Source organism: Alkanindiges illinoisensis DSM 15370 (genome assembly GCF_000619845.1).
Lineage (GTDB): Bacteria > Pseudomonadota > Gammaproteobacteria > Pseudomonadales > Moraxellaceae > Alkanindiges > Alkanindiges illinoisensis.
In genome coordinates this window covers 57,672-173,014 of the sequence record NZ_JHUX01000007.1, presented here as the reverse complement: position 1 = coordinate 173,014, position 115,343 = coordinate 57,672, and the positions used below count along the sequence as shown (strand labels likewise).

The window sequence follows — 115,343 nt, the reverse complement described above, 5'->3', positions numbered from 1 at the left end:
TGATATTGGCCCGGGTGCTGGCGTACATGGCGGCGAAATTATCGCCGAAGGTACGTTTCAGGAAATTGAAGCGCATAGCGATTCCCTTACTGGGCAGTATCTGTCGGGTCGGTTGAAAATTGAAGTGCCGAAGCAGCGCAATGCGCCACAGCCGGACAAGATGCTGCATCTTAATGGTGCCTGTGGTCATAACCTGAAAAAGGTGAATTTAAGTATTCCGCTGGGCCTGTTTACCTGTATTACTGGTGTGTCCGGTTCAGGTAAATCCACGCTGATTAACCGCACTTTGTTGCCACTGGCAGCTACACAATTGAATGGTGCCAGTACGCTCACGCCGGAAAAATTTGACACTATTGATGGCTTACAACATCTGGACAAGGTGGTCGATATTGACCAAAGCCCGATTGGCCGTACCCCACGTTCTAACCCGGCTACTTATACCGGATTGTTTACCCCGATTCGCGAACTGTTTGCGCAAACGGTGGAAGCCAAGGCTCGCGGTTATGCGGCTGGACGCTTTAGCTTTAACGTGAAAGGCGGACGTTGTGAAGCCTGCGAAGGCGACGGTATGATCAAGGTGGCCATGCATTTCTTGCCGGATATGTATGTGCCGTGTGATGCCTGTCATGGCAAGCGTTACAACCGTGAAACGCTGGAAGTGAACTACAAGGGCAAGAATATTTCCGATGTGCTGCAAATGACGGTGGAAGATGCTGCCGAGTTTTTCTCTGCCATTCCGGCCATTCATCGCAAGCTGGAAACCCTGATTCATGTGGGGTTGGGATATATTCGCTTGGGTCAGGCAGCTACGACGCTATCCGGTGGTGAGGCGCAACGGGTGAAACTGGCGCGTGAACTGGCCAAACGGGATACTGGCAAGACGCTGTATATTCTGGATGAGCCGACCACTGGTCTGCACTTCCATGATATTGCCAAGCTGCTGGAAATCCTGCATCACCTGCGCGACAAGGGCAATAGTATTGTGGTGATTGAGCACAATCTGGATGTGGTGAAAACCGCAGACTGGATTGTGGACTTGGGCCCGGAAGGTGGTTCTGGCGGTGGCTTGATTATTGCCGAAGGGACACCGGAAGAAGTAGTGAAGGTGAAAAAATCATTTACAGGGCAGTTTTTGAAGCCTTTATTGAAATAAGCTGAGTTGTGCATGTAGAACCACTGGCGCCGATTTAGAATCTCTGATGATTTTAACTTTGCGCCAGCTTTCTAATTTATCTGTGACAAGTACACTTTCAATGCCATCAAACAAAGAGGGTTGTGTTTTCAAAAATTTATCAGCCCGATTTAAGCATTTACGCAGCCATGAATAAGACATTTTCAGCTCTGCCGCAATATTCAAATAAGTATGTTTGTCTGTTTTAGATTTAAGCCTTTCAAACAATTCAATATATGCCAATACCATTGAAAAGCTATTTTCTGCAATCTGCCTGATTTGTATTTTCTCTGTGATCAGATTGTCCTCAGCATCAAGCAATTGCTGCAATGGTTCATGTGCATCCGAAGCTTTTGCTTGCAGCAAGATAGGGTGTGTTGTTGCATCTGGGTTGTTACGCAATGGTTGATCTATCCTTGCTGCGTACTTAATATTTTTCTCAGAATATTCAACAAACTTTTTATGCATTGCACCGTACAAATATTTCCGGTGTTCTGCATTATTAATATCGAATGAACCAAGTACTGCTACTTTCCATTCTGTAATAACAAAAATCAAAGCTTCATTTTCAATATCTTCTTTTTGATGTTCCCCCGAATCTTTAGCAATACACTGCCATAATGTTCCATATTGCTGTAGCTCAGCATAAATTTTTAGCTGTTCAGTTTTGTCCATATCAATGTTCTAGAAAAGAAAAAAGCAAGTTAATGCTTTTAAATTTAAAACTAATGACTTCATTAATGCGGTGCCGAGTGCTGATATTAACCCGTACAATTCAAAACAAAAGATTACCCTAAGGTTTTGACAATGTTAGCCTCGTTCCTTATTACTTGATGCTTCCTTTTTCCAATAAGATGTACTCAGCCATGAACTTTAATGAGCTACCGTTTCAACATGCCATTGAATTTAAACAAGGCAATGGTTCACGACAACTTGCCGTGTTTAGTGACCCTGAATGCCCTTATTGCCAACGGCTGGAACTTGAACTGGCCAAACTGGACGATGTCACTATCCATGTTTTTCCGTTTCCCCTGACGCAATTGCATCCAAAAGCAGAACAAATTACCCGTAAAATATGGTGTTCGCCGGATCGGACCAGCGCCTGGCGTGATTATCTGACCCAGCAGCTTAAGCCAGACAATGCCGGAAACTGTGATACTCCAGTTGAAGCCAATCTGCAACTTGGTCAAGCGCTGGGTGTCAATGGCACACCCACCCTGATACTGTCCAGCGGCAAATTAATAACAGGCGCTGCTTCTGCTGAGGATATTGATCCTTTACTGGATTAGATAGACTAAAAAGTGCGGCTAGCAGCTGTTACAACACTATTGATTAAACGTCGCAGTCTGCTCACCTACCAACAAATTTTTGCCAGTCGTTTCTGGTTCAAGGCATTTTGCTTAACGGCTCAAGCTTAAATTTGAGTCGTTTTTTATGAATATCTAAAAAGACTTTTTGTTGTTTCATGCATCAATTCTGTAAGTTTTTAACTTAGCTCAGGTTTTTCACTTATATTGCAACAATAAATGCCCCTGTAAAGACATTAATCAGGGCAGCTGAACACAGCAATATGGAGAAGAAAAATGCTTACACGCAGGGAAGTCCGATTTTACTCAGCGTTTATATTATCCTTACCGTTTTGTAGCCTGATGGCCAGTAGCCTAAGCTATGCTGCTATAGAAGCAGAAAACAAACTGGAAACTGGGGCAAGCCAAGCAATAACGCCCACATCACCCTTGCCCTATCCGGTTGCCGACGCGCAACTGGGTGAAATGCTTTATCCGCATGAAGCCGATTATGCCCAGCAAATTGGCATGGAGCTTGAAAAGCTGATCCGTAAACGCGATAGCCAGGGACAGGCGCATCGTGATGTGCACCCCAAAGCCCATGGCTGCGTTAAGGCACAATTTCAGGTGCTAGATCAATTGCCTGTGTCGTTAAGTCAGGGCATGTTTAAACCGGGGCACAGCTATCCAGCATGGATCCGGTTTTCCAATGGCTCGCCAAAACCGGATCGTGCCGACATCAAGCGCGATGCACGCGGCATGGCCATTAAGGTGATGAATGTTCCGGGGCAAAAACTACTGGAAGATGAAGCACAGGCCAGCACGCAGGATTTTATTTTAATTAACCATCCGGTGTTTTTTGCCAATGAACCCGAGCGCTATCTGGCGTTGATGAAAGATATTAATGGCGGTTTTTTAAAAAAGCTCCAGATTCCTTTTTCACTGGGCTTTAAAGGCAGCAAGATTGCCTTTCAAACCACCCGTTCCAGAATTGCCAATCCGCTGCAAGCCCGTTACTGGTCAATGGTGCCTTATCAATTGGGTACAGGTGCAAACCGAAATGCCGTGAAGTATTCAGTACGGCCCTGTATTGCCAAGCAGGACGCCATTCCTGCACAGCCAGACCACAACTATTTGCGCGGTGCCTTAAAGCAAAGCCTGAATAATGCTGATGTGTGCATGGAGTTTCTGGTGCAGCCGCGCACGTCTACTGCGCTGTCCGTGGAAGACTCGATGACCGAATGGAAAGAAAGTGATGCGCCATTTTATAAGGTGGCAACCCTGACCATTCCACAGCAAACATTTGACACACCAGCGCAAAACCAGTTTTGTGAAAACCTGTCATTCTCACCCTGGCATGCGCTACCTGAGCATCGGCCTTTAGGCGCAACCAACCGGATGCGTAAGGTGATTTATGACCATATCAGCCGGGTCAGACATCAGGCTAATTCTGTAGTTCGTCAGGAACCTGAATAATGACAGTAATTTTACTTGACCTAAGGAAAGACCAGTCAGGTCAGTAAACCTAAACAGGTAGAAAATATCTTTTGGCGGGCCTTATACAAAAGCAGATACCTCGCTCAATACCATTGCCTTAGTAAACAGTTTATCGCGTGTTACGTATTTATTTGCTACCATTCGCCGCCTAACTTCTGCTCGACATCTTGGCCTTATGACCTCGCCATACCAACTGCAACTTCAAGAAAAAATTGACCGCATCAGCGCGCAATTTGCTGATTATAACCCGCCTGCCCTGCAAGTGTTTGAATCCCCAGAACAACACTATCGCATGCGCGCGGAGTTTCGCATCTGGCATATTGAAGATGACCTGTTCTATGCCATGTTTGAACGCAGTGCAGATGGCAAGCAGAAGAAAGTCATTCGTATAGATGAATTTCCCATTGCAGACCAAGGCATCAACAGCTTAATGCCAAAACTACTGGCAGCCATTAAAGCTGTGCCTGTGTTAGCAGAACGCCTGTTTGAAGTGGGCTTTTTGGCAACCTTAAGTGGCGAAATGCTGGTCAGTTTTATCTACCACCGCAAGCTGGACGCAGACTGGGAACAAGCCGCCAAAGCATTGGGCGAGCAGTTGAATATCAGCATTATCGGGCGCAGTCGCGGTCAAAAACTGGTGGTTGGCAATGACTTTGTGGTGGAAAAGCTCAAGGTTCAAGGCCGGGAATTTATCTACAAACAAGTGGAAGGCAGCTTTACCCAGCCTAACGCGCAAGTGTGCCAGCACATGCTGGACTGGGCTTGCAGCGTGGCAGGACATTCAGATAAAGATTTACTGGAACTGTATTGCGGCAACGGTAACTTTACCCTGCCTTTATCGTTGAGATTTAGAAAAGTATTGGCAACCGAATTGGCAAAATCATCGGTACATGCGGCTGAATGGAATATTGCGCAAAACCAGATTGATAATATTCAGGTTGCACGTTTATCCGCAGAAGAGTTTACCCAGGCCTATCACGGTGAGCGTGAATTCAGACGTTTGCAGGAAGCCAAGATCGACCTCAAAACTTATGATTTCGATACGGTCTTTGTTGATCCGCCACGCGCAGGGATTGATGACGCCACCTTAAAACTGCTGCAAGGGTTTGAGCGCATCATCTATATTTCCTGTAACCCGGACACCCTGCACGACAACTTAAAGACATTAAGCCAAACGCACCGTATTAGCCAGTTTGCCTTGTTTGACCAGTTTCCTTATACCCATCACGTAGAATCCGGGGTATTACTGGAAAAGCTTTAAAAGGTGATAGTAAGTTAATGGCAGACATTTTTATTGCAGGACAAGGCCTGGTACACGCTACGGCAACGGTAGATTATCCGCGCCCGGAGCGTCTTGTTGCAGGTAATCCAAAACGGCTGACTACTAGCCTGTATGAACATCCCAACATGAGCTGTGGCATTTGGCAGTGTGAAGTGGGTGCGTGGCGCATTGTATTTGCCAGCAACAAACAAGAGTTTTTTCAGCTGATCAAAGGGACAGTTCGCCTGCACGACGCGCAAGGTCAGTTTGTGGAAATTCATGCAGGTCAGGCTGGCATTATTCCACCCGGTTTTATCGGTATGTTTGAAGTGCTGGAACCGGTAGAAAAATATTATGTAATCGTAGAAACCACCGCCTAACGACTGGGCATTATCACGATTAATCGCGTTTGGGTGCATGCTTAATATATTGCAGTGTTACCACTCGCGATACCACCAGCGTTAGATACATCACCCCCACAAACATCTGCAATGAAACCAGCACCCGTGCTGCAGACGAAACAGGAATAATATCGCTTAACCCTGTGCCAGACTGCACACTAAAACTTAAAAATAATAATTCCAGCCAAGTTCTTGAGGCCTGACCATGAAAAGCAACAAAGCTGGCTGGAAATAGAGTCTGGCAGGCACTGTACAAGAAAGCAAAAGCCCAGGCAAAGAGGGTAAAAACAGTTGCTGCGGCAAAAAGCTCATCGCGGGTAACGTATTTATCAGCAAACATATACATCAGCAAACCTGACGCACCATAGATATAAGCTGCTGCTTCAATGACATTGGCAGCGACCTGAATATGCGGTGTTCCACCACCAAATAAAATAATGCCGGACAGGATTAAGGCAGCTATTACCAAAATCAGGCCTACGACGGTATAAATGGGACTGCGCCGGATAATTGCAGCAATGAGCAACAAAGCCAGTGCACTCAAGCACCACGACAGCGCGTTACTGTTCATTGTTTTGGTGGTCAATGGCGATAAAATGAAAATAAATAACTGCAAAAACAGCAACCATGCTGAAGGCAACAGTTTTAGACCTTTCCAGTGGATTAACAGGCTATGCATTATGTGATAGCTATTGTGATTAACTTATTGAAAAGTATGTCATGTTTGTCTGTTAAAACATTTGAGCCTTATGATGTTTATGGTAACGGCAAGTGAGATAAAAAAATTTGGCATAACAGCCCTATCCTGAAAATTACTCTGGACAGGGCTTAGCCATAAGCTATCTTCAATATCAAGCCTGATCAGGTCATTTTTAAAATGGGCTTGACCACCTTGCCGCTAAAACTGTCACGAATGGCATCATTGATCTTTTTAAACGGATAAAACTTGACCAGTTTTTCCAGCGGGAACTTGCCTTGCTCATGCAGTTGCATGATGTGCTGATGCGCATTTGGCGTTTTGCCACCGCCGCCTACAATGCCAATTAATCGCTTGCCATTTAAAGTATCGGCATGATTCAGCTTAAAGGTATGCACGGGCGAGCCGCCACCCACCATGCCACAGACGCCTAGAATTCCCAGAGATTCCATGGCAGCAGGCACCATCTTACCGCCCAGCGTACAATCCAGACTGTAATCCAGCCGGTTTTTGGTCAACAACCGGATCTTGGCCGCAATGGCTTCTTTTTCCGATTTAAACACATGGGTAGCACCCAGTTTTTTGGCCAGCTTCAAGCGGTTGCTGTTGGGATCAACCACAATAATGGTTTCACATTCGCGCACCACCGCTGCCATCACTGCCGCCAGTCCGGTAGAGCCTCCACCAAAAATAGCAATGCTGCTGCCCGCTTGTGGCTGCAATTCATTGAGTACCGCGCCTGCACCAGTGGTAATACTGCACCCCAGTGGCCCCATCAAATCCAGATCAATGCTATCAGGCACTTTAATCAGGTTGCGCTCCAGAGTAATGGCATGGGTTGACCAGCTGGATTGCTGGAAAAAATTGCCATACAGCTTGTCGCCATTGGCTTTTCTAATGGCATGTGAGCCATCCAGCCGCTGAAAACCAAACGATAGCGGGCCTGCCAGCTCACAATAGCGTGGCTGGTCGCGCAGGCAATTGCGGCATTTGCCACAGGAGGGAAAACTAATGATGACACGATCACCGACTTTAAACTGGCTCACCTTGCTGCCTATGGCTTCAATGATGCCTGCGCCTTCATGCCCCAATACGCAGGGTTTGCCTGTGGGCAAGTCACCATTGAGGACTTCATGGTCAGTGCCACAAATTCCGCAACTACTGATTTTGACCAGTACTTCATACTCTTGTGGTTCATCCAGCTCAATTTTGGCCAGCTTGACTTTGGGATAGCGCGACAGGGAAACAAGTGAACGCTCAAACAGGGCTGCTGTTGCACGCATGATCATTATCCAATGTGTTCGTTGCATGCCAGTGTTCCATCAAGCCTGCATTAGATAAGTAGATTTTCTGTACAGTTGCTGTGCATAAACTTTTAAACATTTTCATTTGATAATTTATTTAATTTAACCCGGGTAATATTGATTATTTATTTTTATCCGGGTAAATTAAGCAAGCTTCCTCAAAAATTAATGAGAACAACATGAATACCTTAACCCATTGGACTGCTTTCCAAGATCACCAGCAATTTGCCAGTGGTGATCCCTGGGATGTGGCTGTAGTAGTGAGTCGTGCCCTGCAACAGCAGCCGGGTCAGAATATTTATATTTTTGATGATCAGACGGGTCGCATGGTCGATATTGACTTAACCATTAGCCCTGCTGCACTCATGGCTCAATTGCAAACCCAGTATGCGGTTAATGAAACAGCAGTACCCGAAGCATTGCGTGGCGCAGGCAGGCCAAAGCTGGGCGTGGTAGCACGCGAAGTGACCCTGTTACCCCGGCACTGGGAATGGCTGGCAACCCAGCCCAGTGGTGCATCAGCGACCTTGCGTAAACTGGTGGAGCAGGCCCGCAAACAGGATCAGGCAACTGTTGCAGTAAGACAGGCACAGGAAGCCACTGACCGCTTTATGAATGCCATGCTTGGCAATGCACCCGGATACGAAGCAGCAGCACGGGCATTATATACCGGTCAGAAAGAAGATTTCCTGCGCTATATCGAGCCATGGCCAACCGACCTGCGTAACTATGTACAACGGCTGGCTGAACCTGCATTTGGGACAATTAAGGCTGAATCTGAACAATAAACTTTATGAATTCAATCTTCTGAATAATGTCCGTAATCTGCTGACTGTCCGGTCAATGTCAGTTTTTGCCACTGGGTTTAACGTGGCCTTGGCTTAGGCTTGACCGATATTTAATGACAGAAAATCAGTAACCAGCAATCAGGAGGCCCGTGATGAATCCACCAAACCCGACTTTAAACACTCCGGCATCCGGATCAGACCAAACGGTTGCTTACCCCTATGTGAGTGTTCAATCCCCAGCACAGGCTGAAACCCATCCGGTGTTTAATGTATCGTCTGAGCTGGGTGACATCAACCTGTTTGACAGTGATCTGGCCCTGCAGGAAGCCGTACAACGTGAAGGTGCAGACTGGGCCATTGATGATTTAAAACAGTTTGGCGCACTCACGGGCTCGCGTGATTATTTGTACTTAGGTTATCTGGCCAATAAATACAAGCCGGAACTGGATACCCATGACCGCTTTGGTCATCGTGTGGATGTAGTGCATTATCATCCGGCTTATCATGAACTGATGCGTTCAGCCTTTGCCAACCAGTTGCATTCGCTGCCGTGGGTTAATCCGGTAGCGGGTGCGCATGTGGCACGGGCTGCCAAATTTTTAATGCAGGCTCAGGTGGAAGCGGGACACATTTGCCCCACCACCATGACTTTCGCCTGTATTCCCAGCATTCGCTCCACACCGAAACTGGCCGCGCTGTGGGAAGAAAAAATCCTGAGTCCGGTGTATGACCCACGGAATTTGCCAGCTTGCCAGAAAAACGGCCTGACCGTTGGCATGGGCATGACCGAAAAACAGGGCGGTTCCGATGTGCGCGCCAATACTACCGTTGCTGTTCCAATTCATCAGCGTGGGCCGGGCGAAGATTATGAAATTACCGGACACAAATGGTTTTTGTCCGCGCCCATGTGTGACCTGTTTCTGGTGCTGGCCAAAACCGATGCTGGTGTTTCCTGCTTTTTGGTGCCGCGCTGGCGACCAGATGGCAGCAAAAATAGCCTGCAGGTGATCCGCCTCAAAAATAAAATGGGCAATGTGTCCAATGCCTCCAGTGAAGTGGAGTTTCGCGGTGCCTTTGGCTGGCTGGTGGGAGAGGAAGGCCGTGGTGTTGCTACCATTATTGAAATGGTGAGTTTAACCCGCTTTGATTGCATGACTGGCTCAACCGCCATTATGCGCATGGGGCTGATTCAGGCGATTCATCATTGCCGGCAACGGGCAGCCTTTGGCAAAACACTGATTGACCAGCCACTGATGCAAAATCTGCTGGCCGACCTGACGCTGGAATATGAAGGGGCATTGGCACTCACCATGCGTATGGCACGTGCGCTGGATCAAAAAGAACAGGACAGTTCAGGGAATTCGCATGAAAGCCTGCTGGCCCGGCTTGCCACTGCCATTGGCAAATACTGGATTTGCAAGCGGACACCGAATCATAGCTATGAAGCGATGGAAGTGATTGGCGGCAGTGGCGTGATGGAAGACAGCCCCATGCCACGCCTGTACCGTGAAGCTGTTATTAATACCATCTGGGAAGGTTCAGGCAATGTGCAATGTCTGGATGTGCTACGCGCCATGACCAAAACCCCGGCCACCGTGGAGGCTTATTTTAAAGAAGTCAGTTTAGCGCTAGGCAAACATGCGCTGTTTGACCAGGCAGTAAGCCGCTTGCAGGCAGAATTTCAAAATAGGGAAAATCTGGAATTTCGTGCCCGCAATGTGGTCGACCAGCTGGCAGTAGTATTACAGGCAGCTTTACTGCTCCAGCATGCTCCGGATTATGTGGCTACTGCATTTTGTCTGTCGCGTCTGGGCCAGCAAGGCATGCATAATTATGGCAGCCTCCCTGTAGAAGTGGATGCCAAAGCCATTATTCAGCGCACTTATCATGTTTAAATTCAACAGCCAGTTTTAACTTCAATAAAATGCTGAAAAACAAAAGCCCGAATCAATCGGGCTTTTTGCTATAGGTCACCTGATCGGTCAGGCTGACTTGGGGCAATTGGCAATCAGTTGCTCAGGCTGAGAAAACACCTGACTGCGATGATAACCATCCACATAATGCTCAAGCTGGGTCAGGATTTCATCCAGTCCATGCAGGTCACGGGCATTATTAGTAATCAGCTGCAACAGGGTTTCAACTTCTTCAAGGCTATACTGTTTTTCAATGGCCCGCACAATCAGGCTGTGCTCAGTCCGCTCACCATTGGCATCATCAAGCAGCAGCTCTTCATACAGTTTTTCACCATTGCGCAGGCCGGAAAATACAATATCAATGTCGCCATGCTCGGTTCCCGGTTCGCGTGGCGTCAGACCGCTTAAAAAAATCATGCGCTTGGCCAGATCAACAATTTTAACCGGCTCACCCATATCCAGCAAAAATACATCGCCACCCTTACCCATGGCACCCGCCTGAATGACCAGCTGGGCGGCCTCGGGAATGGTCATGAAATAACGGGTCACTTCCGGATGGGTTACAGTAATGGGCAGGCCTTCGGCAATTTGCTTGCGGAACAGTGGCACCACAGACCCGGATGAGCCCAGTACATTACCAAAGCGCACCAGACTAAACTGGGTTTTACAATCCGGCTGGGCAGCCAGTGCCTGACAGGCCAGCTCGGCAATCCGCTTGGAGGCGCCCATCACATTGGTGGGACGTACTGCCTTATCCGTTGAAATCAGAACAAACGTATCCACCCCGGAATTCTGGGCAGCCTTGGCACAGCGATAGGTGCCCACACTGTTATTCATCAGGCCTACAAAGGGATTGACCTCAACCAGCGGCACATGCTTGTAAGCCGCTGCATGATAAACAGTATCAACCTGATAATTGCGCATCAGCTGTTCCAGCTTGGCCTGGTGCAGCACGCTGCCCAGCGATGGAATAATGCATAAATCCGGTGCGGCGGCTTTTAACTCCTGCTCAATGGCATACAGCGCATATTCCGACAGTTCCAGCAGAATCAATAGCTTCGGGTTAAGCTTGATAATCTGACGGCACAATTCACTGCCAATCGATCCGCCAGCACCCGTCACCATTACCACTTTTTGCTCAATATTGGCCTTAAGAAAATGGGGAATGGGCGGCACCGGGTCACGACCCAGCAAATCCATGATATCCACTTCCTGTATATCAGAAATTTTCAGGCGACCATTCACCAGCTCTTCAATTGGCGGTACTGACTGGACTTTCACCATCAAAGGTTCCAGTTTTTCAATAATCTGGCGGCGTTTACTACGGGTAATGGATGGCAAGGCCAACAGTACCTTTTGTACCTGACGTTTGGGAATTACGCGAGCCAGTTCCTGACTACTGTAAACCTTAACCCCAGCAATACGTCCGCCAACCAGCAGCGGGTCATCTTCCACAAAACCGACCACTCGCTTGTAGGCATGATTTCTCAGGGAATTAAATAAGGCAATGCCGGCTGACCCTGCCCCATAGATCAGAATATTCTTGGTGGGCGTTAAAATAATTTGCCGGTGACGCAGCACAAAACGCGCCATAATCCGGCTCGTCCAGAGCCAGATAAACAGCAAAAACACATAAGGTAACGGTACTGAGCGCGGAATATGCAGCAGCATGGAATTAATGCTGAAGATCACCAGACTGAGTAAAAATAGGCCCAGCAGCACTGATTTAAACAAATTCTCATTAAAGGAACGTAGAATTTCCTGGTACAGGCCACTGAGCCCCAGAAACACAAAAGACAGCATATAAATAATTACCTGACTTTGCAGCGGCAGGTAATAGTCCAGCGACAATAAGCGCGCGGCCATCAGGAAATGCAGGATAAAGACCATGATGACCAGATCACTGGACATGATAATCAGCTGCTTTTGCCAGCGTGGCAAACTTGACAGGCTTTTTAGCGTTCCACGTATCAGTTTGTTGGCAGGCATGAAATCATTCACTCGCGCTAATAACACCTGAGGGTTTACGCGCCTGCTCAGCCACAGTTGCAATGGCTTGCAGGGTTTTTGCAATATCTTCCGTACTTAAGCTCGGGTGTACCAGAAACATCACACTGGTTTCACCCAGTTGCCTGGCCACAGGCAAACGTTCTGCTGGTCGCCACGGCGTGTGATCAAATGCTTTTTCCAGATAGACCTCAGAACATGAGCCACTAAAACACGGCACGCCCAGTGCATTGATTGCCTCAATCACCCGATCACGCGTCCAGCCTGTAGCCAGTTGTTCAGGCTTGATAAAGGCATAGGCTTTATAATAGGCATGCTGAAAATCACTGGATGGCAGGGGTACCTCAAAAATACCTGCCTGCTGGCAAGCCCCTAAAATAGCCTGGGCGTGGGCAGTTCGCTTTTGATGCCACTCAGGCATATAGGTCAGCTGGATGCGACCAATCACGCCCTGCAGCTCGGTCATGCGCCAATTGGTGCCAAAGGACTCATGCACCCAGCGAAAACCCGGTGCATGCTGACGCTGATAGACTGCTTCATAGCTTTTGCCATGGTCCTTGTAAGACCACATTTTTTGCCAAAGCTGCTCATCATGGGTGGTGACCATGCCACCTTCGCCACCCGTGGTCATGATTTTATCCTGACAAAATGACCATGCGCCAACATGCCCAATTGAACCGGCAGCACGACCTTTATAATATGCCCCATGCGCCTGTGCGCAATCCTCAATCACATAAATGCCACGCGCATTGGCAAACTGCATGATCGGGTCCATGTCACACATCCAGCCTGCCAGATGCACACAAATAATGGCGCGGGTATTCGGCGTGATGACTGCCTGAATGGTACGCAAGCTGATGTTCTGTGAATCAGCTTCTATATCGGCAAATACCGGATTAGCACCAGCTGTGACAATTGAACTTGCCGAGGCCAGAAAAGTGCGTGACGTGACAATGACATCATCACCCGGGCCAATACCCAGCGCCTTTAGGGCCAGATCCAGCGCTACCGTACCATTGGTAAGGGCAATGGCATGTGGCACGCCCACCCAGTCAGCAAATTCTTTCTCAAACTCGCGGCATTCCTGCCCTGTCCAGTAATTCACCTTATTAGACAGCAATACATTGGCAACGGCATCCGCTTCTTGCTGGGTAAAACAGGGCCATGGTTGAAAAGCAGTATTGAGCATGATATTTATCTTAATGAAAAAAACTGGATTACTGGCAAACTCTGATGGATTAAAACTGCATCACAGCTTCTTATATCCCTTTTAAAATTCAGGACAGTCATCTGATGTCTGTCAATACAACGAAACAGTACTGGTGTAATAGCCCTTAATGCACTAATTGATGATGAGTCAGCCTGAGATTATTTACGGGTGTAGCGGCTTCTTGCATAGAAAAACCAATATAACAGTTGATAGGCTAATGCATAAATAACAAACAGCCCAATCGCACCCTGAAGCAACCCTACCAACACCTTGGCTAAAAACAGGTAGGTATTATGAAACATCAGACTATGCCATTTTAGCATGGCCTGCACTGCACAAAACAGCGAACCCGCGCACACAATAGAGATAATTAATAAACTAACCCACGATTTTAGTACAATAATCGGTATATTGGCGAATGCTACTTTTTGCCAAGTCACCTGCTTTGCCTTAGTCTTGATAAACCAGCCTAAATAGACCAGTGCCATCGTGGAGCTGGCATATTGCAAAAGTCGAGCCAATGACATATCACCAAGATAATCCAAGCGAATAGAGACTTGTAACCAGAAAATACGCTCGGCAATAAAGCCATCAGGATGGGTAATGCCATCCCAGATTAAGTGTGTGATGGAACCCAGCAATAAGCCTAAAATAATCGTAATACCAGATTTCCCCCATTGCTGAAACTCATGAGGTGACGCTAAGGCGGTAATAGCTAACCACGGCTGCAGTAATGCTATTGCCGCCGGTTTTAATAGCCAGTGCCACAGCATGAATAGGCCCAACCCCCAAGGTAGACAGTAGCTTAGCAACCCAGGCCATGAATGTGATTGCTCAGATACAGCTTGGGAACTATTTAAAAAATATGGCAAATCCGGCAGCATAGTGCCAAGGAGTAATGCCTCAAAATTAATCCATCGTCGATAGCGGTAAAATGGAAGTGCTGCTGCCATATGCGATAATGTAAAAGCCATTTAGTGCCATAGGATGTCAGAACCTGACATTAACCTTCCTTCCGCAAGGGTCGGGCTGGATTTCCCACCACCGTGATACCAGCAGGCACACTTTTGGTGACTACTGCACCCATACCAATAACTGACCCTTGACCAATAATTAATGGCTTATCTGGTGTACCCTGTTTAATGACGGCCCCTGTTCCAATATAAGCATGGTCTTCAATGATGATGTTGCCATTGCACTTTACTCCCGGTGCAAAAGTCACAAAGTCACCAATAATGCAGTCGTGCTCAACATAGCTATACAAATTGGCATGAAAGCATTTGCCAATTTTAATATTGGAGGTCAGGGTGACAAACGGGCTTAGTGCTGCTCCTGCACCAATTTCCACCTGATCCATAATGACTACATTGCTGGCTTTAACCTGCCATAATTGGATGCCATCCTGCTCAAGCTGCTGGGCTAACTTTTGGCGGATATGACTATTGGCAATGGCAATCTGGACAAATTTATTTTGTGCTTCTAAAACTTTAAACGCGGCATAATTTAATGCAGTATGTCCATTAATTTCTTTGGGTTGTTCCAAGCTGTCATCAATAAAATAAATTTCTGCTTTAAGTCCTTCTCGCTGCAATTGCTCGCGTGCCACTGGCATTAAACTGCGGCCACAACCAGATGCCCCATAAATGGCATAAACAGTATTAGTCATTGTCTTGCTCAGGCTTTGAACCGGTAAACTTATTCATGATGGTGTCTTTCTCCTGAGGTAAAAGACGTTGTCTGGCACGTTCTATAGCGAGATGCAGGCGTTGTTGCAATATATCCTTGGATGGCAATACTGTGAGGTATTCCGCCACATGGATATCCGATTGTTCCAAATCCAGCAATTCAATTTGCTCATGCTTTTTAGATGAACACAAGATAATCCCTAGCGGTGGATTCTCATCTTTTTCCTGTTCATATTTGGCAAGCCAGCGCAAATACAGTTCCATTTGACTTTTATGGGAGTGTCGAAATTTTTCTGTTTTTAAGTCAATAGCAATCAGGCGTTTTAATTTGCGGTTATAAAACAACAAGTCAATATAAAAATCATCTTCGTCAATCTGGATACGTTTTTGCCGTGCAATAAATGTAAATCCTGAACCCAACTCTAAAAGAAATTGTTCAATATCCCTTAAAATTGCATCTTCCAGATCCTTTTCAAGATAACGATCATTTAAATCAAGAAAGTCAAGAATGTAGGGATCTTTAAGCAGCAAGTCCGGGTTAACCTGACCGGATTGTCTTAATTGTGCGAGTTCGTGAATAATCGTTTGTTCTGGTTGTTTAGAAATAGCGGTTCGTTCAAATAGCATTGAGCCAATGCGCTCATCCAGAGTCCGGGTTGACCAGCGTTCCTGTATTGCCATCGTTAAATAAAAGTCACGCTTTAGCGGCTCATCAATATATATAAGCGTTTTAAAATGAGTCCAGCTTAACTGCTCACGCACTGCGTGAACAATCTCATTATCCTGATATATTTCTGCAAATCTTACACAATAATTCAGTTGAGCCTTACTCCAGCCCTTACCAAATTGCTCAGTTAAATTTTTGGATAAGTTGCCAATAATCTGTTTGCCATAATCTGCACGGCTACCCTGCAATATTTCCTGTCTGATCCGCTGCCCGACCTGCCAATATAACAGGGTTAGCTCAGCATTAACGGCTATGGCAGCTTGTCGCTTGGCAGCATGAATTAACTCAATTACTTCATGTGTTAACTGTGGCGTTGCTAATGCAGCATGCGTTTTATCAGTCATCATTTATGGTTAGGCAATCAGGCAAATATAAAAAAGTATTAATCATTTTTTTGCTCAGGATTTGAACCCGTGAACTTGCTCATGGTTGCTTCGCCTTCAGCGCTAATATCATCTTTTGACAGCACTTTATGTACGGTTTTAAACATGATCTTAAAATCGAGTAATGTTGACTGATTTTCAACATACCAGCTATCCAGCTTAAATTTTTCATCCCAGCCAATGGCATTGCGGCCATTAACCTGTGCATGGCCAGTCATACCGGGACGCACATTATGGCGTTTGGCCTGCTCAGTATTATAAAGCGGTAAATACTCCATGAGTAGTGGGCGCGGGCCGACCACACTCATATCACCTTTAATGACATTCCACAGTTCTGGCATTTCATCAAGGCTGGTAGAACGCAGCATTTGACCAAATGGCGTTAAACGCTCACTGTCTGGCAAGGGATTGCCCTGTGTATCCACTGCATCACGCATGGTACGAAACTTAATCATTTCAAAGGGCTTACCATCTAGTCCCGGACGAATTTGCCGGAATAAGACTGGTGAACCCAAGTTCTTTTTAACTTTATAAGCTACATAGATGTAGAGAGGTGACAGGATAATCAAAGCGGTTGAGGCAATGATGATGTCCAGTAGTCGCTTAATCATAAAATTCCCATTTCACTTAGCATGGTTTGATTGACTGCATTAACATCAAACTTTTCTTCTGCAAATTTACGTGAAGCGGCACCCATTTTATAAATAAGTTCAGGATTAAGAATAAATTTTTCCATAGCGTTAGCCAGCTCACTGACGGATTTTATAGGAATGAGATAACCATTGTAGCCATCAATCACCGTTTCACGGCAGCCGGGAGCATTCGTAGTAATAATTGGTCTGCCCATGGCCATTGCTTCAAGTACAGTCCGCGGTGTGCCTTCACGATAAGACGGCAAAACATAAATGGAACTAGCAGCAATAGCGGGCTTAACATCACTCAACTTGCCCCAATAGTGAAATAGCCCCTCGCTGATCCAACCGTCAAGCTCATCTTGCCGAATTGCATTAGGGTTATCATCAATCCACCCAACCAAATCAAATTGAATTTGTGGGTGTTTATTTTTAATAATTTTAGCTGCTTGTGCATATTCACGTATGCCTTTATCACCCAATAATCTGGCAATTAATAAAAACTTTGGTGTGGGTAGATTATTATTCGTAGGAAAAGGTTTTACGGCATACTCAAATACATTTACACCAGATCCATTCACGACAAAACTTGAAACTGAATCTTTTAAGATTCCCATTTTTTTAAATAACATCTGATCATCAGGATTTTGAAAAAATACTTTTTTTGTCGAGGATAATGCTGTGGCATATAACTGATGAACCAAGCGTTGCAAATTAGTCTTTTTATAATTTAATTCTTCTGCACCCTGAAAGGCATAGCCTAAACCCGTAATAAGGGCAAACCGGTTGGGGACGCGAGCAAAAGTTGCCGCCAATACGCCATAAATAACCGGTTTAATGGTATAGCCCATCACATAATCCGGCTTAATCTTTTTCATCAAGTGGTATAGAGCAAATAAGGTTTTTGCATCTGCAATGGGATTAGTGCCTGTACGCTGCATGGGAATATCATAGACAGCGTAGCCCAATGCCTTTAAAGCATTAAATTCTTCAGGGAAATGATTAAATTCTGGCGCAGCAATATGAATTTCAAAGCCAGCGTTTTGCAGAGCTTTAATTAAGGCACCGCGAAATTTTAGGATAGAAGCTGGATAGCTGGCGATTAAGAGAAATTTCATTATTTAATAAGTTCCTCAACTTTTTGCCAAAAAGCTTCTACAGAGCGGTTTTGATTAATATATTCTTTATTGTTGAAAGAATTATCTATTGGGTTTTTTAAGTTTGCCCTCAGTGACGTTTCAATAGCTTCAATTGAACAATCCTGTGTAATAGATATATAAGGTATAGAATTAACCCCATCTGTACACGGTGTCGTAATAATTTGCTTTGATCCAGAGGCCATCATCTCAATAAGCACATTCGGGAAACCTTCTATTTCGGATGAAATTATCCCTATATCTGCTTTAGCAAACCACTGAATTGGATTACTAATTTTTCCAGTAAATATTACTCTGTCCGTTAAATCTAGGGTTTCTACAAGTTTAGCCAAACTCTCACGCTCAGGCCCATCACCAATAATAACTAATCCTGTATTAGGAAAATCACTTGCCACATTTGCGAAAGATATTATCAAATGATCAAATTTTTTTAAGGAAATTAAACGGCCACAGCCAACGATTAAGGTGGAAAAAGGCTTTTTTTCAAGCTGGCTACTGGCAAGCTGCTCACTGATATAAGTTAGATTTACGGGATTAGGAAATACCTCAATAACTTTAGCAGGTGCATAACCTAAGTTAGCAATGAGTGAAGTTTCCATTCTTTCGGTCTGGCAAATGATTAAATCTTGCTTACCATACATGAACCTATAAATTAGCTTAAAAATAAAACGCCATAAACCAAAGAAGCGCTCAAAGATAACAGTTGATTCACGGCTAATAAGGTATTTTGTTTTAAAAAGTCCTAGCTTACGCATAAAGCTTAATACACCATTTACATGCGTATGTGATGAAAAAGAAAAGTCATAATTATTTTTATAACTTAGATAAATTAGGCTAAGCAAAAACATAGGTAATGAGGTCTTCTCAGAACCATAGTTTTTAACAATAAAATTTAGATTAGGATGATCTTTTATTTTATCCCAACCTTCTTGTTCACCACGCGACATAACATACATGGTAACATGATGACCTTCTTCTAAAAGCATCATTATTATATTAAACATCACACGCTCTGCCCCTCCTAGAACGGCAGTAGGTGAGGCAAAGAAAAAATTATACTTCATCGCTTTTTAACGCCATAGACAAAGATTTGGATAAATTTCTCATAAGTACAAGATATCGCTAGGATTGACTTTTTTATATATACTTAATTTATTATAGATAATATAGTATAACTGAATAAACAGGATTATGAAAAATCAAAATTCTAGGATTTAAGCTAGGAAATTTAGATGATAAACCTCCTTTAATCTCATCCATTTTATTAATTCCGCAGCCTAGATACCAAGTAAGTTTTTGATATATTATAAAATTTATTAACTTCTTATATAAGAAAAAAAATTTATTATATTTAAAATAATTAATTACCATAAAAAATACTCCTACTTACTTAGCCGTATTCGGCTTGATACAAGTAATACTATATAAACAAATAAATAGATAAAAAATATACTACCAAGATGAGGAAAAAAAGAACCTCTTGCTAATATTACTGAGTTCATCAAGAAATAACATCCGACAGCATACAGAAAGACACTACCTGTACGCTTATAAAATACAAAATCAAAAGCAATGAATAGTCGGCCTATAAAATAGGCTAAAATTAAAGCTCCGATAAATCCTACATTAAGTAGAGCATCACCAACAATGGAGTTTCCTAAACCGTAACTTTCCTGAGTATATGAGGTAATAAGAAAAGAAGCATTTATATCTTGCTTATTTAGCCCGGTGACAAGCATCAAAGTAGAGACACCAAAAGGTATAAACATTAATATACCTGTTAACACTGATATACCATATAAGCTGGTGCCGTTATACCATAAGCTAAATGCAGTTGAATAAGAACGAAAAGAAGCAGATAGTTCAGCTGTGAATGGTATTATTGAAGAGTTCTTATCCGATGTTTGAAATCTACTGAATGCATCCAAAAAGGCATGTAAAAGATCAGTACTTCTAAAATCTACAGCTCCAATTAGTTTTATTATTGATAAAAAATATCCTGCAATAAATAAAAGGATAAAAAAATAAAAAATAGATATACTCTTTCTAGAAATAATAAAAAAACTAAAAACTAAAAGAATTAAAGCTCGAATCGCTGGTCCTCTGTCTCCTGCAAGAAAAGTGCCAACTGAGAACAGAACTAGTATTAATAAAAATAATTTTGGAAAGAGGCTTAAAAATTTCTTAAAACTATATTGTTCACCTTGTATTTTCGCATTATATATTACCACCCCAAAACATATAGGTAGTATCCTTATAAAATAACCTAATATACTTCCTGCTATACCATCTGGATCCTCTTTATGCATACCGAAGTAATAGCTTGGCTCAATAGTTAAAAGGTGTAGTACAAAAAACAAATAAAAAGCTGCAAAAAAAGGTTGCCGCGGCAATAGCTTTCTCTCTAATGTTCCCATTGAGTTTAAACTATAATTTTTAATATTTACTCCCAGCTGATGAACAATACCAAAGATAACAGCACCAAAAAAAACTGTTGCATATAGCACATTTAAATTCAATAAATTATAATCGTAAATCACCCCAAATATATAACTTTCTTCATAAGAACCTAATAAAAAATCAACAGGCAGTTGAAGAAAAACAATAAAATATGAAATTATAAAAAGTAATGTTAAAGAGAAAGGATACTTACTCATTCTACAAATAAATATAGAATAAAAATAAATAACTAAAAAGTAAAAAAAGATGCCTATAGAAAGTAAAGTAAGATTTTTATCTATAGTTTTAGGAACTAGAAAATAGAAAATAGAAAAAAACAGTAAGGGTATAAAAGTAAGTAATTGGATAATAAATAAATTATATCTAATGTTAAACATATCGCAAATATTCCTTTAAATAATATTTTTTCTGTTTATTTTAAGCTTATGTAAAATATCATTTAGCATCCATTCTTGGGGCTCAAACTTACCCTCTTGCCAATTTAATTCGTTATCCCAATAACCCAGACAATTATCATAAAATTTTACTGGAAACCCATAACTTAACTCAACAATATGTGGAATTTCATTTATATAAATGAAATCTATTGTTAAACAGGATGACTGAATCTTTTCATTTAATCGTTGAGCTATTTTTAATATTCTTATATCTATATTTTCAGGATTGAATTCAATAAAATTTCCACTACCTGATGCTCTAAAGTCACCATCACGAACAAATCTTTTTAGTCCAAAAATTCTGCCCCCAATCATTTGAATCCGAATATCCGAGTCTAAATTAGGAGAGAAATCCTGAAAATATACATATCCTTTTTCAGGTGGTTGTTGCTTAGCAAACTTTGTAGTTATAAATAGCCTCATGAATCCTTTCAATAAATCTACAAAATTTGCTTTTCCTTCTTTAAATCTTCGCAGTCTCTCTCTAAATGCGGTTAGTCTATCAAACTGTGAAAATCCTTTTCCAAAGGCTTGCTCAATAAGACTCCTAGCTTCTTGTTTAGTTTTTATCAATTTTACATTAGCAGAGCCAGCACCACCTTTGAGCTTAAATACTTTGGGAAAAGAAGTTTTATTAACCCAATCTATGGCTTCTTGCTTATCGTAAAATACATAGCTTGGTACTAACGGCGCCCCAATAGCCTCAAGAAGATACTTTTGCGCTACCTTATCGTCAAAATGCCAACCTGTATTAAAGTCTGGAAATACCTTTACCCCAGCATGCTCTAGGGCAAATAATATGTGCTTAGCAGTGAGCACATCTTTGAATTGACCATGGTGGTGGTGCCACATAAAGGCATCGCAGTCGCCGACTTGTTGAATTATATTGCTATCAAATGCATTTACTATTTTATAGTTAATGCCCTGCTTTTCACAGTAAGTGATCCAACGATCAGAGAAGCTGCCTTCTCTATGGTGAATGGCTATCTTCATGATGTTTCTACCTAAGCAACTCAACATTGTGTCTGATGACAATTTTCAAAAACCCCACTATATCCAGTGTTTTTAAATCAAGCTTGAGGCGGTTAATTAACATTCTTTTAAAATATGACCTCTCATATCCGCTTTTGTCTCTTAGAGAGATAATCGATAATATGGACTTGTGGTAGTGAGACTTGGTTTTTGTTAGAGATTTACTATCTTCAAGGTTATAAATTGCTGTTACTCGTTGAGATTTAATAATAGCGTAATACTTCGCCAGCCTCGCCCATAAGTCTAAGTCCTCTCCACGATTTAAGTTATTATTGAAATAACCCACTTTGCTAAAGCATTCTCTGGATATAACAGCTATGCTTGTCCATATGAGGCTTTCTTGAATTGCCTCTTTAAAATAATTTTCTATCTTAAATATAGGAGTATTTCGTGGATGCTTAAACGTCTTCCTCTTGTCAGAATATTCAAATGAGGTTACAAATACTTTCTCATCTGGAAACATGCTCATCATCTTACATATTTCTTCAAGATGACCATTTTCCCATAAATCATCACCATCCAAGAACGCTATCCATTCTTGTTTAGCCTCTTTTATTCCTCTATTGCGTGCCGCCGAAACGCCTTGGTTATCTTGGTGAATGATACGAATTCTAGGGTCTTGTATTCTTTCAATCAGCTGAGCACTTTGATCAGTGGAACCATCATCCACTACAATGATTTCAAAGTCTTGGTAAGTTTGCTCCAATACAGAATTTATCGTATTTTCAATACTTAACTCTTTGTTGTATAAAGGTATTACCACTGAGAACATATCAGATACTCACCCCAGCGAAATTAAGCTCAGCTTTTTGGATAGCTTCTACTCTTTTGCCAGGAGAACAATAATCATTTTTAGAGATAATTTCTATAATTTGCTTTGCTTTACTCTTAACACAAAATTCACTGTCAAATAGCCTATAGGTGGGCTGATACTCAACAGTCTCCAAAAAATCTCCACATTTTCTATGGTATTCATTTAGCATGAATGGTATTTCAGCAAAGCAGGCAAAAATAGCAGCGTGCAGCCGTGTACTTATAACAAAATCACAGCTCTGTATAGCTTCCCACATTCGCTGCGTCTTTCTTTGGTATGGAACCACTTCAAAGCTTTTAGGCTGTACTTTACTGATAGTTTCTAGTGTTAGTCTCTCATCACCTATTTGGTCGTTTCCATTAATTATTAGAAATTTGAAATGGATATCCTCTTGAGTATCTAAATGTTTCAAGAGTTCACACATCATTTCATTACGCTTTATTTCATTATTTATATGAGTGGGCGCAACAATGCTCTCATAAGGGCAAACACTTATCCCTATAATTTTTTTATTTTTTTCCTTTTTACTTTCAGGATATATGTTAGGCATTAAAGCTGCCAGATCGAAAGCATTTACAGGCTGATAAGGTAAATCTAGCTGACTTACGATATCAAACGAAGCCTGATCACGTACAGCCAAGAAATCTAGGTAATGTAAATATTCATAAACTGCTCTTTCATCGTCACTAGATTTAAAAGGGCCTATTGAAACGCCTATACCACCAATCTTTATTTTTGAGCCTTGCTTTTTTAACTCTACGGCTTTTTGTTTAATATTTTTAGGATCCATTTTACTATGAATTGTCGATCCTCCTGCCGATATCAAACAGGAAGAATTTCTCAAGAGAAATTCGCCTTGAAGTCTATAAGTTTTAGGCAATGCCACTGGAAAACCGTAAACACTACCTGACTTTGTTTCAGGCAAATTCTCTTTTTTTGCCAAGTACCTAACTCCGTTCGCTCCCCAATAGGTTTTGGCTCCCCATTGGCTCACTTCTATAAAAGCATCATCGCCAGTATTTTTATGGCCGTAAAAGCCCGTGAATAGTATGTCCGACTGGAACATATTAGCTCCTTAAATCCTTAATGATGCCCCTAAGGTCTTTATCTAAGAGCAGTGAGAAACTAATGAACAAAGCAGTATTTAAAGAACCTATCAGGATGATTACCCCTATATCCGATGATATCCAAGTAGCTAAGAAAGCTTTAAAATAGTAGAGGACGGTAAACATTAAACTACCAACAATAAGCATAATAAATATATCCTTTATTTGATTAGCTACTGTATAGGCAAGTAATTTTCCACTGAAATACATATTTATAAAATAGGAAGAATAGGAAAAGGCTACAAGAGAGATAATCAGACCATTGAGGCCAAAACCTAGCCCAACTATTAAGCATAAAATACCAATTATTTTTTTAAGTATCTCCACCCATAAAAATAAATCACTTCGACCTTTTACTTTTAGAATATTCAGATTATAGGCACTAACAGGTCGGACAATTGAAGCCACCGCTAGGACTTGGAAGAAAGGTACGGCGGGCAACCACTTCTCACCAAAAACAAATCTAAAGCCCTCTTCAGCTACTAGAATGAGAGACAACATGATAGGTATTGTTGCGAACATCACCAACTTCATAGATTTGCGGTAGGCTCGTCTCAGTCCTGCATCATTATCGATATTGGCAAAATAAGGATAAGTCACCTTTCCCATCACTATGCTTATTTGCTGTACAGGAAAAAGACGCATGGTTTCCGCCTGATTGAACAAACCTACCTGCGTGGGAGAATAAAACTTACCTATCACAATCCGGTAAGCGTCATTATAAATCGTATCAATGAGACTAGAAATCGTGAGTTTATAACCGAATTTGAAATGATAAATAAATTTTTCTCTGTCAAAGATAAATGACGGACGCCAAGAGATAAGCATCCAGTTTTGAAGGGCAAAAATGATAGCCTGTGTTAAATTCAACCATACCAAGCTCCATACTCCGTAGCCTAAATAAGCCATAGAAACCCCTACAATGCCTGAGAGAAGAACCGACGGTATCTGCAATTTCATTTGCAGTTTAAAATTCATCTCTTTGGTGAGCTTTGTAATGTGGACAGCAACAAATGCTCTAATAACAAAACTCAGGGCTAATAAACGGATAATGTCCGTTAAAATCTCTTGGTTATAGAATCCAGCAATGAGGGGCGCAGTAACGTAGATGATTATGTAAATCATGCAACTCATCAGCAGATTGGTCACAAAAACAGTGGAATAATCTGCCTGATCCGGTTTTTGTGTGCGAATCAGCGAGCTTGTCATTCCACTATCCATTAAAGACTGCCCTATAGATATCAGCACAACAATCATCGCAATGAGGCCAAAGGCTTCAGGGGACAATAAGCGTGCCAATATCACTTGTACGCCAAAATTAATAATTTGGACGCTAAATTGCTGAATGAAGTTCCACTTCACGCCAGAAATTGCTTGTTTTTTAAGGCTCATTTAGCTCTGCTGCTATTTTATTGTGCCAAGTATCTGTACTACTTTAAAAACTGCACATACCAAGGCATTGCTTTCTCAATCCCTTGAATAATATTAAACTGAGGGTCATAATCCAATAGCGTTTGAATCTTAGTGATATCCGCCTGACTATGCCGTACGTCTCCAGCCCTAAAGTCCCGATACACTGGTGCTTTACTATAATTTACGCCATTGTTGCTTAAATTTTCTTTTAACGCTTCAAACAAAGTATTGAGTGTGGTACGCCCACCTACAGCCACGTTATAGACCTGATTCTTTGCTTCTGGATGAGTAACCGTGGCCGCCAGAATATTGGCCTGCACTGCATTTTCAATAAAATTGAAATCACGGCTGGTGTCGCCATCGCCATTAATAAATACTTCTTCATCTTTAATCATGGCAGCCGTCCACTTGGGGATTACCGCAGCATACGCACCATCAGGTGTTTGGCGTTTGCCAAAAATATTAAAGTAGCGTAGCCCAATGGTGCTAAAGTTATAAGTGCGGGCAAATACATCGGCATACAGCTCATTGACGTACTTGGTGACAGCATAAGGCGACAATGGATTGCCAATATTGGCTTCTACTTTGGGCAAAGCCGGATGGTCGCCATAAGTAGAGCTACTGGCTGCATAAGTAAAACTTGCAACCTGTGCATCACGGGCTGCAACCAGCATATTTAAAAAGCCAGTGATATTGGCACTGTTAGTGGTAATGGGATCAGCAATAGAGCGTGGAACAGAGCCTAAGGCTGCTTGATGCAATACATAATCCACGCCAGCGCAGGCTTTATGGCAGTCTTCCAGATTGCGGATATCACCTTCAATAAAACGAAAGTTTTGCCATTGTTCCGCACTGACCAGACTTTGTACTTCATCCAGATTATGCTGAAAACCCGTGGCAAAGTTATCTAACCCCACGACTTTTTGATCAAGCAGCAATAGCGTTTCTAATAAATTGGAACCAATAAAACCAGCCACACCGGTAACTAGCCATGTTTTAGGACTTTGTTGAAGATCAGTACAGACCTGTGTAAAACGGTTAACTTCGTTCATGTACCCCACCTCTTATAAACGCAAGTCAGAAGCGTCTTTATCTAGGACGTATTTTAAATCATACAGGACATGCGCTTCTCTACCCCATGCACGGATTTGCTCAGTGTTTAACGCCTTAAACTGTTCATGCGCGACCGCTAAAATAATCCCATCATACTGTCCGGCTTCTGGTGCGCCAATGGGTTGCAAGCCGTATTCATGTTTTGCCTCGCTTGCATTTACCCAAGGGTCATATACATCTACCTGAATGTTGTAATCTTTGAGTTCTGCCACAATGTCCACAATTTTGGTATTGCGTAAATCCGGGCAGTTTTCTTTAAAAGTTAGTCCCATGACCAAGACTTTTGCACCATCCACAACCATACGTTTTTTGAGCATGGCCTTAACCAACTGGTTAGCCACATACGCGCCCATGTTGTCATTGAGGCGACGGCCTGCCAGAATAATCTCTGGGTGATAGCCAATGGACTGGGCCTTATGGGTTAAATAATAGGGATCAACCCCAATGCAGTGCCCGCCAACCAAACCGGGACGGAACGGTAAAAAATTCCATTTGGTGCCAGCGGCCTTGAGTACTTCTTCGGTATCAATTCCCATCTTGTTAAAGATCAGTGCCAGCTCATTAATTAGCGCAATGTTGACATCACGCTGGGTATTTTCAATCACCTTGGCAGCCTCAGCCACTTTAATGCTGGAAGCCTTATGCGTACCCACTGTAATGATCTGGTTATAGACTGCATCTACCAGATCGGCAATTTCTAGGGTAGAACCAGAAGTGATTTTCTTGATATTAGTCACGCGGTGTTCTTTATCACCAGGATTAATCCGCTCGGGGCTATAACCAGCAAAGAAATCCTGGTTAAATTTTAAACCTGAATTTTTTTCCAGAACAGGAATGCAGTCTTCTTCAGTAGCGCCGGGATACACCGTGGATTCATACACCACGATATCGCCTTTTTTAAGTACCTTGGCAATGGTTTCAGACGCCTTAACCAGCGGTGTTAAATCTGGCTGCTTGTAGTCATCAATCGGGGTAGGTACGGTCACAATATAAAAATTGCAGGTAGCCAATTGGTTTAAATCAAAACTAAACGACAAACGTGGACTGGCCTTTAATTCCTCTGTAGAGACTTCCAGTGTATGATCTATGCCATTTTGCAAATCATTAATGCGGGTTTGATTAATGTCAAAGCCTACTACATCAAATTTTTTGCCAAATTCTACCGCCAATGGCAAACCTACATATCCTAGTCCGATCACCCCAATTTTAATGCTGGACAAGTTGTTCATATTGCTTTCCCCAATACTCTATTCATCAGTAATTTTTAAGATTTCGATCGATACTTATACGTATACGAATACCCTTCACTTTGCAGTGCACCTTGTGGTACATCATTGAGAACCAGACCATGTACATTTTGACCAGAATGCTGCAAGCGTGACATACACAGCTTGATTTCCTTGATTGGCGTTTTGCCATAACGAGCTACCAGCAAATTTAGTCCCGTATATTTGCTGATAATAATACCGTCGGTTACTGCCAATAATGGTGGTGAGTCAATAATAACGTGATCATATTGCTCGGAAATTTCATGAAGGAAACTTTCAAAGGCTGGATTTAACAATAATTCTGACGGATTAGCAGGGGTAGAACCCTTACTGACAAAAGACAGGCCTTTTACAGGTGTATCCTGAATGATATCGCGTGCCGCCAAATCTTTACTGCCACTGAGGTAATCAGCTAATCCATTGCCAGGATCTGCATTAAAGTACTTATGCATGTGACCACGACGCATATCAGCGTCAATCAACAATACAATCTTGCCGGTTTGCGCCAGAATAGTGGCCAGGTTGGCACAAATAAAAGACTTGCCAATTTCTGGCGCTGGACCTGAAATCAACACCACATTATTTTTGGCATTTTTTTGGGCAAAATACAACACTGTGCGCAGGCTACGCAGGCTTTCCAGTGTCAGGTCTTCATGGTCTTCTAGGGCCAGTAACGGTAAGGTTTTACTGCGTACTGAACGAAACTTATCCAGAATAGGGCTATGGGCCAGCGTTGCATATACGGGGAGGCTCGTTTGGGCTTCAATGCTTTCAGCATCCTTAACGCCGCTACTCAGCATATTTCTAAGTAAAGCCAGTAATACCCCGACAAAGCCACCCAGAAAAATTGACAGGATGAGTACCATTAGGGGTTTGGGCTGTACAGGTTTAAGAGGCAAAATCGCCGGATCAACCACGTGGGCATTACCAATCTGGCCAGCCTTAACCACTTTAAGTTGCTGGTAGCTGTTTAGCAGACTGGTATACAGTTCAGTATTGATTTGCACATCACGGTACAGTTGCAGGTACTGACGCTGCACTTCCGGCAAACGGTTTAAGCGCTGGTTTAATTCTTTGCTGCGCTGGGCAATGGCGGCCAGTTGGTCAGTGACTTCCTTCATTAGCGGGAAGTCATTGGTGTATTTGGCACCCAGCTCGGCACGTTTTTGTTCCAGTTCAATCCGTCTGGTTTCCAGCTCTACATTCTGGGTGAGCAGCAATTCAGATTCCTTGGTGACGTCAATGGTGTCATTTTTTTCGCGGAACTGGTTAAAACGGTTTTCAGAAGTTTCAAGCTGTGCCTTAAGCTCTGGCAACTGCTTGTCCAGAAAAGCCAGTGTATTCTGGCTTTCTGCCGATTTACGGGTAATATTTTGTTCCAGATAAACCTTTAAAATTTCATTTAAGGTATTGGTAATTAATACCTTGTCACTACCCGTATAATTCACTGAAATAATGCCGGTTAGCTTGCCTTTTTCAGCAGCGCTAAGCTGGGCATTAATTCGGTCCACCATGGTTTGCAAGGCAATCTGGCTAATGCTGAAATTGCTGCCTGCTACACCTAGGGCTTTATTAATATTCAGTTGCAGCAAGCCACCCGATACCATTTGTGCGACTGGCTGGCCAACCCGCCCTTTAACTATTTCACCAGTGGGCAGCGCAAGCTCATAATTTTCATTATCAATAAAGTGCAGTTGCAGTGGCTGGTTCAGCAAGTAAGCCGGAACCTTAAGCTGCCTAATATGTAAGGCAAGCCCCTGCGAGTTGCTCATAATAACCTGTGAAGGGCTATGGGTGGTCTGATACTGGGTCCGCTTGAACAGGCGATTACTAAAGGTGTTATCCAGACTCTGAATAGAAATATCCAGATTCAGGTTTTCAATGACTTTCGATAACACAAAACGTGACTTGATGAGCTCAACTTCGGTTTGCGCTGGTGATTGCACTTCCATCAGGTTGGCAACATCACCCAGCAACGCAGTGGACATATTTTTGTTATCTTCAACCTGAATCAACCCATTCACGCTATAGGTTGGGCTGGTAATGCGCAGGTAAAGTAATGCCAGAAGCAGCGCCAGCACGACACAGGCAACAATAATTTTCCATTGACGCAGGAGCATAAAAAATAATTGCTTGAGATCAATACTGTCGTCTGTATAAGTGCCTTGGTTTTGCCCGCTCATTATTTAATCCAGATCTTTAATTTATCAATCGCAATAACAGCGCTTGCATCCAACCATTGACCGAACCCACATAAGGGTTTGATCAAACTCCTGTTTATTATTTCGCAAGTTACTGTCATTGTAAGAATGTTATCCCACCAATTTTTCATGCCATGCCTTAATGCCGCTAATAATCATATCCCGGGCATAAATAAAGGCACCTTTAGGCTGCTGATAGGGGTCAGGAATTTCCTGATGCTGCCAGTGCCCTAGCAAAAATGTCTTTCCCCGGGCAAAAGGCCATTGTTTTTCCACCAGCTTTAACTGACCTTTGGTCATCACAAAGATCAGGTCAGCTTGCCTCAGCAGTTCTGTGTTTACCTTTTGCGCGCGATGGGCTGAAATATCAATTTCCATTTCCTGCATCAGGTCAACGGCATGCTCATCCGCTGGATAATCCACCAATCCCTGTAAACCAGCAGACAAAACTTTCTTGTCTGGAAAATACTGTTTCAGCAAGCCTTCCGCCATCGGGCTACGGCAAATATTGCCCGTACACAACACCAAAATGGTTTCAAATTCCACGTTCTGCTACCATTATTAGTTGCCATTGCCAATCAGCTGCCCGGTTCGAATCACATTAGCTGAAGGCAATAACAGATTCAGTACCCGGCTCCAGCGCGCAAGTCCACTGGCATCCACATAAATAATGTCACGTGGCTGTACCGCAAAACGCTGCGCCAGAGCCAGACTGGTAAAAGAGGATAAATCCAGCTGATAAACTGTAGCTAGATTGCCTTGAGCATTGTCACGCAGGACATAAACTTTGGCTGGATTGGCACTTAACGGATTTAGGCCTGCCCCTTCACCAATCACATCAGCCAGACTCATGCCCTGTTCACGCAGGATTAAAGGTGCTGGTCGGCCAGCTTCACCCAAAAAGTAAATTTTGCGGCTTTCGCGCGACAGGATATGAACTTCATCGCCATTCTGGATATAGAGCTGATTAGGAGACAAGCCCTGCTTTTGCAGATCCAGTAAGCCAAACTGGTAATTTATTCCGTTACGGATCAGGCTAATGGCATTCAGGTCACCGGTATTCAACATACCGCCTGCTGCACTTAATGCCCCGTATAAGTTAACGGGTTCATCTGAAATTACGTATTGGCCCGGCAAGCGGACTTCACCGCCTACAAAAAACTTGCGGCCCTTATATTGTAATACTTTAATCTGTGCATCGGGCTGCTTGAGATATCGGCTTAGCCGCTGGTTCAATTCCCGCTGTAAGGCAGTAACTGTTTTACCCTGCGCCCGGATTTGCTTGATTAACGGAAAGGACAGATTGCCTTCCTGATCAATTTTAAAGCCAATTTGCTCAGCATTGGCGGGCGTAATATTGGTTGCTGCTGGGGTAATTTCAGGATAAGCCCATAAATAAATGGACAGCACATCGCCTTTTTGCAATACATAATTGCCCGCAGGCTGCTGTTCAAACAACTGGGTCAATGCCTGATTAAAGCTGGTCTGGGGGATTGACAGCTGATTGGTCAGCTCGGCAGTAACCGGTACCAACTGGACTTGCAGCCCATTGGTTAAGGGCGTTACTTCCTGCGGCATTTCCGGCAGATCATCAGTGCGCATGCCCGGGATCAGGCTGCAACTGCTCATTAGCGTTGCACACACAAGCGGGATCATCCATTGATAAGCTCTGGCAGGACGATTTATGTTGAAAAAATATCGCACTCAAGAGTCCTTTTGACTGAACAGCTGATGACTAAATGACAAGAAGGAAATTCGCTGGGATTGTGGAAGATTCATCGAAAACTTGCAAGCTTCACTTTAACTAATCAATGGCTTTTTTGTTTGTACTAACATTAGGCCAGCTAAAAAATCAGTTCAGTTTGAGTTATAGATTGAGGAAGCGCGAATAAAACACATTTACGGGCAAAAAGCACGCTCAGGTTACAGCTTTCTGGATGAAATGCAAAAACGCCCCGACAAAATCAGGGCGCTATGATGACATCAAGCCAAGAGAGCTGGAGACAACAGGTGTTTTACTCCAGCCAACTGATAAAGGGGCATTGTATGCCCCTTATTCAGCGCTGATTAATAGAGAAAGAAATACCACATTTAATGATCCTGCGCCCCGGAAGCACCTACCCCGGTCATGGAGCGTACAAACTGGGCATCAAAGCGGGCTTTTTCACGCTGAGCACGTGCTGATTTGTCAGTGACTGAAAACAGCCAGCAGGCAGCAAATGACAGCACCATGGAAAATAGCGCTGGATTGCTGTATGGCAGTGGCGCACTGTCACCCAGTTTTAGGGTATCAACCCACACGGCCTTGGTGAAGAAAATCAGTACGACGGCACTAATCAGTCCCAGCCAGCCGCCAATGGTGGCCCCACGTGTTGTTAAACCTTTCCAGAACATGGACAGCACCAGCACCGGGAAATTGGCCGAAGCAGCCACAGCAAAGGCCAGCCCGACCATAAACGCCACATTTTGCTTTTCAAACACAATACCGAGGAACATGGCAAAAATCGCCAGTACCACGGTGGCAATCTTGGACACCCGCAGTTGTGAGGCTTCGGTGGTTTGACCTTTTTTAAACACATTGGCATATAGGTCATGCGATACCGCAGAGGCACCAGACAGGGTTAACCCGGCAACTACAGCCAAGATGGTGGCAAAGGCAACCGCAGAAATAAAGCCTAAAAACCAGTTACCAGCAACTGCATGGGCTAGGTGTACAGCGGCCATGTTTCCACCACCAATCAGTTCCAGCTTGCCGGACATGGCCATTTTGGCGGTATCCAGATAGGCCGGATTTTGCGATACAAATAAAATGGCACCAAAGCCAATAATAAAGGTAAGCAGGTAAAAGTAACCAATAAACCCGGTGGCAACCACCACGGATTTGCGGGCTTCCTTGGCATCCTTAACCGTAAAGAAGCGCATCAGGATATGTGGCAGGCCAGCCGTACCAAACATCAGTGCCAAGCCTAGGGAAATGGCATCAACCGGATTGGAAATCAAACCGCCGGGACCCATGATTTTGGTGGCCTCAGCCGTGGTGATGTCATGTGCAGTACCATAGGCGGCAATAGCCTGATTGAACATATTGCTAAAGCTAAAGCCAACTTCCTTAAGCACCATAAAGGCCATAAAGGTGGCACCACTGAGCAGCATGGCTGCCTTGATGATTTGCACCCAGGTGGTGGCCAGCATGCCACCAAACATCACATAGGCCATCATGAGCAGGCCAACAATCACCACTGCAATGTTGTAGTCAAGGCCAAACAGCAGCTTGATAAGCTGGCCTGCGCCAACCATTTGTGCAATCAAATAAAATGCAACAACCACCAGTGAGTTCACGGCTGCCATTGCCCGCACTGGTTTTTCTTCCAGCCGGAATGACGCCACATCGGAAAAGTTGTATTTGCCCAGGTTACGCAAGCGTTCTGCCACTAAAAACAGGACAATGGGCCAGCCTACCATAAAGCCTAGCGAGTACAGCAGGCCGTCATAGCCTGATGAAAACACCATGGCAGAAATCCCTAAAAAGGAAGCTGCCGACATAAAATCACCTGCAATGGCCAGGCCATTTTGAAAGCCGGTAATGCCACCACCTGCGGTATAAAAGTCCCTGGTGGAGTTGGTTCTTTTTGCAGCCCACTTGGTAATAAACAATGTGGCCGCCACAAAAATCACAAACATGATAATGGCAGTCCAGTTGGTGGCCTGCTTTTCGGCAACCCCCAGATCCGGTGAGGCATAAGCCATACTGGTTATACCACCAGCAATGGCCATTGTGCCCATGCCGGCTATTTTGCGGTTTAAGATGGTGAAAGCCAATCTTTTTGAAACTGACGGTATTGAAGTTGATAGTGCTGAATCCTGCATGTTAGCGCGCTCCCTGCTGGCTGTTATCACGGGTTTCACGGGATTTGATGTCGTTGACCACGTCCTGGGTCAGGCGCTCATGTTCTCCATTGGCAATCACCGAATACACGGCACATAACACAAATGCGGCCACAATTACGCCAATACCCAGCGGAATTCCCCAGGTAATGACACCACTATTAAACGAGCTGTGCAGGAAGTCTGGCGCGTAGGCCACCAATAAAATAAAGCCAATATAAATAATCAGCATCAGGGCTGACAGGCTCCAGCTAAGCGTTCGTTTTTTTTGAACCAGCAGTTTAAACTTTGGATTATTCAGCACCGCCTGAACGTGGCTGTCTTCTGCACTACCCTCTGGTTTATCACCGGGCCTTGCGCTGCTTTCTGTTGCGCTATTTTCCATGTTACACCTCGCTTTTTAACAAACAGCCAACCGTGGCCGCTGGGCGTTTATTCGCCAATTTTATGCATTTGACAGTAGCAACTTGCGCTACACTTGAAACTTAGACTTTGGTCTAGAAGGAATTTTGCTCCTTAAAACAGCGCTATCATGCAAGGATGACGTCGATGGGTACAATCATGAACAGCTGGCTGGTAATGGGTGTTTTGGCCATTTATATTGCCGCATTATTTGCCTGTGCCTTCTTTGGCGAGAAATATGCCAGCCGCCTAAGCCAGCGTGGCCGCATGCTGTTATTTAGCCTGACGCTGGGTGTGTATTGTTCATCCTGGACGTTTTATGGGGCTGTGGGTGAAACCGTTCGCAACGGCATTGGCTTTTTGCCGATCTATCTAGGGCCTTTGCTGTTTTTGTGGTTTGCCTATGATGTCTGGCGCAGGCTGGGCAATATCCGTCAGCGCCAGCCCATTTCATCCATTGCCGATTTTATTGCGGCGCGCTATGGCAAATCCGGTTTTCTGGCTGCACTGGTTACCATTCTGGCGGTGGTTGCGATTTTGCCGTATCTGGCCCTGCAGTTACGGGCGATTGCCTTAAGTACGGTGGTGCTGCTGGATCAGCCTAAAGATGCAGCCATTACCACACATGGCGTGTTACTGCTAACTGCCCTGCTGGCGGGTATTGCCATGCTGTTTGGCACCCGGCAGGCCGCAAGCAATGGCCAGCAGGGTGGCCTGATGGTGGCCGTGGCATTTGAATCGGCAGTTAAGTTGCTGGCACTGATCATTGTGGCGCTATTTGTGGTGCTGTTTAGCCAGCATCCAGTGGATCAGATTGGGCGCGACATTGGGGTGACTTTTCAGCAAATCCAGCGCGAAGGCCTGCCCGATTCCTTCTGGACGCAAACCCTGCTGGCCGGTGCTGCCATTATTTGCCTGCCGCGCCAGTTTCATGTGGCCGTGGTGGAACTCAAAGACAAGCGTCATTTAAATGGCGCACGCTTTTGGTTTTCTGTGTATTTGTTGCTCATGGTTCTGGCGATTATTCCCATTGCCAGTTGGGCCTTGCACATGCCCAGCACCACCCTGCCCATTCCCGATGTAGCCGTGCTAATGCTGCCCGTAATACATGAACAAACCTGGCTGGCCCTGCTGGCCTTTATTGGCGGGTTTTCTGCGGCAACCGGGATGCTGCTGGTGGCCACGCTGGCGCTATCCATCATGCTCAGCAACGACCTGATTTTACCGGCATTATGGCGCTTTAATATACTAAGCAAAAATGACCAGCACCTGTCGTACTGGATTCGAATGATTCGCCGGGTGTGCATTGGCGTGGTGATGCTGCTGGGCTATGTGGTTTATCGCATGCTGTCGGATACCAACCAGCTGTCTGCTTTTGGCCTGCTGGCCTTTAGTGCAGTGATCCAGTTTGCCCCGGCATTAATTGGCGGCCTGTACTGGCGTGGCGGTAGCTGTCATGGCGTGATCATTGGCCTGCTTGCCGGGTTTGCCCTTTGGGGCTATACCCTGTTCTGGCCTGCCATTTTGCGCAATATGCCCAGCTCACATCAGGAATGGGCCTTGTCCCTGCTGTATCAGGGACCGTGGCAGCAGCACTGGCTAAAGCCGGAAAGCCTGCTGGGGTTTTCCTCGCTTGACCCACTCACCCATGGCGTGCTGTGGTCCTTAGGGCTAAACCTGTTATTGTACATTTTAGTGCCCAAATACAAACGCTTAAGTATTGCCGAGCAAATTCAGGCCGAAAGTTTTTTTAAACATGACCTCTATGAAGAAGAACCTTCATCAAGCGCCAGCACCAACAGCACCGCAGGTGCACTGGAACAACTGGAACAGCAAACCCGCCTAAATATTGATGACCTGATTGCCTTGTCCTCGCGCATTAATGGGCCGCAACGTACCGAAGCGGCATTTATGCAGTTTGCGGCAGACAATCATTTGCCTTTTGACAAAAAAATGCTGGCTGACCATCGCTGGTGGCGCTTTACCGAGCAATATCTGGCCAGCGCCGTTGGGGCAGCTTCAGCACGCACGCTGCTGACCACTGTGCTGGTCAACAACGGGCTGGCCGTGGGTCAGGTGGTGAATATTCTGGATCAGGCTTCACAATGGCAACGCTTTAATCAAAGCCTGCTGATGATCATGATGGATTACATGACACAGGCCGTCAGCGTGGTGGATGCCGACATGCGGTTGGTGGCCTGGAACAAACGCTATCTGGAACTGTTTGATTATCCGGTAAATTTTGTCTACGTCGGCTGTCCAGTGGCCAATCTGATCCGCTATAACGCCGAACGTGGCGAGTGCGGGCATGGTGATGTGGAAGACCATATTGCCAGGCGAATCATGTGGATGCGTGCTGGTAACCCGCATGAATTTGAACGGCAGCGCGCGGATGGCCGCATTATTGAAATGCGCGGTCACCCGATTACCGGCGGTGGCTTTGTTACCACCTATGCTGATATTACCGTATACCGTCATACCGAAGCCCTGCTGGAAGCCCGGGTACAGGAACGCACCCAGCAGCTTGAGCGTGCCCTGCGTGAACAGCAGTATGCCCGGCAGCAGGCTGACCTTGCCAACACCTCCAAAACCCGGTTTATTGCCGCTGCCAGCCATGACCTGTTGCAGCCCATGCATGCGGCGCGACTGTTTGCAGCGGCGCTGGAACATGCCAATTTGCCACCTGCCGATCAGGAAACCCTGCAACAACTGGATCGTGCCCTGCATGGTGCCGAAAGTATCATGACGGCCTTGCTGGACATTGCCCGGCTGGATGGCAATGGCATGAAGCCCAACCTCACCGAATTTGCCCTGAATGATTTGCTGCATGACCTACAGGTGCAATTTCAGCCCATTGCCGAACAGCGCGGCCTGCAATTGCGGGTTCATGCCACCCGGTTATGGGTTAAAACCGACCCGCAATGGCTACGCCGCATGTTGCAGAATTTTGTCAGTAATGCGCTACGTTATACTGCGCAAGGTCGAGTGGTGGTCGGGGTGATGGGCAGTGGTAGCCAGCCGGATCATTTACGTGTTGGCGTGTGGGATACCGGCCCCGGCATTGCTGAGGCGCAGCAGGCGCAACTATTTGCCGAGTTCCAGCGTGCCGGACACACTTCACCGTGGGGCGAACAAGGTATTGGTTTGGGTTTGGCGATTGTCGAGCGCATGGCCAAACGGCTGGGACACCAGATTAGTTTTCACTCTAAGGTGGATCATGGCTCGTGTTTTATGCTGGAACTGCCTACCGTACCGCCACGTCAGCAAACAGTAAGCAGCAGTGTCCCGGTTCAAAATACCCTGACTAGCCTGAAAGTACTGTGTTTGGACAACGACGCCACCATTTTGCAGGGCATGCAGCTTTTGCTGGACAAATGGGGCTGTCAGTTGTTTCTGGCACAAACACCGGAACAGGCACGGCAGATCCTGAGTACCGAAACCATTCAGGTGCTTCTGGTGGATCAGCATCTGGATGCAGAAATTGAAGGGCTTGAATTTTTGCTTAAATACAACACCAACAAAATTCCTGCCGCTCTGATTACTGCAGACAGCAACCCTGACCTACCGCAGATTGTGAAAGAGCACAGTATTGTCCTGCTTAAAAAACCACTCAAGCCCGCTGCCTTGCGTGCCTTTCTGGCTGGCATTCGCGCTTAAGCAAACGGATACAATTTCACAACAGTGTTAAAAAAGCGACAGCCTGCCAATTGAATGTTTTTTAAACAGTTAATGTATGGTTGAGCTGGCGCTAGACTTAAGTCCACTACAGAACAACTGTGCACTCAAATATAAGATCAACAGCATTCACGCATTATTTTAGTGTGGCAATAGTTTATACAGCGGCTTTATGCCCAGTAGGAACAGTGTCCAGTTATAGCGCAGCAATTTATAACGCGACCATGCAGCCATGCCACAGCTCATGTAATGCCTGTGTTTGTGTGAACTTCCACGCCTCTGATCTAAGCATACTGTTTTAACCATGGATGATTTTGTCATGACTACTGTGAATTCCAGCAATACCAATTCTACCCAACAGTTTTATCAGCAATACAGTGCCAATCACTTTTTGCCCAGTATCAACTGGCAGTACCTGTTTAGCCAGAACCAGCTTTTACCGACGCAAGCATTGGCCTTGCAAACCATCTATCAGGTCACGGTGCCTTTGGCACTCACCACCTTAAAACGCCTGAATATTGATATTTTCGCCGAACATGAAAAAAAACCACAGGGTCTGGGCCTGTTTGACAAATTGCGGGCACTGGAACCCAAGCTGATCGAACATTTGGTAGAAGCTTCCAGGCGCATGGATGAAAAAGTACGCCACCTGATCTGGAGCATGATGCTGCGTGGTGGTGCAGTTTTGGCATTTAAGGCCTGGCTGGGTAAAGTGAAAACCAGCGAAGAAAGCATTGATATGGGTTATTTTAACGAACTGGCTGACCTGCTCTGGCTAAAAACCGACCCTTATACCCTGGCAGAACAGTTTGCGGTTGACCCGTATGCCGAGCATGAGCACCTGTTCCTGTTTTATGAAGATCATGTATTGCTGGATCGCTTCAGCAATCTGGCTACGGCTGAGCTGTTTGTGAAACTGGGACTCTATGACCCGGCATTTTTGTGCCTGAATGATGAACAGGTACGCGATCATTTTGTGCAAAAAGGCCTAATCACCCAAAGTCAGGTGGATGATCTAATGGATTCCCTCAATCCGCTATTTACCGACATGCCGCAAAGCCGGCAACGGGTCGTACATTTTTATCATTAATGAATTTTGATGATCAAGCTTATGCTGGGCTAAATGTCCAGCATGGGCTTGCTATTTTAATTTATATGATAATTAAGATAACTCACGAATTTTTATTAAGTTTTTAAGAAAAATGTAGGTATGAGTAAGCCTGAATAGAAAACCAAGATAAAATAAAATCCTGTTTTTCTCCTCTTAATTGCTCATTATAATAATTACCTAACACATTAATCCCATCAAATTCCAATTTAGTTGGAAGAAATTTAATACTCATTAAAAGGCTAAATTTCTTTATATATATAGCATAAACATTTATATCGCTTAAAAAAACGCATCGGTTCCTTTCACTCCCCCTAGCTCTAAAAGTTTATTTTTTATTAACGTGGGATATGAATTATTCCAGTCTATTCTCTTACCAGAATAATAAGTAGGCGCAGGAGTTTCAAATAACTTTATATATTTTTCATTTTTTGGAATTAATAGACTTCTTTCATAAGTAGTTTTTACCCCTTTAAATTCCCCCTTCTCAAGGGGGAACATAGGGGGTTATGAAAGAAGTCTAATAAAGCAACTGCTTTTGTACTTGCAACGCCTAAGCCACTATTTCCAGATCGCATATAACAAAGCTTTGCTTTATTTGTATTTATCTCTATAGAGTCTGTCCAAATAAAACTTACAAGAGGTAGCCCAAAACTTATCATTAAGAGAAACGTGAATAAAAGCCCAGCTTGGGCAAAGCTAATCAGTTTTATATAGGGCTTTATTTGTGTTCTATTCATACTCAACACATTTAATAAAATAATTTTTAATAATATAGAAAAGCCACCTCAACGGATGACTTTAGTTTAAATTAACTTGACTGAAATCATGAACAAATCTATTACAACTTCGGCTCATCCACATTCAACGTACTAATCGCCAGCACCGCCTGCGTGCGGTTTTGTACGCCCAATTTACGAAAAATTGCCGTCACATGCGCTTTAATCGTAGCTTCTGACACATCCAGCATATAAGCAATTTGCTTGTTTAATAGGCCTTCTGCCACCATCATCAGCACCCGGAACTGTTGCGGCGTCAGGGTTTTAATGCGCTCGGCAAAATCGGCCTCGTCACGGGCACGCGGGTCATGGCTACTCATGGGCAAATTGGGCGGCGCCCAGGTATCGCCTGCCAGCACGGCATGTAGCGCTTCACCAATATGCTGCGGTGGCGCTGACTTGGGAATATAGGCCACCGCACCATGTGCCAATGCCCGCTGAATCACCGCTACTTCTTCATGCGCTGATACCACCACAATCGGTATGGCCGGGTATTGCGCCCGCACATGTACCAGCGCGGAAAAACCTGAAGCCCCGGGCAAGTGCAAGTCCAGCAGCACCAGATCGGGTTCCGGGCCTTGCTCCAGCCGGGTATAAAACTCGGTCACTGAAGCCGTTTCATGAATTTGTGCCTGTGGCAGGCTGTAGCGCACTGCGTGAATCAGTGCATGACGAAACAGCGGATGATCATCAACAATCAGGATATTCATAGAGTTCTCAACACCTAACATCCTTATTTCAGTTTAAACACTATGTGGCTTATTCTTACTTAAATCCAGCTTTTATCGTATACCGCCATCTGCGCTATAAAGTAAGAATTGCGTTACTTTATAGCGCAACAATTGTTGTTTAACGGGCCACCCAAGCAGATTGCCAAACAGCAGGCGACTATTAAAAAGCCCCAGATTGACCTTGCACTTGGGCAGATGCGAACCATCGCTTTGCAAGACACTGTCCTGCAAAACGAAGTGGCTCTGCTTTATCCTCTTGGAGAAATCGCACTTGCGTCACAGTGTGACTCATCTCTTGCGCGCGGGCGAATGAGGCATGTATGCCGCAAGGCGTAGCGGCTTCGCTTTATCCTCGCTCATGCATAGCCTTCGCCTTGCGACACTAAAACGATTATTAATCGTTTTTTAACGCGTCTCAGGATAGACAGTAACGATTAAATGCTCGACGACACTTGGGTCAGCCAGCGTTGAGGTATCGCCCAGCGTATCCAGTTCATTGGCGGCAATCTTGCGTAAAATACGGCGCATGATTTTGCCAGAACGGGTTTTGGGCAATGCAGGCGCCCAGTGAATCGCATCCGGGGTAGCAATTGGCCCAATTTCACGGCGCACCCAGTCACGCAGTTCTTTACGCAAGTCTTCGGTTGGCTCGACATCGGCCTGCAAGGTCACATAGGCACAGATTCCCTGCCCCTTGATCTCATGTGGCATACCAACCACTGCTGATTCTGCTACAGATTGATGCGCCACCAGTGCACTTTCCACTTCAGCAGTGCCCAGACGGTGACCAGACACGTTCAGTACATCATCGACGCGGCCAGTGATCCAGTAGTAACCATCCTTGTCGCGTTTGGCCCCATCACCAGTAAAGTACATGCCATTAAAGGTGGAAAAATAAGTGTCAATAAAACGCTGATGATCGCCGTACACGGTACGCATCTGGCCGGGCCACGAGTCAATTAATACCAGATTGCCCTCGCATTCGCCTTCCAGAATATTGCCTTCTCCATCCACAATGGCAGGCTGCACGCCATAAAACGGTCTGGTGGCAGAACCAGGCTTCAGTGGTGTAGCCCCAGGAATTGGCGAAATCAGGATGCCACCGGTTTCAGTTTGCCACCAGGTATCTACAATCGGGCAGCGGCCTTCACCAACGACGTTGTAATACCATGACCACGCTTCCGGGTTAATCGGTTCACCCACTGAACCCAGCAGACGCAGACTATGACGGTCACTTTCACGCACATAATGGTCACCTTCGCGCATCATAGAACGAATGGCAGTTGGTGCGGTGTATAAAATGGTGACATCATGCTTGTCGATGATCTGGCCAATCCGTGCCCAGGTTGGATATTGCGGCACGCCTTCAAACATCAGCGTGGTGGTGCCGTTGGCCAGCGGGCCATACAGCAGGTAGCTGTGACCAGTAATCCAGCCCACATCAGCAGTACACCAGTACACATCATCGTCACGGATATCAAATACTTCACGGAAAGTGGTTGCCGCATACACCAGATAGCCACCCGTGGTGTGCAATACACCTTTGGGCTTTCCGGTAGAGCCTGAGGTGTACAGAATAAATAAAGGCGCTTCGGCATCCATCGGCTCTGGCGGGCAGTCTTCATTGACCTCGGCAATCGCTTCGTGATACCACACATCCCGTCCTTGCTGCATATGGGTCGGGTGTTCGGTGTGATAGACGGTAATCACACTGGTAACGCCTTCGGTGCCCGGCATTTGCAGTGCCGCATCCACATTGGTTTTTAGCGGAATAGTCTTGCCACCGCGCAGGCCTTCATTGGCGGTAATCACGACGCTGGACTGGCTGTCTTCAATCCGGCTGGCCAGTGAATCCGGTGAAAATCCACCAAATACTACACAATGCACCGCACCAATGCGGGTACAGGCCAGCATGGCAATCGCTGCTTCGGGAATCATTGGCATGTACAGGGTGACGCGGTCACCTTTTTTAACGCCCTGCTTTTTGAGCACATTGGCAAAACGGCAAACTTCCTGATGCAGTTCGCGAAATGAAATAATCTTGTGGCGATAGGGATGATCACCTTCCCAGATAATGGCGGGCTTGTCGGGATGATTGGCCACATGCCGATCCAGACAGTTGGCCGACACGTTCAACTGGCCATCGCCAAACCATTCCACATGGAAATTATCCTTGTCAAAGGACACATCACGCACCTTGGTAAATGGCTTGATCCAGTCAATGGATTGCGCCTGTTCACGCCAGAATTGCGCATTGTCTGTGACCGATTGCTGGTACTTGGCTGCATAATCTTCGGCAGTAGTACGGGCGTTTTTTAAAAAATTGTCGGGAACAGGATAAACTTGTTGTGACATAATCACTTCCTTGCAAGATTCTCTTTTAATGGCATGTAACCGGGAATGCCTTTTCCAATAGCATCAGGAACTTCTGTATCCTGATGAGTATAAAAATAATCACCCCGAGTATTGCAATCTGTTGAATGGCATGACAATCATGCTTTGGTAGTAGTCCCACTATGAAATACGACTTTTGATCTACCGCGCACTGTTTTAAATAATCATTGGATAGGTTATTTCTATTAGCTTTAAAGTAGTGCAAAACTACTAGTGCCACCAGTGCTATTTGTAAAAATTTGCATGAGTTTTTCTGCCAACTTAAATTTTTAAGCTGGCTTAACAACTACTTAGTTGCGCAATAAATGCGGTGGCCTGCTTCTTGCTTAATCATGTCTATAAGAATGACTGTTCCGTATAGCCATAATTTGCTCCTTCGCCTCTTTAATTGAGGCGATTTTTTTATAAAAAAAACCGTAACGCAAGGTTACGGCCAAGGAGAACTTTAAAATCGTTTTTTAGCGTTAGGCTTAAAAGTTATAGCGCGCCATCAGGTTAAGGTGCGATTGCTTGCCCTCATCGCCATTAAATACTTCGCGGTTGCCATAGGTATATTCACCGCCCAGATCGATACTGGACACTGGCTTGTAGAACAGGTTAAGCGAAGCCTGTTTTAGCTCACGATTGGCGCCCGGATTGGCAATGGCAAACTGGCTGCTATCCTTAAAATCCACCCAGCTTAATGCCACGGTACTGCGCATTTTGGGATTAAAATTATGGGTCAGGCCCAGTTGTGCACTGTTGTATTCATCAAAATACAGGTCGCCAGTGGCTGCATTCACGGAAAATCCGGTTCCTGTACCATAGTTAAAGCTGCCGTCACCTTTCACATGGAAGAACTGGCCGCTAAGCTTGTTGGCGGGATCAAGCTGATACCATGCCCCAATGGCTGCACCGTAGCCTGCTTTCTCGTCTTCAGTATTTTGAACCTGGCCATTCACCGTACTGGTGGCCACACCGCGTTTTTCATGTAGCATGCCACGCACGGCAAATGCGCCCTTGCTGTCTGGTAGTTTGTGTTCCAGCCGGGCTGTTAATGCCGGAAAACGGGAATCCGAATTGCTGTCTTCCTCACCCGCAATGGTTAGAGAGGTGGCTGTACTTAAGGGATGGGTATAGCGAATCTGGGTTGCACGCCGGATGGATGTGCCGGTAACGCCATTAAAGTCTACGGTTTCAGCCGCATATTCCTGCCCCGTAAAAGGCGACCAGGTTTGACCAAACAGCCAGTTGCCCGTTGTCAAATAAGCATGGCGAATCCGAAAGGTGGCTGCGCCTGTACCACCATTGCCCCAGAAATCTCCTTCAATTTTTCCGCCGACATCACCGATGGCGGTTGGGGTTTTAAAGTCCACGCCCACCCGGGTAACAGCGGCAGTAAAGGCCGTCTTGTTTTCAACTGGGTCGCTACTGTCCAGTGGCTGGGTATGCAAGTTACTGAATTTGCCAGTGGGCTGGCCCTTAAAGTCATGCAGCATATCGGCACGAATAAAGCCATAGACCTTGGCAGCAGTTTTGCCATCAGGTAACACAGCCCAACCTTCTGGATTGCGGCTCACCGGAACAGCCGGCATGGGCTGGCCTGCGTTGGCACTTTGCGCAGGGGCAATGCTGGCACTGGCTGGTGCTACTGCCGTTGCTTCCAGTGCAGGTTCGGTGCTGCTGGTTACAGGCCTTGCAGAAGGGCTAACGGATTGCTGGGTTTGTTGCTGTGCACTCAGTTGCTGCACGATTTGCTTGAGTGCATTGACTTCCTGTCGCAATGCTTCAATTTCAGTTTGGTTGCTTGTTGTGTCGGTGGTAACTGCATGACTCGTGCTACAAAAGCTGGCAGCCATAATGGCAAACACTGCCATACTGAGCACTTTTGCATGTGGTCTATTGCTACTTGATACGTGGCTCGTTAATTGTTTCATCACTCACATCCTATGCCTTGTTTTATCACCTTTGCCAACTACAATCCCACCCGGAGAATGAGGCCATCATTGGCTTTTTTTATGATTTACCCTGTGCGTTATGCTTTTTTAATATATAAGGTCTTATAATTATTACTATTCACCCAAAGTATTAGATGCACGATGAATTTAGCCATCGTTAAAATACTCAATGTCACACAACGCAACATACCCGTACGGCACAATAAGCCGTGTCAGCACATTCTGGAATTGCACCATGGCAGAACAATCCATTCGTGAAGCAAGCGAAAACACCGCAGAGGCCATTAGTGATGCGACTCAGGCAACGGCCACACTGGTGCAAAAGGCAGGTAAAGCAACCACACACAAAGTGCTTGAAAAAGCCACTGAATACAAAGATGTGTACACCACCGTACACGAGATGGCACAGCATTTCTGGGAACGAGTACCCTACCTGCTAATTGCCCTCACAGTGTTTATCCTGTTCTGGCTGATTTCCAAGATTTTTAAATTTTTTGTGGTCAAAACCTTAAGTGGACGGGCCAAGCGCAAGCAAAATCTGGTGCTGGTGCTTAACCGGATTGGCAGTACCTTCATTGTGTTTATCGGCTTTATGATTGCGCTGGTGATTGCCATTCCCGGCTTTACCCCGGCGCAACTGATTAGTGCCCTGGGGATTGGCTCGGTGGCAATTGGTTTTGCCTTTAAGGATATTTTTCAGAATATGCTGTCCGGCATTTTGATTTTGCTGGGCGAACCATTCCGTATTGGCGATGAAATTGTGTCCGGCACCTTTACGGGCGTGGTGGAAGACATCCAGATTCGGGCAACCTACATCCGCACTGGGGATGGCCGCCGTATTGTAATTCCCAATGCCAACCTGTTTACCAATCCGGTGACGGTAAACACGGCCTTCGTCAAACGACTGTGTACCTTTGATGTCGGCATTAGCTATCAGGCCAATATCCAGGATGCAAAAACCATTATCCTCAATGTCATTGACCAGATTCGCACCATCCAGTCGCAGCCTGCCCCATCGGTTCAGGTGAAATCACTGGGGGATTTTGCCATTATTCTGGGCGTGAACTGGTGGGTGGATGTGAAGGAAGTGGGAATTGGTGCATCGATTGATGAAGTACAAATTCTGGTGAAAGAGGCGCTCACCACCAAGGGTATTAATATTCCCTATCCCATTCAACAACTGGTGGTGGACCAGAGTACCGTCGTGCCCGGCAGCGAAAACAATGACTTGACCCCGGCAAAAAGTGAGTTTTAACCATCGTGATTTAAGCAGCCTGCTAAGCCTAATATTTAGCTTAGCCAAACAATTAGCCTAGCCAAACAATCGGCCAATAATGCTGGACACGGCGGTTTCAGTGCGCAGGATTCGCGGGCCAAGGCTGGCGGGCTGACAGCCGTTGTGCTGCAGTAAATCAATTTCAAACGGAATAAAGCCGCCTTCCGGGCCAATCACCAGCACGCAAGGCTGGTTTATGGCAACAGGCATGGGCTGGTCGGCATACGGATGTGCCACAAAGGCAGGTTGATCTGCAATCAAACCCGGCAAGATGTCTTCCACAAAAGGCCGGAAACGCTTAAAGCATTGCACTTGCGGCCAGATTGTGTCTCCCGCCTGCTCCAGCCCCAGTTCAATATAACTGTCCAGTTGCTGCAAAAATGGCGTTTGCCAATAGCTTTTTTCCACCCGGTAGCTATGCATTAAAATAAGCTGATCAACACCCAGCGTGACTGCATCCATGATCAGCCGTCGCAACACTTTTGGCCGTGGTAACGCCACAATCAAGGTTAGGGGTAACTTAGGCGGTGGCGCCTGATCCAGCACGATATGATTCAGCAGCAGTTGCTGGTCAGTGATGCTTTCAACCAGCGCGGTACCCTTTAAACCATTCTTTTGGCCGATCTTGATGGTATCGCCCATATTTAACTTTAAATGCTCACGGATATGGCCAAGCCGCCGTGCATCCGTAATACGGGCGCACTGATCTTGAATTTGGGTGGGATCAAGCAACAACAGGTTCATGGTGAAAAGACAAAATTTGCCGGGTAACTTAAAACCCGTCAGTGTAAGCCATTTAATCTGGCCCAGTCTCGTTAAATCATTGCCTTGTCAAATCATCTGTTCAAGCTATTTAACGCTTTTTTAACAGGCCATCATCAATCATTTGCTGAAAATGCTGATGCAAGGTTTCTTCAATAGGCCGGTAATGAATCTGCAAGGTCTGGCGAGAGCGGGTATTGTCAAAACGGATGGAATAGCCCACGTTCAGCTTGACAAAACGGCGACTTACACCCGCTGCAATTGGCCCCACCAGCCAGACCAGCGCCTTAGGCAACAGCGTTCTGGGCAAAGGGTATTTGGGGAAATATTTTTTCAGGATTTCTGCCATGGTGAGCAGGCTATAGGTGCCTTCACTCACAATATAACGGCCTTCGGCTTCTGGCGTGAAACCAGCCTGAATATGCGCCCGCGCCACCTCACGCACATCCACCAGCCCAAATTCCAGATCCGGCACGCCAGTTCGTTGCTTGCCACTGCCCAAATCCTGCATCACTGAAATACTGGTGGACTGGGTTTTTTGAGTTAAGGCTGGCCCCAGCACCAGTGACGGGTTAATCGTGACTAGATCCCATTGTCTACCATTTTTAGGTTGTTGGTCGTGGATTTGCCATGCCTTGCGCTCCGCCGCCACCTTGGAAAATGAATAGGGCTGATGGCTCACGCTACTGGTGTTGTTCCAGTCCTGTTCGGTAAAAATACCATTGGGGGTTTCTTCAATTTCAATGTTATCGCCAAACACAGAAGCCACCGAACTGGTGAGTACCACACGTTTGACTGTACTCACCTCATTGCAACTGCGCAGCACATTTTCTGTTCCCTGTACTGCGGGTTTGACCAGTGCTTCATTGGCATCCTTAAAACCCTTGATAATAAAGGGTGACGCGGTATGAATTACCAGCTCGCAACCTTCAATGGCGGACTTAAAACTGCCCGGTTGCAACAGGTCCGCTGCAAATAGCTTTAAGGTGCCGGTTGTGCCTTCGGCAGCTTTTTTTAAATGCGCAACCGATTTTGCATTGTCCGGATTACGCACCGTGGCATGAACAGTCAGGCCATCTTCCAGCAGGTATTTGACAATCCAGCTGGCAATATAGCCGGACGCGCCGGTGACGCAAACGGGTTTGCTTTTATCAATGATGGTGCTCATGCTGGTCTTCCTTGTTATCACTTAATTTATTAATGCCTACATTATTTTAGCCGGATGCAGGATTGGGTTTAGCGTTGTCAGTCGGCTTGATTACAGAATCATCTATGAATCAGGCGGTCTTGAGTTTACGCCTGATTTTGTGAATTTGACCAGATTTTGCCAGCATGTTTTGTTGAAAACTGAAAAGAAAGCTTATGGTTGCCTGACAAAAAACTGGCCTTAGCGTTCTGTAAGACTTTAATATTTTGTTAGATTTATCTTTCAGGCAGTGTGTCTAATTGCTGAATGAGCGCTAATTGCCGATCCAGCGCACCCTGGTTGGCCTGCATCACCTGCAAGCCCGCAATACTGGCCTGCTGGGCTTGTGCCGGCTGTTGTAGCCAGTTTAGCCACACACTCATTAATTCTTCCGCATTGTCCACCTGCGTCAAGGCATGGGCCTGCATGAGCTGCTCAACAATCACCTTAAAATTAAAAGTATGCGGCCCCATCACCACCGGCACGCCCAGTCGCACGGGTTCCAGCGGATTATGCCCGCCAGTGGGACTGAGTGAGCCGCCAACAAAGGCCATGCTGGCCAGTGCATACCACAGCCACAACTCGCCCATGCTGTCCGCCAGATAGACCTGTGTATTAGCTTCAATTTTCTGTTGCTGGCTGCGGCGAAATACCTGAAAATCCTGCTTTTCAATCAGCTCGGCTACCCGGTCAAACCGTTCAGGATGCCGTGGCACCAGTATTAATACTACGTCAGGATATTGATCTAAAACTTTGGGAAACTGCGCCAGAATCTGGGCTTCTTCCGGTTCGTGCGTGCTGGCAGCAACCAGTACTGGACGCTGAGCCAGTTGCCATTGCTGTTTTAGCTGCTCTGCCTGCTCTAATAAAAATTCAGGCGGCTGAGTATCAAACTTGATACTCCCCGTCACCACCACCTTTTTGGTGTCCGCACCCAAGGCAATAAAGCGCTGTGCAGTGGCCTGATCCTGTGCGGCAATACAGCTGAGTTGCTCCAGCATCGGACGGGTAAGGCGGCTAAATTTGCCGTAGCCTTTGGCCGAGCGTTCCGACAGGCGGGCGTTGAGCAACATACTGGGAATTCCAGCGTCATAGGTTTGTGCCAATGCATTGGGCCATAATTCGGTTTCAATTAAAATAAACAGGCGCGGCTTATAACGCTGCAAAAATTGTTCCATTAATGCGGTGGTATCTACTGGCAAAAAAACTGCTTCAAACAACTCAGGATAATTTTGGGCAAACAAAATTTTGGCGCGTGCCTGTCCGGTACGGGTGGTATTGGTCACCAGCACAGGTTGGCCCAGCTTTAAAAAATGTTCAATCACAGGCTGGGCGGCATTGGTTTCACCGACTGACACGGCATGAATCCAGATGACCTGCTGATTTCTGTTTAGCTGATTTGTAGCTGGCTGATGTTTGCGCTGCTGGTTTTTAGCCACGGATTTAACCGCAAAACGCTCAATGACTTCATCCTGATAATCCGGCTGTAGACGCGAACGCTGCCACACGCGCAGGCGATACAGTGGCAACACCAGCGCCAGCAGAAATTGATACCAGAAAGGAGGTTTTTGCACAGGTTTCGACATAGTCAAATATCAAAGAAGCCGCATGCTGCCAGCAACACGCCGCTAACGAAAAATAAAGTGAGCAGAGTGTAGCCTGCCTGAGTCTATAAACCAAAATTTTACGCAGTCTTTTGCCCAAAACTGATGTTTTTCTTATCAATGTTTCTCTAAAAATACAACGTTAAATAGAATCATTCAAAACAATTATCCCCCTTGATACAGGGGGATAAAACAACGCAAAATTGAGCTGGATTGCTTTAATCGATTATTGATTAAGGAATGGATAATCCGTATAACCTGTTGCACCTTCAGCGTAATAAGTGGCAGGGTTTGGGGTATTCAGCTCAGCTTGCTGCTTAAAGCGTTCCACCAGATCCGGGTTGGCAATAAACAGCTGGCCAAATGATACGGCATCCGCCTCACCCAGCTCTAATAAGCGTTCAGCCTGTTCACGCTCCAGCTTTTCATTGGCAATAAATACCCCACCAAATTTTTGCTTGATCAAACCCGCCAGGCTGTCATCAGCGACATACTCACGGGCAAAAATAAACGCAATCTTGCGCTGGCCCAGTTGTTCAGCCACATAACCAAAAGTTTCTACTGGATTGTCATCACCCATGTCATGCGAATCACGACGTGGTGCCAGATGCACGCCCACCCGGTCTGCGCCCCATACGTCAATCAGCTGGTCAGTTACCTCCAGCAACAGGCGTGCCCGGTTTTCCACAACGCCACCGTATTCATCATCACGCTGGTTGGTTTTGCTTTGCAAAAACTGGTCAATCAGGTAGCCATTGGCACCATGCAGTTCCACCCCATCAAAACCAGCCGCCTTGGCATTAATCGCTGCCTGGCGATAATCCTGCACAATCGCTTTGACTTCTGCCGTGGTCAGCGCACGCGGGGTCACATATTCTTTTTTGGGACGTACCAGACTCACATGGCCTGCGGGCTGAATGGCACTGGGCGCAACTGGCAATTCGCCATTTAAGAAAATCGGGTCAGAAATACGCCCTACATGCCACAACTGCATGACCATGCGGCCACCCGCAGCCCGTACAGTATCAGTAATTTTTTTCCAGCCTGCCACTTGTTCTTCCGACCAGATGCCCGGCGTATCGGCATAACCTACCGCAGATGGCGTAATGGCCGTGGCTTCGGTAATGATTAACCCTGCACTGGCACGCTGCACATAGTATTCCTGCATCAATTCATTCGGAATACGTGATTCCCCGGCGCGCGAACGGGTGAGCGGCGCCATGACCAGACGATTGGGTAATTCAAGGGCACCCACAGTTAAAGGCTGAAACAAAATGGACATAACAACTCCTGTGACCTGTATTTATTGACGTCAGGTCTTACAAATCGCGTTGTAAAGATTGCAGAAATTGCTGAATGACGGCTTCATTACGCTGGTAAAATGACCACTGTCCGACTTTCTGACAACAAATCAAACCTGACTTTTGCAATACAGCCAGATGATTTGACACCGTTGATTGCGACAAACCTGTCTTGGCATCAATCTGTCCGGCACATACCCCATAGCTTGCAGACACATGCTGGGTTGGAAAATAATGTTCCGGCTGCTTCAGCCATTGCAATATTTCACGACGCACCGGATTGGCCAGCGCCTTTAAAATCGCTTCGCTATCAATCTGACTGGTCATGCACTTATCCTCAGCGTATGTCGTTAGCAAGTATTGTGTCTTGCCAGCACTATTATAGCCAATTCATTCTGCTTTTCTGCGCAGGATTAATATATAGCACATATTCGATATATGTATCGTTTTTTTTAGATATATATATCGTAAAATTGAAATAAGATGTATCAAAAAAAAGGGCAATGTTATATTGCCCTTTCCCTGCAAATATTTTTCTATCCGAATTTGTGGATCAAAGCCCCATTTTTAAACTGGCTTCAATAAATTTATCCAGATCACCATCCAGTACCGCACCGGTATTGGAATTTTCTACGCCAGTCCGCAAGTCTTTCACGCGTGAATCATCCAGTACGTAGGAACGAATCTGGCTACCCCAGCCAATATCCGACTTGGTGGCTTCTAGCGCCTGTTGGGCTTCATTACGCTTCTGGATTTCCAGCTCGTACAGTTTGGCACGTAACAGCTTCCAGGCACGGTCACGGTTGGCATGCTGGCTGCGTTCATTCTGGCAGGCCACCACCGTTCCTGTGGGAACGTGCGTCAAACGCACTGCCGAATCGGTCTTATTAATGTGCTGGCCACCCGCACCGGAAGCCCGGTAAGTATCAGTGCGGACATCGGCCGGATTGATATCAATTTCAATATTGTCATCCACTTCTGGCGACACAAATACCGCTGAAAACGAGGTATGACGACGGTTACCGCTATCAAATGGCGACTTGCGTACCAGACGATGCACGCCGGTTTCAGTTCTAAGCCAGCCAAAGGCATACTCGCCTTCCACCCGGATAGTTGCACTTTTAATCCCGGCTACATCGCCATCAGATTCTTCCATGACTTCAGCCTTAAAGCCATGACGCTCAATCCAGCGCAGGTACATGCGCAGTAACATGGAAGCCCAGTCCTGTGCTTCTGTACCCCCGGAACCGGCCTGAATATCCAGAAAGCAGTTATTGGGATCCATCTGGTTACTGAACATGCGGCGAAATTCCAGCTTGCCCACTGCTTCATCGGCGGTTTTAAGCTCACTATCCACATCATCCAGCAGGCTTTCTTCATCTGCTTCCACCGCCAGATCCAGCATGGCTTGTGCATCTTCCAGCTGCTGGCTTAAATCATCCAGTACACCCACAATATTTTCCAGCTCGCCCTTTTCCTTGGCCATTGCCTGTGCACGGCTCTGGTCATTCCAGATGGCAGGGTCTTCTAGTTCGCGTAATACTTCTTCCAGTCGCTCTTTTTTATAGTCGTAGTCAAAGATACCCCCTAAGCGTTTGACCACGCTCACGCAAGTCCTTTAACCGAACCAGATACGGATTAATTTCCACAATACATCTCAAAACAGTCATAAATGAACCTGAATTTTAGCACGTCCACCTCATTGCTCAACAGCTATACCCTTTTTCAAAAATATCTAAACGTCTATTTCTTTTTTTAACACTGGCTACAAAGTGCAGCGTTGTTATTCATATTTTTAAGTATGGCCTTGGTAAACAACCCGAGAAATGGTTGCATAAATGTTACAAGTTAGGGCAAAAAACCCAAAATATTTACAAAATGTGTGTCATATCAGTGCATAACTTTATAAATTAAAATATTAATTCATTGAAATACTTCATAAAAAGTAGCTAAATTGCAGTTAACGGGTTCAGGTTTGACTAATTTCTTACGCGCTGTAAGATGGCAAATGTGTAACAAATAATTTCATTCTTTTTGGAGAGATATCATGAAAAAATTAGCGCTGGCTGCTGCACTATTGGCCACTATGTCTGCAGCAAATGCCTATCAAACTGAAGTAGGTGCGGATTACACTTATTTTGATAATGATAACAGTGACAGTGTGAATGCATTTGGCCTGGATGCAACCTACTACTTCAATCCAGTAACCGACAACAATGCGCCATTGGCTGAAGCTGCTTTTATGAACCGCGCCAGTAATGTTGGTGTCAATGTTGCTACTGATGATGCCGATGACGAAACTACTCAATATGGCATTAAAGGTGAATACTACGTACCAAACACTGACTTCTACGTGTCTGGCAACCTGTCACGTGTTGAATTTGATGACGACCATGCCAATCAGTATGGTGCTGAAATCGGTTATTTCCCTGCACCAAACTTCCTGATTGCTGCGGGACTGGTAGGCACTGAATATAATGACGACAGCAACACTGATCCTTCTATTCGTGCCAAGTATGTAACCCGTGTGGGTCAGCATGACTGGAATTTTGAAGCGGGTGGCGTATTTGGTGATTACGACAGCTATAATGTAGCTGCTGATTATTTTGTCGACAATACCTTTAGCATTGGTGGTCAGTATGAAAACACTGACTTAGGTGCAGGTGATTACGATGTATTTACGGTTCGTGCGCGTAAATTCATTAACCAGCAAACCAGCGTCCAAGGTGAGCTAGGTTTTGGTGATGACACCAACACTGTAGGTATCCGCGGAACCTACCGCTTCTAAGGATTAATCCTTTAAAAAAAGCCGCTACTCATGATGTCTAGCGGCTTTTTTATGGCTTCTTTTAAGGTATGCCGTTTAAGTCACAATTTCAGCATGTTGTATCAGCAATTGTAATCGTTGCCTGCCCTGATATTCATTAATATCCAGTTGATAAGCCAGTCGAAGCTTGGGCATGGTGTCAGGCCAGTGTTGTCGCTTGGCATTAAAATAAATGGCATCAATACGCTGCTTATGATCAGGATGCTGTAACAACAGTTTCAAATGCTTGTCTTGCAACCAGCGATATTCCAGCACCTTAAATAGCCCTTCAAATAGCGGTGCAGGAAAACCCTGTCCCCACGGCCCGGCATGCGCAAGGTCACGCGCAGTATCCAGACTAAACTCATGGACTTGCAGTTCGCCATCCGTCAATAGCCGCGCATCAAACAGGCTTGGATCATGTTCTGCAATAATTTGCTGGAAAACCTCTGTAAAAGCTTCAAATTGCTGGCGCGGTAAGGTTAATCCTGCTGCCATGGCATGCCCGCCAAAATGACTCACCAGCTCAGGATACTGTTCAGCTACCCGCTCAATGGCATCCCGAATATGAATGCCAGCAATGGAACGCGCCGAACCTTTGACAAACAACCCATCTTCACTGGGCGCAAACACAATAGTGGGCCGGTGAAACTGCTCTTTTAAGCGTCCGGCCACAATACCAATCACGCCCTGATGCCAGTTGGGTTCAAACAGCACAATGGCGGGTGGAATATCGCTCAGGTTGCTATAGGCCGAATGTGCCAGCAAGTCCAATGCTTCCTGTTTCATTTGCGCTTCGACCCGACGGCGCTCACGATTCAGCTCATCCAGCCGTTGTGCCAGCGGCCATGCCTCATCAAAGCTATTAGCCAGCAGGCAATCAATCCCAATGCGCATATTTTCCATACGTCCAGCGGCATTAATGCGCGGGCCAATCACAAAACCCAGATCCTGCGGGCTAATTTTATAGGTTTCACGGCCTGCAACTTCCAGCAGGGCCAGCACACCGGGGCGACATACCCCCTGCCGGATACGCTCAACCCCGGCAGCCACCAGAATGCGGTTATTAAAATCCAGTTGTGCAACGTCAGCCACCGTACCAATGGCCACAATATCCAGATACTGGGTAAGATTAATACTGGCTTTGCCCTGCTGTTTGCGCTGGGTTGCCAGTGCAGCCAGCACATAAAAGGCCACTCCGACACCAGCCAGTGCCTTGCTACCAAAATTGCATTCCGGCTGGTTGGGATTTACGACGGCTGCACATTCTGGCGGTGTTTTGGTGGTCAGGTGGTGGTCAGTAATAATCACCTTAATTCCGGCTGCATGCGCGGCTTCTACTCCGCTATGACTGGAAATGCCATTATCCACCGTCACAATCAGTTGCGGCTGGTATTCATCAATGGCCAGTGCCACAATTTTCGGAGTCAAACCATAACCATACTTAAAGCGGTCTGGCACCAGATAGCTAACACAAGCACCCATCTGGCCCAGTGCCAGCATCATGAGCGCAGTGCTGGTTGCGCCATCAGCATCAAAATCACCTACGATCAAAATCCGGGTTTGCTGATCAATGGCCTGATCCAGCAGCTTAACTGCACAGTCCAGTCCTTTCAGCTGTTGTGCGGGTATCAATTGATTGAGTTTAAGGCTCAGTTGTTCAGCCGAATCGACACCGCGCGCTGCATACAGCCGGGCCAGCAAGGGAGAAATATGCTCACCCAGTTGCCCGGCAACAGGCGGACAAGGACGGGCAATTAACTGGTATGAGGACATGGCGAATGCAAAATGGATCCACAGGACGATATAGGCTGCAAGCTATCATGTAATCCGTCATGACGGAAAATAATAGCAACAGAATTTAAGGCATTAAACGCTCAATACGCCAGCCTGTGTCGCTCAAACTATCAGGAATGTATTTTAAACGGTCGTGCAGGCGGTTGGGACGCCCTTGCCAAAACTCATAAGAATTGGGCTTAAGGCAATAACCACCCCAGAATACCGGTTTTTCAATATTGGTGGTGTGTTCAAGCTGGTGGTTTAAATCGGCAAAGCGCTGTTCCAGCAATTCACGACTTTCAATGATGCCACTTTGCGGGGTACTGACATGCGCGGCAATCTGGCTATCCCGTGGACGCTTATGATAATACGCGGTGGATTCCTGCTCGCTAATACGCTCAACCGATCCATGAATGCGCACCTGCTGTTCCAGTGCAGGCCAGAAAAACAGCAGCTCGGCATACGGGTTAGCCGCTAAATCCTGCCCTTTCTGGCTGTCATAATTACTATAAAAATAAAAACCATTTGCGTCTGCACCACGCAGTAACACAGTACGGGCATGCGGACGGCCATTGCCATCAGCGGTAGCCAGCGTCATGGCATAAGGCTCGGTAACCTGTGCCTGCAAGGCATGATCCAGCCACTTCAGGAACTGGTCTAAAGGATCGGCGGACACATCATGCACCTGCAAACTGCCTTTGCCATAATTTTGCCGTAATTCGCTGAGATCCTTTACACTCATACTGCCCTCGCCTGCTTTGACCTTGGAATCATACTGCCAGCACTGCACATTTCTTAAATTGCTTATGCAGCAATGGCACGGCTACGGATCAGCTCAGCCAGTTGTTTGGCCAACTGGTCGACCTGCGCCTGCGTTTCACCTTCAACCATGACCCGGATCACTGGCTCAGTGCCTGATTTGCGAATCAGCAGGCGGCCACGTCCGGCCAGTTGCTGTTCTGCTTCATCAAATGCCTGGCTTAAGGCCGGGTCGGCATACGGATCAAGCATTTGCGCCAGTCGTACATTCACCAGCGCCTGCGGTAAAATGCTTAGCCCTTCTGTCAGCTCATGCAGTGCTTTTTGCTGTGCCACCATTTGCGCCAGAACCTGCAAGCCACAAATCAGTGCATCGCCGGTGGTGCTTTTATCCAGACATAAAATATGGCCGGAAGGCTCACCGCCAATTTGCCAGTGGCTTTCTTCAAGCTCTGCCATCACATAGCGGTCACCCACCTTGGCCCGCTTAAAGGCAATATTGTGCGCCTTTAGCGCCAGCTCTAAGCCCATATTGCTCATCAGGGTACCAACCACACCATCAACGGCACAGCCGGCCTGCGTGGCCAGAATGTATAAAATGGCATCGCCGTCCACCAGCTTGCCGTGCTGATCCACCATGATAATACGGTCAGCATCACCATCCAGTGCAATGCCCACATCTGCCTGATAATCCACCACGGCTTTTTGCAGGCTTTCCGGATGAGTAGAACCACAGTCAGCATTAATATTCAGGCCATCGGGCTGGCTATGCAGTGCAATGACTGTTGCTCCCAGTTCACGCAAAATGGCTGGCCCCACCATGTAACCGGCACCATTGGCACAATCAATGACAATCTTCAGGCCTGTCAGGTTTAACTGATACGGAAAGCTGGACTTGCAGAATTCAATATAACGGCCACTGGCATCCTTGATCCGGTAGCTTTTGCCCAGACGGTCAGGTGCAGTAATTTCAATAGGCTGTTCCAGTTCGGCGCTAATGGCATTTTGTAGCTCATCAGGCAATTTTTTACCTTCCGCAGAAAAAAACTTGATGCCATTGTCAAAATAAGGATTGTGCGAGGCTGAAATGACAATACCGGCATCCGCATGGAACGCCCGGGTTAAATGTGCAATGGCTGGGGTCGGCAGCGGGCCAAGCATCAGTACATCCACACCAGCCGCGTTTAGGCCAGCCTGCAATGCTGCTTCCAGTACATAGCCAGACAAGCGGGTATCCTTGCCCATCATCACTTTGGCCTGGCCTTTTTTCGCCTGACTGGCAAACACGCGTCCTGCCGCAAAGCCCAGTTTTAATGCAAATTCTGGAGTAATTGGGTCTTCGCCAAATTTTCCACGAATGCCGTCGGTGCCAAAGTGGCTCATGTTCTTTTCTCGCTAAGATTATTTAGTGCAATACCAAACCTTGTAGGTTAAAACAAAGTTTACTTAAAAATTTTAAGTTTTTGTAAAAATTAAATTGAGTAAAACAAAAAACCGCCAAAAATTTTGACGGTTTTTAAGGCAAGCTGAAGCAGGTTCAGGCCAGGCTAAAATTAGCCCACCCGGTAGTTTGGCGCTTCCTTGGTAATGGTCACATCATGCACATGCGATTCTTTCATGCCTGCTGCCGTAATTTTCACAAATTTCGGTTCGCTGCGCATGGTGGGAATATCCTTGGAACCAGTATAGCCCATGGATGAACGCAAGCCACCCACTAACTGATGCACAATACCGCTCATCGGACCTTTATAGGGCACGCGGCCTTCAATGCCTTCCGGCACCAGCTTTTCCACACCTTCTTTGGCATCCTGGAAATAACGATCAGATGAACCCGTCGCGCCAGCCATGGCACCCAGTGAACCCATGCCACGGTACGCCTTGTAATAACGGCCTTGGAACAGCTCAACTTCACCCGGTGCTTCTTCGGTACCTGCCAGCAGCGAGCCAATCATAATGGCACTGGCACCAGCAGCAATGGCCTTGGCCACATCACCAGAATAACGGATACCACCGTCAGCAATCAGCGGAATTTGTTCATTTAAGGCACGCGCCACATTATCAATGGCTGAAATTTGTGGCACACCAATACCCGCCACAATGCGCGTGGTACAAATCGAACCAGGGCCAATCCCAACTTTTACCGCATCGGCGCCGGCATCCAGCAAAGCCAGAGCAGCATCACCAGTGGCAATGTTGCCGCCAATCACCTGAATATGCGGGAAATTCTGTTTTACCCAGCGCACGCGCTCAATCACGCCATGCGAGTGACCATGCGCCGTATCCACCACAATCACATCGGCACCGGCTTCTACCAGAGCTTCCACGCGGGATGGCGTATCAGCGCCCGTACCGACAGCTGCACCCACTCGCAAGCGACCCTGATTGTCCTTGCAGGCATTGGGATATAACTCAGCCTTACGGAAGTCATTGACGGTAATCAGGCCTTTTAAAACAAAGTCATCGGCAATCACCAGCACTTTTTCAATACGGTGCTGTTGCAGCAGTGCCTTGATTTTTTCATTGGATTCGCCTTCACGCACGGTCACCAGTTGATCCTGCGGGGTCATGATATTGCTCACCGGCTGGTTCAGGTTGGTTTCAAAACGGGTATCCCGGCCTGTCACAATACCGACCACCTTGTTGCCCACCACCACGGGTACGCCACTAATCTTGTGCGCATGGGTTAGGGCAATCAGTTCACCCACCGTGGTATCTGGCGATACAGTAATCGGGTCTTTCACCATGCCGGCTTCGTATTTCTTTACCCGGCGAACCTCGGCAGCCTGCGCGGCAATATCCATATTTTTATGCAAAATGCCAATACCGCCTTCCTGCGCAATGGCAATGGCCATGCGGGATTCGGTGACGGTATCCATGGCAGCAGAAACCAGCGGAATATTGAGTTCAATTTCACGGGTCAAACGTGTCTTTAAGGAGACATCTTTTGGAAGAACATTTGAATAAGCAGGGAGTAACAAGACATCATCGAAGGTTAACGCTTCTTGAACGATGGTCAGCATAACAGTCTCACTGGTTAGTTTCGTGCGGCATTATAACCGAAAATCCGGGATAAACGCGACGGGGTTTTAGCATTGCCATGACATTTCACTGGTTTTTATCCAGCTCACTGGATTTTCCCTGCTTTAAGTGCTTGAGCATTTAAAGCAGGAAAAAATACCAGTCTGTCCAGATTTAACCGTTGAAAAGCCAATAACGCCCCAATTAACGCATGAGAGCCTAATACTGCCTAATAGTGCGCTCTATCAAACTGTACTTACAGCAATACACGACGTATATCAGACAATATTTCGGCCAACGCGTGGGTAAAGCGGGCGGCGTCTGCCCCATTAATGACCCGGTGATCATACGACAGCGACAACGGCAGCATTAGGCGCGGCTCAAAATCCTGACCGTTCCATACAGGCTGCATGCTGGCTGGCGAAATCCCTAGAATAGCCACCTGCGGCCAGTTCACCAGCGGCGTAAATGCCGTACCGCCAATACTGCCCAGACTGGTAATGGTAAAGCTGGCACCTTGCAACTCCTGTGGCTTGAGCTTTTTATCACGGGCCTTCTGGCTCAGCTCGCCCAACTGGATGGCAATGTCCTGAATGCTCAAGGTATCCGGATTACGCAACACGGGCACAGTCAGTCCATCTTGCGTTGCAACGGCAATGCCTAAATGAATTTCATTGCGCAGCACAATGGATTTCTGGTCATCGGCCAGATGGCTATTAAAATAAGGTTCTTTTTTCAGTAAATACGCCACAGCTTTTACAATAAACGCCAGAATAGTCAGGCTGATATTCTGTTTTTTATAATCGGCTTTAAGGGTATTGCGCCAGTTTTCCAGTTCGGTGATATCGGCTTGGTCAAACTGCGTGACTTGCGGAATATAGTTATTCAGAGAAAGTTGTGGGACAGACACCTGTTGCAGGCGTGACATTGGCTGAAGGGTGCTGCCGCCAAACTTTTCAAAATCCGGTAAGGCTGGTAAACCATTGCTAGCCAATACAACATTTTGGCCTGAAGTAGCAGCTTTTTCTGTACTCAATGTATGCTTAACAAAGGCAAACACATCTTCCTTGAGAATGCGCTGGTTGGCACCCGATGGTGGGACTTGCGCTAGTACCACACCCAATTGCCGGGCCAGTTGTCGTACTGCCGGACCTGCATATACCTCAGCATTGGCCTTGATTTGTTCAGCACTTAAGGCTTTATTCTGCTGGTTTTGCTGACCCTGTATATTTTTTACGGAATGATTAGAGGCATTATCCTGTCCAGTGTTCCGGTCTTGCTGAGCAGATGGGGCATGCTTATTTGGTCGAGGCGCTATAGCGTGTGCCATTTTATCTGGTTCAGTATTTTTGCTGCCTGCCAGACTTTTTGTATCTGTCTCATTGTGCTCAAGGCTTAAAATGACCATGCCCTGTTTAACTTTTTGGCCAGTTTTCAGCTTGATTTCCTTGACCGTCCCACTCACTGGACTGGGCACTTCAACACTGGCCTTGGCCGATTCCAGCACAATCAGGCTTTGATCCTTTGCAATGCTGTCACCCACACTCACCAGAATTTCTGACACATCCGCTTCATCCACACCCAGGTCAGGTACTTTAACGTCTTTTATTCCTGATTCAGAGGCCGGTTCATCCTGCTCAGTAGCCATTTGTTGTTCTGGCGCGACCTGATCTGATTCGTCCACATTGCTGTTTTCAGTGGGAGTTGGCTGCTCAGCCGTATCACCTTCCAGCTCAAACAGCATATCGCCCTGCTTCACGCTTTGGCCCTGTCGGATGGCAATGGCTTTAATTATCCCACTGGCCGGACTGGGCACTTCCACGCTGGCTTTCGCCGACTCCAACACCAGCAGACTTTGTTCCTTTTCAATACTGTCGCCGACTTTTACCAGAATTTCTGATACATCTGCGCTATCTACACCTAGATCAGGGGCTTTAATATCCATACTGCTTACTCCTGTTCTGGTGTGCTGTCAGTTTGTCCCAAGGTTTGGCTTGGTTTTTCTGGGTCTGGTTGTTGTGGGCTTGATTGTTGTGGACTTAATAGTTGCACATTTTGATTGGCTGAACCGGGCGCTTCATTTTCGGTATTGGTTGAGGCATGGGCATTGTCCTGATTGATGCTGGATTTGGCGCTGGTAACATCATTGATCGGTGCTGCTGCTTGAGGCAGCCATGGAGCCGGCACATCCGTTTCCAGCTCAAAACTGGAAATCGCATCCTTCACCATGCGACGATCCACTTCACCTTCGTCCGCCAGTAGTTTTAAGGTTGCCACCACAATATGCGCGGCATCCACCCCAAAATAGGCACGCAGGTTTTCCCGGGTATCCGAGCGGCCAAAACCATCGGTGCCCAGCGTCACATAAGGGCGGCTATCCGGCAGATAAGCACGAATTTGCTCACTGTAAGCCCGCACATAATCAGTGGCAGCCACCACAATGCCCTGATGATTCGCCAGCTGCTGTGCCACCCACGGCACCTGAATGTCTGATTCTTCACAAATTGGATGCAGGCGGTTTTGCAGCTCGCACTTCATGCCATCACGCGCCAGTTCATTAAAGCTGGTGACACTCCACACATTGGCATGAATGGCGTACTCATCCTTTAAAATTTGCGCGGCTTTTTGCACTTCACGCAGGATGACCCCGGAACCCAGCAACTGCACGGTGGCCTGCTCATCCTCCTGTAACAAATACATGCCACGGCGAATGCCCTCGGAAACGCCTTCCGGCATGGCAGGCTGCACATAGTTTTCATTCATCACCGTGAGGTAATAAAAAATACGTTCCCCGCCGCCAGAATCGACTGGCCCATACATGCGGCGCAGGCCATCCTGCACAATCACTGCCAGTTCATAGCCAAAGCACGGATCATAGCTCATACAGTTGGGCACCGTATTGGCCAGCACCAATGAGTGTCCGTCCTGATGCTGCAAGCCTTCACCATTCAAGGTGGTGCGGCCTGCGGTTGCGCCCAGTAAAAAACCCTGTGCCTGACAATCCCCCGCTGCCCAGATCAGGTCACCTACCCGCTGGAAACCAAACATGGAATAAAACATGTAAAACGGAATCATGGGCAATGCATTGGTAGAATAACTGGTGCCCAGGGCAATCCACGCACTGAGCGCCCCGGCTTCATTAATGCCTTCTTGCAGCATGTGGCCGTTTTCAGCCTCGCGGTAGCTCATCAGCTGCTCGCTGTCTTCCGAGGTATACAGCTGGCCGCTGGCCGAATAAATCCCCAACTGGCGAAACATGCCCTCTAAACCAAAAGTACGCGCTTCATCCGGAACAATCGGTACTACCCGGTCACTGAGCGCCTTGTTTTTCAGCAAGGCTGATAAAATCCGCACCATCACCATGGTGGTGGAATATTCCTTGTCACCACTGCCTTCAATAATTTGCTGGAAGCTGTCCAGATCAGGGATGGCAAGTGGCTCCGCCTTTTGACAGCGCATGGGCAAGTAGCCACCCAGGGCTTCACGGCGTGCACGCATATACTTGATTTCAGCAGAATCCTCATCCGGACGGTAAAATGGCAAGTCCGGCAATTGCGCATCAGTTAAGGGCAAGTTAAAGCGGTCACGGAAATATTTTAGCGCCTCAGCTTGCAATTTTTTAATCTGGTGGGTTTTATTAATACTTTGGGCTTCTGCCGACAAGCCATAGCCCTTGACTGTCTTGGCCAGAATTACAGTGGGCTGGCCCTTGCCCTTCACAGCTTCGGCATAGGCAGCATATACCTTAAACGGATCATGGCCACCGCGATTCAGCGCATCAATGTCCTCATCGCTCATATCCGCAACCAGTTCTGCGGTTTCCGGATACTTGCCAAAGAAATGCTCACGGGCAAACGCACCACCCTTGGCTTGATACAACTGGTATTCGCCATCAACTGCTTCTTCCATGCGTTGTCTTAAGGCGCCGGATTTATCGCGTGCCAGCAGCGAATCCCAGCGACGGCCCCACACCACCTTGATCACACGCCAGCCTGCACCCCGGAAAATCGATTCCAGCTCCTGAATGATCTTGCCATTGCCACGCACCGGGCCATCCAGCCGTTGCAGGTTACAGTTAATCACCCAGATCAGGTTGTCCAGCTTTTCGCGGCCTGCCAGTGCAATGGCACCCAGACTTTCCGGCTCATCCATTTCACCATCGCCCAGAAAGGCCCAGACCTTGCGGTTTTCATCCTTAATCAGCTTGCGGTTGGTGAGGTATTTCTGAATATGTGCCTGATAAATCGACATGATCGGCCCAAGACCCATCGATACAGTAGGAAATTGCCAGTAATCCGGCATCAGGTATGGGTGCGGATAGCTGGACAGCCCTTTGCCGCCCACTTCACGCCGGAAATTGCTCAGTTGCTCTTCATTAATCCGGCCTTCCAGAAAAGAACGGGCATAAATCCCCGGTGCCGAATGGCCCTGGTAATAAATCATGTCGCCGCCAAAACGATCACTCGGTGCGCGGAAAAAATGGTTAAAGCCCACATCATACAAGGTCGCGCTGGAGGCAAAGGTCGCCAGATGGCCGCCCAGATCATCACTTAAATTGGCACGCAGCACCATGGCCAGTGCATTCCAGCGAATCAGGGCGCGAATACGGCGCTCCATGTGTGCATCACCGGGCAGGCCTGCTTCTTCATCAACCGCAATGGTATTTAAATACGGTGTATTCAGGCGCTGGATAGGCACATGACGTGCAATGGCTTGCTGGTATAACGCTTTGAGCAGAAAAGCAGCACGTTCAAGGCCCACATGCGAAATGACCGAATCAAATGCATCCTGCCATTCCTGGGTTTCTAGCGCATCCGGGTCCTGATAAAACGCCATGCTGCTCTCCTTTTATTATCAATTTTCTAATGTTGGTGCCACTTACCTTACGGACTTAGCATAGCGGGATTCAATAGGCAATCGACTAAAGAATTGAAAAATAATGTATGTCGTATCAAACACAATCAGGCAAAACGTGGAGAGCCAAAAAGTTCTAAAACAACAAACCAGACTTAAATTTCAGGCAAAAAAAACCCGGTAAAAACCGGGCATTTTCATCATGAGGGTAACGCAGAAATCACACTATCAAAAACAGCATCAGGATTCGCGCTTGGGTGCCAGTGCCAGATAAGTGGCCGGATTTTCACGCTTGCCATCTTTTAACACTTCATAATGCACATGCGGGCCAGTACAGCGTCCGGTGCAGCCTACAGCAGCAATATTCTGGTTGGCTTTTACCTGCTCACCTACAGAGACAAACAGGCGTGAGGCATGACCGTAACGGGTAATCAAACCATTACCGTGGTCAATTTCAACCAGATTGCCATAGCCGTTTACCCAGCCTGCGCGGATGACAATGCCATCGCCTGTGGCATAAATCGGGGTGCCAGTCGGTGCAGCCAGATCAATGCCCGGATGGTATTCACCCCGGCCCGACATGCTGCGGTAGCCAAACTTGGAGGATACCCGTGCATTGGCAATCGGCTCAATCGCCAGCAAGGCATTGGCATTGACGTTTAACGTGCTGTCTGGTGTCACAAAACCTGAGGACCGATAAGAACGGGTCACGGTTAATGCCTGTGACAACTGACCCAGATTGTCCTGACGGGCCTGCGCCTGACGGGAAATCTCATCAATCTGCTGCTGGATGCCATCATCCTCAGCAGTTGCCAGTACACTCATCTCGCCATTGTACTCACCGCCCATGCCAGTGCCGTGGTCATGATAGTGATCATGCTGCTCATCAGCCTCAATCAGGCCGCTGGCACTCAGGGAATCAACCAGCTGTTGCTGGGTGGTCCACATCTGGGTGACATAGCTGTCCAGTGCAGTCTGGTCAGCAGAAGAATTCAGTAAAGTCTGTGGGTTTGCAAATGATGATGAAGCAATCCATGCTGTAAAAGATAAGGCTAAAAAAATCCGGCGCTTATGCATATAACTATAATCTCTTTCCTGTCCTGCTGTTAGATCAGATGATGCGTTTGCCACTTGCTCCGGGATGAAAAAATCGTTTAAGGTTAAACGGCTTTTTTAACTCAAAGACTTAGCCATGAAGCGTCCAGTTCACGCCTTTGCCACACATCATCAGGATTTAAAAACAGGGGGTTTGCAATCTCTCCAAGCCCAAATGCTCTATCTGGAGAAACTTACGCAATTGACAAAGCCAGTGTTACCTCAACATGAAAACTGGCAAGTAGTTTCCTTTCAAGAAGGAATCCTGTGTGTTGCTGCTGAACAATATGCAGCGGTCAGCCAATTACGATATTTACAAACGCATTACGTTAAGCAACTTCGCAACATCACCGAGTTTAAAAATTTACGTGCCATCAGGGTCATTGTAGAAGCAAAACCAGCACCAAAAGTAGTGCCACACCTGCCTTTACCACCACTGGATGAGCCAACCCGGCAAGCCATTTTAGAAGCTGCCACCCTCATTCATGACCGCGAGCTTAGCGAAGCGCTACAACGTTTGGCAAGCAAAAAATGATCGAAAAGTGAGCACAATGTGGATTTAGGCTATTTTTTAAGCAACATAAGTACACAAAAAGCTGTGGATAGTTACATTGCAAACCTAGGGATATAAGGAAGTTAACTCACTTTTACGTATGAAATCGGGCAATTTACATCGTCATCAAATGTCACAATTTCATAACATTCCGGCGTGGCTAAAATTTTACGTAGTAGTTGATTGTTGAGTGCATGTCCGGATTTATAGCCTTCAAAGCGGCCAATAATGCTGTGGCCAATCAGGTATAAGTCCCCAATGGCATCCAGCATTTTATGCCGCACAAACTCATCGCTAAAACGCAAGCCTTCTTCATTCACCACACCCTGCTCATCCACGGCAATTGCATTGTCCAGCGTGGCACCAAGCGCCAGATTATGCTGGCGCAGGTATTCCAGGTCACGCATAAAGCCAAAGGTGCGCGCCTGACTGATTTCCTCAATAAATGAAGTAGTAGAAAAATCCACCTCAGCGGACTTGTATTCTTCGCTAAAGGCCGGATGATCAAAGTCGATGGTAAACTGCACGCTAAAACCATGATGGGGTAAAAACGCCGCACGCTTGTCATCCACACAGACTTCAACAGGCTGCCGGATGCAAATGTATTTTTTGGCCGCGTCCTGCTCCTGCAAGCCTGCCTGTTGCAGCAAATAAATAAATGGCCCGGCGCTACCGTCCATAATGGGAATTTCCGGCGCAGACACCTCAATAATAATGTTATCAATGCCCATACCTGCCAGTGCACTCATCAGGTGTTCAACCGTGCCAATGCGGGCTTCCCCCTTGACCAGATTGGACGACATGACCGTTTCCTGTACCAGCAAGGCATTGGCAGGAATATCGACTGGCGGGTCAAGGTCAATGCGCCGAAATACAATGCCACCATCAATCACATGCGGTAAAAAATTGATAAATACGTTTTTACCGCTATGCAGTCCAATGCCACTGGCTCTGATCACTTGTTTGATGGTTCGCTGTTTCAGCATAAAGGTCTATCTTAAAAAACTGTGTTAAAAAGCAAGGCGCCTAAATTAACATTATTGGCCTGAATAGAAAACAGGCCTGTAGATCCAACTGATCTACAGGCCTGTTTTTTGAAAGTACCTGCCAACACAAGGCGGCAAGTGCAATAAGATTATTTCTTTTGCTGGTTCTTCAGGTAATCCTGAATGCTCATGGGCGCTGGACGAGCCGCTGGTGCTGGCTGCGGCGCTGGAGCAGGCTGTGGTGCAACAGAAGGCGCACGACGGCTAATGGCAGGAGCATCATCCTCATCCACTGGCTGGCTGGCAGCAACAGGGGCTACAGGCGCAGGCTGTGGCTGGGCAACTGGTGCTGGTGCGGCTGCAGGACGTGCAACAGGTGTAGAAAAATCTACCGGGTCGCGATTCAGGCCCGTGGCAATCACGGTGACGCGCAATTCATCACGTGCTTCAGGGTCAAACACTGTACCGTAGAAAATGTCGCCTTCATCCAGGTCAACAATCTGGCTGACCACATTGGAAATCATTTGTACTTCGCGCGGCTTGATGTCATCACCACTGGTAATGTTAATCAACACACCCTTGGCATTTTCCAGACGCACCTGATCCAGCAGCGGACTGCGAATTGCCATTTCTGCGGCCTGACGTGCGCGGTCTTCACCACGGCTGGCTCCAATACCCATCATGGCATAGCCACGGGTGCTCATGGCAGTTTTCAGGTCGGCGAAGTCAAGGTTAATGTGACCGTGATTCACCACCAGATCAAAAATACTGCGTACTGCGTTCAGTAACACATCATCAGCCTTTTTAAAGGCTTCCTTCATGGAAATATCGCCATACACACTCAGCAGTTTTTCATTGGGAATAATAATGAGTGAGTCAACGTGGCGTTCCAGTTCTTCAATGCCTTTTTCAGCCGATCTCTGGCGCTTGCGGCCTTCAAAACCAAAGGGGGTAGTAACCACACCAACGGTCAGAATACCCATTTCCTTGGCCACTTCCGCCACAACTGGCGCAGCACCTGTCCCTGTACCACCACCCATACCGGCAGTGACAAATACCATGTCCGTGCCTTCAAGCTGGTCACGGATTTGGTCGCGTGCTTCTTCAGCCGAGGTGCGACCCACTTCCGGATTGGCACCAGCACCCAGACCGCGGGTACTTTGCTGGCCAAGCTGCACATTAAAGGGCGCTTTCATCCGGTCCAGCGCCTGCTTGTCCGTATTGGCACACACAAACTTTACGCCAGAAATTTCTGACTCAACCATGTGTTGTACCGCATTGCCACCGCCGCCACCCACACCAAAAACGGTAAAACGGGCCTGCCCATTGTTGTCGACTACTTCATCTTCAATTAGCGTAAATGAGGACATGACCTTTTGGTCTCCAAGATTTGTATGGCAGCTTGTATGCCCGTAGCACTGCCTGAGTTAAGTAAAAAACGTTAAATAAAAGAAAGCTTAGTAAATAAATTAGCATGCGTTGCCCTATGCTCACTGTCAAGTGAAAACGGATATTCAACAACAAACTCACAGCATAATTTAAACGCTTACTGCGGGATTAATCACTTAAAACCGCAGTCACTAAACTAATGCACTAAACCAGCTGGCGCAGCTTTTCGAGCATATTCTGTACCGGCTGTACTACATATTGCTGCAACCAGCCGTCACTGGCTTGTTCTTCCGCTCCCACTTCGGTGGCACGTTGTTGCTCATTCTGGCTATACATCAGCAGGCCACTGGCCGTGGCATAAATGGAACGGCGCAGCAGCGGACGTTTTTCTTCGCTGATATCTACAGCCAGTGGCGGATTACCCAGATGGGCAGACACACCTAGTACGCGGCGTGCCAGCGCAACTGCACCTTCAATCTGGCAGGCATCTCCAGTAAGCACCACACCATGACGCAGAACATTAATGGCGCCACTTTGTTCCAGCTGCTGGCGCACTTCCTCAAAAATTTCTTCGTAGCGCGCCACAATGATATCGGCCAGTTCAATCCGGCTGATGATCATGCCCGGTGCAATGCCAATGCCGGGAATCTGGATCATCTGATCCGGCTTAATGGCCGACAAGTCCACACAGCCATAGCGGATTTTCAGGTTTTCAGCCTGTTCGGTTGAGGTTTGCAACACAGAAGCAATATCACGGGTCACATGCTCGCCACCCTTTTGCAGGGTGTGGCTTAGAATCAGGCGGTTTTCCAGATACACGGCAATGTTGGTAGTACCAGCGCCTATATCCACCATGCACACGCCATATTCTTTTTCATCTTTAAGCAACACCGCTTCACTGGTGGCCAGCGTTGAAATAATGGTGCGCTCCACACCAATTCCGGCGCTTTTTAGCGCTTTATCCAGATTTTGCATGGTATTGATGGGCAGCATCATCAGGTGATAATGGCCGGTAATAAAATTGCCCGACATATTGATGGGATGATCTACCCATTCCGGCTGATCATCAATGGCAACGCCTAGCGGTACTGCATTGGTGAGGTAATGATCCGGCATCAAATGGCTGCTTTTGGCCATTTCCAGGGTACGTACAATTTCAGTGGTGGTAATGGTCTGGTTCATCACCGGCGTGCGGCCAGAGGCATTAAAGCTTTTCAGCTCGGCACTGGGAATCGCCACCCATGCGGTATGGATGCGGCAATCGGCCATGTCTTCCGCTTGTGACACGGCATCCTTGATGGCGGCCACCACTTTATCCAGATTACGGATAATACCCTTGCTCATGCCCCGGTTGGGCGCATGCGCCATCCCAATCACTTCAATCTGGTCAGGTGCATGAATCCGGCCAATCAGCACCGATACCTTGTGTGTTCCAATATCTATGGCAACAACAGATGGAACCGCTTCATTCATGACATTTACCATGCGTTATGTGTTCAAGTCTCATCAATCTTCCACTCATTGATTGACCACAGGTTGAGCGAGAGGAGTAACCACTGGCAGTTGTGGTTCAATCACAAACTTGCCTTCTACAATTTTTGGCGGTTGTGTATTTTTCCACTGTAAGGCAAGGCCGTTACGGTAGCGCAAATCAACAGCCACAATATTGGGCCATTGTGCCTTTAATTCGGTTAAACCCAACTGGCTTAAGCGGTGCAGCTTGGTTAAGGTCTGATCCTGATCAACAATAACCCGCATGCCGGTATTAAACTGCATAAACCAGGTCATGCGGTCGGTCAGGTGCAATTCCTTAAGCTGCATGCCTAAAGGGGCAAACCACTGGTTGATTTGCCGGTATTGCTGCATGAGTTGTACCGAATGGCTGGCCGGACCGTGTAATAGCGGCAGGTCGCGGCGATCTACATAACGGGCTTCTACAAAGATATGGCCACTGTCACTTAGCAGGCGACCACTGCCCCAGCGTGCAATCGGATGCCGTGGCGTGGCACGCACCACCATGCCGTTGGGCCAATGCCGGGTGACGACCACCCGGTCTACCCAGGGCAAGGTTAAGGCCGCATCACGTAAACGTTCCAGATCCGTGGTGAAAAAGCCTTCTTTGACCAGTGGCTGCAATTTGTTTTGCAGTAATTGTTGCTGGAGCGGATTCAGCTCACCCGCCACCCTGACAGTTGCAGCAGGGGCATGGCGCATGGTGTTGAGCATGGACCAAAACCCTACGCCGCATAGAATCACGGCCAGAATCACCAGCAACCAGCTACCCCACCAGGAAGCGCGCTCCCAGCGGCCTGCACGATTGGCACTGCTGCTGATCCCCTGCACGGAGGGGGCTTTACGGCGTATGGAAATGGGAAGCTGTGCCATAATGACCTTAACCCACGCTTGACATAGGCTGGGTTTGAGGGTTTGTTTGAGCCTGTGCCGGAGAAAGGGTTTGCTGCAAAATTAGCTGACAAAGTTCGGCAAAACTGTGTCCGATAGCCTTGGCAGCCATGGGTACCAGCGAATGATCGGTCATACCGGGTACGGTATTGACTTCCAGCAGCCAGAAATTGCCCTGCTCATCCTGCATGGCATCGATACGGCCCCAGCCGGTAGCACCCACCGCATTAAAGGCACGTAAGGCCAGTGCCTGTAATTGTTGCTCAGCGTCATGGCTTAAACCGCAAGGAATGCCATACTGGGTGTCATTACGCTGGTATTTGGCTTCATAATCATAAAAAGCGGCATCACTGGGCGGTTGCAGGCGAATCACTGGCAAAGCCTGACCGTTTAAAATCACGACAGTAAATTCACGGCCGGTAATCCAGCGCTCTGCCATTACCACCGCATCATGGACAGCAGCCTGCTCATAGGCCGGCTGGAGTTGCTCAAGGGTTTCCACCTTGCTCATGCCAATGCTGGAGCCTTCATGCACGGGCTTAATAATCAGCGGCAAACCCAGTTCCTGTACCACCTGGGCAAAATCAGTATTCTGGTCCAGCAGGCGATATGGTGCTGTCGGCATGCCGCAGCCTTGCCACAATTGCTTGGTTTTGGCTTTATCCATACCCAGCGCCGACGCCAGCACGCCACTGCCGGTATAAGGCAGGTTTAACCATTCCAGCAGGCCCTGAATCTGGCCATCTTCACCACCACGGCCATGCAGCACAATAAAAGCACGGTCATAGGCAGTAATTTCGGTGATTGAACGTACCGCCGGATCAAACGCTTCTGCATTAATACCCTGTTCCAGCAAGGCCTGCAGGACGGCCTGACCACTATTTAAGGAAACCTCACGTTCGGCTGAGTTACCCCCAAACAATACTGCAACTTTGCCAAAATCCGTGCTTTGTATGTGTGACACGCTATACGTCCATCGTTTAAAACATTCTTTTACGATAACCCGGCATCAATAGCGGGCTAGTCGCACCAAAAAAGGCTCAATCTAGCATGAGCACTCCTCTGCAGCAGTCCGTCATGTTAGACAAATCTGCGCAAATGACCAAATTTGTTTTTGGCCTGTCCTGCTTAAAAATAGTGCCCGGCTCTACCTGCCATACCTATGGCAAAAACCACTCAATATGACCGTTTAATGACTATTTTGCCTTTAAATACAAGCCTTGCTGCGCCAGCTCCACTGAAATGGCACCCACATTGCCAGCACCTTGCGTCAGTAGCAAGTCATTTGCTTTTAACACATTTTGTAACACTACAGGTAACTGGCTTTCAACCGGATCAACTAGAATCGGCTCCACCTGACCGCGCAGGCGCAAACTGCGAGCCAGACTGCGGCTGTCAGCACCAACAATCGGCTTTTCACCTGCCGGATAAACTTCCAGCAATAACAGCACATCCACCTGCGACAGCACCTCAACAAAGTCTTCAAAACAGTCGCGAGTACGGGTAAAACGATGCGGCTGAAACAGCATCACCAGACGACGATCCGGATGGCTTTGACGTGCAGCCTTAATAGTGGCTTCCACTTCCTTGGGATGATGGCCATAATCATCCACCAGCTTAATATTGCCATTATCCTGTGCAAATTCGCCCTGAATCTGGAAGCGGCGGCCCACGCCTGAAAAGCCTTCCAGTGCACGGCTGATGGCCGCGTCCGACACACCTTCATCGGTAGCAACGCCAATAGCAGCCAGTGCATTGAGCACATTGTGCAAGCCAGGCTGATTAATGGTTAGCCGTAGTGGCTCCCGATCCTTGCGCAGCACGGTGAAATGCGTTTGCATGCCCGATTGCTCGACCTCCACGGCACGGATGTCGTTTTCTTCGCCAAAGCCATAAGTGAGCACGGGACGGCCAATGCGCGGCAACAGCTCGCGAATCACGGCATCATCACCACACACCACCGCCAGCCCATAAAACGGCAGGTTATGCAAAAACTGGATAAACGTATCTTTGAGTTTTTCAAAGCTGCCGCCATAGGTTTCCATGTGGTCAGCATCAATATTGGTAACAATGGCCGCCATTGGTTGCAGGTATAAAAATGACGCATCACTTTCATCGGCTTCAGCCACCAGATAACGGCTGGCACCCAGTGCCGCATTGACACCGCTGCGGTTGAGCAGGCCGCCAATCACATAAGTGGGATCAAGGTTTTCCTCGGCTAGCATACAGGTCAGCAGGCTGGTGGTGGTGGTTTTGCCATGGGTACCTGCTACTGCAATGCCATGCCGATAACGCATCAGCTCACCCAGCATTTCAGCACGGCGCACCACAGGAATGCGCTGGCTGATGGCTTGCCGGATTTCCGGATTTTCACGGTCAATTGCCGTGGACACCACCAGCACATCAGCGCCTTCAATATTGCTGGCCTGATGACCAAAATGCACCGTGATGCCCTGCTCATTTAAGCGCTCAGTGGTCTTGCTGGGCTTTAAATCTGAACCGGAAATCTCATAGCCCTGATTTTTAAGCACTTCTGCAATGCCACACATGCCAGCGCCGCCAATACCAACAAAATGAATATGCCGGATGCGGCGCATTTCCGGAATCTTGATCAGTTGCTTGGCCTGAGCCGATGAAATATTGGATGGCGTCATAATGAACTCAAATTTGGGCGTAATACAAAATTAATGCGACAATGACAACAGAAATTCACTCACCTGACGAGTGGCCTGCGGATGCGCCTGCTGTCGGGCTTTTTCAGCCATGGCCTGCAAGGTGGCACGTTTCATGATGGGTTGCAGCGCGGCCTGAAGCGATTGGGGAGTCAGGCTGGCTTGCGGACATAGTAATGCCGCACCGCAATCTACCAGATAGCGGGCATTGGCGGTTTGATGGTCGTCTACCGCACTGGGCAATGGCACAAATACCGCTGCAACCCCTGCGGTTGCAATTTCAGTCACTGTTAAGGCACCGGCACGGCAAATAATCAAATCGGCACGTGCATAGGCATTGGCCATGTCTTCCACAAAAGGCATTACCTGCACATTTAGCTGGCTACTGGCCAAATCAATATAACGCTGCTGGGTGGCCTGCAACTGCTGCTGACCGCACTGATGCATGATATTTAAGGGAATATCCAGACCAGCCAGTGCTGCTGGAATCCGTTCATTTAAAGCCTGGGCACCTAGCGAACCGCCAACCACCAGAATATTTAACGGCAAATTGCCGCGTTCGGCATAGCGAACTTGCGGTTCTGGCAAACTGGCAATATCGGCACGCACCGGATTGCCAGTGGTTTTGACTTTTTGAGATTCAGTAAAAGTATTCGGAAAAGCCTGTAATACCAATGCGGACAGGCGTGCCAGTTGGGTATTGGTAAAGCCGGCAATGGCATTTTGCTCATGGATCACCAGTGGCAAACCCAGCAAGCGCGCAGCCAGTCCACCAGGACCGGCCACATAACCCCCAAAACCAATCACGGCATCAATATTTAGCTGGCGCATCAGACGCATGGCCGCCAGTGTTGCTGCCATGATTTTAAACGGTGCAGTAATCAAACGCTTGAGGCCATTGCCACGCAAACCCTGAATATCAATCGGATGCAGTGGAATATTTTTAGAGCCAACCAGACGATGTTCCATGCCAGTACGGGTTGCTAACCAATGGATTTCAATGCCTTGCGCACGCAGGTGCTCAGCCACGGCCAGCGCAGGAAATACGTGTCCTCCTGTGCCCGCTGCCATGATCATGACGGTCTTAATTTGTTTTACCTGCCCCTGAACCACAAACCACCTGTGCTTATGCTTTTACACATTTATCCGTATTGCCTGCTGAATGCATATCCGTATGCCAATTAGGCGCTTATTCTAGCCGGATTTCAGGTCAAGCTTAAACAGGCCAGCGCTCAATTTGCCAGTATTTTTGTACGACAATCCTATTTTTTGATAAAACGCGGCGGATCACCGGCACGCAATCGGCCTACAGAGCGCCACGGGTTTTTGCGCCACTGGCGTTTTTCCAGTTCATCCAGTGCCCACCAGTACAGTGGAATGATTTTATCCTTTAAAAACGGCAATGCTAAAGGGTCAAAGCCAGTCCACGGCAAGAATGGATTGCGCCTTGCATAAGCCCACACTTCAATCCGGGTCGATGGTCGTACACTTTTACCGCGTGCGTGAAAACCAAAGGTATCTGCCACCACCAGTGTATTTTTTTTGACGGCAAATGCCTTGGGTTTTGGCAGGCCCAGTTGCTCAAGTTCTGCTTCACTGATCCGGAATGAACCCCGCGCGCTCATACGGTCTGCCCTCGCCGCATTAATCGAACGCTGCTTTTCCCAGTCAAGGCGTGCCGGTGTTAATTGATGCGAACCGGGCACATACACAAATGGCCCCTCGTCCTCAGCCACATCAGTTAAAAACAGCCATGCCTTGACGCTGGAATGAAAGGTATCGGCATGCAGTTTGGTTTGGGGATCTGCCTTGGCCTTGCGTACCTGTGACAAAATGCTTTGTATATACAGCATCGGCTGTACCTGAAATGAACCCACATAATTCAGCAGGTGTTGCAGTTCGGGCTGTGCAATCAACTGTTGGGTGTTTGGCAGTTGTGGCAGGGTCTGATAGTCCAGCGGAATTCGCCGCGTTACCGTATTGCCCTGCAAGGTTTCACGGGCTGGCAATTCTGTGCCCAGCAGTTCCTGTTCTAATCGTGCAAAGTCATCAGCAGGCAGGAAATCTTCTTTAACAATAAATCCGTACTGGTTAAAAAACCGGGCATCCTCAGCTGTTAAAGACTTGCTTAAGCGGGCACGGCGGCGAGCAGCGAGTCGTGCCGCCAGCTTCACCCGCCATAAATGCAAGCCTGCCTGATTAAAGACTGAATTACCCAGAACCGGATTATCCACAAATGATTTGGCACCGGTTGCCAAGGCCAGTGTCCATAGCGGTGCCTTTAGCCAGCCCTGCGGTTGCTGCAAAATCGTCTGGTATTCCTTCAGCAGTTGCTTCACCTGCATCAGCCACGTCCCTGTTCCAGCACAGCAAACAGGTCATCGGCAATGGAGGTGCCAAACTGTGCATCAATTTCACGCACACAGGTTGGGCTGGTCACATTAATTTCAGTTACGTACTCGCCAATCACATCCAGCCCGACAAAAACCAGACCTTTTTCCCGTAACACAGGACCAATTTTGGCGGCAATGGCTTTATCTTTTTCGGTTAATGGCCGCGCTTCGCCACGACCACCTGCGGCCAGATTACCACGGGTTTCCCCAGCCTGCGGGATACGCGCCAGGCAGTACGGCACTGGCTCGCCATTAATCATTAAAATGCGCTTGTCACCATCTACAATTTCAGGAATATAGCGCTGCGCCATAATCGGCTGTGTGCCCAAAATAGTCAGCATTTCCAGCGTTGAACCCACATTAGGACTGCCGACGGTCAGGCGGAAAATCCCGGTGCCACCCATGCCATCCAGAGGCTTGACAATAATATCCTGATGCTGTGCCAGAAACTCACGGATCAGGCTTTGTTGCGAGGTCACCAGTGTGGATACCTGTAACTCACTAAACTGGGTGGCAAACAGTTTTTCATTGCAGTCACGCAGGGATTGCGGCTTGTTAATAATCCACGCGCCTTCACGTTCGGCCTGCTCTAAAATATAGGTGGTATAGATAAAGCGCAGATCGAATGGCGGGTCTTTGCGCATCAGGATCACATCATAGCTCGCCAGTGATTCGCGCTGTTTTTCGCCCAGTTCAAAATACTGGCCGCTCCGCGCGGCATAATCTTCAAACACATCCAGTGCTGCAATAGTGCCAAAGGCTTTGCCTGCATCAATAAACAGGTCATCCTGCAATGCATAACCAATCGTATGTCCACGGCGCTTGGCAGCCCACAGCATGGCAATGGTAGTGTCTTTTTTCAGGTTAATATTTTCGATGGGATCCATCACAACCAGAACGCGCATTGTTTTTTATCGCTAATTTTTAAAGATACGGAAGTATAGCGAATGACGTACTTTTTTTGGTTTAAAATTGTCGTTGTATAAGCCAATAGATTCCTCGAAAGAAAAATTCACGTCATACTTGTGTCAAGTTTTTAAGTCGTGCATAAAACAGGTAATAAACGGCTGGTATAAGATAAAATACTAATAAAGCGCCTGACCACAACCGCAGTTCATATAGCCGATGTTGGATATAGTAAGCATGACTTATATAAGTAATACTGCCCTTATTGTTTATGGCAAAATTTCCATCTTCAATAATGGTCTGTCCTTGTAACAAGCTAGAACACTTAATGAAATTATAAGCTACATAAATAATAACTGTAATTAGTAGAGAATTTAGCCAGTTCGGTAGCCTATCCATTATCTCACTTATAGAAAAATTTTCTTCTGTATAGATGCTGGTTGCTTTTTTTGGCGAGAAATTGTTATAACAAATACACCGAAAGGTATTATGCAAATAGCAAACGATATGAAATACCAATCTGCTAACTCTGATAAATAAGGCAAATTACAATAAGTGAGCATATCTATAAAAAGCATAGCCAGAAACCCAGCGCCAGCTAGATTTCCTAGTATCTGATTTGATAACTGAAAGTTATACACACTTGGCTTTTGAAAGTTTATGATTATGCCCCTTACTTTTCATAATAATACTGCATTTTTATAGGATCATTCTTGTAATTGGTTTTACTCTACCCAGTCTTCAATCACTAAGCCATCAATCCGCTGAAACTCACGCACATTATGAGTCACCAAGACTGCTTGTTCAGCCAAGGCATGACAGGCAATCCATAAATCATTAGCACCAATTAAAGTTCCAGATTGTTTGAGCCTTAAGAACTGAACAGCATAATGCTGGCAAATCTGTGCATTAATGGGATAAACCACTGAAATTTGCTCAATGAGCTTTTCAAGGTTATGAAGTACTCTCGCTTTTTGGCTGCTATTTTCAGCACCTTTTAATAATTCTGCATAAGTGACAAAAGACATCACCAAATCATCATTAGGTTTTAATTGATCTACTTTGGCTGCAACACTTTCTGGCTTATTTTTAATGAGATAAATAATAATATTGGTATCGAGCATAAACCTCATAATGTTTCACGCTCTTGTAGTGGTAAAGCCTCTTGCTGTTCCTGCTCCATAAAATGGATAAATTCATCATCAAAACCTTGAAGCACCTGCATGAATGCTGCACCACGGCTGGCCTGAATCGGGTGAATCACTAAATCACCCTGCGCATTTTTAAAGATTTGCACACGGTCACTGTTGAGACGCAATTCAGCAGGAATACGTACTGCCTGACTATTGCCATTTTTAAACACACGGGTAATATACTCGGTCACTGTACACACCAATTTATATTGAGTGTGTACAAAATAGCATATTATTTGACCAACTTAAACCCCATATTTCTCCCGATAATCCTGCATTTTAGCCAGATCATCACTACGGTTATTTTTCTTTAAATAATCCATCAAATCCTGCATGGTAATCAGCGCATGTACCGGAATATTCAGCTGCTTTTCCACTTCCTGAATGGCCGATAACTCCCCTTGTCCCTTTTCCTGACGATCCAGCGCCACCAGTACCCCTGCAATCGTTGCCCCGGCAGCTTGCAGAATATCCACCACTTCACGAATGGCCGTGCCCGCCGTAATCACATCATCAATAATCCATACGCGCTGGCCTTTCACATCCGCGCCCACCAGCATCCCACCTTCACCATGATCCTTGGCTTCCTTGCGGTTAAAGCCCCATGGAACATTCACGCCATGCTGCTGCCAAAGTGCCGATGCGGTTGCAGCCACAAACGGAATCCCCTTGTATGCCGGGCCAAAAATCACGCTCACGCTTTCGCAGTTCATCAGCTTGTCGGCATAACCACTGGCCAGCAGAGACAATGCTTCGCCATCATTGAGCAAACCAGCATTAAAAAAATAAGGGCTGATTCGACCGGATTTTAAAGTAAACTCACCAAACTTGAGCACACCACGCTTTAATGCCAGTTCGATCAATGCTTGAGGACTAAAAGGCTGAACAGATGACATGGCAGGCTCCTGTTTATTTAATTGGTTATTTAACAACGAAAGTTAAGGTATACAAGGTAATCAGCGCGCATGATAGCAAAGGATTTAGACACTGGGGCAAAAATGCTTCGGGTGGTGTCAATTAATGTAAATGGTTTACGCTCGGCCACGGCCAAGGGGTTTTTTCAGTGGCTGGAAAATTCAGGTGCCGACATTGTTTGCATGCAGGAGACCCGCTTGCAACCGCACCAGTGGCTGGAAGAACATAAACCTGCGGGCTGGCACATGCACCTGTGCCATGCCGAAAAACCCGGTTATTCAGGCACGGCCATTTATAGCCGCCATCCGTTTAGCAGTATTAATAATGGCTTGGGTTTTGATATTTGTGACACCCAAGGCCGTTTTACGGCTGCGGAGTTTCAAACCAGCGAAGGCAAAAATTTTGTAGTGGCATCGCTATATCTGCCATCCGGCTCCAGCGGTGATGACGCACAAGCGCGCAAAGATTTATTTTTACAGGAAATGCTGCTTCATTTCAGGCAATGGCGTGAACAAGGCAAGTCCATTATTGTTTGCGGTGATTACAACATTGTGCATAAAGAAATTGATATCAAGAACTGGAAAGGCAACCAGAAAAATTCCGGCGTCTTGCCACATGAACGCGCTTGGTTGGACACCTTATATGACGAATTAGGCTATGTGGATGCCTTTCGGGTTCATCGTCCAGATACGCACGAATACTCCTGGTGGTCTAATCGGGGGCAGGCCTGGGCCAATAATGTGGGCTGGCGCATTGATTACCATGTGGTGTCCCCGGACTGGCGCGACCGGGTCGCCAATGCCTTTATTTACCGGGACGAACGCTTTAGTGACCATGCGCCAGTTGTGATTGATTATGTGCTTTAAGTGAGTTTTCCGTAATTATTTCTTTTGTGACTGTGTTCACGCTTTGTAAGCCTGAGCGTACATAACATGACGTTAATTTACTATTTTCAAACAAACAATAAAAGCGCATTATTCTCTTACGGCACAGGGAAGTCGGTCAGGATGACCAGAAAGGAAGGACTGCCGTAGGATGGAAAGGTTTTGTAGTGTAGGACATTACAATACTGTATGGAAGCAAAGACAGGACGTTGACTTGAGACCCGCGCTATCAGGATGATATTGGCGCGGGTTTTCTCCATTTTGTCTGAATGTGCTTTTGCCTTTTCAGTTTTTATCATCCTTTTTTATGGCCACATAACAAATTAGTAAAGCCACTATGTTCCCCAATAAATCTCACCGCATACTCTATAGCTTGTTGACAGTCTTATTACTAGTCTGTGTTGGCACGTTTACCTATCTGGGCTTTTTTAATAATAAACAAAATTCAAGTATCATTTATGAATACGATCTGGGTAAAGAAGCCTGCTATATTTTAGGCCCCAACCAGCAGGAGAAATATGTGTCCTGTAGCATGGTTAAACTGTCCAGAAATTAATCACTGTCTTTTAAGATCGTAAATCACTGTCTAGCTTTATATTCATTGGATTTGTGCAAGCACAATTGACTATGATGTGCTGCCTGCTTATTGAGGATAGGTCATGTTAACGGTTTACGGTATTAAAAATTGCAGCACCATGAAAAAAGCCTTTGAGCAGCTAGATACTCAGCAGTTGGGCTATGAATTTCATGATTATAAAAAACACGGCATTGATTTAAACACGCTTGAACATTGGGCCAGCCGTGTCGGCCTTGATGCCTTACTTAATAAAAAAGGCACCACTTGGCGCAAGTTTAACCCCGAGCAACAGGCTGCTATTTTATCCAGCCCACAGCACACGCTTCAGGCTTTACAGGACAACCCCAGCATGATCAAACGGCCAGTGCTGGTTAGCAGGGAGCAAATTCTGGTAGGTTTTGATCCAGCCAGTTACGCGACATTGGCAGGTTAAAGATAAGCGTTAAATCCGCTGCTTTTAATCGCTCATTACTGACATTGCTGTGGCAAATTAACTTTAGCAATATATTGCCCGCTACAGTCCCAGACAATGGTATCGCCTACTTACACCACTGGCTTAAAGATAAGTGCACTTTCCCGAGAACCTGAGCCTGTTAACACCACATTAATCTGGCCTGTTTGATCATCAATCTCAATGGCCTTTACAGCTTGCGGCAAAGTTTGGGTCAGGTCTGTGTCCAGCATACTGGATGGAAACTGATGATGGCGCTGATAATAATGATCCACCGCACTGGTGGCTTTTTGGCCCAGTGTCGCAGCCTGCGTCGTTTTGGCACGCATTGCATAATTGTTATAAGCCGGAATCGCGATGGCTGCCAATACACCGATCATCACCACAAAAGAAATAAAAACAATAATAATGATAAACAGATTACTGGTGCCGCCTCGGGTACTTAATATGCCGTATAAACGATGCGGATGGCTGGTATGCTGCCTAGCGTTGGCAATGACCTGCCGACAGTGATTATAGTACAACGCATCAGCATATAATGGTGGTACAAACCACAAACCTACCATGAGTGCCAGATATAACAGCCCGGCAATTGGTGCACCGGCACTACCCATAATCCCGGCAGCAATACCAACAATAATTAAGGCCACGTAAGGCAATACAAAATACAGCAAGGCATTACGCCACATCTTGCGATACAGCATCCAGTAAAACGTAACAAAAAAGGCAGGCCAGTGCCAGCTTGGCCTCCCCTGGCCTTCCCGATCAAATTCAAGAAATTTCTTTAAATAATAATTCTGATTACTGCCAATGACTGCCTGATACTGCTCTTTTCTGGACAACGATTTATAGCATATATCAGACTGCATCAATGAGGAGGCAGGCATAGATGGCTGTACAATTGCTGGCTCATCATCAATAAGAAAATGTTTTAATTCGCTGCCACAGCCCACGCAATAGCGCGCCACCAGATTATTCTGGGCACGACATTCACTGCAAAACATGAGTTATCCCCCAACTCAATTTTTTGTGTTATATCGACTGCGTCTATTAGTTGATACGTTATGGATGCATGTCGATTATTTTGAGACTAGATTAGTCAAAAAATGGGCAAATGAAAAGGGAGATTCAGATGAAAAAGAGGGAAAATTTCTCTCTTTTATATCTTAGAATTTAATTCTGCGATATAAAAATAAATACATTAGCAAGCTTATTTCTTTGTCCTTCTAAGCCATCTATCGGTAAAAAATATTGCTCTAGATCAGACTTACCAATTTCAAATTTTTATCTTTATTTTTAATTGTAATTTAATTAAGCTGGAAAAAATATTTATTAGGAAAACCACTATCTGTTCCAAAAAATTCCTTACTATTAAAATATTTATACTCACTATTATATCTTTTATAAAGGCTAGTGTATCTAAATTAACTTTCTTGGGATGAAATTATATTTTTATACTTTCTTTATCTTCAACAAATTTATCCATACAATATTGACTTAAAGAACCTATAGTATAATTATTAAATTTATTAATTCTATCCTTATAGAACCCATCTAATACATTACTTGTATTAAATAAGTAAAAATTATAAATTTAATTTGCTTCTTCATTTAGAATATATTCCCCCATCTTGGACGACTATCTGTGATTCTAATTTAGTGGTATTATAACCAAATACTAATCTACTCTTCTTTTTTCCCAGAAATACAAGTACAGAAACCACTGAATGGATCAATTGTATTTTTTTGCGATTTACTTGATACTTTATTATCATTTCTAGAATCAACCAAAAATTCACTTTAATAATTTATATTAATTAAAGTTTCTTCTTTAAAAGCTGAGAACTTTCACTTAATTTAAAGTAACTTTACTTCCATTAAAATATATATTTTGGCTACCATCTACTTTAAACGACTTAACAGCACCTAACAACTTTGTTTTAAATAAGCCCTTTAAAAAATAAGATAAATATATAGTATTTTGCTCACTATCTCCTTCACTATATCTAACAATATATAAAGTTCTATTATCAATGGAGGCATTAATATAAGTTGTATCAAATCCTCTTTCATTTACAAGAAACCGAAGCTCACTATTTACATTATTATTTGATATTTCTTTTAGTTCATCATTAGTAAGAACACTTTCCTTACATTTTATTCCATTACATAAAAAATTTTTATTTTCAAACAAAATTGGAAAAGCTCCTTGTTCATGTTTTATATCTTTTTTCTTTTGCATTTTTTTAAAATAAATTTTATTGTTTAAATTAAATGTATAACATTCATTCTCAACATTTATATTATTATCTTTATATGAAAATGTTGTTCCTGATAAACAGACATTTTTATTATTTTGACTAAATTTAATAATAGGAGGCTCTGTTGTGATCTCTTCTAATCTATCATCCACAAAATAACCTACAGACTGCTCTAAGGGATATACTTTTTTCGTTGTAGGATCCAATACAACAAAGTATTTAACTTTTCTAGGTACGCCCTTTCCTGTATCTCTTTCTTGATCAATTATTAAAGCAACTTTATTCTGAGCAAAGTTTACTTTTTTGATTAATGAATTATTATAAATTTTTAAATAATTATCTGAACAAAAATTAATATATGCTTGTTCGAATTCACACTTAGCAACATCTTCTCGTGTAATAGAAGTATTAACAAATTTTTTGTTTTCAACATCAAGATTTTGATTATTCTCTTTAGAGAAACCACAACTTGATATTACTAAATTAATAGAAAGTATTATTACTGTCTTCAAAAATTTCATTTAAAATTTCCTATTTACTTAAATGAATTGCTTTAATTTTTTCAAAAATGGCTCTTACTTTAGCTGTTGAATGGCTATTAGCTTTATTTGTAGCTGATTGATGATATCCGATAGTACCATCCGATATATTACCAAATTTATTCTTTTTACCTTTAGGGAGAGCGATTGACGCCCATTCTTTTGAAGCATCTGTCATTGCTTGATCAACTGTAGTACTACCATTTTCAATAAGAGCTTTAATTGAAGGTCTATTCAACAATAAATATTCTCTAAAAACCTTCTCTTGCATATCACTGTCATATAATTCTCCACCAGATAATCCTAATGCTGCTTTGGCAGCTGAAAGCGTTTTTGGAATTGTTTGATATTTTCCAGTTGCAAAACGCCTACGCTCATCCTTCCAAGTATAATCTTTTGAAGCATCTAGTAATTGATTAATGGTCTTACCGGTTATCGTTCCAACCCTATCATTCATTTTACCAAATTTAACTTTTTTCCCTTCTGGTGCTCCAGCATTCCAAGCTTCATAACTTCCTTCGCCGCTGGCAATAGCATTACCTAGTTCTTTTACTAATTCAACTATACTTTTATTATTACTTACTGGAGAATTTGAATTAGGTACTTTTCCACTACAACTAAGAATAGTAATTTTACTTTTTTTACAAAACTCGCTCAGAGTACCATTAACTATTTTTTCAACGTTCGTACCATAATATGCTAATTCTTCTACTTTTAAGTTCTCATACCATAAGATATCAAAATGTACCCAACCTGTAGCCCCTTGTCCTCTAGATTCTAAAAATATACGATTTCCACCTCTCATTCCTGTAGGAGCTGCATTCATATATTTCATAAATATTTTTTCCCTAACAATATTAAGCTTAGTACTATCACTAATTAGAACATCAAGAGCAGCACCACTCATATGATTCACTGTCTGACGAGATTGTCTATTTGAATTATGCCCTGCATTATTTTCAATACATCGGTAACCAGAACTTATACCTGTAATTTTTACACCTAAATCTTTTTCTTTTTCTAAGTAAAAATGAGCCGCCTTTAAAATCCACATTGTAGATCTATACATTCCAGGTGCCTCAACGCCTAAAATCTTATATTGTTTTTTTCTACTAGCCCCAAAACCTTTACATTGAGCACCGCCGCCAAACTTTGAACAAGGGCATGCTATAGATTCCATATACTTTTGAATCGGGTATTTCTGGTTAAATTCATCTAAAGCAGAGATGACACTTCCACAAATCTTGCCCGTTTCAGCTACCCCCATATAATCACGTTGAAATTGTTTGATGCATTTTGCTGTTAGCTCAGTGAACTCATCTGTGGGTAAAGCCCCGCCAAATCCTGCTAATCGAATATTAATTTCTCGTATTAGCTCACTTTTACCGCTAGAAATACATTGGGGATTGGTTTTACATAAGTTGGGTGCCTCGGCCTTAGGAGTACCTCCTTCCTCACTGCGATCATCGGTAGTAAAAATGTTTCCTAAAGCCTCAGCTCCATCTAAAAGTGCCTTTTTACCTTCTTCATATTTTTCCTCAAGAGTTTGTTTAGCTGCTTCATATTTCTTCTCGAGCTCTTGTTTTGTTGCGTGAATATCAATATCGAAGATTGAACCAGATGAATCAGAATTAGGTTTCGCTTGTTTATTGTTCTTTGGAGAGGGTGCTGGAGATTGAGCTGGCTTCGGTTTTATTGGATTAGCTGGTTTTGTCTGCTTCGTTCTATCATGATGTGCATGATTACCGCTTGCAGGAATATTTACAGGCAATTTAATAGTTTGGCCGATGCTAATTTTATCAGGGTTGTCAATACTATTGAGTCTTTCTAAAGCGCGTACCGTTGTATGATTTTGCTGAGCTATACTGGTCAAGGTTTCGCCTTTTTTAACGATGTGTGTCTTTCTCTTATATTTTCCACTATTACCCTGATTCGTTACGGTGTTTAAATCTAGAAGCACTTTTGGACTAGTAATTTTTACCAGCATGCGGTCTTTTGACAATATGAAACTCTGAATTTTTACCATTGTTCCGTTAAACATACTTTTTATGTAGACATCTAAAATGGTTCCTTTATCTCGACTAATCTCAACAATGCAACCTTTAGAGTTAGTTATTCCTTCTGCAATAAGTTGTCCGGTTTTTTGATTTTTTACATTGTATTGTGCCTTTGGTATAGGGTTACCAAATAAGTCTACAATTTGAATAGTAGCTAATGACTTTTTATTCATTGCTTTAACCCTTATTATTCCTATATATGCTGGCTAATCATTAGTATCTAAATTATCGATAAAATCTTCAGCATCGAAACCATCTATAGATAAACCCCAATTATCATTAGAACCTATTAATACTTGTACCTTTGACGGATCTGCTGTAGTAATCTTCGCAGTACGGCCATGTTCATCTACTTGCCCAGAAAGCAATACATTGGTTTCTGGTATAAATGCTTTATAACTTAACTTGCTAAAATCACTTTCCCAGAACAGGTCATAAATATCTAAGCGATTACTAAATATAGGGGTATTGGCAAGTTTGGGAAGTTCATATGAAACCTTCGCTCCACCCTCAAACACATGCTGTCCAGCCTTACATTCAAACTTTCCACCGGTCTTTATAAATACACCACTACCATTAATAATGAGCTGCGAACCACCAGCCGTGAGTACAATCTCCTTGGGGCTGGTCAGTTCTATTTTTTCTTCGGTAGAAATGAGTTTAATCACTTTGCGGGCAATGGCCTCCAACGCATCATCCTGTGCCTGCAGTTCAATTTTGCCCTTGGCAGCAAATGCCTTGATGCCTTTCTGGGCAGCAAACAGACTGATTTTATCCTGAGCATGGCCAATGATATTTTTCTGGGCGCTGAGATTGATTGAGCCATTGGCACTACTGGATATATCCTGGGATGCCTGCAAGATGATATTTTCAGGGGTAGTCAAGGCAATGCCATTGGGTGAGGCCAGCAGCATCACTGCCTGCCTGAAGATTTTACCCTGCTCCTGCTGACTGGCATCTGCACTTTGTTCCAGCTTTTGGGTATGGCTTTCCATAAAGCTTTGAAGCTGACCAAGTGCTTTGGTCGGGGTAATATCATTACTACCACCGCCAAAGCTGCCGCAGACATTAATAAAATCTTCTGAATTAATATCAATATCCCTTAAAACGGCGCCAACGTCTTTCAGGGTTTGCAAGGGATTAGTTTTGATATTTTGCTTTAAGCTGGCTAGCCGTGCACTAATGGTTTCTGTGCCATGATTTTCAAGCGTTTCAATAAAGCCTTTGAGGTTTTCAACGGCTTCTGCTGCATTATTAAAATACTGGTTAAATTCGTCAACAATACCGCTGACATTATCCTGAATGGCACCAATATCATTGATGAAGCCGCCGCAATCTTTGAGCGCCATTAAGGGGTCATTATTTAAGCCGTTTTTAAATAAATTCAGGGTGGTATTTAAGGCATGGTTGCTGCTTTTAAGCTCCAGTGATTCAATAAAACGTGGCAGGCGATGAATGACATCCAGTGCATCAGCTTGCTGTTTTAGGGCAATTTCACTGAGCATTTTCATGCTTTCATGGCCTTGTGCCAGTAAGGACTGCGCTTCTGCTGCGGCCAGATGGTCAGAAATAGCCTGTTCCTGCGCATAGGTAGAGATCAGCATGCCTTTGCCTGCCCGTACTGCGCCCCAGGCATCGGTTCTTAATTCAAAGCCTTCGCCACGGCCTGCGCTGGTTTCAGATTCCTTTGGATGGCTTAAATTGCCCAGATTCAGTTGACTGGCGCCATGACTGCTATGCAACTGGGCACTAATTTGACCAGTGGTATCGTCAAACCGTAACTGGTTAAAGCCGCTACCGCCCACTTCTTGTGAGCGAATGCCACTTAAGCGCTTGGTATCAGGCAACTGGCCTTTAACATCAAACCGGGTGGGATGGCGCTGTGCTTCATGGATACGGCCAGTCACGAAAGGCCGGTCAATATTGCCATCAAAGAAATCCACTACCACCATTTCACCAATACGAGGCAGAAACCGCGCGCCATAGCCCTCGCCAGCCCACGGGGTTAACACATCAACCCAGGCAGAATCCTGATCACTATTACTACTGCCTGCGCCGCCACTGTGCTGGTGGTCTTCCATGCGGGTAAACAGGAACTGAACTTTAATACGGCCCCATGCATCCACATGGATAGTTTCAGATTCCGGGCCAACTACCCGGGCGCGTTGCGGATAGGCTGCCGGGCGGTGATGTAGCGGGTTGTACTCGGGTTTGACAGGAATACTACGGCGGATCAAGGTCAGCTGATTGCCCTGCCGTTCATCCTGCTGTTTTTCAGGGTAGTGCCAGTGATTGTGTAGCAGTAGCGAGGTGATTTGCTGTTTTAAGTCCTTGGGCAAATTATTCTGGTTATAAAACTGTCTGGCAGTAATTAAAAATTCCCGCTCACTGTCTACATGCCCATCAATTTCAGGATGACGGTTTAGCGTAAACCAGTAGCCCGTTTGACTATCACGTACGCTGCTGAAGGCAGTAAATTGCTTGGCCTGGCTGTCATGTTGCTCACGCAGGTTGCGGTTGAGCTTTTCCAGCTGGGCATTGCCTGACGGGGTAGCACCATCTTCACCCTTCAAATCCTGTACCCAAGCTGGACTAATCGCCCAGGCCTGCTCCAGGCTCAAGCTGGCGCTAGCCTGGTTTTCACTATGCTGATGCGGACTGACAACACTGCCAGCACCTGTTTCTGTTTCCAGATGCTGTGCCTGCCAGTGTTGTACCTGTACTGCATTGGGTTGTAGCGTACGTATCGCAGTCAGGTGGGTAATATGGTCATACTGTTCCGTGGCACTGCTCTGATGATAATCGATGATCTGACGCTGTAAGGCAGAATAATGCCGGTTGTCATCAATCAGGCGCAGGCGTTGTGGTTCTAGCAGACTGGCATCACTGGACAAATAGCTGGTTTCATCAATTAGCCAGTTAATCCCTTCACTGCGCCAGAGCCGGGTTAGAAAGTCATAATCCGATTCATTGGACTGCATGACAAAGGGCCGGATATCATAATTTTGAGTTAAACCTTGCACATCAAGCGTCAGGCTGGCAGCAAACAATGGGCTTTTGGCTTGCCACTCAGCACATAGAATCTGGCTGATCTCGACCACAGTTTTGTTCATGAATACCCGGCTATTGCGCCGCTTGTGCCAAAGACTGGTTGTGTCCTGCAGCGTGAGCTTGTAAGGGGTTAATGCCCCATCACTATCGCCAGCACTAACCCCGGTAATAATGCCCGAGGTACGATGCCACAATCCGGTATCCGTTAATTGCGCGACCACGACCTGACTGCCAATAAACTGTTTTAAGGCAATATAAGGGTTATGTGAAAGGCATAAGAGTTCAGCACTTAAGCCTTCATTGATCACATGACGGCCTTCTATGCGCTGCAAAAATACCTGTGGATTGAGTCCAGCATTGGAAAATTGAATTCGAAGCGCACGGTGCTGCGGATCTAAAGTCCACTGAACCAGTGCATTAAATAGGCTCATCATTGAAATTATTATGGTGCTTTGTAAAATTTTGCGAATTCTAATAGACCACTCGGTCTATGTATTGTAGCTTTTTGTATTCGCTTTTTATTTTACTAAATTTATATACATTATCATTTGTTTTTTATAATATTTTTTATTAATTTTAAGTTAATCTAAATAAAATATTCTTATTTATCATTTACTGGTTTTTTACCACAATCTTGCTTGGTTAACGTGATGCAATTGCCTTTTTTAACTCTAAATGCGCTTTAGTTTAAGAACCGTCCTAACTCACGAACAAACTTGATAGGTTCATCCAATAACGGGGTATGGCCGGATTTTTGAAACTCCACCACATGTGCTGGCTGCATTTTGTCGCTAATCACACGCTGACCACAGGCATGATACAAAGGTGACTGCATCCCAATCATTACGGTGGTTGGAATTTGCCATCGCCCCAGAATTTCACGGTAGTCGTGTTGCCCAGCCATATAAGCATTCAAATACAAACGGATATCTTCCAGCCTTGATAGCGCAATAACATGCGGCATCAGTACAGGCAGTTGTGCAGACAGATTAAACACATGCTTGATTAGCGGCTTGCCCAGCATGGTTTCAAAAATTTCCCCCAGAACAGCCACTGCCTGACGCCGGGTAGCATAGGGCAACTGCTGTAACAACAAGTGGTTTTCAAACGGCGCAATAATATCCAGCATGTGCTGAAACTGACTAAATAATTGCGCCTGCTGCGTGCCAAACAATCCATAATTCCAGTCTGGCCGATTTCTCACACAAGGTGACTGGTCAATGTGCAAATAACGGCGTACCTGTGCAAACTCAGGGCTATGCTGCAAATGCAATGCTGTACTGGCTCCCAGCGAATAACCCACCAGATAAAAATCTTTTAAGTCAACATGATGGATAACATCCAGCACATCCTGCGCATGGTTTTCAAAAACATCCGGTTGATTCAGGCGCAGTGCCTTTGACTTGCCAAAACCCCGAAAATCCGGCATGTAAAATTTAAAATGCCGGATAAAAGGCAAAATAAAGGGTAGCCACTGGCTGCTTTGCATGCCCAGTCCATGCAGCATCAATACTGGCTGGCCTTGCCCAACCACACGGACGTACAATAGTTGCTGGTCACGCGTCATGACTGTTGGCATAATCCTGCTCCTGCTTACATCCGAATTAATGGCTAAGGTCTTGTCATTGAGTAAGATGTCGTCATCCGGCTACTTTGCACGATTGAGCAAATACGCGCCAAAGCCAAAACAAATTACAATTGGTAACAGGACAAACCATGCAGGTGACGGTGAATACACCAGGCTGGCATAGCTTAAAAAGTCTTGCAAATAGCGAAAGCCCAATCCAATAAACAGGGCTATTACTAACCGAAAACCGATAGACTGCTGGCGTAGCGGCCCAAAAATAAATGAGCAGGCAATCACTACCAGCGAAATCAGGGCAAATGGGGCGGCAATTTTTTGCCATAGCGCCAGCACATAGGGTTTTGGCACTTGCGCGCTGGCTGACAAATAGCGCATGTACTCAATCAGCTGGGTAGGTGCCAGATCGTCCGGTGCTACTGTAACGGTCTGGACAAAGCGCGGTTGCAAACCCAATGGCAGGTTTAGATGATTGTTATGAATTAGTTTGGCACTGCCATCCGGCTGAATCTGGATTTGATTTACACTCTCCAGTTGCCACTGCTGGTTTTGCATAAATTCACCCGTTTGGGCAGTCAGCGTCTGGGTAATACGGTATTTTTCGTTCAGGTCAATTACTTCAACCTGCTTAAGCTGGCCCATTGAATTGGCATAGTTCACATAAATATAGCGATTGCCTTCACGGGTCCAGTAGCCATGTACCTCACCAATTTTAACTGACTGACCGCCCTGCTTCTGGATAGCACGTGCCTGTTCGTTGGTATAGGGCAAAATCCATTGGCTTAAGGCAAATGAAACAATCACTAGCACTAAGGCAGGCCATAACACCCAGCTCACAATACGCCACAGGCTGATCCCTACTGAGCGCATAACAATCAGTTCACTACTGGACGCTAAGGACCCTAAACCAATAACCGCACCCATTAGGCCGGCAATGGGCAGGATGTCATACAAAAACTTGGGAGCCTGCCACAAAATATAAGTAAACGCATTTAAGGCACTGTAGCCTTCCTTTAATTCACCCAGCTCGGCAATATAGGAAAACAGCATAAACAGAATCAATAGTATGATTGCTGCACCTAGCATCGCCAAGCCGGATGTTTTAATGACATGCCGAGCTAACATTAGAATTGATGTCATGTCCGGGCCGCCTCCTTGATGCGTTTGGCAGCCTGTGGTGACAGTCGCTGCCGCCGTGACAGAAGCAAGCCCACCACAAGATAAATGACCAGCACCAGCGGATAACCCCACAAACCCAGCTGGTCTTTGGTAATACGGGTTTTAACTGCTATTAAAGCCACAATCAGGCTGGCAAAAATCAGAATGGCAGGTATCAAGCGGTAATAGCGCCCCTGCCGTGGATTCACCTGCGACAAGGGGAGCGCCAGAATTAATGCCAGCGCCATCACCCATGGCGCACTCAAGCGCCAGCCAAACTCACTTCTGACCACCGGTTCATCCAGGCGCTTGGTCAGTGCTGTCATGCTCATGGCTTCTACCCGCTGGGTGCCAAGCTCAGGATCACTTTCATGCTCAATGCGCAAACGGTAAGTAGCAAATTCAGCATGGGTGTATTCAGGCTTGCCGGGATAAATTTCATAGCGGCGGCCACGGGTCAGGTCGACAACGCTGGCACGATTCGTTGGATCAACCACGCGGGTTGCCCGTTCAGCCATAATCAGCATGTCCGGTTTGTTGGGTTGCTCACTGTGTTCATAAAAGAAAATATCCTGTAAATCACGGCGGTCATCCGACAGGGAACCAGCATAAATTGTATAGCGTCCATTTGAGATAAATTCTCGGGGTTGCACCAAATCAAATGCACTACGAACAGCTTGGGTAGCGTACAACTGATCAAACTTGCGGTTACCCCAGGGAGTAATCTGGATGACCAGCGCGGCTTCGGCTACAATCAGTAGTAGTGTCATGGGAATTAGTAATACACCCAGACTATCACGACTCACGCCGCTACTGTTAAGCACCGCCATTTCATGGTCAACATACAGGCGGCCAAACACCAGCATCAGGCCCACAAAAAAACCTAGTGGTAACGTCAGAGTTAAAAATTCCGGCAAGCGAAAAGCAATAATAGTAAATAGTACACTGGCATCCAGACGGCCCTGTGCTGCTGTTCCAAAATACTTGATCAGCCGTCCACCTAATAATATGAGTGTACACAGGCTAAGTGTAACAGCACTGGTGCTAAGAACCTGACGAACCAAATAACGACGAATGATCAAAAGGGCTATCCACAGTAAACCCAAAAGGGTGATGACAAAGGGCTATTACAAAATGCCAAGTTTAAGTACTTATACCTTAAAAAAATAGTACGTGGCGTATCAATTTAGGCTGTTCAAGTCTAGCAGGACAGTGTTTTAATGGAATACTGCTTCGCCACGATGATGCAAGGTCAATACATGAAACTGAATTTACAGAACAAACTTTTACCAACCTCAGACACAACCACTGGCAGTACCGCCAATAGTAATGCCACGCTGGTATTAATTCTGGATCAGGAAACACTGGTACAGTCACACGACCAGCTACCCAGTGATGTGCAACAGCAACTCTCCACCCAGATTGAGCGTGCCCAGTTCAAGGCCAAACTGGGCGAAACCCTGCCAGTTTATCAGTTAAATAATACTGATTTTTCCCAGGTTTTGCTGGTGGGTGCTGGCGCGTTGGAAAAGATGACTGCCGGACAGGCGCAAACACTGGCTACTAGTATTTATAAGGCATTGGCCAACCGGACGGCGCAAGCAGTGATTTCACTGGATGCACTGGCTGACCAGACCATTGAGCCATTTGTACTGGCGTTGAGTAATGCCGCCTACCGCTTTGATACTTATAAGAGTAAAAAATCTGAAACCATTCTGGACAGCATTGTCTTGCACAGTACCCGTGCTAATGAACTGCAATCCCGTATTGATTACCTGCAAGCTGTGGCAAAGGGCCAGTCACTGGCCAAGGATGTAGGCAATCAGCCTGCCAATGTGTGCCATCCTGAATATATGGCAGAGCAAGCCTTACAACTGGCACAGCAATACCCCGATCTGCTGAATGTTTCCGTGCTGGATGAAGCAGCCATGCAGGAACTGGGCATGAATGCATTGCTGGCAGTAAGCAAAGGTTCCGAGCGTGAAGCGCGTTTGGTGATTCTGGAATATAAAGGCAAGCCGGATGATTTTCAGTCGGATTCAGGCAAACCTGTGGTGCTGGTGGGCAAAGGAATTACCTTTGATACTGGCGGTATTTCGATCAAGCCAGCTGCTGGCATGGATGAAATGAAGTTTGACATGTGTGGTGCAGCATCGGTACTAGGTACGCTGCAAGCCCTGTGTGAAGCCAGACTGCCCATCAATGTGGTGGGAACACTGGTGTGTGCCGAAAACATGCCCTCTGGCCGCGCGACCCGCCCGGGTGATATTGTCACCACCATGAGCGGGCAAACGGTTGAAATCTTAAATACCGATGCTGAAGGTCGTCTGGTGCTGTGCGATGCCCTGACCTATATCAAGCGCTTTAATCCGGATACTGTAATTGATATTGCTACCTTAACGGGCGCCTGCGTGGTTGCACTGGGCAAGGTACTGGCTGGCTTGTTTAGTCCGGATAATGAACTGGCCACTGAGCTGCTGGAAGCTGGTCAGCAATCGCATGACCGGGTATGGCGCATGCCAGTGATTGATGACTATCAGGAACTGCTGGACTCCCCGATTGCCGATATGGGCAACATTGGTGGGCCTTACGGCGGTGCCATTACTGCTGCGTGTTTCCTGCAACGCTTTACCAAGGAATATCGCTGGGCGCATCTGGATATTGCCGGGGTAGCATGGCTATCGGGCAGCAATAAAGGTGCAACAGGTCGTCCAGTGCCATTGCTGATGCAATTCCTGCGTACGCGTAGTCAAGCCAGTCAGAGTCAGAACGTACAGTAAGTGATAACACATGGCTGATGTTGGGTTTTATCTTATCCAAAGCCAGATCCGGCAGGTCGATCTGGCCTGCCGGATTTGCCGCAAGAGCATTCAGACTGCCCAGCAGCCCCTGCTGGTCAAGTTTGATGATCTGGATGCCATGCAACAGTTTGATGCCTTGCTGTGGCAATTTGACCCGGCCAGCTTTGTGGCCCATGACATCGACAGCTTGCACTCACCCATTTGCCTGAGCCTGACTTTGCCGGAACAGTTTAAGGGCGACTGCCTGAATCTTGGTCAGGCAATTGTTGATCCACAGCGATTTGGTCGTGTGCTGGAAATAATTGAAAATACAGACGCTGCCAAAGCCGTAGGTCGTGAACGTTTTAAGGCTTACCGTGCATTAGGCATTGAACCAGTGACTTATCAGGTGTAGCTTATTGCTGACATGGATGAAAATGCAGATCAAGTATTCTAATCCATTGCAATTGATGTATTTAAAATCGGTTAGTTTTTGGGAAAAATTATGGCGTTAAATGTGGGCCGTGACTTCCAGATGCGTTGGTTGGCAGCGCCAGAAGCGGTGCGCCAGCAGGTTTTTAGTGAACTGGACAGTATTTGCCAGTTGCTGGAAGTGGAAACTGACTTTAACCAGTGGCAAATTGCCGATGCACAGCGTGAGCAACAGCATCAGGCACTGGTTAAAGCCGCGCTGGAAGAACAGCAACGCCAGCAGGAACTGGAACGTCAGCGCGCCGAGCAACTGGCCCGTGAAAAAGCCGAAGCCGAAGAAAAAGAGCGCCAGCGGCAGGAACAGCTCGCGCGCGAGCAGGCAGAAGCTGATCGCTTAAGGCTGGAACAAGAACAGCGTGAGCTAGAGCAACAACGTGAACAGCAACGCCTTGCCCAGGAACAACTGGCGCGCCAGCAGGCAGAAGAAGCTGAACGTGAACGGCTGGCCAAAGAAGCTGCCGAGCGTGAAGCACAAGAGCAGCAACGACTGGCTGAGCAAGCCAGACAAGAACAAGCTGAGCTGCAACGGCTAGAGCAGGAACAACGCCTGCTGGAAGAACAGCGCCTTGCTGAACAACAAGCTGCCAAACTCAGGCAGGAACAGCGTCAACAGGAACAGGCTGCACAGCTATTACAACAACATACCAGTCAGGTGCAGGCGCTTAAGGATGCGCTGTGGCTGGAAGCGGAAATTTATATTGAAGAAACCTTGCAGCAGTTGAGTGAGCGCTTAAAACAGCAAGCCAAAATTGAAATTGAGCAGATTATGAGTGAGCAATAACCTCGCTTTCCCTTTATTTTCAATATCTTAATAAGCAACAGCCTTAACTTAATAAGGCTGTTGTAGCTGTTCTAGTAGGCCTTTGGAATATAGAATTTACAATCAGGAATCTGCTTTTGAAGTGTAGTATATTTTTCAAGCAGTTCGTTACGTGGCTTTTTCTCAGTTTCATTAACAAATGACCGAAAAGCAAGACGTTGTTCTCTAAACTTTGATTCCAGCTGATTACAGTCCTGCCTATTCTTTATTGCTGTTTTCGCTTCATTGTCAGTAATTTTAATGTATTTATTTTCCCTGATTCGCAAGCTGTTTCCGTCCTCAGATAAACTAAAGGGAATGACTGTTAAACCATTATTGACACCTAGTTGATTATCTTTTTGCTCAAGAACCATTTCTTTTTTATTTTGGCCTGATAAATTAGCAGCACTTAAAACATCTTCATTGACCAAATAGGTATCCTTAGCTTCTTTACGAATTTCCAATATTTTAGAATAGCTGGTATCTTCTAATTTCCAGTATCCAATATATTTATCATAAGGCTTGGAACAGGCTGTTAATGCTAAAGTAATCAGGGTTATAAAAAATATTCTCATCATTTCCTCATCTTTAATTAAATTATTAAGGCTTAAAAAGGTGCCTAACCTATATGTTTTTTAATCACAACATATTTGAGTTTTAAGTCAGCTAAAAATAGCGATTAGAAGTATTTATTATTCATTTAGCCCATATTTATTAGGCTGGGACTATGGAAAAGCTGGAATATCTAATATTGGGTTAACGCAGAAACCCATTCTCTGCAAGAAAGCTCATATCAATGGTACTTTTGGCCGTGGCCTGTGCAGCTTTATCGCCCAGTAACAAGCGCTCCAGATAACGCGCCAGTACGTCTACTTCCAGATTGACCTTGCTGCCGACTTTCCATTCCTTAATTGTGGTTTGCTCAGCCGTATGCGGTACTAAATTGAGGCTCAGCAAAGCGCCATTTAAATGATTAATGGTCAGGCTAATGCCATCTACGGTAATGGAGCCTTTTTCTGCCAGATATTTGGCCAGCTCATCCGGTGCCTTAACTTCGAAATACAGCGAGCGGGCATCTTTACGTACCAGGGTAATTTCACCCAGCCCATCCACATGCCCACTGACCAGATGGCCTCCCAGACGTGTGGTGGGTAACAGGGCTTTTTCAAGGTTAACCAGTGTACCCGTTTTCCATTGCAGCAAGGTGGTGCGGCGAATGGTTTCCAGTGAGACATCAGCCGCATACCAGTTCTTGCCAAAATCAATCACAGTCAGGCAGACACCGCTGGTGGCAATTGAATCACCCAGTTTGACATCGCCCATGTCCAGTCCGGCAGCATCAATCACCAGACGCACATCACCCGCCGTCTGGCTGGACGATAATACTTTTCCTACGGCTTCAATGATGCCTGTAAACATAGCGCGCTATCTTTCACTGCAATTAAACTGGCGCTGATTATACCCAATCATGGGGCAAAAGCCATGTCACAAACTAACCTCAAAAATATCGCCACAAAACATCGGGTAACTTTTGCCAAACCAGTTCATGAGCCTGAAAAACGCAGGCTAGATGGCTTAGCGGGCCACCTGATTGCATTCGGCCAATTCATCTGAATTAGCATTCCATGCCTTGCCTGCACTATTCTTGTAATAGCTAATTTTGCCGACCCGTGTGACCAGATTCTGGCAGGAGTCCATGGACAACTCAGTGCCCCACGGCCCAGTCAGGCTGCAACTTTTGCCATTGCATTGCCAAGTGATTACCGGGCCGCCCTCAATGGGAACCGTGACTTTGCCCTGATGATTACTGCCAGCTGTCCAGGTGGTGGCAAAGCTTAAGGGCGCCAGCAATAGCAGGCAGGTGGTTAGCGCAATTTTTTTAAGACGTGTTTGCATCATTTTTCCTTATTGTCATGTTTAATAAGGATTAACCCGACTTCTACTTAAACAGGTGGGCCTTTAATATCCTAATGCAGCCTGAGGCTGTTTAATATTTTAAAATGTGAGCAATTATTTTAATGATTCAGGTGCAATCAAACATGCTTACCACAGTGCCAGTTGCGTACTTGGCCCAGAGGTGTCCACGCCACCCAGCTCGGCAAAGTGATAAAGCTGACCCAGCAATTGATTGAGGGGTGGCCCTGACTTGGCCTGTGTATCGGTAATTACAATAAACTCAAGGGTACGCGCGCGCTCGGACTGACGCTGCTTGCTCACCCGGTAGCGCGGTACATCCTGTGTCAGCAAAGTCACACGGCCGCGATCCAGATTGGCCTTGAGCAAATCCTTGGGTGCAATATTGCCATCGGTGCTGTAGCTGGTCAGGATAAAGCGGGAATTTAGGGTTGCCACCAGTTCCTGATAGGCCTCGGTAGCATACTTGGCCGAATTGTAGGGGCTGGGGCGTTCCTTACGCCATGCGCGGTCGATGCCACTTTTAAAGCCCGGTGTATCAGGGGTGGGTAAATCCACCTGATCCCACAGGGTGAGTGCATTGAGCACATGATAATTGCTGCTATAGGCATGCTGGTTATATGGCGGATCCAGATAGGCAATATCAACCTTAAACGACGACATTTGTTTGGCCAGATACTGGGCATCCACGCACCACATTTCAGCGGCTAACTGGCCGGGCGTGCCAATGGGGCAAAAGCGGCTAGGTGTAAGCCACAGCAGGGAGTCAATACGTTCCAGCGCGGTCTGGGTTTTGCCACCCCAGCCCTGATGGAAACTTTTAAAGACACCACTGGTATTGCTAACAAAACTGGCTGAATAGAGTAATGGTGCCAGCAATGCACTCATTTCCAGTGGCGTAATCAGGCCCTGATGCTGCCATTGCATAATCTGGTTGCGGATGGCATCAATGCGCATGCCATTGCGGCGCTTAAAGAACAGCCGGTCACGCGCCGGATCATAAAAATCATCATCGCGCGGGGACAGGTTGCGGGTGACCCAGCCCACCTGTTCCGGCAAGCTGTTGAGTTGGTCAATCGCTGCCTGATAGCCGCCCAGGCCTGCAAAGTCCGGCGCTTCCACACAGGCCAGCAAGGCATGGTTCAACGCATGGCTATACGGTTCCCAGTCATTGGCAATTACGCGGTAGCCATTTTGCCGGGCCAGTCGTGACACCACGCCACTGCCGGCAAACAGGTCTGCAAAAATAGGCGGCTTGCCGTTTTTACTGCTTTTACTATTCAGGGTGCCGGTTTGTTCCAGTGCTGCCAGAATCAGGTGCAGCAGACGACGCTTGTTGCCCAGATAAGGCACCAGCTGATGAAACAGGTAATCATCGGTGGTTCGCGCAGCGTGGCGACGCTTGTGATACACATTGGCTTCAGTATTCATCACTCTACGCTATTGGGTTAGAACGTCTCATTGAAACATGAACTGGTTAAGGGGCAACAGGGCTTAGAATCAGGCGCACATCCTGCCCGACCTGAGTCAGCTCCTGCAATTGTAGCCGATATTGCTCGCGCATTTGCGACAAAGATACATTAAACATGGCACGCGCATCACAACCCAGCAAGGTCGGCGCCAGATATACAATCAGCTCATCCACCAGACCCTGCCGCAAAAATTCGCCAGCCAGCGTTGGCCCGGCTTCTACCAGCACCTCATAAATTTGTTTTTGATTTTTTAATTCATTCAGTAATTGTGCCAGAGCCATGTCCGGCCAGTGTTCAACCGCTGGTGCCACTTTCGGCTGGGTACCAACCAACAGCAACTTTTCAGGATGGTTTAACAGCTGGGCCTGTTGCGGAAAACGGCTTTGCCGATCCAGAACCACCCGTAAGGGCTGCACCACGTTTTCAATGGGAAAATCACTGGATAATTGGCGGACATTTAAGGCCGGATCATCCGCTAGTACGGTGTTAATGCCAGTAATCACCGCGCCACTCAGGGCACGCCAGTGCTGCACATCCAGCCGGGCGGCCTCACCGGTAATCCATTTGGATTCACCCGATGCCATCGCAGTACGGCCATCCAGACTGGCGGCCATTTTCAGGCGCACATAGGGTCGCCCGCCAGCCATGACTTGCAGGAAACCCTTGTTTAAGGCGCGTGCTTCAGCTTCTAGCACGCCCACTCTAGTGCCAATCCCTGCTGCTTCCAGAATAGCCTGCCCTTTGCCTGCCACCAGTGGATTGGGATCAAGGCTTGCCATTACCACATGGCTAACCCCTGCCTCTACCAGTGCATTGGCACACGGTGGTGTGCGGCCATAATGCGCACAGGGTTCCAGCGTCACATACGCTATTGCACCCTGCGCCTGCTCACCAGCCTGTCTTAAGGCAAACACTTCGGCATGTGGCTGGCCTGCTTGGGGATGAAAGCCCTCACCCACAATCTGCCCATCCTTAACAATCACACAGCCCACGTTGGGATTAGGCTTGGTGCTGTACTGCCCCTGTTTGGCCAGTTCAATGGCACGCTGCATATAAAGGGGGTTAATCATGGTTTCTGACTGTCTTTACTAAGCTTTTCTGATACTGGCTTTTCTAATGTTGGTTTTTCCAGACTGGCTTTCTCAAGCATATTTCTGGCAATGCCGGTTTGCTCCATGCCCATTTGCTCAATTTCACGCTTAAAGGCATCTACATCCTGAAAATCCCGGTACACCGAGGCAAACCGCACATAGGCCACATGATCCAGGTCATACAGTGACTGCATGACAATTTCGCCAATCTTGCGCGAGGTCACATCCCGTTCTCCAAGTCGGCGCAAATGCTGGCCAATATCCAGCAGGGTGGCTTCAATCTGGTCCTGACTCACCGGGCGTTTTTGCAGCGCCAGTGTCAGTGAATGTCGCAGTTTTTCCTCATTAAAAGGTTCATTGCGCCCGTTGGACTTAATCACCCGTGGCATGACTACATCGTAGGACTCAAAAGTGGTAAAGCGGTCACCGCAGGCCACACATTCACGACGACGACGGATTTGCCGGCCCTCGGCAGCCAGCCGCGAATCAATCACCTTACTATCGGGAGCATTGCAAAACGGACAGTGCATGGTGCTAGCATTTGAAAAATTGATGGGTCAGTGTAGCAAAAATATGCATTTTTAATAAGTATAAAAAAACGGCCTGCTAGAGACCGTTTTTATCTTTGAACCCATATAACGACACGTTACTCTACACGTTCGCCATGCTGGGTAATATCCAGACCTTCGCGTTCCTGTTCTTCATTCACACGCAGGCCAATGATGACATCTACAATCTTCAGCAGGATAAAGGTCACGACACCACTATAAATAATGGTAGCCAGTACGCCTTCTGCCTGAATCCACAGTTGCTTGCCCAGTGATGGCAACTCAAGACCAGCGGCAGCAATGACTTCACTGTTAACACATACGGCTGTCAGCATAGCACCGACAATACCACCAACCGCATGCAGGCCAAAGGCATCCAGTGCATCATCTGCTTTGAGCATGCGCTTGAGGGAAGTGGTACCCCAGAAGCATACCACACCACCAATCAGACCCATGATCAGCGCGCCACCGACACCGACAAAACCGGCAGCAGGGGTAATCACCACCAGACCGGCCACAGCGCCGGATGCACCACCCAGTACAGAGGCCTTGCCACGCACAAAACGCTCAGCAATCAGCCAGGCAAACGCAGCAGCAGCAGCAGCAACCTGAGTCACCAGAATCGCCATGCTGGCACGGCTGCCAGCGCCCAGTGCGCTACCGCCGTTAAAGCCAAACCAGCCCACCCACAGCAAACTTGCACCAATTACGGTTAAGGTGAGGTTGTGCGGTGCCATGGCTTCCTTACCAAAGCCAATGCGCTTGCCCAGTACATAGGCAGCAACCAGGCCAGCTACACCCGAATTAATATGCACTACAGTACCACCCGCAAAATCCAGCGCACCGGCATCAAACAACCAGCCGCCAGCCGCCCAGACCCAATGCGTAATCGGTGCATAAACCGCAATTACCCACAGGGCAATAAACAGCATGAATGCAGAGTACTTCATACGGTCAGCCACCGAACCACTTAAAATGGCTACGGTAATAATGGCAAAGGTCATCTGGAAAATCACAAACAGGCTTTCAGGAATCGTACCGCTTAAGGCATCAAATGCTACGCCGTTGAGCAGAACCTTGCCCAGATTGCCGATATAGGCACCTTCGCCGGAAAAAGCCAGTGAATAGCCCACAATCACCCAGATCAGGCTAACCAGTATGGTGGCAGACAGGCTATACATCATGGTGCTGAGTACGTTTTTCTTGCGCACCATGCCGCCGTAGAATAGCGCCAGACCCGGAATGGTCATCAGCAGTACCAGCGCCGTTGAGGTCAGAATCCATGCCGTATCACCAGTAACCACCTTGGGCGCTGCTTCTGCCGCAGGCGCAGCCTCTTCAGTAGCCGATACTGTTTGTTCAGCCGCTGCAGCTACCGGAACATTTGCATTGTCCGGTGCTGTGGCCATGGTGATATTATCACTGGTGGCAGGTGCAGCTGTTTCTGTGGTTGCAGTTGCTGTCGTTGCATCTTGTGTAACAGCTTCTGGCATCGTTGCAGGCGCTTCTGCCCATACACTTGCTGATGTTAGAAGTGCACTGGATAACCCCAGCGCAAGTAACATGTGTTTCATTGTGTCTTCCCCCAACACAGGATCAATGCGTTATTTTGGTTACAGCAAAGTCCATGCCATGATTGTAGTCTGTACTAAACTGCATCCGGTCCGGTTTCGCCAGTACGAATACGGATCACCTGCTCCAGATTGCTGACAAAAATCTTGCCGTCACCAATCTTGCCAGTGCTGGCAACACGGGTAATAGCTTCAATGACTGCATCGACCATGTCGTCGCGCACGGCAATATCAATTTTTACTTTTGGCAAAAAATCAACCACATATTCAGCGCCACGATACAGTTCGGTATGGCCTTTCTGACGACCAAACCCCTTGACTTCAGTGACAGTAATACCCTGCACACCTATTTCCGATAATGCCTCGCGAACATCGTCAAGTTTAAAAGGCTTAACCACAGCGGTTACAAGTTTCATTTCAAAAGACCTCAGGTAAATAACCAGTAATTTCCATGTTCAAAAAACGTGCCAACAGCATCAATTGTGGGGGAAACAAAAAAGGCCGCTGACGCGACCCTCTTTATAACGTATTTGACTGTCAAGTTGTACCTAGAATGTTTTACTGATGCTCAGTTGTACCGTACCATCGCAGGCTTTTTTATCAACGCATTCACTGTCTTTTAGGCTGGTATCTACCCAGGCCAGTTCAGTAGTCAGGCCCTGCACACCAAAACTGGTGCCCAGCTTATAGTCGATATAGCTGTCATCGGTACTGGCCGTACCCAGCGCGCGGTTCATCATGCGGCTATTCTTGAACAGGTTATAGCCGACACCAGCCACCAGTCCAAAACCGGTATCCTTGATGGGTGCGGTATAATTGGCACTGAAATACCAGAAGTTATCGGACTGGTTAAAATAATCATTGGAATAATTTGCCCCAACCATCAGGTTATCTTCCTTGATCACGCTACCAGCAAGGTTTAAACGGCCAAACAGCTCATTATAGTCGGGCTGTTTGCTACCCGGCGCAGAATCGCCAGAGCCTGCATACATATAGCGGATATAGCCCACATCCAGTGTGGTATCACGGTTGGGAATCAGGTTGAGCTTGGTGGCATAACCCAGCACGCCGTCAATTTCTGCAGTACTGTTGCCGCTGACATTTGAGGCCCACAGACTGGCATATGTTCCTGACTCATGGTTAAAGTTAATGGCACCCTGAATGGCAGGATTATTACTGGTTTGCGAAATACCACGGAAACGGTAGTCGGTAGACAGCGTTACATTACCTGTGGTGGTTACACCCGGCACGGTAATCACATCGGCGGCCTGAACATGGCTCATCAGGGCCAAGATACAGCCTGTAACTGCAATTTGTTTTAATCCTTTCATCACATCACCCTTAAAATAGTTAACCCTAAATAAATGTATTCACTTTGCCAAATTCGCTGGCAATTAGTGTCGCTACATGGCCTCTGACAGGCAAAGCCTTACGCAGATTTTTCCGTGTTCGACATCGTTGTTAACTGATCATGCATAAAATTGTTTCCAAATGCTACAAGAAAACTTAATTCTGTATTTTTACTTTAGACTTTTGCGATTACACTTCTACTTAATCAATAAAAACCTCAAGATTTTATGCGGTTTTTTTATTCTTTTTTTCCATATACTGATTTTACGCCTCAAAATGGAGCATTAATTCACCATGATAGAGCAATTGCTTCAAGCCATTCTGGAACAGCTTCACGAACCCAAAGCCGATCTGGAAAAAAACCTGCGCGCCTTGTTATCCGAGATGATTACCCGTATGGATCTGGTTAGTCAGGAAGAATTTCTGCGCCAGCAAACCGCATTACTGAATGCCCAGAAAAATATTGCCAGCCTGTTAGTCGAGATTGAAACATTAACTGAAAAAGTTGCTTTACTGGAGAGCCCAGCCGCACCCTAACCGTGCACCTTGAGCTGTACAATCTGATTAGCTGTACAATTTAAGCTGCGTACTTTTTAATCAGTCCTTATTTAAAATCATTAAATTTTCAAAACAATAATTTAGGTTTTTCTATGTCATTTGCTGTTGTAACCTCCCGGGCAGCGCTCGGCCTGCATGCGCCTGAAGTTCAGGTTGAAGTGCATTTAAGTCAGGGATTACCTGCCCTCACCATCGTTGGCCTTCCTGAAGCTGCCGTGCGTGAAAGCAAGGATCGGGTGCGTTCTGCCATTATCAATAGCGGGTTTGAATTTCCCAGCCGTCGCCTGACTATTAATCTGGCGCCTGCCGACCTGCCCAAAGAAGGCGCCAGACTGGATTTACCGATTGCGCTGGGTATTCTGGCGGCTAGTGGCCAACTGGATGCTGATGCCCTGCATGACAAGGAGTTTGTGGGCGAACTGGCCTTAAATGGTGATTTGCGTCCAGTAATGGGTGTACTGGCTGTGGCCCGCGCCGCGCATCTGGCCAAACGGCCATTGCTGGTGTCTCATGGTAATGGCAATGAAGCCGCCAAGATTCCTGACGCACGGATTTATGCGGCAGGCACGCTTAAGCAAATTTGCGCCCATTTGCAGCAGGTGGAACAGTTAGCTCTCGTGCAGCACCAGCCACTTACCCAGCAGATTAACCTGCCGGATATGGCCGATGTGAAAGGCCAGCATCGGGCACGCCGCGCTCTGGAAATTGCAGCAGCAGGTGGCCATTCACTGCTGTTTTGTGGGCCGCCCGGTACTGGAAAAACTCTGCTAGCGTCACGTCTGCCCGGTATTCTGCCGCCACTGAATGATGAAGAAAGCCTGGAAGTGGCTAGCGTGTATTCTATTGCCAACCACGCTTTAAGTTTTGGCGAACGGCCTTTTCGTGCGCCGCATCATACGGCATCGGCAGCAGCACTGGTGGGTGGCGGTTCACAGCCACGGCCCGGTGAAATCAGTCTGGCGCATTATGGCGTGCTGTTTCTGGATGAGCTACCAGAATTTGACCGCAAAGTGCTGGAAGTATTGCGCCAGCCACTGGAATCCAAGGAAGTGGTGATTTCACGGGCAGCACGGCAAATTACCTTTCCGGCCAACTTTCAGTTGGTGGCCGCCATGAATCCCTGTCCCTGTGGTTATGCCTCGGATAGCAGCCAGCGCTGCAAATGCACACCGGATATGGTCAAGCGTTATCGGGGCCGTTTATCCGGACCATTGCTGGATCGTATTGATTTGCATATTGAAGTACCTGCCCTGCCGGCCAGTGATTTGCAATCCCGAACTGCGGGCGAAAGCTCAGCCAGTGTACGTGCCCGGGTGATTGCAGCACGCCAACGTCAGATTCAGCGGCAAGGCCTAAGTAATGCAGCCTTAAATCCGCAATTGCTGGATCAGTTTGCAGTACTGGGTGAGCCTGAGCAAAAAATTATCCAGCTGGCGCAGCAACGCCTGAACCTGTCAGCACGTGCCTATCACCGCATCTTGCGGGTTGCACGCACCATTGCCGATCTGGCAGGCAGTGAGGTGATTGCCAGCAGTCACCTGACCGAAGCCTTAAGTTACCGGGGACAGGGCTAATACTGCAAAATCTGAAACCAGAAGCATTCCCTCATGCAATAAAAAAGAGCTGATTATTCAGCTCCTTTTTATTGCAGTTTTAAAAATTTAATGGCTTAGAACGTATAGCTTGCGCCTAGTACCACTTTGTTTTTCTGTTTGCTTTCATCACGTGCATAACCGCCAATCAGATAATCCAGACTCATGGTCGCGCCAGTTGCACCCAGTGGATGACTTAAACCCAATGTGGCATGACGGAAAGCAAAGTCTGTGGTGGTCGGGCCGGTAAACTCATCATCATCACCATAGTAATAAGCGGCCAGCTGTGCCTTACCAGTAAAGCCACCGGGTAATGCAGGGGCATAGGTAGCAAGGAAATATGTATCGCCCTTATTCCCGAAGGTCACATTGTTCAGCAGGGTTTGTGCGCTGATGCTGAATTCCTTGTAGTTCAGGCCCAGCATGGTTTCATAACCGGTAGATTCCCAGCCCGGATAGTAGTAATAAATCGTACCACCCACGGTATACCCCACATCTTCAGTCAGCTTGCCTTTAAAGCCACCGTAAAAGTCATTTTCAAAAGATTTGGTAGTACATTTTGTTCCTACACAACCAGGTTGCAATCCTGCGTATGAATACCCCAGGGTTGAAAACCAGTAACCTAAATAAAAGCCGCTGTCATGGCTATAATCCAGACCACCCTGTACTGCAGCATTGTCATTTTCTGGACCCCATGGTGCTGTGGTAATACCACGCAGGTTATAATTGGATACAACGCCTACGTTGCCAGTTACTGTTCCCGGAAATGGCAAAGGTGTTGTTTCAGCAGCAACTGCATTGCTTAAACCGCTAACCACTACCACAGAAGCTACCAGAGTTTTTAAACCAAATTTCATTGTGCACGCTCCCCAAGAACGATCTATGTTTTAAAGTGACGACGCTGTCATATTTCCTTAATACAATTGGCGTGCCAACCTTTGCTTTTTTAATTAAGTATATGAAATATAATTATTATTTTTATATTTATAATTTTTTATAAGCAAAAATCTGGTTACAAGTTAGTCGATCATCTTGGTGCGTTTTTAAAAAAGATAAAAAGGAACGCCTTAAAACAGGGCGTTTTTTAATCCATCTCCATTAGGGTTTAAAAATATATACCCATAAAAAAATCCGTCCCAGCTAGCACAACATAGGGACGGATTTTAAGATTGTCTACTGCTTATTTTTTAGCGGCTTCAATGGCTTTTAATACTTCAGCCTTGGCCACGTCACTACCTTCCCAGCCACTGATTTTTACCCACTTGCCCGGCTCAAGGTCTTTGTAGTGGCTAAAGAAATGTTCAATTTGCTTGATCAGCAGTTCTGGCAGGTCCGTGTATTCCTGCACGTTTTTATAAAGCGGAGTCAGTTTTTCATGCGGCACGGCAACCAGCTTGGCGTCAATGCCACCGTCATCTTCCATTTTCAGCTTGCCAACCGGACGGCAGCGGATTACCGAACCTGCAACCACTGGATAAGGCGTTACCACCAGAACATCAAGCGGGTCGCCATCTTCAGACAAGGTGTTTGGCACATAGCCATAGTTGGCCGGATAAAACATGGGCGTGCCCATGAAGCGGTCAACAAACAGCGCATCAGAATCCTTGTCAATTTCATACTTGATCGGATCATGATTGGCAGGAATTTCAATGATCACATAGATATCATTGGGTGCATCTTTACCGGGAGGAATGTTGTTGTAGCTCATAGGATCACTCTACTGCAAAAGGGTGGTTTAAAAAACGTGGCACATTATAGCCCTAAGTTGACTCATCCGGCATCCATTGCAGCAGACATTGTGACGGATCATACCAAAAATGCCTGACAGGAGAGCTATAGGCCGGGCTATCACTTCTGGATCAGATGCGTGCCGTCAATAACAGTAAAAGTACCGGACATGCCATCGACAGCAACCAGAGAATACTACGTAGCGTGGCCCAGTTGGCCAGATAGGCACAGCCATACAATAGTCGTAGCACCAGATACGCAATGCTCAAATTAAAGGTAATGGCTGTCGGTACCACCAGATACTCTGCCAGCAGCACACTGGTCAAAAACAGCGGCAGGCTTTCAAAGCTGTTGAGCTGTACTGCATTGGCACGCGCAGCCAGCCCTGTGGTTCGTGCCATAAATTCGCGTGGCTGCTGGTTATCCTTGAGAGTAAACCCGCCACTTAGCTTGGCAATCCATGCAAATACATAAGGCAGCAAACACGCTGCCAAAATGACATAAATAAGGGAATTGATTGAACTCATTGGCTGTTGTTAAAATTTAAAAAAACAGCACAACCTTAGCATAAGAATTTCTATAATAATGTGATTTTTTAGCCAATCAGGTCAATTTTTAATTGCAGATTTCCTGCTGGCTCGTTACCTGCTCACTTCCTATTTTTATTGTATGGGTTGTCTTTGTATGCCTGATCCTGCTCACCCGCACTCCCCGGATTCTGATCCAATACATCAGAACTCGCTTCATACTGCATTGGCACAGCAACAGCAGCATGAGAAACGCCTGAATAAACTCACCATAGTTGCAGCTATTATTCTGGCATTGATCATTAGTGTCATGGCTGCCAACCAGAATTTATATTCACTGCTGGCCACCTTTATGGTTACTGGCCTGTTCTTGATTCTGTCCAGTGTTTATCAGCGCTCACTGTTGCTGTTATTACCCTTGGTGCTAGTTTTTTGCCTGACCGATAACTTCATAAGCCATCACTTGCAATTCGATCACGGGCATTTGTTTTTGCAACTGGTTGCAATAGGTAGTTTTACTGCGTTGTTCCGCTTATCCCGGCCTTATTTGGTTAAGCTGATGCAAAAATTTTAAGGGCCATTAACCTTTTAAAAGTTTATTTTCAGCATTTAGGTATAAAAAAGCAGCCCATCAGGACTGCTCTTTTGTTTACATGACTGCAAAAATCTTATTTGCGCAGGTCTTTACGCAAGATTTTGCCCACGTTGGATTTTGGCAACTCGTCGATGAATTCAACGTATTTTGGCTGTTTATAGCCAGTCAAATTCTGCTTGGTGTAAGCCAGCACTTCATCAACGGTAAGGCTTGGGTCTTTTTTCACAATGAACAGCTTGGGCACTTCACCGCTTTTGGCATCTGCCACACCAATGGCCGCGGCTTCCAGCACCTTAGGATGCTTGGTAACCACTTCTTCAATTTCACTAGGATAGACGTTAAAGCCAGACACCAGAATCATGTCTTTTTTACGGTCTACAATTTTAACGTAACCGTTTTCATCCATCACGCCAATGTCACCCGTGCGGAAATAACCATCGGCAGTCATCACCTTTGCGGTTTCATCAGCACGCTGCCAGTAGCCTTTCATGACCTGTGGGCCACGAATGGAAATTTCACCCTGTTCGCCCAGTGCTACCGACTTGCCATCGTCATCCAGAATTGCAACATCGGTTGATGACAAGGGAATACCAATGGTTCCGGTGTACTTGGTAATGGAAGGCGGGTTAGCCGTTGCTACCGGAGAGGTTTCAGACAGGCCATAGCCTTCCACAATCGGACGGCCCGTAATTTGCTGCCAGGCTTCAGCAGTTGATGGCAGTACTGCCATGCCACCACCCATCGCCACTTTCAGCTTGCTAAAGTCCAGTTTCTGGAAGTCGGCATTGTTGACCAGTGCGTTAAACAGGGTATTCACTGCCGGGAAGAAAGCCGGTGGATATTTGGCCAGTTCCTTAACCAGCCCAGGAATGTCACGCGGATTTGGCACCAGAATGTTGGTAGCGCCGGTGTACATACCAAACATGGCACAGACCATGAAGGCAAAAATATGATACAACGGTAGCGCGCACAGGATATTGTTTTGCTCAGCAGTTGCGCCTTCATCAAAGGCACTCTTGAAAATGGCTTCAACCTGTAACAGGTTGGCAACCAGATTGCTGTGAGTCAGCTCGGCACCTTTTGAAACGCCAGTGGTACCGCCGGTATATTGCAGCACGGCAGTGTCATCAAGGCTCATGACCGGACGCTTGTAACGATTGGCGCTAAACTTGTTCAGGGCAGCCTTAAACGGTACATGATTCTTGATGTTCCATGCTGGAACCTGTTTGCGTACATGGCGCAGTACCATGTTGACAATCAGGCCTTTTACCGTACCCAGCAAATCGCCCACACCAGTCACAATGGTATGTTTTACCGGTGTGTTGTTCTGGATTTCCGAGAAAATATGCGCAAAGTTTTCAACAATAATCAGGACTTCTGAGCCGGAATCCTTAAGCTGGTGCTCAAGCTCACGCGCGGTATATAACGGGTTAACATTAACCAGCACATAACCGGCACGCAGGATGCCAATGGCAGCTACCGGATATTGCAGCACGTTGGGCATCATCACTGCTACACGTGCACCCTTGCTCAGGTTCAGGGATTGCAGGTAGGCCGCAAATTTGCGGCTGGCATTATCAAGTTCAGAAAAGCTCATGGCTTTATCCATACAGATAAAGGCATCGCGTGAACCGAATTTCTGAAAGTTTCGTTCAAACACGTCAACCATTGAGGTGTTATTTGCCGGCATAACGATTTGTTCTGGAATACCTGCCGTTTTGTACGTCTTGTACCAAATATGATCCATGTTGAAAAACGCTCCTGTGTGCATCGGTTATCACTAGCTTAGGCTAAGGTTATCATAAGATATTTAATTAGGGTTAAACCAAGTTAGTGTCAATTAGTCAAGAAATGTTTTGACCACAACTGGCTGGCTTAAGCTCCTGTTAATATTTTCATGTTTTAACAGATTAAAGGGGCTTTCGCCCCTTACCCCTCTTACGGCCAAATTGTACGCATGCCAGCAACTTTTTGGTAGCCTCGCGGCAGTAAATGACCGCGCAAACCACGCTTGCCGATATAGTGCGCCAAATCAGCTCCTTTTAGCGTCAGGGTGCGTGAACCGGCTTCAATGGCAAGGCTGCTTTGCGCATTCAAGACCACCATGGTTTGTACGCGCTCACCGGATTCCAGTGCAATCAGTTTGTTACCTTTACCCTTGCTCATTACAGGCAAATCCGCCAGTGTAAAAATCAGCAAACGACCACTGGAGGATAGTACGGCAAGCTGGTCGGCCTGCGCAGGCACCTCAAGCAATGGCAACAGTTCACTGTCCTCACTCAGGTTTACCAGCGCCTTGCCGGCCTTGGCATTGGTATCCAGATTGGCAATGCTGCTGGCAAACCCATAGCCCTGACTGCTGGCCAGAATAATCGACTGCGTTTCCTCACCCATGATCAGGTCAATAAAACGGCTACCTGCGGGTGGATTTAGCCGTGTGGTGAGCGGTTCACCCAGACTGCGTGCTGATGGCAAGGTGCTGGCTGCCACTGCATAGCTACGTCCAGTGCTATCCAGCAAAAATACCCGCTGGTTGGACTTGCCTGCACAATGCGCCAGATACTGGTCACCAGCACGGTAATTCAGATTCGTTGCATCAATGTCACCTTTGGCAGCACGAATCCAGCCAGCTTGCGACAACACCACGGTAATGGCTTCGGCAGGAATCAGGTCACTTTCCTTGAGCGCAGTGGCTTCCTCACGCTGCACAATCGGTGAGCGGCGCTCATCCCCATGCATTTTGGCATCGGCCTGTAGTTCGTCAATAATCAATGATTTCAACGATTCCGGGTTTTCCAGTTGCTCACGGATTTTGCTGGCCTGTGCAGACAGCTCATCCTGCTCGCGGCGAATTTCCATTTCTTCAAGACGGGCCAGGTGGCGCAGTTTCAGCTCCAGAATGGCTTCGGCCTGAATTTCATCAATCCCAAAATGCTGCATCAGCACCGGCTTGGGTTTGTCTTGCTCGCGGATAATCCTGATTACTGTATCAATATCCAGATAGGCAATTAAAAGACCGGCCAGAATGTGCAGGCGGCGCTCAATTTTATCCAGCTGGAAACGCAGACGGCGCTTCACTGTATCCTGCCGGATTGCCAGCCATTCCAGCAGAATTTCACGAATGGACTTGACCTGTGGGCGACCATCCTGCCCGATCATGTTCAGGTTCACCCGGTAGCTGCTTTCCAGATCGGTGGTGGCAAACAAATGGCTCATCACTGCATCGGCATCCACGCGATTAGAGCGCAGTTCAATCACCAGACGCGTTGGGTTTTCATGGTCAGATTCATCACGTAAATCGGTGACCAAGGGCAGTTTTTTGGCCTGCATCTGGTCGGCAATCTGGGTCAGAATCTTGTTGCCGGAGACCTGATACGGCAGTGCTGTAATAATGATCTCGCCTTTATCCACGTGGTATACAGCACGCATGCGATAGCTGCCACGGCCTGTGGTCTGGATTTTAAGCAACTCATCCGGGCTGGACACAATTTCAGCCTGCGTGGGCAAGTCCGGTCCTGGAATAAAGCCAGCCAGCTTTTTATCCGTCAGCTCAGGATTCTTGAGTAAGGCAATGGTGCCCTTGACCACTTCACGCAGGTTGTGCGGCGGAATATCAGTGGCCATGCCCACTGCAATACCAGTGGTGCCATTCAGTAAAATATTCGGTAAACGCGCTGGCAGGGTGACTGGTTCTTTCATTGAACCGTCAAAATTGTCCTGCCACTCCACCGTGCCCTGACCCAGTTCACTAAGCAATACCTCGCTGTAAGCTGACAGCTTGGCTTCGGTGTAACGCATGGCCGCAAAGGATTTTGGATCATCCGGTGAGCCCCAGTTACCCTGCCCGGAAATGAGGGGATAGCGATAGCTAAACGGCTGTGCCATTAGCACCATGGCTTCATAGCAGGCACTGTCCCCATGCGGGTGATATTTGCCCAGTACATCACCCACCGTGCGTGCCGATTTTTTGGGTTTGCCACTGCTTTTTAAGCCAAGTTCGCTCATGGCATACACAATGCGGCGCTGCACTGGCTTTAGGCCATCAGAAATATGCGGCAGTGCGCGATCCATAATCACGTACATGGCATAGTTGAGATACGCCTGTTCGGTAAACTCGGCAACCGAACGGTTTTCTGTCGCATTTTGCACAAAACTAGTCATAGTTTATTGATAACCTTAAGATTAAGGACAGTTAGCAAGTGAAATTAAGTTTTATTACTTGCTTTATCCTGTATCCGTCAAACAAGCTTGCTGGACGTTAGATATCGAAATAACGCCCAGATTAAGATTAAATTTAAAACACCGAGAACATGGCCAAACCAGCGCAAACCCGGGTCTGTTGTTCTAGACTGAAAATAACCAGCACTAAATCCTAGGCAGACAATTGGAACAGCTACCAGAATCAGTAGAAACTGCACGCTGTTATCGCCACTTCTTCCAATTAAGGAATTCTTATACATGGCAGTCAATTCAGGAGATATTTTTGGTAACTCACCGGATTCAAATATCGCACGCATGATTCCAAAGTAGCCAATAAACAGCAACATACATCACAGTGGAATAATGAGACCAAGCCATGCACTATTCATGCTGTTTCCTACATGGATAGTACAGATATAGCAAACTTAACTGGCCAGTTCCTTGCTCATTTTGGCACCATGCTGGCGTAACAGCTCCAGCGTGGCGCGTTCTTCCGGTAGCGCATCCGCCCAGTCAATCTGGTCAAAGTCGCAGTCAAAAAACAGGTCGCTGATGGATGACAAAATAGTCAGGCCTTCATCATCCCGGGTGTTTGGATCAACCTCATGCGCCAGCAGGATTTTAACTACTGGTTCACAGGCAGCACTGGCTGCATCCCAGAGTGGGCCATATAACTCTTCGCTGTCCCACAAATGTAAATTGGCGCCTGCTGCAATCAACGCCTGCAAAATATCAATATACGGCTTTAGCTGTGCCTGTTTTTCTGCTTCGCTCAGCGGATGGTTGGCCTCATGCGCATCGCAGATATTTTCCCACCAGCGAAACAACTGATCGCACAGTTTGGATACGGGCGGCCCGACTTCTTCATCAACAAAATTGGGATCAACCTGCTGTAACAACTGCTGCACCTGGGCAACGTCCAACTCATCAATGGCTTGTAATAATGCTTTTTGCTGTGGATTTAACATGGTTTCTCGATCCAGATATTATAGCGACAGCTTAACAGGCTCGGGCGTCTCTGACAAAAAAGCCCGACATGATTTGACGGGCTTTTGTACAGTTTATTCCTGCTCTGGCACCAGTTCTTCCCAGTTTGGCCGGGTTTCATGGCGATGGTCGTTGAGTTTATCCAGGCTATGCTCAAACATATGATGCAGTTTTTCAATGGCGCCATCGAGTGCCAGATCAAGGCTGGAAGCCTTATTGGTCACTGCCATGGGTTTTAGGCCAGCCGCACGTGCTTCAATAGCACAGCGCTTGTCCTGATCGCCCCCTTTGTCGGCATTTTCATCACTAAAATGCACTTCAATATGGGTTACTCGTTCACTGTAGCGACTAAATTCGCTTTTAAGCTGGTCACGCACATAATCAATCATTCGTGCTGTGCCTTCAATATGGTTATCTGTACGAACTTCAATATTCATAATCTAAGGTTCCTCACTTGCATTATACGCCTGACTATCAAGACGCTAAGTTTTTGGCTTGACTGCCCTGCACCATAATGGGCAAAGAACTGCTGAACATACCAGCATCGTGTAAAAAGGCTAGTAAAGCATTCATGCGCACGTTCTTTTTCAGGCAGACAATAACCAAGGCCCTTGTTCGTTTTAATACGAGAACACTTTGAAGATAGCATGGAAAAACAGGACCACCAGCGGGATTTAGATGAATTTCACCATTTGAAACAAATTAACGAACATTAAGTACAGCTTTATAAAATAGAAAAATTATTAATGCAGAACTAAGGAAAAATTAAGAATAAAGGCCCAACTTAAACAAAATTTTTATGAGTTATCATGATAAGCAGACATGATGACAGCTTGACGTCCAATACATCCCATTATTGTACCTGACAAGCAGACACAATAATGGAATAATGGGATTTTACGGACAATTTAAAACAGCTTATAAGGCTGCCACATCGGCCAGATTACCTTTTTCTTCCAGCCAGACCTTACGATCTGCAGCCCGTTTTTTGGCCAGCAACTTGTCCAGTAGTCCCGCCGTATGATGGCTATCATCCAGATCCAGTTGTACCAGACGGCGGGTGTTTGGGTCCATTGTGGTTTCGCGCAGTTGCAGCGGGTTCATTTCACCCAGACCCTTAAAGCGGGTAATCTGGGGTGTGCCACGGCTCTTGATTTTCTTGAGGATTTGCTCAAGCTCTGCATCATCCAGTGCATAATGCACCTCTTTGCCCGCATCAATCCGGTATAAAGGTGGCATGGCAACAAACAAATGTCCTTCTTCTACCAGGGCCGGAAAATGCCGTACAAACAAGGCACACAGCAGCGTGGCAATGTGCAAGCCATCCGAATCCGCATCCGCCAGAATGCAAATCTTGCCATAACGCAATTCAGACAGGTCATCACTGCCTGGGTCAACCCCAATGGCAATGGCAATATCATGCACTTCCTGTGAGGCCAGTACCTCATCAGACGATACTTCCCAGGTGTTTAAAATCTTGCCCCGCAGTGGCATGATGGCCTGAAAATTACGGTTACGCGCCTGCTTGGCACTTCCGCCTGCCGAATCACCTTCTACCAGAAACAGCTCGGTTTCCTCACGGGTAGCACCGGCACAATCCGCCAGTTTGCCGGGAAGTGCAGGTCCCGAGGCTATTTTCTTGCGCTCAACCTTTTTGGCGGCCTTTAAACGGCGGCCTGCCCGGTCAATAGCCAGCTCAGCCAGTTGAGTTGCCACTTCGGGATTCTGGTTAAGCCACAATGAAAAGGCATCTTTGGAAATATTCTGCACAATGCCAGCAGCTTCACGGCTGGACAGGCGCTCCTTGGTTTGCCCGGAAAACTGCGGCTCCTGAAACTTGAGCGACAGGATAAAA

93 protein-coding genes and 2 pseudogenes (2 of these 95 cut by a window edge) are annotated in these 115,343 nt (G+C 46.4%); 20 read left to right on the top strand and 75 right to left on the bottom strand.

Going from position 1 to position 115,343, the window contains the following annotated elements:
• Nucleotides 1–1,153, top strand: partial view of an excinuclease ABC subunit UvrA gene (gene uvrA, locus Q337_RS0111875; RefSeq protein WP_026471775.1) — the end only. It extends 1,676 nt beyond the left edge of the window; the window shows 1,153 of its 2,829 coding nt (coding positions 1,677–2,829); its start codon lies beyond the left edge, outside the window; the stop codon is at nucleotides 1,151–1,153.
• Here the strand turns inward: uvrA and Q337_RS0111870 are convergent.
• Entirely contained in the window at nucleotides 1,142–1,846 is a 705-nt protein-coding gene (locus Q337_RS0111870; protein WP_034280213.1) for a hypothetical protein, read from the bottom strand. The two genes, uvrA and Q337_RS0111870, sit on opposite strands and share 12 nt — an antisense overlap.
• Before the next feature lie 191 nt (nucleotides 1,847–2,037).
• Between Q337_RS0111870 and Q337_RS17630 the strand changes: the two genes are divergently transcribed.
• The 4 genes from Q337_RS17630 to Q337_RS0111850 all read left to right on the top strand — a co-directional run bounded on the left by Q337_RS17630 (nucleotide 2,038) and on the right by Q337_RS0111850 (nucleotide 5,595).
• Nucleotides 2,038–2,460 carry a DsbC family protein gene (locus Q337_RS17630; RefSeq protein WP_051526834.1) on the top strand — a complete coding sequence of 141 codons (423 nt, stop codon included), beginning with the start codon at nucleotides 2,038–2,040 and terminating at the stop codon, nucleotides 2,458–2,460.
• Between the two features lie 294 nt (nucleotides 2,461–2,754).
• Complete coding sequence (locus tag Q337_RS0111860; RefSeq protein ID WP_034280209.1) at nucleotides 2,755–3,933, top strand: catalase family protein; 1,179 nt, start codon at nucleotides 2,755–2,757, stop codon at nucleotides 3,931–3,933.
• A 196-nt stretch (nucleotides 3,934–4,129) separates the two neighbouring features.
• Nucleotides 4,130–5,215 (top strand): tRNA (uridine(54)-C5)-methyltransferase TrmA, encoded by a 1,086-nt coding sequence (gene trmA / locus Q337_RS0111855; RefSeq protein ID WP_026471772.1) that lies wholly within the window; start codon nucleotides 4,130–4,132, stop codon nucleotides 5,213–5,215.
• Nucleotides 5,216–5,232: 17 nt separating this feature from the next.
• Entirely contained in the window at nucleotides 5,233–5,595 is a 363-nt protein-coding gene (locus tag Q337_RS0111850) for a cupin domain-containing protein (RefSeq protein ID WP_026471771.1), read from the top strand.
• Between the two features lie 19 nt (nucleotides 5,596–5,614).
• Here Q337_RS0111850 and Q337_RS0111845 read toward each other — a convergent pair whose 3' ends face one another.
• Together Q337_RS0111845 and Q337_RS0111840 are read right to left on the bottom strand one after the other, a co-directional pair.
• Nucleotides 5,615–6,295: an ion channel gene (locus Q337_RS0111845; RefSeq protein WP_026471770.1), complete on the bottom strand. Its 681-nt coding sequence runs from the start codon at nucleotides 6,293–6,295 to the stop codon at nucleotides 5,615–5,617.
• A gap of 182 nt (nucleotides 6,296–6,477) precedes the next feature.
• Nucleotides 6,478–7,596 carry an NAD(P)-dependent alcohol dehydrogenase gene (locus tag Q337_RS0111840; protein WP_026471769.1) on the bottom strand — a complete coding sequence of 373 codons (1,119 nt, stop codon included), beginning with the start codon at nucleotides 7,594–7,596 and terminating at the stop codon, nucleotides 6,478–6,480.
• Nucleotides 7,597–7,796: 200 nt separating this feature from the next.
• On the opposite strand from Q337_RS0111840, the gene Q337_RS0111835 reads away from it, so the two are divergent.
• Together Q337_RS0111835 and Q337_RS0111830 are read left to right on the top strand one after the other, a co-directional pair.
• Complete coding sequence (locus Q337_RS0111835) at nucleotides 7,797–8,405, top strand: DUF2239 family protein (RefSeq protein WP_026471768.1); 609 nt, start codon at nucleotides 7,797–7,799, stop codon at nucleotides 8,403–8,405.
• A gap of 152 nt (nucleotides 8,406–8,557) precedes the next feature.
• Nucleotides 8,558–10,300 carry an isovaleryl-CoA dehydrogenase gene (locus tag Q337_RS0111830; RefSeq protein ID WP_084494817.1) on the top strand — a complete coding sequence of 581 codons (1,743 nt, stop codon included), beginning with the start codon at nucleotides 8,558–8,560 and terminating at the stop codon, nucleotides 10,298–10,300.
• 87 nt (nucleotides 10,301–10,387) lie between these two features.
• On the opposite strand, the gene Q337_RS17625 is transcribed toward Q337_RS0111830, so the two are convergent.
• The 20 genes from Q337_RS17625 to Q337_RS0111725 all read right to left on the bottom strand — a co-directional run bounded on the left by Q337_RS17625 (nucleotide 10,388) and on the right by Q337_RS0111725 (nucleotide 34,233).
• A complete protein-coding gene (locus tag Q337_RS17625; protein ID WP_407636778.1) occupies nucleotides 10,388–12,289 on the bottom strand; it encodes a polysaccharide biosynthesis protein in 1,902 nt (633 codons plus the stop codon).
• Between the two features lie 22 nt (nucleotides 12,290–12,311).
• Complete coding sequence (locus tag Q337_RS0111820) at nucleotides 12,312–13,514, bottom strand: DegT/DnrJ/EryC1/StrS family aminotransferase (protein ID WP_026471766.1); 1,203 nt, start codon at nucleotides 13,512–13,514, stop codon at nucleotides 12,312–12,314.
• A 179-nt stretch (nucleotides 13,515–13,693) separates the two neighbouring features.
• Nucleotides 13,694–14,509 (bottom strand): DUF4184 family protein, encoded by an 816-nt coding sequence (locus tag Q337_RS0111815; protein ID WP_026471765.1) that lies wholly within the window; start codon nucleotides 14,507–14,509, stop codon nucleotides 13,694–13,696.
• A gap of 29 nt (nucleotides 14,510–14,538) precedes the next feature.
• Nucleotides 14,539–15,201: an acetyltransferase gene (locus Q337_RS0111810; protein ID WP_026471764.1), complete on the bottom strand. Its 663-nt coding sequence runs from the start codon at nucleotides 15,199–15,201 to the stop codon at nucleotides 14,539–14,541.
• The gene (locus tag Q337_RS17620) at nucleotides 15,194–16,294 is read right to left on the bottom strand and encodes a PDDEXK nuclease domain-containing protein (protein ID WP_456059081.1); all 1,101 of its coding nucleotides are present in this window, start codon (nucleotides 16,292–16,294) and stop codon (nucleotides 15,194–15,196) included. Before Q337_RS17620 ends, Q337_RS0111810 begins: the two co-directional genes overlap by 8 nt.
• Nucleotides 16,295–16,329: 35 nt before the next feature.
• Nucleotides 16,330–16,941, bottom strand: coding sequence for a sugar transferase (locus tag Q337_RS0111800; RefSeq protein WP_026471763.1), 612 nt, complete (start codon nucleotides 16,939–16,941; stop codon nucleotides 16,330–16,332).
• A complete protein-coding gene (locus Q337_RS0111795; RefSeq protein WP_026471762.1) occupies nucleotides 16,938–18,080 on the bottom strand; it encodes a glycosyltransferase family 4 protein in 1,143 nt (380 codons plus the stop codon). Before Q337_RS0111795 ends, Q337_RS0111800 begins: the two co-directional genes overlap by 4 nt.
• The gene (locus tag Q337_RS0111790; protein WP_026471761.1) at nucleotides 18,080–19,183 is read right to left on the bottom strand and encodes a glycosyltransferase; all 1,104 of its coding nucleotides are present in this window, start codon (nucleotides 19,181–19,183) and stop codon (nucleotides 18,080–18,082) included. The genes Q337_RS0111795 and Q337_RS0111790 overlap by 1 nt, the downstream gene beginning before the upstream one ends.
• Before the next feature lie 318 nt (nucleotides 19,184–19,501).
• Nucleotides 19,502–20,956 (bottom strand): O-antigen polymerase, encoded by a 1,455-nt coding sequence (locus tag Q337_RS0111785; protein ID WP_026471760.1) that lies wholly within the window; start codon nucleotides 20,954–20,956, stop codon nucleotides 19,502–19,504.
• 15 nt (nucleotides 20,957–20,971) lie between these two features.
• Complete coding sequence (locus Q337_RS0111780) at nucleotides 20,972–22,009, bottom strand: ATP-grasp domain-containing protein (protein WP_026471759.1); 1,038 nt, start codon at nucleotides 22,007–22,009, stop codon at nucleotides 20,972–20,974.
• Nucleotides 22,010–22,016: 7 nt separating this feature from the next.
• Complete coding sequence (locus tag Q337_RS17615) at nucleotides 22,017–22,820, bottom strand: glycosyltransferase family 2 protein (RefSeq protein WP_051526833.1); 804 nt, start codon at nucleotides 22,818–22,820, stop codon at nucleotides 22,017–22,019.
• A 1-nt stretch (nucleotide 22,821) separates the two neighbouring features.
• Nucleotides 22,822–23,928: a polysaccharide pyruvyl transferase family protein gene (locus Q337_RS0111770; protein ID WP_026471758.1), complete on the bottom strand. Its 1,107-nt coding sequence runs from the start codon at nucleotides 23,926–23,928 to the stop codon at nucleotides 22,822–22,824.
• A gap of 1 nt (nucleotide 23,929) precedes the next feature.
• The gene (locus Q337_RS0111765) at nucleotides 23,930–25,360 is read right to left on the bottom strand and encodes a lipopolysaccharide biosynthesis protein (protein WP_026471757.1); all 1,431 of its coding nucleotides are present in this window, start codon (nucleotides 25,358–25,360) and stop codon (nucleotides 23,930–23,932) included.
• 38 nt (nucleotides 25,361–25,398) lie between these two features.
• Nucleotides 25,399–26,433, bottom strand: coding sequence for an NAD-dependent epimerase/dehydratase family protein (locus tag Q337_RS0111760; protein WP_034280201.1), 1,035 nt, complete (start codon nucleotides 26,431–26,433; stop codon nucleotides 25,399–25,401).
• Nucleotides 26,434–26,445: 12 nt separating this feature from the next.
• Nucleotides 26,446–27,723, bottom strand: coding sequence for a Vi polysaccharide biosynthesis UDP-N-acetylglucosamine C-6 dehydrogenase TviB (gene tviB / locus Q337_RS0111755; RefSeq protein ID WP_026471755.1), 1,278 nt, complete (start codon nucleotides 27,721–27,723; stop codon nucleotides 26,446–26,448).
• A 35-nt stretch (nucleotides 27,724–27,758) separates the two neighbouring features.
• A complete protein-coding gene (locus tag Q337_RS0111750) occupies nucleotides 27,759–29,945 on the bottom strand; it encodes a polysaccharide biosynthesis tyrosine autokinase (protein WP_034280198.1) in 2,187 nt (728 codons plus the stop codon).
• A gap of 129 nt (nucleotides 29,946–30,074) precedes the next feature.
• Nucleotides 30,075–30,509 carry a low molecular weight protein-tyrosine-phosphatase gene (locus Q337_RS0111740; RefSeq protein ID WP_026471753.1) on the bottom strand — a complete coding sequence of 145 codons (435 nt, stop codon included), beginning with the start codon at nucleotides 30,507–30,509 and terminating at the stop codon, nucleotides 30,075–30,077.
• A gap of 15 nt (nucleotides 30,510–30,524) precedes the next feature.
• Nucleotides 30,525–31,592, bottom strand: a complete 1,068-nt coding sequence (locus tag Q337_RS0111735) for a polysaccharide biosynthesis/export family protein (RefSeq protein WP_051526832.1) — start codon at nucleotides 31,590–31,592, stop codon at nucleotides 30,525–30,527.
• A gap of 462 nt (nucleotides 31,593–32,054) precedes the next feature.
• On the bottom strand, nucleotides 32,055–33,746 hold the full coding sequence (locus Q337_RS0111730; protein ID WP_051526840.1) for a cation acetate symporter: 1,692 nt from the start codon (nucleotides 33,744–33,746) through the stop codon (nucleotides 32,055–32,057).
• 85 nt (nucleotides 33,747–33,831) lie between these two features.
• Nucleotides 33,832–34,233 (bottom strand): DUF485 domain-containing protein, encoded by a 402-nt coding sequence (locus Q337_RS0111725; protein WP_051526831.1) that lies wholly within the window; start codon nucleotides 34,231–34,233, stop codon nucleotides 33,832–33,834.
• Between the two features lie 176 nt (nucleotides 34,234–34,409).
• On the opposite strand from Q337_RS0111725, the gene Q337_RS0111720 reads away from it, so the two are divergent.
• Entirely contained in the window at nucleotides 34,410–37,907 is a 3,498-nt protein-coding gene (locus Q337_RS0111720; protein WP_084494823.1) for a PAS-domain containing protein, read from the top strand.
• Between the two features lie 337 nt (nucleotides 37,908–38,244).
• Nucleotides 38,245–39,015, top strand: a complete 771-nt coding sequence (locus Q337_RS0111710; protein WP_034280252.1) for a hypothetical protein — start codon at nucleotides 38,245–38,247, stop codon at nucleotides 39,013–39,015.
• An 859-nt stretch (nucleotides 39,016–39,874) separates the two neighbouring features.
• Here the strand turns inward: Q337_RS0111710 and Q337_RS0111690 are convergent.
• The 3 genes from Q337_RS0111690 to Q337_RS0111670 all read right to left on the bottom strand — a co-directional run bounded on the left by Q337_RS0111690 (nucleotide 39,875) and on the right by Q337_RS0111670 (nucleotide 44,853).
• The gene (locus tag Q337_RS0111690; protein ID WP_026471746.1) at nucleotides 39,875–40,522 is read right to left on the bottom strand and encodes a response regulator transcription factor; all 648 of its coding nucleotides are present in this window, start codon (nucleotides 40,520–40,522) and stop codon (nucleotides 39,875–39,877) included.
• A 426-nt stretch (nucleotides 40,523–40,948) separates the two neighbouring features.
• Complete coding sequence (gene acs / locus Q337_RS0111680) at nucleotides 40,949–42,898, bottom strand: acetate--CoA ligase (RefSeq protein ID WP_034280191.1); 1,950 nt, start codon at nucleotides 42,896–42,898, stop codon at nucleotides 40,949–40,951.
• A gap of 509 nt (nucleotides 42,899–43,407) precedes the next feature.
• On the bottom strand, nucleotides 43,408–44,853 hold the full coding sequence (locus tag Q337_RS0111670) for a DcaP family trimeric outer membrane transporter (RefSeq protein ID WP_156935787.1): 1,446 nt from the start codon (nucleotides 44,851–44,853) through the stop codon (nucleotides 43,408–43,410).
• Nucleotides 44,854–45,109: 256 nt separating this feature from the next.
• On the opposite strand from Q337_RS0111670, the gene Q337_RS0111665 reads away from it, so the two are divergent.
• Entirely contained in the window at nucleotides 45,110–46,129 is a 1,020-nt protein-coding gene (locus Q337_RS0111665; protein WP_051526829.1) for a mechanosensitive ion channel family protein, read from the top strand.
• 57 nt (nucleotides 46,130–46,186) lie between these two features.
• Here the strand turns inward: Q337_RS0111665 and Q337_RS0111660 are convergent, their stop codons facing one another.
• The 6 genes from Q337_RS0111660 to prfB form a co-directional block, all read right to left on the bottom strand.
• Nucleotides 46,187–46,894, bottom strand: a complete 708-nt coding sequence (locus tag Q337_RS0111660) for a 16S rRNA (uracil(1498)-N(3))-methyltransferase (protein ID WP_026471740.1) — start codon at nucleotides 46,892–46,894, stop codon at nucleotides 46,187–46,189.
• A 109-nt stretch (nucleotides 46,895–47,003) separates the two neighbouring features.
• Nucleotides 47,004–48,068, bottom strand: a complete 1,065-nt coding sequence (locus Q337_RS0111655; RefSeq protein ID WP_026471739.1) for an SDR family oxidoreductase — start codon at nucleotides 48,066–48,068, stop codon at nucleotides 47,004–47,006.
• A 266-nt stretch (nucleotides 48,069–48,334) separates the two neighbouring features.
• Nucleotides 48,335–49,690 (bottom strand): lipid IV(A) 3-deoxy-D-manno-octulosonic acid transferase, encoded by a 1,356-nt coding sequence (gene waaA / locus Q337_RS0111650; RefSeq protein ID WP_407636777.1) that lies wholly within the window; start codon nucleotides 49,688–49,690, stop codon nucleotides 48,335–48,337.
• A 238-nt stretch (nucleotides 49,691–49,928) separates the two neighbouring features.
• Complete coding sequence (locus tag Q337_RS0111645) at nucleotides 49,929–50,984, bottom strand: alkene reductase (RefSeq protein WP_026471737.1); 1,056 nt, start codon at nucleotides 50,982–50,984, stop codon at nucleotides 49,929–49,931.
• Nucleotides 50,985–51,021: 37 nt separating this feature from the next.
• Nucleotides 51,022–51,318 carry an ArsR/SmtB family transcription factor gene (locus Q337_RS0111640; protein WP_228133128.1) on the bottom strand — a complete coding sequence of 99 codons (297 nt, stop codon included), beginning with the start codon at nucleotides 51,316–51,318 and terminating at the stop codon, nucleotides 51,022–51,024.
• A gap of 238 nt (nucleotides 51,319–51,556) precedes the next feature.
• Nucleotides 51,557–52,652 (bottom strand): peptide chain release factor 2 gene (gene prfB, locus Q337_RS0111635; protein WP_211253614.1). Its coding sequence is split into 2 segments (ribosomal slippage): nucleotides 51,557–52,579 and nucleotides 52,581–52,652, totalling 1,095 coding nucleotides; the frame shifts between segments, so codons are not numbered across the junction.
• A 398-nt stretch (nucleotides 52,653–53,050) separates the two neighbouring features.
• Between prfB and Q337_RS0111630 the strand changes: the two genes are divergently transcribed.
• Nucleotides 53,051–53,791, top strand: coding sequence for a putative porin (locus Q337_RS0111630; RefSeq protein ID WP_026471734.1), 741 nt, complete (start codon nucleotides 53,051–53,053; stop codon nucleotides 53,789–53,791).
• Between the two features lie 75 nt (nucleotides 53,792–53,866).
• Here Q337_RS0111630 and recJ read toward each other — a convergent pair whose 3' ends face one another.
• The 7 genes and pseudogenes from recJ to Q337_RS19385 form a co-directional block, all read right to left on the bottom strand.
• A complete protein-coding gene (gene recJ, locus Q337_RS0111625) occupies nucleotides 53,867–55,585 on the bottom strand; it encodes a single-stranded-DNA-specific exonuclease RecJ (RefSeq protein WP_026471733.1) in 1,719 nt (572 codons plus the stop codon).
• An 85-nt stretch (nucleotides 55,586–55,670) separates the two neighbouring features.
• On the bottom strand, nucleotides 55,671–56,330 hold the full coding sequence (gene pdxH, locus Q337_RS0111620; RefSeq protein WP_026471732.1) for a pyridoxamine 5'-phosphate oxidase: 660 nt from the start codon (nucleotides 56,328–56,330) through the stop codon (nucleotides 55,671–55,673).
• Nucleotides 56,331–56,392: 62 nt separating this feature from the next.
• Entirely contained in the window at nucleotides 56,393–57,730 is a 1,338-nt protein-coding gene (gene glmM, locus Q337_RS0111615; protein ID WP_026471731.1) for a phosphoglucosamine mutase, read from the bottom strand.
• A gap of 170 nt (nucleotides 57,731–57,900) precedes the next feature.
• A complete protein-coding gene (gene guaB / locus Q337_RS0111610) occupies nucleotides 57,901–59,367 on the bottom strand; it encodes an IMP dehydrogenase (RefSeq protein WP_026471730.1) in 1,467 nt (488 codons plus the stop codon).
• A 254-nt stretch (nucleotides 59,368–59,621) separates the two neighbouring features.
• Nucleotides 59,622–61,310: a 2-oxo acid dehydrogenase subunit E2 gene (locus Q337_RS17610; RefSeq protein ID WP_034280187.1), complete on the bottom strand. Its 1,689-nt coding sequence runs from the start codon at nucleotides 61,308–61,310 to the stop codon at nucleotides 59,622–59,624.
• Between the two features lie 194 nt (nucleotides 61,311–61,504).
• Nucleotides 61,505–64,201: pseudogene (gene aceE / locus Q337_RS17605) on the bottom strand (pyruvate dehydrogenase (acetyl-transferring), homodimeric type); the annotation flags it as partial.
• Between the two features lie 258 nt (nucleotides 64,202–64,459).
• Nucleotides 64,460–65,350: a M23 family metallopeptidase gene (locus Q337_RS19385; protein ID WP_407636776.1), complete on the bottom strand. Its 891-nt coding sequence runs from the start codon at nucleotides 65,348–65,350 to the stop codon at nucleotides 64,460–64,462.
• Nucleotides 65,351–65,411: 61 nt separating this feature from the next.
• On the opposite strand from Q337_RS19385, the gene Q337_RS0111590 reads away from it, so the two are divergent.
• A complete protein-coding gene (locus tag Q337_RS0111590) occupies nucleotides 65,412–65,849 on the top strand; it encodes a DciA family protein (protein ID WP_026471728.1) in 438 nt (145 codons plus the stop codon).
• Between the two features lie 101 nt (nucleotides 65,850–65,950).
• On the opposite strand, the gene lpxC is transcribed toward Q337_RS0111590, so the two are convergent.
• The 12 genes from lpxC to pyrE all read right to left on the bottom strand — a co-directional run bounded on the left by lpxC (nucleotide 65,951) and on the right by pyrE (nucleotide 78,705).
• Entirely contained in the window at nucleotides 65,951–66,853 is a 903-nt protein-coding gene (gene lpxC / locus Q337_RS0111585) for a UDP-3-O-acyl-N-acetylglucosamine deacetylase (RefSeq protein WP_026471727.1), read from the bottom strand.
• A 149-nt stretch (nucleotides 66,854–67,002) separates the two neighbouring features.
• Nucleotides 67,003–68,223: a cell division protein FtsZ gene (gene ftsZ, locus Q337_RS0111580; RefSeq protein WP_026471726.1), complete on the bottom strand. Its 1,221-nt coding sequence runs from the start codon at nucleotides 68,221–68,223 to the stop codon at nucleotides 67,003–67,005.
• A 223-nt stretch (nucleotides 68,224–68,446) separates the two neighbouring features.
• Complete coding sequence (gene ftsA, locus Q337_RS0111575) at nucleotides 68,447–69,715, bottom strand: cell division protein FtsA (RefSeq protein WP_026471725.1); 1,269 nt, start codon at nucleotides 69,713–69,715, stop codon at nucleotides 68,447–68,449.
• A 45-nt stretch (nucleotides 69,716–69,760) separates the two neighbouring features.
• Nucleotides 69,761–70,627, bottom strand: a complete 867-nt coding sequence (locus Q337_RS0111570) for a cell division protein FtsQ/DivIB (protein WP_026471724.1) — start codon at nucleotides 70,625–70,627, stop codon at nucleotides 69,761–69,763.
• 7 nt (nucleotides 70,628–70,634) lie between these two features.
• Nucleotides 70,635–71,600: a D-alanine--D-alanine ligase gene (locus Q337_RS17600; protein WP_051526839.1), complete on the bottom strand. Its 966-nt coding sequence runs from the start codon at nucleotides 71,598–71,600 to the stop codon at nucleotides 70,635–70,637.
• 241 nt (nucleotides 71,601–71,841) lie between these two features.
• A complete protein-coding gene (gene murC, locus Q337_RS0111560) occupies nucleotides 71,842–73,299 on the bottom strand; it encodes a UDP-N-acetylmuramate--L-alanine ligase (protein ID WP_026471723.1) in 1,458 nt (485 codons plus the stop codon).
• Nucleotides 73,300–73,329: 30 nt separating this feature from the next.
• Nucleotides 73,330–74,430 carry an undecaprenyldiphospho-muramoylpentapeptide beta-N-acetylglucosaminyltransferase gene (murG, locus tag Q337_RS0111555; RefSeq protein ID WP_026471722.1) on the bottom strand — a complete coding sequence of 367 codons (1,101 nt, stop codon included), beginning with the start codon at nucleotides 74,428–74,430 and terminating at the stop codon, nucleotides 73,330–73,332.
• A 149-nt stretch (nucleotides 74,431–74,579) separates the two neighbouring features.
• Nucleotides 74,580–75,662: a phytanoyl-CoA dioxygenase family protein gene (locus Q337_RS0111550; RefSeq protein WP_034280183.1), complete on the bottom strand. Its 1,083-nt coding sequence runs from the start codon at nucleotides 75,660–75,662 to the stop codon at nucleotides 74,580–74,582.
• The gene (gene gshB, locus Q337_RS0111545) at nucleotides 75,662–76,615 is read right to left on the bottom strand and encodes a glutathione synthase (RefSeq protein ID WP_026471720.1); all 954 of its coding nucleotides are present in this window, start codon (nucleotides 76,613–76,615) and stop codon (nucleotides 75,662–75,664) included. The genes Q337_RS0111550 and gshB overlap by 1 nt, the downstream gene beginning before the upstream one ends.
• Nucleotides 76,616–77,341: 726 nt before the next feature.
• A complete protein-coding gene (locus tag Q337_RS0111540) occupies nucleotides 77,342–77,740 on the bottom strand; it encodes a type II toxin-antitoxin system VapC family toxin (protein WP_228133127.1) in 399 nt (132 codons plus the stop codon).
• 5 nt (nucleotides 77,741–77,745) lie between these two features.
• Nucleotides 77,746–78,000, bottom strand: a complete 255-nt coding sequence (locus Q337_RS0111535; protein WP_026471718.1) for an antitoxin — start codon at nucleotides 77,998–78,000, stop codon at nucleotides 77,746–77,748.
• Nucleotides 78,001–78,054: 54 nt separating this feature from the next.
• Entirely contained in the window at nucleotides 78,055–78,705 is a 651-nt protein-coding gene (gene pyrE, locus Q337_RS0111530) for an orotate phosphoribosyltransferase (RefSeq protein WP_026471717.1), read from the bottom strand.
• Nucleotides 78,706–78,774: 69 nt separating this feature from the next.
• On the opposite strand from pyrE, the gene Q337_RS0111525 reads away from it, so the two are divergent.
• Both Q337_RS0111525 and Q337_RS0111520 read left to right on the top strand, forming a co-directional pair.
• Nucleotides 78,775–79,590, top strand: coding sequence for an exodeoxyribonuclease III (locus tag Q337_RS0111525; protein WP_026471716.1), 816 nt, complete (start codon nucleotides 78,775–78,777; stop codon nucleotides 79,588–79,590).
• Between the two features lie 677 nt (nucleotides 79,591–80,267).
• Nucleotides 80,268–80,618, top strand: a complete 351-nt coding sequence (locus Q337_RS0111520) for an arsenate reductase (RefSeq protein WP_026471715.1) — start codon at nucleotides 80,268–80,270, stop codon at nucleotides 80,616–80,618.
• Between the two features lie 110 nt (nucleotides 80,619–80,728).
• On the opposite strand, the gene Q337_RS0111515 is transcribed toward Q337_RS0111520, so the two are convergent.
• The 7 genes from Q337_RS0111515 to lptF all read right to left on the bottom strand — a co-directional run bounded on the left by Q337_RS0111515 (nucleotide 80,729) and on the right by lptF (nucleotide 92,366).
• Nucleotides 80,729–81,640 (bottom strand): DUF2628 domain-containing protein, encoded by a 912-nt coding sequence (locus Q337_RS0111515; protein ID WP_026471714.1) that lies wholly within the window; start codon nucleotides 81,638–81,640, stop codon nucleotides 80,729–80,731.
• A gap of 848 nt (nucleotides 81,641–82,488) precedes the next feature.
• Nucleotides 82,489–83,418 carry a hypothetical protein gene (locus tag Q337_RS0111505; RefSeq protein WP_026471713.1) on the bottom strand — a complete coding sequence of 310 codons (930 nt, stop codon included), beginning with the start codon at nucleotides 83,416–83,418 and terminating at the stop codon, nucleotides 82,489–82,491.
• A gap of 10 nt (nucleotides 83,419–83,428) precedes the next feature.
• Nucleotides 83,429–85,666 carry a LysM peptidoglycan-binding domain-containing protein gene (locus Q337_RS0111500; protein ID WP_026471712.1) on the bottom strand — a complete coding sequence of 746 codons (2,238 nt, stop codon included), beginning with the start codon at nucleotides 85,664–85,666 and terminating at the stop codon, nucleotides 83,429–83,431.
• A 33-nt stretch (nucleotides 85,667–85,699) separates the two neighbouring features.
• Complete coding sequence (locus Q337_RS0111495) at nucleotides 85,700–88,978, bottom strand: type VI secretion system Vgr family protein (protein ID WP_051526828.1); 3,279 nt, start codon at nucleotides 88,976–88,978, stop codon at nucleotides 85,700–85,702.
• A 248-nt stretch (nucleotides 88,979–89,226) separates the two neighbouring features.
• Nucleotides 89,227–90,123, bottom strand: a complete 897-nt coding sequence (locus tag Q337_RS0111490; protein ID WP_026471710.1) for an alpha/beta fold hydrolase — start codon at nucleotides 90,121–90,123, stop codon at nucleotides 89,227–89,229.
• Between the two features lie 69 nt (nucleotides 90,124–90,192).
• Entirely contained in the window at nucleotides 90,193–91,266 is a 1,074-nt protein-coding gene (lptG, locus tag Q337_RS0111485) for an LPS export ABC transporter permease LptG (RefSeq protein ID WP_026471709.1), read from the bottom strand.
• On the bottom strand, nucleotides 91,263–92,366 hold the full coding sequence (gene lptF, locus Q337_RS0111480; protein ID WP_026471708.1) for an LPS export ABC transporter permease LptF: 1,104 nt from the start codon (nucleotides 92,364–92,366) through the stop codon (nucleotides 91,263–91,265). The genes lptG and lptF overlap by 4 nt, the downstream gene beginning before the upstream one ends.
• 177 nt (nucleotides 92,367–92,543) lie before the next feature.
• Between lptF and Q337_RS0111475 the strand changes: the two genes are divergently transcribed.
• The 3 genes from Q337_RS0111475 to Q337_RS17595 all read left to right on the top strand — a co-directional run bounded on the left by Q337_RS0111475 (nucleotide 92,544) and on the right by Q337_RS17595 (nucleotide 95,337).
• Nucleotides 92,544–94,064, top strand: a complete 1,521-nt coding sequence (locus tag Q337_RS0111475) for a leucyl aminopeptidase (RefSeq protein ID WP_026471707.1) — start codon at nucleotides 92,544–92,546, stop codon at nucleotides 94,062–94,064.
• A 10-nt stretch (nucleotides 94,065–94,074) separates the two neighbouring features.
• Nucleotides 94,075–94,479, top strand: a complete 405-nt coding sequence (locus Q337_RS0111470; RefSeq protein ID WP_026471706.1) for a DNA polymerase III subunit chi — start codon at nucleotides 94,075–94,077, stop codon at nucleotides 94,477–94,479.
• A 90-nt stretch (nucleotides 94,480–94,569) separates the two neighbouring features.
• Entirely contained in the window at nucleotides 94,570–95,337 is a 768-nt protein-coding gene (locus tag Q337_RS17595; RefSeq protein WP_034280178.1) for a coiled-coil domain-containing protein, read from the top strand.
• A 71-nt stretch (nucleotides 95,338–95,408) separates the two neighbouring features.
• On the opposite strand, the gene Q337_RS0111460 is transcribed toward Q337_RS17595, so the two are convergent.
• From Q337_RS0111460 to Q337_RS0111420, 9 genes and pseudogenes are all read right to left on the bottom strand, one after another.
• A complete protein-coding gene (locus tag Q337_RS0111460; RefSeq protein WP_228133126.1) occupies nucleotides 95,409–95,933 on the bottom strand; it encodes a hypothetical protein in 525 nt (174 codons plus the stop codon).
• A gap of 178 nt (nucleotides 95,934–96,111) precedes the next feature.
• Nucleotides 96,112–96,774: a riboflavin synthase gene (locus Q337_RS0111455; protein ID WP_026471704.1), complete on the bottom strand. Its 663-nt coding sequence runs from the start codon at nucleotides 96,772–96,774 to the stop codon at nucleotides 96,112–96,114.
• Nucleotides 96,775–96,930: 156 nt separating this feature from the next.
• Nucleotides 96,931–97,251, bottom strand: a complete 321-nt coding sequence (locus tag Q337_RS0111450; RefSeq protein WP_156935786.1) for a hypothetical protein — start codon at nucleotides 97,249–97,251, stop codon at nucleotides 96,931–96,933.
• 147 nt (nucleotides 97,252–97,398) lie between these two features.
• Entirely contained in the window at nucleotides 97,399–98,700 is a 1,302-nt protein-coding gene (locus Q337_RS0111445; RefSeq protein ID WP_026471702.1) for a DNA adenine methylase, read from the bottom strand.
• Between the two features lie 46 nt (nucleotides 98,701–98,746).
• Nucleotides 98,747–99,811, bottom strand: a complete 1,065-nt coding sequence (ribD, locus tag Q337_RS0111440) for a bifunctional diaminohydroxyphosphoribosylaminopyrimidine deaminase/5-amino-6-(5-phosphoribosylamino)uracil reductase RibD (RefSeq protein ID WP_026471701.1) — start codon at nucleotides 99,809–99,811, stop codon at nucleotides 98,747–98,749.
• A gap of 110 nt (nucleotides 99,812–99,921) precedes the next feature.
• Nucleotides 99,922–100,362 (bottom strand): annotated as a pseudogene (nrdR, locus tag Q337_RS17590) (transcriptional regulator NrdR); the annotation flags it as partial.
• Between the two features lie 116 nt (nucleotides 100,363–100,478).
• Nucleotides 100,479–101,954 carry an ammonium transporter gene (locus Q337_RS0111430; RefSeq protein WP_026471700.1) on the bottom strand — a complete coding sequence of 492 codons (1,476 nt, stop codon included), beginning with the start codon at nucleotides 101,952–101,954 and terminating at the stop codon, nucleotides 100,479–100,481.
• 74 nt (nucleotides 101,955–102,028) lie between these two features.
• Entirely contained in the window at nucleotides 102,029–102,367 is a 339-nt protein-coding gene (gene glnK / locus Q337_RS0111425; protein ID WP_026471699.1) for a P-II family nitrogen regulator, read from the bottom strand.
• Nucleotides 102,368–102,499: 132 nt separating this feature from the next.
• Nucleotides 102,500–103,282 carry a TorF family putative porin gene (locus Q337_RS0111420; protein WP_034280170.1) on the bottom strand — a complete coding sequence of 261 codons (783 nt, stop codon included), beginning with the start codon at nucleotides 103,280–103,282 and terminating at the stop codon, nucleotides 102,500–102,502.
• A gap of 313 nt (nucleotides 103,283–103,595) precedes the next feature.
• Between Q337_RS0111420 and Q337_RS0111415 the strand changes: the two genes are divergently transcribed.
• Together Q337_RS0111415 and Q337_RS0111410 are read left to right on the top strand one after the other, a co-directional pair.
• Nucleotides 103,596–103,838, top strand: coding sequence for an accessory factor UbiK family protein (locus Q337_RS0111415; RefSeq protein WP_026471697.1), 243 nt, complete (start codon nucleotides 103,596–103,598; stop codon nucleotides 103,836–103,838).
• Nucleotides 103,839–103,951: 113 nt separating this feature from the next.
• A complete protein-coding gene (locus tag Q337_RS0111410; RefSeq protein WP_026471696.1) occupies nucleotides 103,952–105,433 on the top strand; it encodes a YifB family Mg chelatase-like AAA ATPase in 1,482 nt (493 codons plus the stop codon).
• A 95-nt stretch (nucleotides 105,434–105,528) separates the two neighbouring features.
• Here Q337_RS0111410 and Q337_RS0111405 read toward each other — a convergent pair whose 3' ends face one another.
• The 3 genes from Q337_RS0111405 to Q337_RS0111395 form a co-directional block, all read right to left on the bottom strand.
• Nucleotides 105,529–106,308 (bottom strand): TorF family putative porin, encoded by a 780-nt coding sequence (locus Q337_RS0111405; protein ID WP_026471695.1) that lies wholly within the window; start codon nucleotides 106,306–106,308, stop codon nucleotides 105,529–105,531.
• Between the two features lie 323 nt (nucleotides 106,309–106,631).
• A complete protein-coding gene (gene ppa / locus Q337_RS0111400; RefSeq protein WP_026471694.1) occupies nucleotides 106,632–107,159 on the bottom strand; it encodes an inorganic diphosphatase in 528 nt (175 codons plus the stop codon).
• A 151-nt stretch (nucleotides 107,160–107,310) separates the two neighbouring features.
• Nucleotides 107,311–107,706: an MAPEG family protein gene (locus tag Q337_RS0111395; RefSeq protein ID WP_026471693.1), complete on the bottom strand. Its 396-nt coding sequence runs from the start codon at nucleotides 107,704–107,706 to the stop codon at nucleotides 107,311–107,313.
• A gap of 157 nt (nucleotides 107,707–107,863) precedes the next feature.
• Between Q337_RS0111395 and Q337_RS0111385 the strand changes: the two genes are divergently transcribed.
• Nucleotides 107,864–108,280, top strand: coding sequence for a hypothetical protein (locus Q337_RS0111385; protein WP_156935785.1), 417 nt, complete (start codon nucleotides 107,864–107,866; stop codon nucleotides 108,278–108,280).
• 94 nt (nucleotides 108,281–108,374) lie between these two features.
• Here Q337_RS0111385 and Q337_RS0111380 read toward each other — a convergent pair whose 3' ends face one another.
• The 5 genes from Q337_RS0111380 to parE form a co-directional block, all read right to left on the bottom strand.
• Nucleotides 108,375–110,048, bottom strand: a complete 1,674-nt coding sequence (locus Q337_RS0111380) for a long-chain-fatty-acid--CoA ligase (RefSeq protein WP_026471691.1) — start codon at nucleotides 110,046–110,048, stop codon at nucleotides 108,375–108,377.
• Between the two features lie 191 nt (nucleotides 110,049–110,239).
• Nucleotides 110,240–112,462, bottom strand: a complete 2,223-nt coding sequence (gene parC, locus Q337_RS0111375) for a DNA topoisomerase IV subunit A (protein WP_026471690.1) — start codon at nucleotides 112,460–112,462, stop codon at nucleotides 110,240–110,242.
• Between the two features lie 464 nt (nucleotides 112,463–112,926).
• A complete protein-coding gene (locus tag Q337_RS0111365) occupies nucleotides 112,927–113,469 on the bottom strand; it encodes an ankyrin repeat domain-containing protein (protein WP_026471688.1) in 543 nt (180 codons plus the stop codon).
• A 93-nt stretch (nucleotides 113,470–113,562) separates the two neighbouring features.
• The gene (locus tag Q337_RS0111360; RefSeq protein ID WP_026471687.1) at nucleotides 113,563–113,925 is read right to left on the bottom strand and encodes an HPF/RaiA family ribosome-associated protein; all 363 of its coding nucleotides are present in this window, start codon (nucleotides 113,923–113,925) and stop codon (nucleotides 113,563–113,565) included.
• Between the two features lie 481 nt (nucleotides 113,926–114,406).
• Nucleotides 114,407–115,343, bottom strand: the 3' end of a protein-coding gene (parE, locus tag Q337_RS0111350) for a DNA topoisomerase IV subunit B (RefSeq protein WP_026471686.1). The gene runs 962 nt beyond the window's last position; 937 of the gene's 1,899 nt are visible here — the last part of the coding sequence; its start codon lies beyond the right edge, outside the window; the stop codon is at nucleotides 114,407–114,409.

Excerpts from the sequence above, each read along its gene's own strand:
- Q337_RS0111870 (WP_034280213.1), bottom strand. The coding sequence starts at position 1,846 with ATGGACAAAACTGAACAGCTAAAAATTTATGCTGAGCTACAGCAATAT.
- Q337_RS17630 (WP_051526834.1), top strand. The coding sequence starts at position 2,038 with ATGAACTTTAATGAGCTACCGTTTCAACATGCCATTGAATTTAAACAA.
- Q337_RS0111860 (WP_034280209.1), top strand. The coding sequence starts at position 2,755 with ATGCTTACACGCAGGGAAGTCCGATTTTACTCAGCGTTTATATTATCC.
- trmA (WP_026471772.1), top strand. The coding sequence starts at position 4,130 with ATGACCTCGCCATACCAACTGCAACTTCAAGAAAAAATTGACCGCATC.
- Q337_RS0111850 (WP_026471771.1), top strand. The coding sequence starts at position 5,233 with ATGGCAGACATTTTTATTGCAGGACAAGGCCTGGTACACGCTACGGCA.
- Q337_RS0111845 (WP_026471770.1), bottom strand. The coding sequence starts at position 6,295 with ATGCATAGCCTGTTAATCCACTGGAAAGGTCTAAAACTGTTGCCTTCA.
- Q337_RS0111840 (WP_026471769.1), bottom strand. The coding sequence starts at position 7,596 with ATGCGTGCAACAGCAGCCCTGTTTGAGCGTTCACTTGTTTCCCTGTCG.
- Q337_RS0111835 (WP_026471768.1), top strand. The coding sequence starts at position 7,797 with ATGAATACCTTAACCCATTGGACTGCTTTCCAAGATCACCAGCAATTT.
- Q337_RS0111830 (WP_084494817.1), top strand. The coding sequence starts at position 8,558 with ATGAATCCACCAAACCCGACTTTAAACACTCCGGCATCCGGATCAGAC.
- Q337_RS0111820 (WP_026471766.1), bottom strand. The coding sequence starts at position 13,514 with ATGCTCAATACTGCTTTTCAACCATGGCCCTGTTTTACCCAGCAAGAA.
- Q337_RS0111815 (WP_026471765.1), bottom strand. The coding sequence starts at position 14,509 with ATGGCTTTTACATTATCGCATATGGCAGCAGCACTTCCATTTTACCGC.
- Q337_RS0111810 (WP_026471764.1), bottom strand. The coding sequence starts at position 15,201 with ATGACTAATACTGTTTATGCCATTTATGGGGCATCTGGTTGTGGCCGC.
- Q337_RS17620 (WP_456059081.1), bottom strand. The coding sequence starts at position 16,294 with ATGATGACTGATAAAACGCATGCTGCATTAGCAACGCCACAGTTAACA.
- Q337_RS0111800 (WP_026471763.1), bottom strand. The coding sequence starts at position 16,941 with ATGATTAAGCGACTACTGGACATCATCATTGCCTCAACCGCTTTGATT.
- Q337_RS0111795 (WP_026471762.1), bottom strand. The coding sequence starts at position 18,080 with ATGAAATTTCTCTTAATCGCCAGCTATCCAGCTTCTATCCTAAAATTT.
- Q337_RS0111790 (WP_026471761.1), bottom strand. The coding sequence starts at position 19,183 with ATGAAGTATAATTTTTTCTTTGCCTCACCTACTGCCGTTCTAGGAGGG.
- Q337_RS0111785 (WP_026471760.1), bottom strand. The coding sequence starts at position 20,956 with ATGTTTAACATTAGATATAATTTATTTATTATCCAATTACTTACTTTT.
- Q337_RS0111780 (WP_026471759.1), bottom strand. The coding sequence starts at position 22,009 with ATGAAGATAGCCATTCACCATAGAGAAGGCAGCTTCTCTGATCGTTGG.
- Q337_RS17615 (WP_051526833.1), bottom strand. The coding sequence starts at position 22,820 with ATGTTCTCAGTGGTAATACCTTTATACAACAAAGAGTTAAGTATTGAA.
- Q337_RS0111770 (WP_026471758.1), bottom strand. The coding sequence starts at position 23,928 with ATGTTCCAGTCGGACATACTATTCACGGGCTTTTACGGCCATAAAAAT.
- Q337_RS0111765 (WP_026471757.1), bottom strand. The coding sequence starts at position 25,360 with ATGAGCCTTAAAAAACAAGCAATTTCTGGCGTGAAGTGGAACTTCATT.
- Q337_RS0111760 (WP_034280201.1), bottom strand. The coding sequence starts at position 26,433 with ATGAACGAAGTTAACCGTTTTACACAGGTCTGTACTGATCTTCAACAA.
- tviB (WP_026471755.1), bottom strand. The coding sequence starts at position 27,723 with ATGAACAACTTGTCCAGCATTAAAATTGGGGTGATCGGACTAGGATAT.
- Q337_RS0111750 (WP_034280198.1), bottom strand. The coding sequence starts at position 29,945 with ATGAGCGGGCAAAACCAAGGCACTTATACAGACGACAGTATTGATCTC.
- Q337_RS0111735 (WP_051526832.1), bottom strand. The coding sequence starts at position 31,592 with ATGAGCAGTTGCAGCCTGATCCCGGGCATGCGCACTGATGATCTGCCG.
- Q337_RS0111730 (WP_051526840.1), bottom strand. The coding sequence starts at position 33,746 with ATGGGCACAATGGCCATTGCTGGTGGTATAACCAGTATGGCTTATGCC.
- Q337_RS0111725 (WP_051526831.1), bottom strand. The coding sequence starts at position 34,233 with ATGGAAAATAGCGCAACAGAAAGCAGCGCAAGGCCCGGTGATAAACCA.
- Q337_RS0111720 (WP_084494823.1), top strand. The coding sequence starts at position 34,410 with ATGAACAGCTGGCTGGTAATGGGTGTTTTGGCCATTTATATTGCCGCA.
- Q337_RS0111710 (WP_034280252.1), top strand. The coding sequence starts at position 38,245 with ATGACTACTGTGAATTCCAGCAATACCAATTCTACCCAACAGTTTTAT.
- Q337_RS0111690 (WP_026471746.1), bottom strand. The coding sequence starts at position 40,522 with ATGAATATCCTGATTGTTGATGATCATCCGCTGTTTCGTCATGCACTG.
- acs (WP_034280191.1), bottom strand. The coding sequence starts at position 42,898 with ATGTCACAACAAGTTTATCCTGTTCCCGACAATTTTTTAAAAAACGCC.
- Q337_RS0111670 (WP_156935787.1), bottom strand. The coding sequence starts at position 44,853 with ATGAAACAATTAACGAGCCACGTATCAAGTAGCAATAGACCACATGCA.
- Q337_RS0111665 (WP_051526829.1), top strand. The coding sequence starts at position 45,110 with ATGGCAGAACAATCCATTCGTGAAGCAAGCGAAAACACCGCAGAGGCC.
- Q337_RS0111660 (WP_026471740.1), bottom strand. The coding sequence starts at position 46,894 with ATGAACCTGTTGTTGCTTGATCCCACCCAAATTCAAGATCAGTGCGCC.
- Q337_RS0111645 (WP_026471737.1), bottom strand. The coding sequence starts at position 50,984 with ATGTCCATTTTGTTTCAGCCTTTAACTGTGGGTGCCCTTGAATTACCC.
- Q337_RS0111630 (WP_026471734.1), top strand. The coding sequence starts at position 53,051 with ATGAAAAAATTAGCGCTGGCTGCTGCACTATTGGCCACTATGTCTGCA.
- recJ (WP_026471733.1), bottom strand. The coding sequence starts at position 55,585 with ATGTCCTCATACCAGTTAATTGCCCGTCCTTGTCCGCCTGTTGCCGGG.
- pdxH (WP_026471732.1), bottom strand. The coding sequence starts at position 56,330 with ATGAGTGTAAAGGATCTCAGCGAATTACGGCAAAATTATGGCAAAGGC.
- glmM (WP_026471731.1), bottom strand. The coding sequence starts at position 57,730 with ATGAGCCACTTTGGCACCGACGGCATTCGTGGAAAATTTGGCGAAGAC.
- guaB (WP_026471730.1), bottom strand. The coding sequence starts at position 59,367 with ATGCTGACCATCGTTCAAGAAGCGTTAACCTTCGATGATGTCTTGTTA.
- Q337_RS17610 (WP_034280187.1), bottom strand. The coding sequence starts at position 61,310 with ATGGATATTAAAGCCCCTGATCTAGGTGTAGATAGCGCAGATGTATCA.
- Q337_RS0111590 (WP_026471728.1), top strand. The coding sequence starts at position 65,412 with ATGAAGCGTCCAGTTCACGCCTTTGCCACACATCATCAGGATTTAAAA.
- lpxC (WP_026471727.1), bottom strand. The coding sequence starts at position 66,853 with ATGCTGAAACAGCGAACCATCAAACAAGTGATCAGAGCCAGTGGCATT.
- ftsZ (WP_026471726.1), bottom strand. The coding sequence starts at position 68,223 with ATGTCCTCATTTACGCTAATTGAAGATGAAGTAGTCGACAACAATGGG.
- ftsA (WP_026471725.1), bottom strand. The coding sequence starts at position 69,715 with ATGAATGAAGCGGTTCCATCTGTTGTTGCCATAGATATTGGAACACAC.
- Q337_RS0111570 (WP_026471724.1), bottom strand. The coding sequence starts at position 70,627 with ATGGCACAGCTTCCCATTTCCATACGCCGTAAAGCCCCCTCCGTGCAG.
- murC (WP_026471723.1), bottom strand. The coding sequence starts at position 73,299 with ATGACGCCATCCAATATTTCATCGGCTCAGGCCAAGCAACTGATCAAG.
- Q337_RS0111550 (WP_034280183.1), bottom strand. The coding sequence starts at position 75,662 with ATGCAGGTGAAGCAACTGCTGAAGGAATACCAGACGATTTTGCAGCAA.
- gshB (WP_026471720.1), bottom strand. The coding sequence starts at position 76,615 with ATGCGCGTTCTGGTTGTGATGGATCCCATCGAAAATATTAACCTGAAA.
- Q337_RS0111540 (WP_228133127.1), bottom strand. The coding sequence starts at position 77,740 with ATGCTCGATACCAATATTATTATTTATCTCATTAAAAATAAGCCAGAA.
- pyrE (WP_026471717.1), bottom strand. The coding sequence starts at position 78,705 with ATGTCATCTGTTCAGCCTTTTAGTCCTCAAGCATTGATCGAACTGGCA.
- Q337_RS0111525 (WP_026471716.1), top strand. The coding sequence starts at position 78,775 with ATGATAGCAAAGGATTTAGACACTGGGGCAAAAATGCTTCGGGTGGTG.
- Q337_RS0111520 (WP_026471715.1), top strand. The coding sequence starts at position 80,268 with ATGTTAACGGTTTACGGTATTAAAAATTGCAGCACCATGAAAAAAGCC.
- Q337_RS0111515 (WP_026471714.1), bottom strand. The coding sequence starts at position 81,640 with ATGTTTTGCAGTGAATGTCGTGCCCAGAATAATCTGGTGGCGCGCTAT.
- Q337_RS0111505 (WP_026471713.1), bottom strand. The coding sequence starts at position 83,418 with ATGAAATTTTTGAAGACAGTAATAATACTTTCTATTAATTTAGTAATA.
- Q337_RS0111500 (WP_026471712.1), bottom strand. The coding sequence starts at position 85,666 with ATGAATAAAAAGTCATTAGCTACTATTCAAATTGTAGACTTATTTGGT.
- Q337_RS0111495 (WP_051526828.1), bottom strand. The coding sequence starts at position 88,978 with ATGATGAGCCTATTTAATGCACTGGTTCAGTGGACTTTAGATCCGCAG.
- Q337_RS0111490 (WP_026471710.1), bottom strand. The coding sequence starts at position 90,123 with ATGCCAACAGTCATGACGCGTGACCAGCAACTATTGTACGTCCGTGTG.
- lptG (WP_026471709.1), bottom strand. The coding sequence starts at position 91,266 with ATGACATCAATTCTAATGTTAGCTCGGCATGTCATTAAAACATCCGGC.
- Q337_RS0111475 (WP_026471707.1), top strand. The coding sequence starts at position 92,544 with ATGAAACTGAATTTACAGAACAAACTTTTACCAACCTCAGACACAACC.
- Q337_RS0111470 (WP_026471706.1), top strand. The coding sequence starts at position 94,075 with ATGGCTGATGTTGGGTTTTATCTTATCCAAAGCCAGATCCGGCAGGTC.
- Q337_RS17595 (WP_034280178.1), top strand. The coding sequence starts at position 94,570 with ATGGCGTTAAATGTGGGCCGTGACTTCCAGATGCGTTGGTTGGCAGCG.
- Q337_RS0111460 (WP_228133126.1), bottom strand. The coding sequence starts at position 95,933 with ATGATGAGAATATTTTTTATAACCCTGATTACTTTAGCATTAACAGCC.
- Q337_RS0111455 (WP_026471704.1), bottom strand. The coding sequence starts at position 96,774 with ATGTTTACAGGCATCATTGAAGCCGTAGGAAAAGTATTATCGTCCAGC.
- Q337_RS0111450 (WP_156935786.1), bottom strand. The coding sequence starts at position 97,251 with ATGCAAACACGTCTTAAAAAAATTGCGCTAACCACCTGCCTGCTATTG.
- Q337_RS0111445 (WP_026471702.1), bottom strand. The coding sequence starts at position 98,700 with ATGAATACTGAAGCCAATGTGTATCACAAGCGTCGCCACGCTGCGCGA.
- ribD (WP_026471701.1), bottom strand. The coding sequence starts at position 99,811 with ATGATTAACCCCCTTTATATGCAGCGTGCCATTGAACTGGCCAAACAG.
- Q337_RS0111430 (WP_026471700.1), bottom strand. The coding sequence starts at position 101,954 with ATGAAACACATGTTACTTGCGCTGGGGTTATCCAGTGCACTTCTAACA.
- glnK (WP_026471699.1), bottom strand. The coding sequence starts at position 102,367 with ATGAAACTTGTAACCGCTGTGGTTAAGCCTTTTAAACTTGACGATGTT.
- Q337_RS0111420 (WP_034280170.1), bottom strand. The coding sequence starts at position 103,282 with ATGAAAGGATTAAAACAAATTGCAGTTACAGGCTGTATCTTGGCCCTG.
- Q337_RS0111415 (WP_026471697.1), top strand. The coding sequence starts at position 103,596 with ATGATAGAGCAATTGCTTCAAGCCATTCTGGAACAGCTTCACGAACCC.
- Q337_RS0111410 (WP_026471696.1), top strand. The coding sequence starts at position 103,952 with ATGTCATTTGCTGTTGTAACCTCCCGGGCAGCGCTCGGCCTGCATGCG.
- Q337_RS0111405 (WP_026471695.1), bottom strand. The coding sequence starts at position 106,308 with ATGAAATTTGGTTTAAAAACTCTGGTAGCTTCTGTGGTAGTGGTTAGC.
- ppa (WP_026471694.1), bottom strand. The coding sequence starts at position 107,159 with ATGAGCTACAACAACATTCCTCCCGGTAAAGATGCACCCAATGATATC.
- Q337_RS0111395 (WP_026471693.1), bottom strand. The coding sequence starts at position 107,706 with ATGAGTTCAATCAATTCCCTTATTTATGTCATTTTGGCAGCGTGTTTG.
- Q337_RS0111385 (WP_156935785.1), top strand. The coding sequence starts at position 107,864 with ATGCCTGATCCTGCTCACCCGCACTCCCCGGATTCTGATCCAATACAT.
- Q337_RS0111380 (WP_026471691.1), bottom strand. The coding sequence starts at position 110,048 with ATGGATCATATTTGGTACAAGACGTACAAAACGGCAGGTATTCCAGAA.
- parC (WP_026471690.1), bottom strand. The coding sequence starts at position 112,462 with ATGACTAGTTTTGTGCAAAATGCGACAGAAAACCGTTCGGTTGCCGAG.
- Q337_RS0111365 (WP_026471688.1), bottom strand. The coding sequence starts at position 113,469 with ATGTTAAATCCACAGCAAAAAGCATTATTACAAGCCATTGATGAGTTG.
- Q337_RS0111360 (WP_026471687.1), bottom strand. The coding sequence starts at position 113,925 with ATGAATATTGAAGTTCGTACAGATAACCATATTGAAGGCACAGCACGA.